The sequence below is a fragment of the Halomonas tibetensis genome, assembly GCF_042643535.1.
GTDB classification, from domain to species: domain Bacteria; phylum Pseudomonadota; class Gammaproteobacteria; order Pseudomonadales; family Halomonadaceae; genus Halomonas; species Halomonas tibetensis.
In genome coordinates this window covers 108,599-222,714 of the sequence record NZ_JBHRSQ010000009.1, presented here as the reverse complement: position 1 = coordinate 222,714, position 114,116 = coordinate 108,599, and the positions used below count along the sequence as shown (strand labels likewise).

Below are 114,116 nucleotides of genomic sequence, written 5' to 3'. Positions count from 1 at the left end.
TGCGCATCGGGTCGTGGCGTCACTCCCGCTCTGAGAGCCGTCGGCTGTCCAGATACTCCACGGTGAGGTAATCCTCGAAGCGCCACAGACGCACGAAACGGTGACGCTGCGTCTCGTCACCCCCCCAGGCGGAGAAGCCGAGCGGGGTAGCGGGCATTCCCTCTGCCAGCTGCTCCAGCCACCAATCTGCCATCTCCTCCTCCCAGGGCTGACCGTACTCGCCCATGAGCCGGGCCTTGACCGCGGCGTGGTCGGCCACCTCCGGGTGGAAGGCCACCACCAGGGCCAGCCGCTCGCTGCCCGCCGGGAAGACGTAGCGCAGATCGGTCTCCACCGCCGGTTCGCCGGCCGCAGGATCACCTCCCAGGCGACCGTCGATCAGCAGGTCACCGTCGGCGGTCTGCTTCTCGCTCACCTCGACGATGCCATCATCGGCCAGGCGCTCACGCACCTCGTCGGGGGACATGCCGAACTCAGCGCTGAGGAACCCCTCGATGCTCGGCGTTGCCATAGCGGCCCCGCTGGTCAGCATCAGGGCGGTCAAAAGCCCGGTGACCCATGCCGCAGGTTGAGTGGTTATCGCCATGCGAACTCCTCTGTTTTCGGTGCATCACGGTGCCAATTGATGGCTGCGTGGAACCGGCCACTTCCTGGCCGGTTATTCCTTATCGCCTACCTCAACGACACGGATCACACCCTGCATGTTGCGATTCTCGTGTGGCTGGCAGTAGTAATCGTAGGTACCGGCCTCGTCGAAGGTATGCTCCCAGCTCTCTTCCGGAAACAGTCGTGGCGATCCAAAGTCCGCGTCGGGGAAGTAGACGTCGTGACTGGTGCGCTTCTCCATGCTGACCCAGCGCACGGTGGTACCGATCTCGACTTCCTGTTCGGCGGGATGATAGGAGTAGTCGAACATCTCGACTACAACCGTTTCGCTGCCTCCGCCGGCCTGGCCGTCACCAACGTCGCTACTCTCATTGGTTTCAGCCTGGGCCGCCCCGCCGATCAGCAAGCTGGCCCCGAGAGTCAGAAGCCATTTATGCATCACCACTTTCTCCTCTACTGCCGGATACTCAGCGCTCGATGCGCATGGCGTTGATCTCGACCATCTCGTCGTCGACTTCCTCGGCGCCGAACATCAGGCCGAACTGCCAGGAGACGTGATGGAAGCGCGAGGCCGCGTGGTCATCGTGGAGCGCGAAGTTGACGTTGTACTTGCCGTCAAGGTCCAGCGGCTTGTCGCCGGGTGCCCCGGTGCGCAGTGCGCGGGTCATGTAGGCGGTCCAGACGCCGTCTTCCTTGGCGGCGCTGAACACCACCGCCTCGCTGTCGTCAAAGTGGCGCTGCTCCAGGATGTAGCCGGACTCGGTGCGCTCGCTACCGCTCTTGTAGCGGGCCATGTCCAGATAGGCGCCGCCGCCGAACAGTTCTTCGATCTCCTCGTCGTCCTTGAGCTTGTCCCAGCCACCGCGGGCGGCGCCGCGACGACCGCGCACCTCGATCTCGGTGCGGCTCTCGGTGAGGTACTTGGTCACGCCGTTCATCATCTCAAGGCGCTCAGACAGCTCGCTCTCTTCCAGGACCGCCTGCTCGGGAGCATCGGGCATGTAGGAGGAATCGTGGTGGCAGCTGGCCCAGCAGCCCCCGCGGTCGGCCATGTCGACGCGGTCATCAGCAAAGCTGACCGTCAGCTTGATCTCGTTCTCGGGATCCATCATCCCGCTGTCAACAAAGGGTAGCGGGGTGTGCTCGGCGTCCTCCCACTGGAAGCGCATATAGAGATAGTCATCATCGAAGGCGGTCTGCACGGCCAACGGAACGTGGCCGCGTTTGTCGCCCAGGTCATAGGTCTCGATCTTCTCGGCGCTGGTGGCCAGTGCGCCGATATCGGCCTCCTCGCCCTGGTGACACCAGATGCAGCGGTCGCCGAAGCCGAAAGCGCGCCCGCCGCTGTGCTCGCTGCCGTCCTGGATCCATTCGATGGAGGCCTGGCCCGGCAAGAACAGGGTCATATCCAGCGTGGGCACCTCGGCCCAGGCAAGACCGGAGGCGATATCGCCCTCGGCGGCCACGGCCTCGCCCAGCTCCTCGGCCTCCAGCGGCAGCTCGGGCTCGCCGCGATCCAGATCGGCCTCGGTATCATGCTCGAAGCGGGCGGCCCAGACGGGAGACTCGTCCCAGGCCTCGGGCAACTCGTGAGCGATGCCCTGGTGGCATTCGATGCAGGTCTGTCCCTGCTCGAAGGCCCGGGCGTGCTCGCGAGCGGCACGAGCGGGCTGCTGTTCGAGATCCATGGCGGACCAGTCATGGCAGTTGCGACACTCTCGGGAGTCGGTACGCAGCATCGAGCGCCAGACGTTCTCGGCAAGGTGCAGCCGCTTGCCCTCGAACTTCTCCTTGGTGTTGATGGTGCCCAGCATCCAGTGCCACACCTCGCGACTGGCCTCGATCTTGCGGATCATCTTGGGCCCCCAGGCGTCGGGCACGTGGCAGTCGGAACAGGTCGCGCCCACGCCTGACTTGTTGTGGTAGTGGGGACGGTCCTGATACTCCTCATAGACCCAGGTCATCTCGTGACAAGCTGAGCTGCAGAACTTCATGTTGTTGGTGGCTTCCATCACCGTGTTGAAGCCGCCCCAGAAGATGATCCCCGCCACGAAGAAGAGCGTCACGGCCCCCAGCGATGCCCCCATGATCGTGATCTTGCGCCAGTTGCGCAGTCGCTCCCTCAGCATGTCCGTCTCCCGAAAATGTCATGACAGCAGATGCCTGCTCTCGAGATGCCTTGCTTTCGTTATGGTGTCCGGCCCCTTGCCCAGCCACTCCGGCTTCTGCTCCCGGGAAGGCATGAATGGCTGAAAAAGGGGCCGGAGCACCCGCAGGTGCTCCGGCTGATCGGCTCAGCCGATGTGGTTCTTGCGGTTGTAGACGTTGAACTTGCCGGTCGGCGTGTTCAGGTTCTCGACCCGGGCCTTCTCCTCCAGGGTCTTGTCGTCGTAGATGATGATGGCGCCATCATCCTGATGGCCGCGCCCGCGGGCCCAGATGGAGACCCACACCTCGGTACCGGTCTGGTCGTACTCCATGTGCACGGCCACCGCGTCATGCTCGGCGGGACGGTCGGCGACGTGGATCGGAGTCAGCTCGCGGGTCTCCTTGTTCATGACCATGACCCACTGGTTGACGTCGGCCTCGGGATGCATGGCCTGGTCGATCCAGACGTTGCCGGACTCCGGGTGGCTGCGAACGAACAGGCCGGGGCCGTCGGTCTCGACGCTGCCGCAGATCTCCCAGGCCTGGTCGGGATAGTTCTCCGGATCGTTGCCCCAGAAGGTCATGCGGCCTTCGCCCAGGTGGGTGGTGCCGGCCACCGGACCGCACTCGGAGTCCACCCAGTTGGCTCCCGGCCCCGGGTGCGGAATGTCTCCGGTATTGAGCATGCCCACGCGCTTGCGGGTCTCGGTATCGACGAACACCATCAGGTTGCTGTAGTTGGCCGCGATCTGGAAGTAGCGGCCGGTGGGATCGAAGAAGCCATCGTGGAGGTACTCGGCCGATTCGATGTGATCGATGCGCAGGTTATCCAGGTCGCTGTAGTCGACCTGCCAGATCTGACCGGTCTCCTTGACGTTGACCAGCCAGCTCGGCGCGTTGGGCGTGTTGTAGAGCGCCGCCACGCGGGCCTCGTGAACGTAGTTGCCCTCGGTGTCGTAGCCGCGGGTGGAGACGACCTTCAGCGGCTCCATGGTCTCGGCGTCGGCGATCACGAAGTGGGGCGGCCAGTAGGCGCCACCGATGACGTACTTGTCCTTCCACTCCCCGTAGTGGGAGACCGCCACGTCACGGGCGTCGATGCCGATGAATACCTCGGCGGTCACCCTAGGCGGATCCATCCACAGGTCGATCTTCGACAGGCGACCGTCGCGGCCCTGGACGTACCAGAAGCGCCCGTCGGAGGACTCCTTGGCCACGTGCACGGCGTAGCCGGTCTCGGCCTCGGTGACCAACTCCTTGGTGTCGCCGTCGATGATGCCCATGGCGCCACGGTCACGCAGGATGGTGACCATGAAGTTTTCCCAGTTGCGATCGTGCTGGGGCTCGCTGGGCCACTCCTCCTGAGGCACCAGAATCTTCCAGGTCTCGCGGATGTCGGCCAGGGACATCTCGGGCGGCTCTTCCGGCTGCTGCTGGATATACTTCGAGATAAGCTCGATCTCTTCCTCGTCGAGCATGCCGTCGAAGTTGTTCATGCCGCCTTCGGTGCCGAAGGTGATGATGCTTTCCAGGCGGCGCTGGCCCAGATCGATGGTGCTCTCGGGCAGCAGACCGGGACCGGTGGCGCCATTGCGCAGAGTGCCGTGACAGCCGGCGCAGCGCTGGAAGTAGATATCGCCGGCGCGATCCAGTTCTTCGGCCGACATCTCGGGTGCCGACGCCTGCACGCCACCCGCCATCATGGCGGCCAGCGGGAAGCTGAGGGCGAAGATCCCCTTGCTCAGTGCTTTCTTTTGCATAACGTGCCTCGCTCTATATTCCCCGTGGGGTAGGGTCCAGAGAGCGCCTCGCATGGCCCGGGCCGGCGATCCGACAACCCGGAGAGACACTCTCCACCTGCCAATAAGTAATAGCAGTTTTACCTCTTTGCTCACTTGATAGTGGTCAAGTGACACACCGGTGCGTTGACTTATGTCATGGTTCGTGAAGAAACGATGCCAGCAGCCCGGGTACCGTTGAGTCCATGGCAGGCGGGAAGGGGTCGTGACTCGACGCCTCGGGTGAAGGCACACAGCGCCGGCAGATCATCCAAATGGACGCAGTTACGCTCACAGCGCACGCCAAACGCACGCAGGCGCGCCATGGCCCGGGAAAAGCTCTCCGGCTTCATGCCCAGGCGGGCGGCAATCAGCATCTTGTCGCAGGGCAAACAGACCGTGGCGCTGGCGGCGTCATCCGGGCACAGTGAAATCAGGAAGGCCGCCAGCCGCTGATGGGTCGACTGGTTGGTGAGCTGGTCGAGCTGGACCACCATGCCCCTGAGCATGCCGGTGAGATTGGCCAGCAGGTTGAGCGTCAGGCCGTGATGTTCGCGCAGTGTCTCCAGGAAGTGCTCAGCCGGGAAAACCAGCAGCCGAGCATCTTCGGCCACGGCGGCATTCACCGGAAAGCCCAGCCGGTCGAACATCGCCGCCTCGGCAAATGACTCTCCCTCGGAGAAAAGCCCCACCATGCACTCGCTGCCGTCGGGGCTGTCACGGTAGAGCTTCACCCAGCCGTCGAGGACCACGTAGAAGCGATCGGCGGGCTCGCCCTGGGCGAACAGCCGAGTGCCACGCGGGCAGCCGCGCTCTTGGGCGCCCCGTCCCAGCAACGCCAGGGTATCGTCGGCGAGGCCGGTAAACAGCGGCACCTGGCGCAGCGTGTTCAGGGTCTCCCGGGTGAAGCGGACTGTCATCTCGGCCTCCTGGGCTCGTTCTCGCCTAGCGCAGCGTCAGTTCCGCCAGGTTGCCGCGGATCACCTCGGCCTCGGGCGATTCCGCGGGCAGTATCGCCAGCAGCCGTCCCCAGTAGGCGCGGGCCTCGTCGACGGCCTCCTGCTGGTAGGCCAGAGTGCCGGCCAACCAAAGCCCCTGGGGATGATCGGGGTCGATGGCCAGGGCCTGCTCGATCAGTGCCGCCGGCTCGCCGGCCAGGCCGCCCTCGAGCTCGGCCAGCACGTCGGCGTAACGGACCAGCACTTCGGGGTCGCGATCGCCGCCGTGGCGCAGCGCTTCTCCGAAAGCCCGACCCGCTGCCTCGAATTCGTCAAGGTACGTCAGCGTACGGCCCAGCAGCACCCAGCTCTGAAGGTCTTCCGGGTTCTGGGCAAGACGCACCTGCAGCCCCTCCACAAGGCGGGTGAATTCGCGAGTCATCTCCTCGTCGCTGGGCTCCGCCTGTGGTTGCGCTGGCAGCGTCTGGCCAGCCGGCGCACGGGCAGCGAACACCTCATCGCTGTAGCCCACCGACAGATAGGTCCCGACGGCCAGGAAGGGCAGCAGCGCCATGCTGGCCAGGGCGGCGACCTGGACCAGACGGCGCGTTCCGCGACGCTCGCCACCGGTGTCGGGACCGGTCTCCAGCACGCCGCTGTCGAGCAGTTCGCGCTCCAGATCGGCCAGGGCGCGAGCGTGGCGCTCCTTGGTCAGGGAACCCGCGGCCAGATCCTGGTCGAGCTCGGCCAAGCGGTCGCGGTGCACTGCCAGCACCCCTTCACGGCGGCTCGGTCCCATGGCATCACGGGGTTCACGCAGCAGCGGTATCAGCACAAAGGCCAAGGCCAGCAAGCACAGGGCCAGAGCCAGCAGCAGGAAGACGCCATTCATCTCGTCGCACCTCCGGGGTCAGTCGCCACGGCGCAGGCGCTCCAGCGCCGCACGCTCCTGGTCGGTGAATTGGGGTTCGTCATCGGTGCGGCTGCGCCGGCGCATCACCTGCCACCACGCCAGCAGGCCTCCGCCGAACAGCAGGAAAGGGCTGGCCCACAGCAGGGCGGTGTTGGCCTGAAGTGGCGGCCGGTAGCGCACATAGTCGCCATAGCGCGCCACCATGAAGTCGACGATGGCCTCGGCGGACATGCCTTCACGGGTCATCTGGTAGACACGACGCCGCATATCGGCGGCCAGCTCCGCGTTGGACTCATGGATCGTCTCGCTCTGGCAAACGGTGCAGCGCAGCTCTCGAGTCAGCGTCTCGTACTGCCGGCGCTGGGCGTCGCCGTCGAATTCCAGCGGCTCGCCGATGGCCAGCGCCAGTGCCAGCCCAGCCGGCAGCAGCCAGGTGACCCCCAGGGACAGCCACAGCGAACAGCTGATAAGGATTCGCTTCATGACGCCCTCCTCGCCTGGTCGGATCTCAGTTTCTCCGCCCTCAATTTCTCCGCCCTCAATTTCTCCACCAGGGGCAGCACCTCATCGAGCAACAGTTGCCGACTGAGGGGACCGATGCGCTTGTAGCGGATCACGCCCTCGGCATCGAGCACGTAGGTCTCGGGGGTGGCATAGACGCCCCAGTCGATGCCAGCATCGCCCGCAGGGTCATAGGCGATGGTGCGATAGGGGCTCTCTGTCATCTCCAGATAGCGCAGCGCGGCGTCACGCTCGTCGCGGTAGTTGAAGGCGTGGATAGGGATGCCGCCGCGGGCCAGCTCCATCAGCAGCGGTTTCTCGGACCGGCAGGTACTGCACCAGGTGGCCCAGACGTTGACCAGCGCCACCTCGCCGATAAAGTCCTGCTCGGTGAGGATGACCTCCGCATCTTCCAGGGACTCCAGCATGAAGGCTGGCGCCGGCTGGCCTACCAGCGGCGAGGGCAGGTCGCGGGAGTTGAGGCCCAGGCCCAGCAGCAGCAGGCCGAGCAGGGCCACCACCGCCACCAGCGGAAGGAGCAGCTTGAGCTTCATGATGCGGCCACCTCTCGGCTGGGGTCCGCCGCAGGCACCGGGGCACGCTCGCGGCGGCGAGACAACCGGTATCGCTTGTCGGAGGCCGCCAGCAGGCCGCCCAGACCAAGCAGGATGGCGCCGCTCCACATCCAGGCCATGTAGGGCTTGTAGTAGAGGCGGAAGCTCCAGGCGTCGCCCACCAGCCGCTCACCGAGCGACACGTAGACGTCGCGGGTCGCCGCGCGATGCAGCGAGGCCTGGTGCATGGGGTTCTCGGGCTGGGTGTCGTAGTAGCGCCGCTGGGGCAGCAGGGTGGCCACCGGACGACCATCTCGGGTCACCTCGACCACCGCCTGGTCGGCGTCGTAGTTCGGGCCGCGCACCATTTCCATGCGCTGCAGGGTGAAGTCGAAACCCGCCGCCGAGGTAGTCTGGCCCGGTTCCATGCGCACGTCGCGTTCCACCTCGTAGGTGTTGACCATGGCGATGGCGACCACGATGAGGGCCAGGCCCACGTGGGCCAGATGCATGCCCAGGAAGCCAGGACGCAGGACCCGGCGCAGGCGAATCGCCAAAGGCTGGCGCCCGGCCAATCGCTGACGAATATCAAGCAGCGCGGTCAAGACGATCCAGCTGCCCAGCATCAGCGACAGGGCCGTCAGCGGGCGCCAGGCGCCCATGGTCAGCGGCCACAGGCCGCCGGCCACGACGCTTGCCAGCAGCACCCAGCGCAGCTGGCGCATCACCTCACCGGGACTGGAATGCTTCCACATGACGGTGGGGCCAAGGCCCATCAACAGCAGCAGCGGCAGCATCAGCGGGGCGAACACCGTATCGAAGTAGGGCGGGCCCACCGAGATCTTGCCCAGCCCGAAGGCGTCGAGTATCAGCGGATAGAGGGTGCCGATGAAGACCGCGGCGAAGGCCACGGTGAGCAGCACGTTATTGGCCAGCAGCAGGGATTCCCGGGAGAGCCAGTGAAAGCCGCCGCCCAGACCGACCCGCGGTGCCCGCCAGGCGTAGAGGGTCAGCGAACCGAGCAGGGTCGCCGCCAGCATGGCGAGCAGGAAGACGCCGCGGTCCGGGTCGGTGGCGAAGGCATGTACCGAGGTGATGACCCCGGAGCGCACGATGAAGGCCCCGAACACGGTCAGGGCGAAGGTGATGATTGCCAGCATCAGGGTCCACACCTTGAGACCGCCGCGCTTCTCGGACACCGCCAGGGAGTGCAGCAAGGCGGTGGCGGTGAGCCAGGGCAGGAAAGAGGCATTCTCCACTGGATCCCAGAACCACCAGCCGCCCCAGCCCAGCTCGTAGTAGGCCCACCAGGAGCCCATGGCGATGCCCAGGGTGAGGAACACCCAGGCCACCGTGGTCCAGGGCCGCGACCAGCGCGCCCAGGCCGCATCCAGCCGGCCGCCCATCAGCGCCGCCATGGCCAGCGCAAAGACGACTGCGGTGCCCACGTAGCCCATGTAGAGCAGAGGCGGGTGCAGGATCATCCCGGGATCCTGAAGCAGCGGGTTCATGCCGCGCCCGTCCACGGGGCCCGGCACAATGCGATCGAAGGGGTTGGAAGTGAACACCGTGAAGGCAATAAAGGCCACCGAGATCATGCCCATCACCGCCAGCACCCGGGCCAGCATCTCGCGGGGCAACGAGCGGCTGAAACGCGCCACCGCCACGCCCCAGGCGCCGAGCAGCAGAACCCATAGAAGCAGTGACCCCTCGTGACCGCCCCACACCGCCGTGACCTTGTACATCGTCGGCTGGGCCAGACTGGAATGGCTGGCCACATAGCGCACGCTGAAGTCGCTGGCCAGGAAGGCCCAGGTAAGCACCCCGTAGGCGATGGCCAGGAAGACAAACTGGCCGCTGGCCAGAAAGCGTCCCGTGCGCATCAGCCGCAGGCTGCCAGTCTGGGCGCCCACCAGGGGCAGCACGCTCTGGATAAGCGCCAGGCAGAGCGCCAGGATCAGCGCAAAGTTACCGAGTTCCGCCACCATCTGCTGCACCCTCCTGCCGCGGGTGACGCCCGGCCGTCCGGCCGGGCCTGAATTCAACGAGCCGGCGACTGGCGCCGACGCCCATGCAGCGAATGGTCGGGGAATCTCCTCATAAGATCTATACCAAATACCTCTTTTCGGGCCGGCCTGTGACCCATGTCAAACATTGCCGAACGCGTCCTGGACACCCCCATCAGACAGACGCTGACAGGGCAGCAGCGGGGCCTTATGCTGGGGCCTGTTTTCCTGACCCTCGATTTTCACAACCATGGTGACCCGCCCCGTGAAACGTCCGCTGATTCCCGCCCTGCTGCTTGCCGCCGCCCTCCCTTGGGGTGTCTCTACCGCCCAGGCTGAGGAAGCCACCCCCGACGTCATCCTGCATACCAGCCACGGTGCCATCGGCATCGAGCTGTTCCAGGCCGAGGCGCCCGAAAGCGTCAACAACTTTCTCACCTACGTGCAGGACGGCCACTACGACGGCACCATCTTCCATCGGGTGATCGACGGCTTCATGGTTCAGGGCGGCGGCTTCGACGAGGAAATGCGCCAGAAATCGACCCGCGACCCGATCACCAACGAGGCTGATAACGGCCTGAAAAACCGCCGCGGCACCCTGGCCATGGCGCGCACCGGCGCCCCCCACTCCGCCACCGCCCAGTTCTTCATCAACGTGGGCGACAACGGCTTCCTGGATCACGTCAGCCCCCAGTCCGGCCAGACTTGGGGCTATGCGGTGTTCGGCCGGGTGGTGGAGGGCATGGAGGTGGTCGACGCCATCCGCCGCGTCCCCACCGGAAGCCGCGGCCCCTTCCAGGACGTACCTCGTGAACCGGTGATCATCGAGCGCGCCGAGCTGCCCTGAACCACCCACTCAAGGAGCAAGACGTGGCAAGACTGCTGTTCCGGCTGGGCAACGTGCCCGACGCAGAGGCCGAGGAGGTTCGCGAGCTGTTCGAAGCTCGAGGCTTCGACACCTTCGAGACCCGGGCCGGCTTCTGGGGACTCGGCGTGGCGGCCATCTGGCTGCGCGATGAGGACCAGTTTGATGCGGCTCGGGAGGCGCTGGACGCCTACCAGCAGGGGCTCAGCGAGCGGGTGCGCCAGGCACATAGCGATCTGGCCGAGCGCGGTGAGGCACCGACCCTGTGGAAGCGCCTGATGCGCCATCCCGTGCGGATGCTGCTGGTCGTCGTAGCGGTGGGGGTGATCCTCGTCATTACCCTGCTGCCCTTCCTGGGCCTGATCGGCTGACACATCGATCGTACACTTCCGTGCCGATCGAAAGACGACGACGCCCCGCCGGCACTGCCGGCGGGGCGTCGTTTTAGGGTGCGCGGTATGGGCCCGCGTCGATCAGCTGCGGATCAAGTGGTCGAAGGCGCCCAGGGCGGCCTTGGACCCCTCGCCCATGGCGATAATGATCTGCTTGTAGGGCACGGTGGTCACGTCGCCGGCGGCGAAGATGCCGGGCACGCTGGTCGTGCCGTGGGCATCGGTGATTATCTCGCCGCGCTCGGACATCTCCACCAGGGAACCCCTGAGCCACTCGGTGTTGGGGATCAGGCCGATCTGCACGAAGATCCCTTCCAGGTCGAGGCGCTTGATCTCACCGCTGGCGCGCTCTTCAAAGGTGAGTCCGTTGACGCGGGTGCCGTCGCCGTTCACCTCGGTGGTGCGGGCCCCAAGGATGATGTCGACGTTGGGCAGGCTCTTCAGCTTCTTCTGCAGCACCGCATCGGCGCGCATCTCGTCCATGAACTCGATCAGCGTCACGCGGCCGACGATGCCGGCCAGATCGATGGCCGCTTCGACACCGGAGTTGCCACCGCCGATCACCGCCACGCGCTTGCCCTTGAACAGCGGGCCGTCGCAGTGGGGGCAGTAGGCCACGCCCTTGTTGCGATAATCGGCCTCGCCGGGCACGTTCATCTCGCGCCAGCGAGCGCCGGTGGCCAGAATCAGCGTCTTGCTCTTCAGGCTGGCACCGGACTCGAGCTGTACCTCATGCTCGCCGCCCGGCTGGGTTGCCGGCACCAGCTTGACGGCACGCTGCAGGTTCATGATGTCGACTTCATACTCCTTGACGTGCTCCTCCAGCGCCGCGGCCATCTTGGGGCCTTCGGTGTGGGGCACGGAGATGAAGTTCTCGATTGCCATGGTATCCATCACCTGGCCGCCGAAGCGCTCGGCGGCCACGCCGGTGCGGATGCCCTTGCGGGCAGCATAGATGGCTGCCGAAGCGCCGGCCGGGCCACCGCCTACCACCAGCACATCAAAGGATGGCTTGTCGTTGAGTTTGGCGGCTTCTCGCCGGGCGGCACCGGTGTCCACCTTGGCGAGAATCTGCTCCAGGCTCATGCGGCCCTGGTCGAAGAGCTGGCCGTTGAGGTAGATGCTGGGCACCGACATCACCTGGCGCTCCTCGACCTCGTCCTGGAACAGGGCGCCGTCGATGGCCACGTGGCTGACATTGGGATTGAGCACCGCCATCAGATTGAGCGCCTGAACCACATCCGGGCAGTTCTGACAGGAAAGCGAGTAGTAGGTCTCGAAGTGCAGCGCGTCGTCGAGGCCCTTGATCTGCTCGATCACCTCGTCGGTGACCTTGGGCGGGTGGCCGCCCACCTGAAGCAGCGCCAGCACCAGGGAGGTGAACTCGTGACCCATGGGGATCCCGGCGAAAACGATGCCCATGTCCTGGTCGGGACGATTCAGCGCGAAAGACGGACGCCGCGAATCCTGACCGTAGAGGTTGAGGGAAATCTTGTCGCTCAGGCTGGCAATATCGGTCAGCAGACCGTGCAGCTCCTGTGACTTGGCGCCGTCATCGAGGGAGGCGACGATCTCGAACGGCTGAGTGACCTTTTCCAGATAGGCTTTGAGCTGGCTTTTCAGAGTGTCGTCCAACATGACAGCGGATTCCTTCATGTTCGCGAAACGGGGTCACAAGGGAGCCGTGCGAGCGCCGCTGGGCGTCGCCGAAGACCGTCTTGTGAGGGAGGTAGTCCCACTCGAGCAAGACTGCCCGAGTGGGACGGCGAGACCCGGAACGTGGCCTCGCCGCAGGGGGAGTCTTAAATCTTGCCGACGAGGTCCAGGGACGGAGACAGGGTCGCCTCGCCTTCTTCCCACTTGGCCGGGCAGACTTCGTTCGGGTTAGCGCGCACATACTGGGCGGCCTTGACCTTGCGCAGCAGCTCCTCGGCATTGCGTCCGATGTTGCCGGCGTTCAGCTCGACGATCTGGATCTTGCCATCCGGGTCGACCACGAAGGTGCCACGGTCAGCCAGACCGGCTTCCTCGATCAGCACTTCGAAATTGCGCGAGATGCGCAGAGTCGGGTCGGCCAGCATCGGGTAGGTCAGCTTGCCGATAGTCTCGGAGCTGTCGTGCCAAGCCTTGTGGGTAAAGTGGGTGTCGGTGGAGACGCTGTAAACTTCGACACCCATCTTCTTGAGCTCTGCGTACTTATCCTGCAGGTCGCCCAGCTCTGTCGGGCAGACGAAGGTGAAGTCCGCCGGATAGAAGAAAAAGATGTTCCACTGTCCCTTTAGATTCTCTTCGGTAACGTCAACGAACTCACCGTTGTGATAGGCGGTCGCCTTGAACGGCTTGACTTCGGTATTCAGCAGGGACATTCGGTCATGCTCCTTTCAACTTTAGTATAAGGATTGGCGCCTATGCGGTGCGCATGGTAGCCCGTATTACCCAATAGCGTAAATTGAATGGTGGCATGGTGCCGATAACTCAAAACTATCGCTTGGCGTCAGAGCCGCCAGCGTCAGCCGATCTGTACGGCATCCCCGCTGCGGTCAAGGGCAAGGAAGGCATCCACGTTGCCCATCTTTAGCGACTCCACCATGCGCTCGAGCTGCGCCTCCGCCTGTTCCCCGCTCGGCGCCTCACCGCCTCGACCGGAAAGAGCGCCGACGAAGACGATGTCCCACTCGATTCCCGTCTCCTCCGACTCCGAGACCAACGCGGCCATATCGCTGAGCTCCTCCGGTGCCTTATCGACGCACAGCGCCGGGGTCAGCACGCCGCCCTCGCCCTGCTCGAAGTTGCGACGCTGCTCCGGCGTGGGATTATCCGGCAGCTCGGCGCGGGTGAAGACGAACAGCAGCCGCTGGGCATCGGGCTGCAGGCGGGACTCGTTGAGCAGGTCGGAAAAGTTGGTGATGGCCAAGGGACACCTCCGAAATGGAAGAAGGATGGGAAGGGAAGAACAACGGCAAGAAAACAAAGAATGAGCGCCAGCCTGCCCCCTTTCGCGTTGGCGCTCAAGGGGCAGGCGAGAGAACTGGCCGAGTCAAGGTGGCAGAGGCAAGGATTGCTCAGGGCTGTTCCGTCGACAAGCCTGCGAGCGAGCCTCAGCCTCGGCGGGCGCTGAGAAGTTGGCGAAGGCCGTTACACTCCACCAAGGGGTCGTCGCAATTGACCACCACCTCGGTGTGGCCGAGCACATAGGCCTTGCCGGTGATGGTGTTCTCCACCACCGCGTGCGGCCCTTCCTGGCGGACGCCGGTAAAGGTGCCGATGAAGCCGGTCTCGCGCAGGGAGACGGTCTCCAGCCTGTCGCCTGGCCGGATGCGACCCTCGTGATTCATCAGCGCCAGGCGCGCCGAAGTGCCGGTACCGGTGGTGCTGCGACAGATCACCCCGGGGTGCACATAGGTGGTCGAGCGCGAGCGATAGAAGCCATCGGCGACCTGTTCCACCGGGCCCATGAAGTGCAGGAAAGGCAGCGGGCCGACGTCGCCCAGGGTGTAGTGGGAGAAGCCCCGCTCGGCCTGGATCGCCTCGACGATCCGGTGAGCGCAGTCGGCCAGCCGGCGTTCCTCATCCAGGGTCAGACCAAAGCCCAGCTCCGTGGCGTCCACCAGGGCATAGAAGCCGCCGCTGTAGGCCACCGAGTAGGTGATATCCCCGAGCCCCGGCACCCGAATGGAAGCCCGATGAGTGTCGATGTAGCTGGGCAGCCCCTCGCAGGTGATCGCCTCCACCACCCCGTCTTCCACTCGGGCCTCTATCTTCACCCGCCCCGCCGGGGCTTCCAGGGTGAAGTGCTGCACCCCTTCCCGCTTGGGCACGATGCCGGCCTCCAGCACCGCAGTGGCGGTGCAGATGGTGTTGGAGCCGGAATAGATCGGGTAGCCCATCACCTCCATGATGATGTAGCCCGCTGCGGCCGCGGGGTCGGTTGCCGGCACCACCAGGTCCACCGACATCTCGGGGATGCCGTAGGGCTCGAACAGCAGCAGCTTGCGCAGGCCGTCGGCGTCATCGCGCAGATACTCCATCTGAGCCCGCACGGTGTCGCCGGGCAGCGGCTCGATGCCCCCGAGCACGATGCGGCTGACGTCGCCACCGGCGTGGGTGTCCATCATCCTGAAGGTCAGCGGCTGATTCATGAGTCTGGCTCCTGCTCAATAAGGGCGAAGGGCGCACCGTGCTCTTCCCACTGGCTATCGGGGACGATCACGATCTTGCCCAGAAAGTTGCTGCCGCGGCTGACGAAGTAGCGCTCCGCCACATGCAGCTCGGAGAGCTGAAATGTGGCGTGGAGTACCGGCCTGAGCTGCCCCGAGCGGATCCAATCGATCAGCTGTTCGGCCTCCTCCCGGGTGCCGTGGGAGACGCCGAAAATCTGCACCTGATAGAGGTAAATACGAGTCCACAGGATTTCCGAGATATTGCCGCCGCTGGCCCCCGCGATCGAGAGACGTGGATAGGTGGCGCGGGCCTTCATGTCGTGGATCATGGTGTCGATAAAGAGATCCGTCATCTCCCCGCCGACCAGATCCATCACCGCATCGATGGGGGCACCACCGGTAGCGTCGAGCACCCGCGGCACGAAGCTCGCCAGGTCGCCGCGGTCGATGACCGCCTCGGCGCCCAGAGCCTCCAGCGCCGACGCCTTGTCTGGCTGGCTCACCGCGTAGGGAATCGCCCCGACAATGCGGCAGAGCTGGATCAGCGCTGTGCCCACCCCGCCGCTGGCGCCGGTGACCAGCACCCGCTCACCGGCTTTCACCCCGGCGGAGGTCATCATATGGTAGCCGGTCTGGTAGGAGCACATGCCCATGGCGGCCAGTTCCGCATCGTGAAGTTCAGGATTGGGCACGCAGTGGAACTGATTGGACGGCACGGCGACATATTCGGCGAAGCCGCCGTCGGCGCCGTGGCCGTAGTAATCCGGGGTCAGGTTGATGTCGGGGCGGGCATCGGCGTAGAGGTTGAAGTCAAGCAGGCCGCGCTCACCGAGGCGCGCCGGGTCGACGCCCTCGCCCACCGCCACCACTCGCCCGGCGATATCGGCACCCTGAATGCGCGGGAAGGTCAGGGTCGGCTCGCCGCCCATGGCAAAGGAGGCCACCTGGCCCTTCTTGACCGGATAAAGCCCTTCGCGGGCCTTACGATCGGTGTTGTTCTTGGCGGTGGCGGTAATAAGCACCAGAACTTCGCCCGGCCCCGGCCGCGGCGTCGCCACATCATCACGGTAGACCAGCTTATCAATGCCGCCATGGCCGGTCAGCAGCATCGCCGCCATGGTGGCGGGAACGGTCAGGTCAGGAGTATCGCTTGCCATCTGCTGCCTACTTTTTCAGGGCTCCCGGCAACATGCCAGGCGCATGGAGTCTGAAAGGGACAATACCAGAGGCGAGGCAGACAGGCCGAGAGCATCAATCAGCCAGGCTGACCGTTACTGCAGGATATCGACAGGGGCGTTGGCAACTTAAGCGTTGGCAATTTAGGCGATGGCGGCACCGCAAAGGAACACCGTGGCATAACCACAAACGCCGGGGCCAAGGCCCCGGCGTATTTGTTGCAACCGTTCAATCCTTCTTGATGGTCCTACCAGGCAGTGTTCTCGACTCTACTCGGCCGTTGCCAGCAGGCTGGCGTTGCCGCCCGCCGCCGTGGTGTCGATGCACAGATGGCGTTCCACCACGTAGCGTTCCGGCCAGATGGTCTGGGTCTCGAGCGCTACGATGGCACCGTCGCGCTTGGCAAGTGCGATGCGCAACTCGCGGGTCCAGTCGCTGTCTCCGGCCGCAGCCACGGTTTCGACACCCTTGATCGCCGTCAGGGTATCGGCCTCGATGCTGCCGTCAAGCCCGGCCACCGGCGCCCCGGCATCGATCAGGGGCTTCACCGCTTGCACCGCCCCCGGCGCGACGATCAGTGCCGGAGAGCCCGCGCCCAGCGCCTGCACCGCCTGGGCGACAGCGATATCCAGTGTCGGACCGAGACAGAGTGCCGGGCCCTTCGGATACATCGCCAGGCGGTTGCTTTCCCCCGTCGGCCCCGGCAGCGTCTGCGGCGTCATGTCCAGGGCCGCAGTCTCGGCGAGTGCCTTGCGGACCACGCCGCCCTTACCCGAGAGCGCCTTGCGCAACACCTCGACACGATCGCGACGCGCCGCCCAGTTACGGGCATCCAAGCCGTCGAGGGTCGACTGGACATCCTTTTGTGTCACGGATTTCCCTGTCGGCGCCTCATGGCTCTCCGCGCTTGCGGTACGGCGAAAACGGGAGACATAGAGCGGACCGCCAGCCTTGGGCCCGGTACCGGAAAGACCCTCGCCGCCGAATGGCTGGGAGCCGACGATGGCGCCAATCTGGTTGCGGTTGACGTAGACGTTGCCGACATGGATTCGCTCGACGATCTGCTGCACGCGGTCATCGATCCGAGTATGCAGGCCGAAGGTCAGCCCATATCCCTTGTCATTGATCGCGTCGACCACCTTGTCGATGTCCCGCGCCTTGAAGGTGGCCACGTGCAGGACCGGGCCGAAGATTTCACGCTCGAGATCCTCGATCCCCTTGACCTCGACCACGGCAGGGGTGACGAAGGTGCCCACCTCGGGCGCGGGCAGCTTCTTCAGCACCTTACCGGCCTTCTCATGCGCCGCGACATAGTCGCTGATCTCGGCCTGGGCATCGGCGTCGATCACCGGCGACACGTCGGTGTCGGTATTCCAGGGATCACCGATGGTGAGGGCATCCATGGCGCCGTCGAGCATGTGGAGCAGCCGGTCGCGCGCCTCTTCCTGGACATACAGCATCCGCAGCGCCGAACACCGCTGGCCGGCCGACTGGAAGGACGAGATCAGAATGTCGCGCACGGCCTGCTCGGTCAGTGCCGTGGAGTCCACGATCATGGAGTTCAGGCCACCCGTTTCAGCGATCAATACCGCATCCGGGCCGGCATTCTGTGCCAACGCCTTGTGGATGATCTGCGCCACCGGGGTCGAGCCGGTAAAGCAGACACCGGCGATTCGCGGATCGCTGGTCAGCGGACCGCCGACCGTCGGCCCATCGCCGGGCAACAGTTGCAACGCCGCCTCCGGCAAACCGGCCTCGCGCATCAGCTCGACGGCACGGGCGGCGATCAGGGGAGTTTGCTCAGCGGGCTTGGCCAGCACCGCGTTGCCGGCCACCAGCGCCGCGGCGATCTGGCCGGTGGTGATGGCCAGGGGGAAGTTCCACGGGCTGATGCAGACAAAGATCCCGCGGGCGCTGCCGGGTTCTTCCGCTTCCAGCCGCTCGCCCTCGTTGGCGTAAAAGCGCAGGAAATCCACCGCCTCACGCACCTCGGCGATGCCGTCGAACATCATCTTGCCGGCTTCTCGGGTGGTGATCACGGTCAACTCGGCGATGTGCTTTTCATAAAGATCGGCGGTGCGGCGCAGCACCTCGGCCCGTTCCGACACCGGACGTGCCGACCACTCGCGAAAGCCTTCCTCGGCGGCGTCGAGGGCGGTAGCGACCTCCTCCGGCGTCGCCTCATGCACGGTGCCGACCACGCGAGAACCGTCGGCGGGAGAGATAGCGTCGCGCGCCGGTCCCTTGGGCGCCGGGTTTCCGGCCAGCATGGGCCCGGCCGTCCAGGTCGTGTCGGCGAATCGCTCACGCGCCTCAAGCAGGGGCAGAATCGAGGCGGGTTCATTGATCCGGTAGCCGCGGGAGTTCACACGATCGGGGGCGAAGAGCTCGCCGGGCTGGCGGATCAACGGGCTGGCAATGGCGTCGCCGAGTTGCTCAAACCCGGCCACCGGATCCTTCGAGACTTCGCTCGGGGGGATCGTGTCGTCCACCACCTGGTTCACGAACGAAGAGTTGGCACCGTTCTCTAGCAGGCGACGGACCAGGTAGGCCAGCAAGTCGCGGTGTGCACCCACCGGGGCGTAGAGACGGCAATGCGTGCCTTCCGACTGCTTGACGATCTGGTGCAGCGATTCTCCCATGCCGTGCAGGCGCTGGAACTCGTAGCTGTCCTTGTCATCGCCCGCCATGGCCACCACGGCGGCACAGGTGTGGGCGTTGTGGGTCGCAAACTGCGGATAGATGCGGTCGCGCCGGTCGAGCAGCATCTGGGCGCAGGCCATGTAGCTGACATCGGTGTTGACCTTGCGGGTAAAGACCGGAAAGGTCTTGACCCCCATCTCCTGGGACAGCTTGATCTCGGTATCCCAGTAGGCGCCCTTCACCAGGCGCACCATGATCTTGCGATTGAACCGCTCGGCAAGGTCGTAGAGTGTCTCGATCATCGGCGCGGCGCGGCGCCCGTAAGCCTGAACGACCACACCGAAACCGTCCCATCCATCGAGGCTGGGGTCTGACATCAGTTCCTCGATCACATCGAGCGACAGATCCAACCGATCCTGCTCTTCGGCATCGATGTTGAAACCGATATTGGCCTTGGCTGCCTGCCGCACCAGCTCCTTGGCGCGCGGTACGAGCTCTGCCATCACCGTGTCGTGATGGGTAGTTTCGTAGCGCGGATGGAGCGCCGAGAGCTTGACCGAGATACCAGGACTTCCACGAACGTCGCCCTTGGCCTGCTTGGCGATCGCAGTGATCGCCTTGGCATAGGCCTTGTGATAGCGCACGGCATCTTCATCGGTGCGCGCCGCTTCACCCAGCATATCGTAGGAACACGTGTAGCCCTGCTTCTCGAGTTCGCGGGCATTCTTCATGCCCTCCTCGATGGTCTGGCCGAGCACGAACTGGCGCCCGAGGATCTTCATCGACTGGCCGACCGCCGTGCGCACGACCGGCTCGCCCATGCGGCGCACCAGGCCACGCAGTGCCCTTGCCGGTCCCTTGGGGTCGTCGTCCAGCACCTTGCCGGTGAGCATCAGCGCCCACGTCGAAGCGTTGACCATCGACGATGATGACTTGCCCAGGTGCGCGCCCCAGTCGGACGGCTCGATCTTGTCATGGATCAGATCGTCGATGGTTTCCGCATCGGGCACGCGCAGCAGCGCTTCCGCCAGACACATAAGACCCACGCCCTCGGCGGTCGAAAGCCCGTACTCGGCCAGAAACGACTCCATCATCGAAGGCGACTTTTCCTTGCGCACACGCTCCACGTAGTTGGCGCCAACGGCGGCCACCTTGCGGCGATCGTCTTCTGACAGCTTGATACGCTCGACGAGCCCGCGCAGCACATCCGCCTCGTTGGCATCGTAGTTGTCGCGGATGCGATAGCGCAGCTCACTCATGTCATCCTGCAGATGAATGTTTGCGTCGTTCATTCTTGATTTCTCCTGGCTAACCGACACAAAGCGTTGTTGCGTCGACTTAGATAATGTTCTTTCTTAGTGAATGCTGATTATCACGAATCTATTAAGGCCTTAAAAAATGCTGACCTAAAACGGCCTATGACGATGAAATACGCATTCCTAACGACAGTGTGGACTATTGGACGTTGAAACGATTCCACGTTTGACTAGGTTTTTTCTTCATGACATATGCCTGATTCGAATAATAAAACGGGGGTTTGATTCACGGTTAAGGATGCCGGGCACATCAAATTCCTGGACGGGGCTTGTCTTTCAGATCGATGCCTGACGGTGCGCCTCCTTGTGTTCATGCGACGCAAGCAGCGCGCCATGACGGGCGGGGTACCTAAGCAGACCAAGCCGAAGAACGTCAGGTCGAGAAAGGGCTCCCGAAGGAGCCCTTTCACTACTTCGAGCGAGTCATCCGCGCTCAAGTCAGCGAGTGATGTGCTGATATTCACCCGCATCGGCAGTCATGTTGCTCACCACCATGATTGCAATAAAGGAAGCGATGAAGCCAGGAATGATCTCGTACACACCGGGACCCCCCATGAACTCACCGTTCCAGCCCAGCGTAATCCAGATCATGACGGTGACAGCGCCCACCACCATACCCGCGATGGCGCCAGCACCATTCGTGCGCGGCCACATCAGCGACAGGATAATTAGCGGACCGAATGCCGATCCAAAGCCTGCCCAGGCATTACTGACCAGTCCCAGAACCTGAGAGTTTTCATCAGACGCAATGACGGCGGCAACCAGGCCCACGAGTACGACGCAAAGTCGACCGATGGCAACGGTCTCCTTGTCTGACGCTTCCTTACGCAAGAAGAGGCGATAGAAGTCCTCGGTCAGTGATGAAGACGACACCAGAAGCTGGCTGGAAATGGTACTCATGATGGCAGCAAGCAGTGCCGCATAGAGGAAACCGGTGATCAGCGGGTGGAATAACAACTCCGCCAGGATGATAAAGATCGTTTCTGGATCCTGGACATCCATACCGTTGCGGATCGCATAGGCCCGACCAAATATACCCAGAGAGACGGCACCAATCAGCGAGATGAGCATCCAAGCCATGCCGATGTTACGGGCAACAGGCACGTCCTTCAGTGTCCGAATGGCCATGAAGCGGACAATGATGTGCGGCTGGCCGAAATAGCCCAGCCCCCACGTCACCGCAGACAGCCATCCAACGAAGGTCAGTCCCGCCGTCCAGGACAGCAGCGTGGGATCGATTTCATTCAGGGTCTGTGATGCCTGGGTATAACCGCCGCCACCTTCACCGAAGAGGACAACCGCCGGCATGATCACCAGTGCCAGCATCATGATGCAGCCTTGCACAAAGTCCGTCATGCTCACGGCCAGGAAGCCGCCGACAACTGTGTAGATCAACACCACGCCCAGTGTGATGATGATGCCCATGGCGTAGTCGCTCAGGCCACCGACGTTGATAATGCCGGAAAACGCGCTTTCGAACAGCTTGCCGCCCGCCACCAGGCCTGACGCCGTATACACCGCAAAGAATATGACGATAACGATAGCGGATACCGTTCTCAGCGACATCGCGCGAGTAGGGAACCGGTTTGCCAGAAATTCCGGAATGGTAATCGCATTACCATAATGAACCGTCTGTTCGCGTAGGCGAGGAGCGACCAGCGTCCAGTTGAAAAACGCACCCACGAGCAGGCCGATACCGATCCAGGCCGAACCCAGACCAGAAACGAACATTGCGCCAGGCAAACCCAGCAGCAACCAGCCGCTCATGTCCGAAGCGCCGGCCGACAGAGCCGCCACTTGTGGGCTGAGAGCTCGCCCACCCAGCATGTAATCCTCAGAAGTCGACGTAGATTTGCGCATAGCGTAGACGCCAATGGCGATCATGAGCGCAAAGTAGCCAACAAGACTGATCCAAACACCAATAGCCATGAAAAATCTCCAGCTCGTCAGGACGGAACTAGCTCCGACAGGTTAGCGCGTCCACCATGTAAAACTCGGAAATGGCACGCATTATTGTTAACTTCGGTTTTTATTCACGTAACAAGGCGCTATCGCCTGTGACGCCAGCCTTCCCCTCTCGATTCCCACCTCCCTTCGTGAAGCTCGCTTTACACAAAATTTCAGTTCCATCATCTTTGTGAATCTATGATGAAATCATACTGTTCTTCTCAAGGATTCAACGCTCATTACTCGTTTTTCTTCGTTTCCGCGAGGCCAGTGCAAGCTTCGAGATGGGCTCGCACATCACTACTTCACGTGAGCGACAGCCCGCAATGGATGGGCAATGCCTGCCAGATCGCTGGGCGGCAAAATCAGAAGGTTCGCGACCGATGGCAAGTTCCCGACAAGTGGGTCATGGCGGGAACCTCGCAGGCCACCAACAAAAAACGGCCACCGCCGAAACTGGCTAAGTGACCGTAATTACTGATATTTTTTGGCGCGCCCAGTAGGATTCGAACCTACGACCCCTGCCTTCGGAGGGCAGTACTCTATCCAGCTGAGCTATGGGCGCGGATTGCCAAGTGCGAACACGAAGCGGTCGATATCCTAACCGCCATGCCGGCACCTGTCCAGCGTGGGCCCGCCGCCGCTCCAAGCCGTCTCATGCCAATGGCGGGGGGTTGATCATTTTCCTGCTGCCTGAGATGCCGGTATACTAATCTGCACTTCGTGCGTTACGGCGTCATTGAGTCTTCGGCAAACAAGCCTGCGCCGCGTATGATCCATTACAGGACCGTCAAGAGGTGGTGAGAGTGAAATCCAGCAAGCTGATCATGGGGTGCCTGGCCACCCTCGGCCTGACCGCCGGCATGGCAACCGCCCAGGCCAACGTCGACCGCGACGCCATCGCCGAGCGTCTCAAGCCGGCAGGACAACTCTGCCTGCAGGGCCAGGACTGCGGCACCGCGGCATCCGCCAGCGCCGCACCGGAAGCGGCCAACGGAAACGGCGACGGCATCGACGGCGCGGCCATCTACAACAGTGTCTGCATGGCCTGTCACGAAACCGGCGCCGCCGGTTCTCCGATCCGCGGAGACGAGGCCGCCTGGGCGGATCGAGTAGGGCAGGGTTTCGCCACTCTGCTTGATCACTCCATCAACGGTATCGGTGCCATGCCGGCCCGCGGTGGCAATCCCAACCTCTCGGATGCGGAAATGGAAGCGGCCACTGCTTATCTGGTGGAACCGGTCATGGACGTCCCGGAACTGGGCAGCACAGACGAGGCGCCCGTCGAGGAAGCCGCGGCCGAAGAAGAAGCTCCGGCCGAAACTGCCGCTACCGAGGAAACTGCTGCTGAGGAAACCGCCGCTACCGAGGAAACTGCTGCTGCCGACAGCGAGCCCTCCCACGCCGGAATTGACGGCGAGGCAATCTATAACCAGGCATGCATGGCCTGCCACATGACCGGTGCCGCCGGCGCACCGATCAAGGGCGACGCCGACGCCTGGGGAGCACGCCTCGAGCAGGGCATGGAAACCCTCTACGATCACTCCATCAACGGCTTCAACGCCATGCCGGCCAAAGGCGGCAACATGAGCCTTTCGGATGACGATGTTAAAGCCGCCGTAGACTTCATGGTCGACGCGGTGCAGTAAGTGTTACTTGCAAAGAAATACCTGCGGGGCGCCTGAAGGCGCCTCGCTTGCATCTGGCGACTGATTGCGTGCGGGAAAGTACCCTCCACTTGCCTATTGCAAAGCAAACGGCACCCCTATGGCATCCGACCCTCAGCCCAGTAAAGAGCCTTCAGCCCAGTAAAGAGCGCAGCCCGGCGATGGCGTCCTTGCCCCGGGCCTGTTTCTTTTCCGGGTCCTCCCTGTCGGGACGCCCTTCCCACTCCAGGTCCTCCTGCGGTAGCTCATCCAGAAAGCGACTGGCAGCGCAGTCCATCAGCTCGCCATAGGCCTTGCGCTGCCTTGCCAGAGTCAGGGTCAAGGTGCGACGCGCCCGGGTGATGCCCACATAGGCCAAGCGGCGCTCCTCCTCTACGGTGCCCGCCTCGATGGCGTTGCGGTGAGGCAGCAGCTCTTCCTCGAGCCCCATCAGGTAGACGTGGGGAAACTCGAGGCCCTTGGAGGCGTGCATGGTCAGCAGCTGGACGCGGTCGGAATCGTCCTCCTCGGCCTGCTGCTCGAGGATATCACGCAGCACCAGCCGGGAAATGGCGGCCTCCACGCTGTCGGTTTCTGTCTCCTCGGAAGCCGTGCTCTCCTCCGGGCTCGCCTCTTCAGGATCGGCCTGCATCGACTTCTCGAGCTGGTCGATCAGGATCCAGACGTTGGCCATGCGTCGCTCGGCGATGGTGGGAGCGCTGGCGTTCTGATAAAGCCAGGCCTCGTAGTCCATCTCGCCCAGCATGTCGCGGATAGCGGCGATGGCATCGCCTTGATCCATGCGCCGCCTCACCCCGTCGATGAAATGGGTGAAGCGGCCCAGCCGTTCCACGGCACGCGTCGGAAGCTGCTGTTCGAGACCCAACTCGTGACAGGCGGCAAACAACGAGATATCGCGCCCAGTCGTCGAGTCGTTGGCATAGTTCGCCAGCTTCTCCAGGGTGCCGGGGCCGATTTCTCGCCGCGGCACATTGACGATACGCAGGAAGGCGTTATCGTCCGCCGGATTGATCAACAGGCGCAGGTAGGCCATGGCATCCTTGATCTCGTTGCGCGAGAAGAAAGAGGTGCCACCCGAGAGCTTGTAGGGGATCTGGTAGTGCTGCAGCTTGAGCTCCAGCAGCCTGGCCTGGAAGTTGCCGCGGTAGAGCACCGCGAAATCGCGCCACTCGCCACGCTCCTTGATGCGCCGGGTGAGGATCTCGCTGGCCACGCGGTCCGCCTCGGCTTCCTCGTGGCGATTGACCACCACACGGATCGGCGCGCCATCGCCCATATCCGACCACAGGGTCTTCTCGTAGACGTGGGGGTTGTTGGCAATCAACGTATTGGCGGCACGCAGGATAGTACCGGTGGAGCGGTAGTTCTGCTCCAGCTTGACCACCTTCAGGCGCGGGAAGTCTTCGCCCAGGGTCACCAGGTTCTCCGGGCGCGCCCCGCGCCAGGCGTAGATCGACTGGTCGTCGTCGCCCACCACGGTGAAGGTCTGCCGCTCGCCCATCAGCAGCTGTACCAGTTGGTACTGGCTGACGTTGGTGTCCTGGTACTCGTCCACCAGCATGTAGTGGATGCGCTTGCGCCAGCGGGCCAGCGCCTCGGCGTCGTCGCGCAGCAGCACCACCGGCAGCAGGATCAGATCATCGAAATCCACCGCATTGTAGGCCTTGAGGTGGCGGTTGTAGGCCTCGTAGACCCGAGCGGCGAACAGCTCATCATCGTCCGCAGCGTGGGACATCGCCTGACCCGGCAGTACCAGATCGTTTTTCCATGCCGAGATCTGGTGCTGCACCGAGTTGATCGCCTCGGCGTCTACTTGGGCATCCTTCTGCATCAGGTCGCGCAGCAGCGCCTTGGCGTCCTCCGGATCGAACAGCGAGAAACCAGGCCGGTAGCCCAGCGCCTTCAGCTCGCGACGGATGATGTTGAGCCCCAGGGTATGAAAGGTAGAAACGGTCAGGCCGTGCCCCTCGCGGCCCTTGAGCATGGCACCGACCCGCTCCTTCATCTCCCGGGCGGCCTTGTTGGTGAAGGTCACCGCGGCGATGCGCCGAGCGCTCATGCCGCAGGCTTGCACCAGGTAGGCGATCTTGGTGGTAATCACGCTGGTCTTGCCGGAGCCGGCGCCCGCCAGCACCAAGCAGGGGCCATCGATGTAACGCGCCGCCTCCCGCTGGCGGGGATTGAGCCGAGCCAGGCGCTGCTGAATGGTGGAAGGGGTGGAGGGAAGCGTCATCGAGCGGGCCTCGCGGGGTCCACCGTTGCCGCGCCGGCGAAGTCCAGCTGTCGCCAGGCCTCATAGACCAGCACCGCGCAGGCATTGGAAAGATTCAGGCTGCGGCTACCCTCGCGCATGGGAATGCGCAGCCGCTGGGTCTCGGGCAGCGCATCGAGCATCGCCTGGGGCAGACCGCGGGTCTCCGGGCCGAACACCAGGGCGTCGCCACCACCATAGGTCGGCTCATGGTAGCCGGTCCGTCCGCGGGTCGACACGGCGAAGACCCGCTCGGGTGCTGCCGCCTCGAGATAGGCCTCCCAGTCGCGATGCACGCTGACCATCGCCCACTCGTGGTAGTCAAGCCCGGCCCGGCGCAGGCGCTTGTCATCAAGCACAAAGCCCAGCGGTTCGATCAGATGCAGCCGAAAGCCGGTGTTGGCGCACAGCCGGATCAGGTTACCGGTATTGGGCGGGATCTCGGGCTGGTAGAGCACGACGTCGAGCATGGCAGGTTCCGACAAAAGCCCTTGTGCAAGGCACGAGTGTAACGCAGACGGGCCCCATGACGGGGCCCGCGATCATCGGCAGCTAACTGCGCCGGGGAGTCATCAAAAGCGCAGGCGCACGCCTAACTGGGCGCCACGATCCAGGGTGCGGGAGCCGCCGTCATCGTCGAAGTCGGCGCCCAACTGACGCAGGCCCAGGTAGCCATCCACGTTGGGAGCAAAGGCATAGCGGGCGCGAACCCCGACTTCGTACCCATCCTCCAGGTCACGGGTGGAGATCACGTTGGGGGTATAGAAACCGTAGCCGCCCAGAGAGACCTCGGGCAGATTGGGCAGGTAGACATAGCCGTATCCCCCCAGACCGAGACCGCCTCCCTTGCCGACGTCGGTATCAAACTGGGTCCAGCGCGCGCCCACGCCTACCTCGCGATCAGGGGTGTGATTAGTGCCCATCAGCTGAGCGTTAAACACCGTGGCGTCCTCGCGATACTCGCTGTGAACCACTCCACCACCCAAGCTGATGCCGTCCACTACCTCGCCGGCGGCCTCGAACTGCACGGCATCGGGACCCAGGTTGAGGTCCAGGCTGGCACCCTGGGCATTGCCCACAGCGCCAAGGGCAAGGACGGCCAGCAACGTCAGTGTTGGTTTCATCTCGCTCTCCTCAACCTTTGCGAACGATTCACCTTGTACGGTATTTGTATAGATTCACTGAAGTGTAGCGCAAAGTGCCGTCACGCCGAAGGAGATGCACCATATCTCGCACGATAGTCACGTATGGCCTCGGCATGGTGGTTCAACGCATCGCCGGCATGCGCTTCAAGATAGGTCAGGACCATATCCAGGCTCACAATACTGACCACCGGCATGGCGTAGCGGGCCTCCACCTCCTGAATGGCGCTCAGGCCACTGCCGTCAACGTCAGCGCTACCGCGTTCCTGGCGGTCCAGGGCGATAATCACACCGGCGGCAAGAGCGCCGGCCGCCTCGATCAGCCCCATGGCCTCGCGGATGGCGGTGCCGGCCGTGATCACGTCGTCGATGATCAGGACACTACCGTCAAGCTCGGCGCCGACGATGTTGCCACCCTCACCGTGGGCCTTGGCTTCCTTGCGATTGAAGGCGTAGGGCAGATCGCGGCCGTGGTGGTCGGCCAGCGCCACCGCCGTCGTGACGGCCAGTGGAATGCCCTTGTAGGCAGGGCCAAAGAGCACATCGAAGGCGGGAGCGCGGTCAACGATGGCGCGGGCGTAGAAACGGCCCAAGCGCGCCAATGCTTCGCCAGTGCGAAATAGCCCGGCGTTGAAGAAGTAGGGGCTGATCCGACCCGATTTCAGGGTGAACTCGCCGAATCGCAGCACCCCCTGTTCGATGGCGAACTCGATGAATTCACGCTGGTAATCCTGCAGCGCAGGCGTGCCGGAGTGCTCCACTGATGGCTCCTATCGTCTTAATTGGCGCGGGCCTTTTACCCAAACGTCGAAACGTCGGGTATCATACACGCGCGACGGTAAAGGGACCACGTATGAAAATTGCCACTATTAATGTCAACGGTATCCGGGAGGCGGTCGGTCGAGGGTTTCTCGACTGGCTGGCCAACCAGGATGCCGATGTTGTCTGCGTCCAGAATCTCAAGGCCAAGAGCTTCGAGCTGGACGACAGCATCCTCTATCCAGAAGGCTATGAGGGCTACTTCCTCGATGCCGAGCAGGACGGCTTCTCAGGAGTGGGCATCTACTGCCGGAAGATTCCCAAGGCCATCATGTACGGGCTGGGCTTCCCCCAGTGTGACAACGAGGCTCGCTTCCTGCAGGCCGACTACGACCGCTTCAGCATCGTCAGCTTCCTGATGCCCGACGGCAGCGACTTCGCCGCCAAGCAGGCCTTCATGGCCCAGTATCAGGAATACCTGAGCAAGATGGCCCGCAAGCGTCGCGAGTACATCATCTGCGGCACCTGGCACATTGCTCACAAGACCATCGACCTGGAGAACTGGGCCGACAATCAGGACACTCCCGGCTTCAAACCCGAAGAGCGCGCCTGGATGGATCAGGTATTCGGCCCCACCGGTTTCATCGACTGCTTTCGCGAGATCAACCGCGACGCCGGCGAGTCCACCTGGTGGCCAAAGCTTGACCAGGAGGTACCGCGCTCCCGCCAGGAGGGATGGCGCATCGATTACCAGGTGGTAGGCCCCGAGTTCCGCCGCCATGTGGTCGATGCCTGGATCGACTATGACGCCACCTTCTCCGAGTTCGCACCGCTGATCGTCGAGTACGACTTACCGCTCTGAGTCACCTCCCTTCGTCGCCGTTCCGGTCCGCCGGAACGCAGAACGCCGGCCACGTGGGCCGGCGTTCTGCGTCTGGGAAGTTTAGAAATCGGGAAACCCTGTTGTCAGACGCTTGCCTTAGCGTGGAATGCCCAGCGACTCGCGCTGGTGGTCGAACAGCTGGTAGCCAGCGTTCTCGGCCAGCTCCAGCATGGCATTGAGCTCGGCACGGCTGAAGCTGCCCTTCTCGGCAGTGCCCTGCACCTCGATAAGACTGCCGTCCTCGGCCATGACCACGTTCATGTCGGTATCTGCGCCGCTATCCTCGGGATAGTCCAGATCCACCACCGGCACCCCCTTGAACAGACCCACCGAAACCGAACTCACCAGCTGCTTGAAGGGGTCGCCCTTGATCAGCTTTTTGCGTTGCAGGTAGCGAACAGCGTCCATCAGCGCCACGCAGCCGCCGGTGATGGAGGCGGTGCGAGTACCGCCGTCGGCCTGGATCACGTCGCAGTCCACGGTGATGGTGAACTCGCCGAGCTTCTTGAGGTTCAGGGAAGCGCGCAACGAGCGGCCGATCAGGCGCTGGATCTCGAGCGTGCGCCCCCCCTGCTTGCCGCTGGCCGCCTCACGGCCGCTGCGGGTATGGGTGGCGCGGGGCAGCATGCCATACTCGGCGGTCACCCAGCCCTGGCCCTTGCCGCGCAGCCAGCGCGGCACGCCGGGCTCGACGCTGGCGTTGCACAGCACCTTGGTATCGCCGAACTCCACCAGTACCGAGCCCTCGGCGTGGCGGGTGTAATCCCGGGTCAGGCGAATCTCGCGGGGCTGGTCGGGCGCACGGCCGCTGGGGCGTCGAAACGGAGTGGACATATCACCTCATCTGGATCAAGTAGGGTCTGAAACGCATGCGAATCATGGCTGGGGGCCATTCTACACCCTTGGGCCAGCCTTGCCGGCGAATCGGGTACACTGCGCCACATCCTTCAGATCCTTTACGTTACCCCCGGGAGCCTTCGCCATGGTGCACAGCATGACCGCCTTCGCCCGCCAGGAGCACACCGCCGACTGGGGCAGTCTGCAGCTCGAGCTGCGCTCGGTGAACCAGCGCTACCTGGAGCCCCACTTCCGCCTGCCGGAGAGTCTGCGCGACCTGGAGCCGGCCTTTCGCGAGGCGCTGCGCCACCGCCTGGCCCGCGGCAAGGTGGAGTGCACCCTGCGCTTCGAGCCCGCCGGCGCGGCCGAGGGCCTCAGCGTCAACGCCGCTCGGCTGGCCGAGCTGGCCCGTGTCCTGGGCGAGGTGCGTCAGGCCGTGGCCGACGCCGCGCCTGCCGACGCCCTGGCCCTGCTTGCCTACCCCGGCGTACTGGAGAGCCGTGGTCCTGACCCGGAGATCGTCAAGGCCCAAGCGCTGGCGCTCTTCGAGCAGAGCCTGGATGACCTGGTGGCCGGCCGCGCCCGGGAGGGGGAGAAACTTGCCGCGCTGATCCGCGACCGGCTCGTCGCCATCGAAGCGCAGGTGGCCGAGGTACGCACGCTAATGCCGCAGATTCTCGAGCGCCAGCGCAGCCTGCTGCTGGAGCGCCTGGACGCAGTGAAGAGCGAGCTCGACCCCCAACGCCTGGAGGCCGAGCTGGCCCTGCTGGCCCAGAAGGCCGACGTGGACGAGGAGCTCGACCGCCTGGCCACCCATGCCGCCGAGGTCGGGCGTCAGCTGGCGCTGAAGGGCCCGGTAGGTCGGCGCCTCGACTTCCTGATGCAGGAACTCAATCGTGAGGCCAATACCCTCTCTTCGAAGTCGGCCGTGGCCAGCACCACCCGCTGCGCGGTGGAGCTCAAGGTGTTGATCGAGCAGATGCGGGAGCAGATCCAGAACATCGAGTAGGCCTGCAGCGCCGCGTAAATTCGTGCGATACTGCGCGCTTTACTTCGGCTCATGCCACCTCATACAGCTGTCACACAGGGATGCCGACCATGCCCCAGGGTACCCTCTTCATCGTTTCCGCCCCCTCAGGCGCCGGCAAGACCAGCCTGGTGCGAGAGCTGATCGAGAGCCTCGACGGCATCCAGGTGTCGGTATCGCACACCACCCGCGAACGCCGCAACGGCGAAGTGGACGGCGTGAACTATCATTTTGTGGACCTGCCGGCCTTCGAGGCGATGATCGAGCGCGGCGAGTTCTTCGAGCACGCCCGGGTCTTCGACAACTATTACGGCACCTCACGCCCCGCAGTGCAGGCCGCCTTGGATGCCGGCCAGGATGTCATCCTGGAGATCGACTGGCAGGGCGCGCGCCAGGTCCGCAGCCAGCTGCCCGACGCGGTGTCGATCTTCATCTTGCCGCCCTCTCGGGAAGAGCTGGAGCACCGCCTGGCCAGCCGCGGCACCGACGAGCACGCGGTAATCGAACGGCGCATGCAAGAGGCGGTGGGCGAGATGTCCCACCACGACGAATACGACTACCTGGTAATCAACGACGACTTTACTACCGCCCTGCGTGAGCTGCAGGCTCTGGTCATCTCCCAGCGCCTGAGTCGCGAGCGTGCCGGCAAGGCTCACGCCCCGCTGCTGCAGGCGCTGCTATCCTGATCCCCATGGGCGCTGCACTGCAGCGCTTGTCACGGTAACCGGGCGTCGAGTAACCTATAGGGTCTACCCATAAGTGGAATCCGCCCATACGCGCCCCGCGTGTGCCCCTGCGGGTTCCCGCTAGCTTTCAGGAAGGCATCCCATGGCACGAGTCACGGTCGAAGATTGTCTGGAAAATGTCGAGAACCGCTTCCAGCTGGTGATGATTTCCACTGCGCGAGCACGCCAACTGGCTCGCGGCTCTCGCGATGCCCTGGTGCCCTGGGAGAACGACAAGCCCACCGTTGTTGCCCTGCGCGAGATTGCCGCCGGCCTGGTCGACTCGAGCGTTCTCGACGAGCCCGTGGAAGCCGCGGTGCGTCCGGTACGCGAGCCCTTCTTCGGCGGCGCCGGCGAGGAGTGATCACGACGGCGCTGAGGCGCCGTCATCCTTTCCAGGACGCTAACGCAGGAATCAGGGCGCGCCGCATGTTCACCATCGATGACCTGGCCGACCGTCTCGGCAGCTACCTTCCCCAGAGCGAGATTCAGCAGGTCAAGCGCGCCTTCTACTACGCCGAGCAGGCCCATGACGGGCAGCGTCGGCGTTCCGGCGAGCCCTACGTCACCCACCCGCTCGCCGTCGCCAACATCCTCGCCAACATGCACATGGACCACCAGAGCCTGATGGCCGCCATGCTGCACGACGTCATCGAAGATACCGGGGTCGGCAAGGAGGCGCTGGCCAAACAGTTCGGCAAGCCGGTGGCGGAGTTGGTGGACGGGGTCTCCAAGCTGACCCAGATCGCCTTCGAGGACAAGGCGGTGGCCCAGGCCGAGAACTTTCAGAAGATGGTGCTGGCGATGTCCCGGGATATTCGGGTGATCATCGTCAAGCTGGCCGACCGGCTGCACAACATGCGCACCCTTGGAGCGCTGCGCCCGGAAAAGAAACGCCGCATCGCTCGCGAAACCCTGGAGATCTACGCCCGCATCGCCAGCCGGCTGGGCATCAACACCATCCGCGTGGAGCTGGAAGACCTTTCCTTCCAGGCCCTGCATCCGATGCGCGCCGAACGCATCAAGCGTGCCGTTTCCAGCGCCCGGGGGCACCGTCGTTCGGCGATCCGCCAGATCCAGACCACCCTGCAGCAAAGTCTCGACGATGAAAAGCTTTCCGGCACGGTGGTCGGCCGCCAGAAGCATCTGCTGTCCATTTACAAGAAGATGCGCGACCAGCGCAAGTCGTTCACCGAGATCATGGACGTCTTCGGCTTTCGCATCATCACCGAGGACGTGGACAGCTGCTACCGCATCCTCGGCGTGGTGCATAACCTCTACAAGCCGGTACCCGGACGGTTCAAGGACTACATCGCTATCCCAAAGGCCAATGGGTATCAGAGCCTGCACACGTCCCTGTTCGGCAGCGGCGGCATGCCCATCGAGGTGCAGATCCGCACCCGAGAGATGGAAGCCATGGCCAACAACGGCATCGCCGCCCACTGGCTCTACAAGGCCGGCCAGACCCGGCATCCTATCGCCGAGGGTAGCCATGCCCGTGCCCGCTCCTGGATCAAGGGCCTGCTGGAGATGCAGCGTCACGCCGGCGATTCGCTGGAGTTCATCGAGCATGTCAAGAACGACCTTTTTCCAGACGATATCTACGTGTTCACCTCCAAGGGCGACATCATGGAGCTGCCCCAGGGCGCCACGGTGATCGACTTTGCCTACGCGGTGCATACCGATATCGGCAACGGCACTATTGCCTGCCGTATCGATCGCCACCTGGCCCCGCTCTCTACCCGCCTGGAAAGCGGCCAGACTCTGGATATCATCACTGCCCCCGGGGCAAGGCCCAACCTGGCCTGGCTCAACTTTGTCGCCACCGCCAAGGCGCGCTCGGCGATTCGCCATGCGCTAAAGCACCAAAAGCATACCGAGGCAGTGCAACTCGGCCGGCGACTGCTCAACAAGTCACTGGCCCAGTTCGAGACCAGCCTGGAGGAGCTGCCCGAGGGGCCGCTTGCCGGCCTGCTGGCCGAGCTCGGCCTGAAAAACGACGAGGCCCTGCTGGAGTCCATTGGCCTGGGCACTCGGATCGCCCATTTGGTGGGTCGTCGCCTGCTCGAACTCCAGCACGGCGAATCGCCTTCGGACAAGGGCGAATCGCGCGCCCATGGCCCCATCCTGATCAGCGGCGCCGAAGGCATGGTGATCAAGTTCGCCCGCTGCTGCCACCCGCTGCCCGGCGACCCGGTCATCGGCCACCTCTCGGTGGGAAAGGGGATTGTGGTACACCGCGCCGAGTGCCGGAATCTGGGCGAACTCAGGAATGACCCGGACAAGCTGTTCGCCCTGGAGTGGTCCGACGACATCGCCGAGGATTTCCCGGTGGCACTGCGCCTGGAGGTGGAAAGCCGTCGTGGCCTGGTGGCCGAACTGGCCGGCCTGGTCACCGATGCCGAGGCCAACATCGAGCGCATCGGCATCGAGGAGCGTGATGCCCGCCTGGTCACCGTTAACCTGACCCTATCGGTGCGCAATCGCATCCACCTGGCGCGTATCATCAAGCGACTGCGCAATCTCCCCCATGTCGAGCGTATCACCCGACTCGGCAACTGAGTGTCCCCCGCCGGCCCGACAGCGCCCCAATAGGGCGACCGGGCCGCTTTGTATTATCCGAATCATCGACCAACCCAACGGAGCACACCATGAGCAACAAGGCCGTCATCAATACCGACAAGGCGCCCGCCGCCATCGGCCCCTACTCCCAGGCCATCAAGTCCGGCAATACCGTCTACCTCTCAGGTCAGATTCCCCTGGACCCGGCGACGATGGAACTGATCTCCGACGACTTCGAAGCGCAGGCCCGTCAGGTCTTCACCAACCTGAAGGCCGTCTGTGAGGAAGCCGCCGGCTCGCTGGGCGAAATCGTCAAGCTCAACCTTTACCTGGTCGACCTGGGCAACTTCGCCATCGTCAACAAGGTGATGGAAGAGGTCTTCGACAAGCCCTACCCGGCCCGCGCTGCGGTAGGCGTCAAGGCGCTGCCCAAGGGCGCCCAGTTCGAAGCGGAAGCCGTGATGGTCATCGGCGACTGACAGGCCCATGAGGCTCTTTCTCGCCCTGGTGCCGCCCCCCGAGCTGCGCGAGCGGCTCGGCGAACTGGCTGACGCCGCCCACGCTCACTATGGCGGGCGGCGCATGCCGGACGAGAGCCTGCACCAGACCCTGGCCTTTCTCGGCGAGGTAAGCGATGTGCAGGCTACCGAGCTGGTGGACTGGGTGAGACGCCTGACGGTGCCTCCCGGGGAATGGCGGCTGGACGCCTGGGGCCACTTTCGACGGCCGGGCATCCTCTGGGTGGGTGGGCACTCGCCGGACCCGGCGCTCGGCCGTCTCCAGAAGCAGCTGTGGGATGCATTGGAGGGCTTCGGCCTGGCGGGACGCCCGACGCGTTTCGTACCCCACGTCACCCTGCTGCGCCGAGCCGACATTCTCGGCGTCAGTACTCTCGGCGTCAGTAACCTCCCGACCCCTGACCTGATCTGGTCCTACCGACACCTCGCTCTGGTGCGCTCCTTCACCCTCGATGACGGCGCGAGCTACACGACCCTTGCTCGGTCGTCCTGACTTGCAGCCAAACTCAGGCCTTCGCGGGCAGAAAGCCGCCCTCCCTCAGCACCTGGGCGTAGCCCTCGCGGTAGCTGGGGTAGCAGAACTCATAGCCGCTGGCCAGCAGGCGGGCGTTTTGGCAGCGCTTACTGGCACGGCGACGCAGCGGCGATTGAATGGTCTCGGTGGCTTCCACCTTGAGCTGCTTGGCCAGCCAGCTCATCACCTCGTGGAGCGGTGCCGGCTCGCAGTCGCTGGCCAGATAGAGGTCGTCTACCGGATCACTGGCCAGAGTGCGCTCGATCAGGTGGGCCAGGACCCCGGCACAGTCGTCGCGATGGATGCGGTTGGTGTACATGGCAGGGCTCGCCGGCGCGATGCGCCCCTCGCTCACCTGGCGAATCAGGCGGTCCCGGCCGGGGCCGTAGATCCCCGAAAAGCGCACGGTGGTACCGGGCAGCTCATGGCCGAGCAGCGTCTGCTCCGCCTCGCGCATCAGCGCCCCGGCGAAGCCGGTGGGGTCGGCAGAGCTCGCTTCGTCGACCTCCTCACCGGCCTGCTGGGAATAGACGCTGGTGGAGGAGACGAAGAACACCCGTTTCGGCACCCGCTTGCGCGCGCCGAACTCGGCCAGCACCGTCTTGAGTCCCTCGGGGTAGGCGGCGCGGTACGCCTCCTCCTCGAAGCGGTCGGCGCTGGCCACGTAGACCAGGATGTCGGCATCCGGCAGGGCGGCGAGACTCGCGGGATCGGTGAGGTCCGCGCCGGCGGCCTCAAGGCCGCTATCCGCCAGCGCCGCTGCGTTGCGACGCACGCCCACTACCCGTTGGCCGGCCGCCCGCAGGCGCTGGCCAAGCCCAATCCCGATATCTCCACAGCCCAGAATCAGCGTTGTTGTCTTCACCTTTTCCCTGCCCCCTGATAAAAAGTCCCTATTGGAATTTCAAGAGGATGCCTGTAAGGCAACCAGAATGACTCTAACAGAACTCCGCTACATCGTGACACTGGCTCAGGAGCGCCACTTCGGACGCGCCGCCGAGCGCTGCTTCGTCTCCCAGCCAACGCTCTCAGTGGCTGTCAAGAAGCTCGAGGAAGAGCTGGGCATTGCCCTGTTCGAACGCTCCAAATCCACCGTCCAGGTCACACCGCTGGGCGAGAAGATTGTCGAGCAGGCCCAGCGAGTGCTCGAACAGACCAGCGTGATAAAGGAGCTGGCCAATGCCGGCAAGGACCAGCTGGCGAGCCCTCTGCGCCTCGGTGCCATCTACACCATCGGTCCCTATCTCTTTCCCCACCTGATTCCCGAGCTGCGCCTTGGCGCGCCACAGATGCCGCTCTACATCGAGGAGGGATTTACCGGCAACCTGCGCCGCAAGCTGAGAAGCGGGGAACTGGACGCCATCATCATCGCCCTCCCGTTTACCGAGACCGACGTGGTCACCAAGGCCTTGTACGCAGAAGCGTTCGAGGTGCTGATGCCCGCCGACCATCCCTGGGCCGAGCGCGAGGTCATCCAAAAGGAGGAGCTGCTCAAGGAGCGACTGCTGCTGCTCGGCGAGGGCCACTGCTTCCGGGACCAGATCCTCGAAGCCTGTCCTGCCATCAGCCAGAAACTCAACAGTCCGAACAACACCCTCACCGCTGAAGGGGGGTCGCTGGAAACCATCCGTCACATGGTGGCCTCCAAGCTCGGCATCACCGTGCTGCCGAGTTCGGCGATCGGCACCGTCCACTACGAGAGCGGCCTGCTGGTCAGCCGTCCCTTCGCCCCGCCCGCACCGGCGCGCACCGTGGCCATCGCCTGGCGCGCCAGCTTTCCGCGGCCCAAGGCGATCGACGCCGTGACCGAGGCCATTGCCCGCTGCCGCGAGGCCGAACCCGTGACAACATGAATGCACTCGACTCGCCGGTCACGTCGCTCAAGGGCGTCGGCGAAGCGCTGGCGCTGAAGCTTGCCCGGTTGCGCATCGAGAGCGTCGCAGATCTGCTCTTTCACCTGCCGCTGCGCTACCAGGACCGCACCCGCATCACCCCCATCGGCACCTTGCGCGCCGGCCACGAAGCCGTCGTGGAGGGTGAAGTGGTGGCCGCCGAAGTGGTGCAGGGGCGGCGGCGCAGCCTGCTGGTGCGTCTGAGGGATGGTTCGGGCCTGCTCAGCCTGCGCTTCTTCCACTTTTCACCGGCCCAGCAGCAGCAGTTCCAGCCCGGCACCTGGTTGCGCGGCTTCGGCGAGGCCCGCGCCGGCGCCACCGGGCTGGAGATTTACCACCCCGAGTATCGGCTGCTCAAGGCCGACGCCCCGCCGGTGGAAGACCACCTGACGCCCATCTACCCTGCCACCGAGGGGTTGCACCAGACCCGTCTAAGGGCACTGATCGAACAGGCCCTGGCGCTCATGGAGGCCCGCCCCGAGGCGCTGCCGGACTGGATCAGCGAAAGCCTTCGCACTCGCTTTCGGCTGCCCGAGCTACATCACTGCCTGCATGTACTGCATCAGCCACCGCCGGAGGTAAACCCCGAGCAGCTGGCCAGCGGTCGCCATCCGGCTAGCCGTCGCCTGGCCCTGGAGGAGCTGCTGGCGCACCGCCTCAGCCTCCAGGCGGTACGCCAGCGTATCCAGGAGGATGGCGCCCCGGCGCTGCCCTACGGGCGCGGCTTGCAAGCACGCTTTCTTACACAGCTACCCTTTTCGCTAACCGGCGCTCAGCGCCGTGTGCTGGACGAGATCGGCGCCGATCTCGCTCGGGAGATGCCCATGCTTCGCCTGGTGCAGGGCGACGTGGGCTCCGGCAAGACGGTAGTGGCCGCCATGGCGGCCCTGGCCGCCATCGCCGGCGACTGCCAAGCGGCGATGATGGCACCTACCGAGATCCTCGCTGAGCAGCACTACCGCGCCTTCCGGGCCTGGTTCGGACCGCTCGGCATCGAGGTGGCCTGGCTCTCAGGCAAGCTCAAGGGCAAGGGACGCCTGGATACCAAGGCGGCCATCCGGGACGGTCGCGCTCGCATGGTGGTCGGCACCCACGCCCTGTTCCAGGGCGACGTGCACTTTCAGCGCCTCGGCCTGGCCATCATCGACGAACAGCATCGCTTCGGGGTGCACCAGCGCCTGGCGCTTCGCGAGAAGGGCGAGGCCGCCGGCCTGACGCCCCATCAGCTGGTCATGACCGCCACCCCCATCCCCCGCACCCTGGCGATGAGCGCCTACGCCGATCTGGACGTCTCCGTAATCGACGAGCTGCCTCCCGGGCGCACCCCGGTAAAGACGGTGGCAATGCCCGATGAGCGGCGCCCCGAGGTGGTGGCGCGCATCCGTCACGCCTGCGCCGAGGGCCGACAGGTCTACTGGGTCTGCACCCTGATTGAGGAGTCCGAGGTGCTGGAGTGCCAGGCCGCCGAGGCGACCCGCGACGAGCTCACCGAAGCGCTGCCGGAGTTTGCTATCGGTCTGGTCCACGGGCGCATGAAGGCGGCCGAGAAAGCCGCGGTAATGGACGCCTTCAAGGCCGGCGAGTTGGATCTGCTGGTGGCTACCACGGTCATCGAGGTGGGGGTCGACGTACCCAACGCCAGCCTGATGATCATCGAGAACCCGGAGCGGCTTGGGCTCTCCCAACTGCATCAGCTGCGTGGACGCGTGGGGCGCGGCTCCACGGTAAGCTTCTGCGTGCTGCTCTACCATCCCCCGCTGTCGGCCAACTCGAAGCAGCGCCTGGCGGTGATGCGCGAGACCAATGATGGTTTTCGCATCGCCGAAAAGGACCTGGAGCTGCGGGGTCCCGGCGAGGTGCTGGGCACTCGTCAGACCGGCCTGGCCCAGATGAAGATCGCCGACCTGGAGCGCGACGCCGACCTGCTTGAACGGGTCGCTCCGCTGGCCGAGGCGCTACTCGCCAGTCACCCGGAGGCGAGCCGGCCGCTTGTCAGAAGATGGCTGGGCGAAGAGTCGGGCCGATACGGGCAGGTTTAACCGTCTCGATATGCTTGACTTAGATATGCCTGAGGAGTTTCTGCAGCTTTTGCAGGTCGGAAGAGTCGCCGACCAGGCGCACCGAACCTTCCATCATGCCGTCGAGGAAGGCCTGCTGGGTGGGTTTCTTGAGCACCTTGAGCGCGGTGATTTCGTCCTCGAAACGCAGCTCCAAGTCGAGATCCACCGGCAGGCCGCGCCCGCTCTGGATGCCACCGGGGGACATGCGATAGTGGCGAGCGATGGCAAGATCTTCGGTGGCGATACCCCAGTCGAGGCCGCGCATCTCGGCCAGCAGCTCCCGAAAACGCGCCTTGCGGCGCAGGGCTCGCTTGAGCAGGAAGGTCAGCAGCCAGAGCATCAGTCGCAGCTTCATGTCGATCTCGCCACCGAATCCATGGAGGGGAAAGCCAACGCGGCCCACCGGTGCGGGCCGCCTGGCACATTGCGTGGCCTTTACTTGGCCACGGCGTCTACTTGGCCACGGCGTCCTTGAGGCCCTTGCCCGGCTTGAAAGCCACGGTCTTGCTGGCCGGGATGGTCAGAGGCTGACCGGTCTGGGGATTCTTGCCGGTGCGCGCCGCACGCTCGCGCACGGTGAAGGTACCGAAGCCGATCAGCGACACGTCCTGCCCCTGGGCCACGCTCCCGGTGATCTCATCGAGGATCACGTTGAGCACCTGGCTCGCCTTGTCCTTGGAAAAATCGGCATGTTCGGCAATCGCCGCGGCGAGTTCTGGCTTACGCATGTTGCCCTCCTGATATTGGCAGTCTACCCGGGCGCCTGTCGCCGAGGTCTTGTTGTCGATGATCTAGCCTAGCAACGGCGGCGCAACCCGCGCCAGTTCAACTTTCCGACGGACACAGGCACCAGTCAACGCAAACCCGATCAAATGCCCCTCTTCCGATTCCGCCAGGGCAGAGAAGTCGCCGGCCTCTCCCTCGATGCGCCAGCGTGCCGGGGGGGTAGCCGGCGGCAGGGCCACCACCGGCAGCAGAGGGGTCTTGACCACCACCGGCCAGGGCCCGTAGACGACAGGGGTGGGCGTACCTGTGAGGGTGCGAGCCAGCGCCTTGGCGCTGGCCTGCAGGGGCTGGACGTACATGGCATTCACGCCGTCCACACAGGCCACATCACCCAGGGCGTAAACGCCGGGCGCCGAAGTGGCCAGCCTGCGATCGGTGTGGATACCCGCGGCGCTGACCGCCAGGCCAGCCGCCTCGGCCAGGGCCGTGCGCGGTCTGAGCCCCGTAGCCATCAGCACCAGGTCGGCTTCAATACGGCTGCCATCCTCCAGGGCTAGACCCACGCTGGCCCCGGCCGTTTCGAGCGCCGTCACCCCGACGCCCAGCGCCATCAGCATGCCAGCCTCGTCAAATGCCTCACCCAAGGCCCGGCCCAGGGGCTCCGGCAGCAGCCGCGGCAGAGGAGCGGCCTCGGGGGCCACCAGGCTCACCTCGTGGCCCCCGGCGATCAGGTCATTGGCGAACTCGCAGCCCACCAACCCCGCGCCGACAATGGCCACCCGACCCGGCCGTCCCAGCGCTTCCAGCGCGCCATGGAAGGCACGGTAATCATCCAGATCGTTGATGGTGAAGACCCTGGCCGCCAGCGCGTCAGAAACCGCGAAGGGCACCGCCGGCGCCGCCCCGGTGGCCAGCACCAGCTCGCTCCAGGGCAGCCGCTCGGTACCAATCTGCAGGGTGCGCGCCACCGTGTCGATGGCCTCGACCCGAGTGTGGGTGCGCACCACGACGCCGAGTTCCTCTGCTAACCGCAGGGCGTCACGCACCGCCAGGCGATCCGGCGGCAGGCGCTTGGCGAAACCGGTAGAAAGCAACGGCTTGGCATAGTCGTCGCCGCTATCGGCGGTGATCAGGGTAATGGGACGTTCGGCATCGATGGCGCGCAGAGCCCGCAGCAAGCCGATGCCCGCCATGCCGGAGCCGATAATCGTCAGGGGAGCGCTCATGGAACTCCTCGGTCAGGGTGGAGATGACACCGCATGTTACACTACCTGCCCTGAATCGACGCGGAGCCTAACGGTGTCAGACCTGCCGCCTGCCGACACCAGCGCCCCGGCGCACTGGATCTCTCTGGCCGCCGCCCGGCCCGCCATGAGCCCCGCCTGGCGCCGCTGGGTCGGCTCTCGGGACTCTCTTACCCTGCGCCTCACCGAGGCCGGCGCCCCCAGCGCCTTCCGCGTCCAGCTGCTCGACCAGCGCCTCGGGACCCCGCGTCGTGACGAGGCTCAAGCGCTGGACATCGCCCACGGCCAGCGTGCCTGGCTACGCGAGGTGGCACTCTGCCTGGGAGAGCGCCCCTGGGTAGTGGCACGCTCGGTGGCGCCGCTAGCGGGCCTGCCAGAGCACGAGCTGGCACGCCTCGGCGAGCGCTCCCTGGGCAGCTGGCTGTTTCGCCAGCCGGATCTCGAGCGTAGCGACATCGAGGTGACCTCGGCCCCCGCCGGCTTCCACGATGCCGTCGGGCCCTGGGGACGCCGCTCGGTGTTTCGCCACGGCGACTTCCGGGTGCTGGTGCAGGAATGGTTCCTGGACGCCATGGCGGATGACCTTGGCCTCCCTTCGCGCTAGGCTCTTCCCACGCCGACTTTCGTGAGGTAGAGATGGACCGTTCCCTGATGCACCCCAAGGGACTTGCCCGGGTGCCTGACTTCCTGCAGCTGATGCGCCTGAACCGTCCCATCGGCACCTGGCTACTGATGTGGCCCACCCTGTGGGCCCTATGGGTAGCCGCCGAGGGCATCCCTGGCCGAAACGTGCTGCTGATCTTTATCGCCGGCGTCTACCTGATGCGCGCCGCCGGCTGCGTGGTCAACGACTACGCCGACCGCCACTTCGACGGTCACGTCAAACGCACCCGCCACCGCCCCCTGGCCACCGGCCGCATCAGCGAAGGGGAAGCCCAGGCGCTGTTCCTGATCCTGGTGATGGCCGCCTTCGTGCTCGTCTGGTTCACCAACCTCTTCACCGTGATGCTCTCACTGGTGGGCGTAGCGCTGGCCTTTATTTACCCCTTCATGAAGCGCTACACCCACCTGCCACAGCTGTTCCTCGGCGCCGCCTTCTCCTGGGCCATCCCCATGGCCTTCGGCGCGGTGCTGGGCCATATCCCCGCCGAGGCATGGCTGCTGTTCCTGGCCAACATGGCATGGACCGTGGCCTACGACACCCAGTACGCCATGGTCGACCGCGACGACGACCTCAGGATCGGCATCAAGTCCACGGCGGTGCTGTTCGGTCGTGCCGATCGGCTCATGATCGGACTGCTCCAAGGCCTGACGCTGCTGCTGCTGACCTGGGTGGGGCTGCGCCTGGGATTGGGCGGCTTTTTCTGGCTGGGCCTGGCGGCCATGGCGGCCACCTTCGTGCACCAGCAGTTCCTGATCCGCCACCGCGAGCGCGACCCTTGCTTCCAGGCCTTCCTGAATAACCACTGGTCGGGGCTTCTGGTATTCGCCGGCCTCGCTCTCAGCCTCTGGCCGGCCTCCGGGGCATGAAGCGCAGGCGGCATTGTCATGCGAGTGTCATACTAGCGTGGTGAGATCGTCATCGATCCGTCACTGCTCCGAGGCCTCCGGATGACCGCCAAGACCGTTTTGATCGTCGATGATGAAGCGCCGATCCGCGAGATGATCGCGGTGGCGCTTGAGATGGCAGACTACCGCGTGCTCGAGGCGGACAACGCCCAGGCCGCACACGCCATGATCGTCGACCACCAGCCCGACCTGGTGCTGCTCGACTGGATGATGCCTGGTACCAGCGGCATCGAACTGGCCCGGCGCCTCAAACGCGAACCGACTACCGCCGAGCTGCCGATCATCATGCTCACTGCCAAGGGAGAGGAGGACAACAAGATCCAGGGACTCGAGGCTGGTGCCGACGACTACATCACCAAGCCCTTCTCGCCCCGTGAACTGGTCGCCCGCCTCAAGGCGGTGCTGCGACGCGCCACGCCCCAGGGAATCGAAGAGGCCGTGGAGGTGGACGGCCTGCTCCTTGACCCGGTCAGTCATCGGGTTATCGCCAGCGGCAAGGCCGTGGAAATGGGCCCCACCGAGTATCGCCTGCTGCAGTTCTTCATGACTCACCAGGAACGTGCCTATACCCGCAGCCAACTGCTGGATCAGGTGTGGGGTGGCAATGTCTACGTAGAGGAGCGCACCGTGGACGTGCATATCCGTCGCCTGCGCAAGGCGCTTGGCGAGCGTCACCAGCATCTGGTACAGACGGTGCGCGGCACCGGCTACCGGTTCTCTGCCAAGGGTTGACGTGGGCCTCTGGAAGCGAGAAGTGTGGCGTCTCCTCCTGCTGGCCGCTGGCGGCCTATTGGTGGGCTGGATTGTGTCCTACGCCGGGTTAGGACTGGCCATCGGGCTTGCCGCCTGTCTGGTCTTTCATCTCCAACGGCTCTACCGTCTTCACCGCTGGCTGACGCTTACGCCCCAGGCCGAGCCCCCTGCCGCCACGGGGGTGTGGGGCGAGCTCTTCGACCGCCTGTATCGCTACCAGAAAGGGCAACGTCATACCCAGGAGCGGCTGCTGGGCATCATCAAACGCATCCAGGAGTCCTCCGAGGCGATGCGCGACAGCGTGGTGATGCTCGACCGCCATGGTGATATGGAATGGTGGAACAGCGCCGCCGAACGCATGCTGGGACTGCGAACCTCCCATGACCGCGGTCACCACATCACCAACCTGCTGCGCGACCCTCGCTTCATCGACTACTTCCACACGCGCGACTACCGGGAGCCGCTGACCCTACGCTCGCCCATCGATGAGCAGATGGTGCTGCAGTTCCAGATTACTCTCTACGGCGATGATGAGCGGCTGCTGATGGCCCGCGACATCACCCGCCTGCACCGCCTGGAGGAGATGAGACGCGACTTCGTGGCCAATGTCTCCCACGAGCTGCGTACCCCGCTCACCGTACTGGCCGGCTACCTGGAGACCTATGACACCTACGCCGACCAGCTGCCGCCGCGCTTCGCCCGGGGTCTGCATCAGATGCAGGAACAGACCCATCGAATGCAAAACCTGGTGAGCGACCTGCTGCTGCTGTCGCGCCTGGAGATCGATCGCGGCGGCGAAGATCATGCCCCCCTGGCGATGGCGACACTGCTGGAAAGCGTGCAGCGCGATGCCGCAGCGCTCTCCGCCGGCCGCCACACCATCGAGGTGGAGTTGGTGGAGCCCAGGGCACTGCTCGGCAGCGAACAGGAGATACGCAGCGCGCTCTCCAACCTGGCCTTCAACGCGGTACGCTACACTCCCGAGGGCAGCCGCATCGTGCTGCGCTGGGTTCCCGGGCGTGACGGCGCCAACCTGGAGGTTGAAGATAACGGCAAGGGCATCGACCCGATGCATCTGCCGAGGCTCACCGAGCGCTTCTATCGGGTCGACAAGGGACGCAGTGCCGCCACCGGCGGCACCGGCCTGGGGCTGGCCATCGTCAAGCACGTTCTGCTGCGCCACGATGCCCGCCTGGAGATCGACTCACACCCCGGCCAAGGCGCCCGCTTCAGCTGCCTGTTTCCTGCCGAACGGCTCAGGTCGGAGACAGCGTAGCGGGCCTTAACGAGCCGCTGGAGCGCCCAGGTCTCGGTAGTGCCGATCCCACATCAGGACGCCAGCGGAAACGGCCCCCGGCAGCAGGAAGAGGTTAGCCAGCGGAATCCAGGTCACCAGGGTCACGCAGCCGCCAAAGGTGAGGCTTTGCCACCAGCGCGCCGCCAGCCGACGGCGCATGTCCGCGAAGCCCACCATGTTGTTATCCATGGGATAGTCCAGATAGGCGATGGCCATCACCCAGGCCGAGAACAGCGCCCAGAGCAGCGGTGCGATCAGGTTGAGGCCAGGAATCCAGCTCACCACCAGCAGCAGCAGTGCCCGAGGCGCGATATAGGCAAGCTTGACCAGCTCGCGTCCCAGGGCATCCACCGCCGTCTTCATAAAGCTGCGATCGTCCAGGGGGGGCCGCCCGGTCGCCACTACCTCGACCTTAGCCGCCAAAAAGCCATAGAAGGGCGCGGCGATCAGGTGGGTCAGTAGCGTGAAGGTGAAAAGCACGATCACCACCAGGCTGATCATGAACAGCGGCCAGATTAGCCACTCGAGCCAGGCAAGCCATCCGGGTACCAGCGCCATCCAGCCATCCAGCCAGCCGCCAAAGTTGGCCAGCACGTACCGCAGCATGGCGCCGTACACCAGCAGGTTAACGACGATCGGGGCGAAGACATAGCGCCTCAGGCCCGGAGAGTAGGCCAGACGGGTACCCCGGGTCAGGGCGGTGATGGCATCGAGCATGGTGATTCCTTCAGACGACACAGCGCAGGCCACCCCCAGGGCGGTGGCCTGCGTGATTAACGATCAATAACCGAATCCGGTCAGTCCTTGCGGGTGATCGCCTTCTCGTCCAGATCCTCGAGATCGGTGTGACGGATATCGAGACCCTTGACCAGGTAGACCACGTACTCGGCCAGGTTGTTGGCGTGGTCGCCGATGCGCTCCAGGGCGCGCAGGATCCACATCAAGTTGAGAATCGGCGTGATCGAGCGAGCATCTTCCATCATGAAGGTCATCAGCGAACGCATGGCACTGCGGTACTCCTCGTCCACCTTTTCGTCCTCATGAACCAGCTCAAACGCCAATTCAATGTCGAAGCGAGCGAAGGAGGTCAAGGCGTCACGCACCATGCGGCGGACGTGCTCACTGATCATTCGCACCTCAACGAAGCCGCGAGTGCCGTTGTCGACCTTGATCAGATCACCGGCGTTGCGGGCGATCTTGCTCGCCTCGTCGCCGATGCGTTCCAGGTCGGAGGCGCCTCGCATCACCGCCAGTACCAGGCGCAGATCGGAAGCCGCAGGCTGTCGGCGAGCCAACACCTGGGTGCACTCCTCATCGATCTTCATCTGCATGTCGTTGACCGCACGGTCGTTTTCCACCACGCGCTCAGCCAGCTCGGAGTCCCCTGCGAGCAGCGCCTCCACGGCCTCCTGGACCTGTCTCTCCACCAGACCGCCCATGGCCATCAGGTGGGTCTTGAGCTCCTCGAGCTCATGGTTGAACTGCCGCGAGATATGGCGGCTGTGGATATCGCTGGTAATGTCCATGGTGATCCTCTCCTGGGAATGGGCCTGGGGGCTCGGGTCTTGGGGCCCGCCGTTAGGCCATGCGCCCGGTGATGTAGTTCTCGGTTCGCGCGAGGCGCGGGTTGGTGAACAGGGTGTCGGTGGCGCCATACTCCACCAGTTCGCCCTCCTGCAGGAAGGCGGTGTAGTCAGAGACCCGCGCCGCCTGCTGCATGTTGTGGGTGACCAGCACCAGCGTCAGCTGCGACTTCAGGTTGCGGATCAGCTCCTCGATCTTTAGCGTCGAAATAGGGTCCAGTGCCGATGCGGGTTCATCCAGCAGCAGCACCTCGGGGCGTACCGCAAGGGTGCGAGCGATCACCAAACGCTGCTGCTGGCCGCCGGAGAGCGCCCAGGCCGAGCTTTTGAGCCGATCCTTCACCTCATCCCACAGTGCCGCCGAACGCAGCGCCCACTCGACAATGTCATCCAGTTGCCTCTTGCGGATCCCGCCTTGCAATCGCAACCCGAAAGCCACGTTGTCGTAAATTGACATGGGGAAGGGATTGGGCGCCTGAAAGACCATTCCCACGCGTCGCCGCAGTTTCGCCACTTCCACCTCAGGGGCATGAATATCCTGCCCTTCGAGACGAATCCTTCCATTCAGACGCACGTCATCGTTGAGGTCATGGAGCCGGTTCAAGGCACGCAGCAACGTCGACTTCCCGCAGCCAGATGGCCCGATGAAGGCCGTGACCCGATGGCGCGGCACGCGCAGCGTGAGCTCACGAAGGGCCGGTGTCTCCCCATAGGCCAGACTCAGTCCCTCGATCTCCAGGCAGCACGCAGCGGAGTCAAAGTCGATGATCGGGCCGCCGGCAACGGACTGTGGCGACGGGAAGACGGACATCGGGTTCACACTCCTCGAGCGTTGCCGCTAATGGCGAGGCCGCGCTCCATGACGCGCCCTCAGATGATGGCGCAGAAATATTGCAGTCAGGTTAAGCACCAGAATCACCAGCACCAGTAGCAACGCGGTGGCGTAGACCAGCGGCAGAGCCGCCTGAACGTCGTCTCCGTGGAAGGCCACATCGTAGATGTGGTAGCCCAGGTGCATAAACTTCCGCTCAAGATGAATATAGGGAAATTCACCGTCTACCGGCACTTGGGGTGCCAACTTGGCGACCCCCACCAGCATCAGCGGCGCCACTTCGCCGGCGGCTCGCGCCACAGCCAGTATAACCCCGGTGAGCATGGCCGGTGCGGTCATGGGCAGCACCACCCGGGTCAGCATCTCTACCCGGGTGGCGCCCAACGCCAGGGCTCCCTCGCGCTGGTTGTCCGGTACCCGGGCCAGACCCTCCTCGGTGGCGACGATCACCACCGGCAGCGTCAGCAACGCCAGGGTCAGCGAGGCCCACAGCAATCCACCGGTTCCAAAGGTGGGTGAGGGTAGCTGATCGGCGAAGAACCACTCGTCCAGGCTGCCGCCAATGCCGTAGACGAATACCCCCAGCCCGAACACACCGTAGACGATGGAGGGCACGCCGGCCAGGTTGCGGACCGCGATGCGCACCAGATGAGTCAAGCGCCCCTGGTGGGCGACCTCGTTAAGATAGATGCCCGCCAACACGCCGAAGGGAGTCACCAACACCGACATCAGCAGCACCATCAGCACGGTGCCGAAGATCGCCGGCCACACACCGCCGGCGCTGTTGGCGACACGGGGACCTTCTGCGAGAAAGCGCCATACGCCGCGCCCCCAGGCAGCCATCTTCGCCGGCGGCGACATGGCGTTGGGCCGCCAGGCGTTCAGCACCTGTTCCAACGGCTGCTCGAAGCGTCTGCCGTCGACACTCTCCAACAGCAGACTTCCGCCAGTGATACGCGCCTGCAGCTCACGGATCCTGGCGCTGACGCGCGCCAGCTCGGTCTCGGCATCAGGGTCCTGCTCCAGCTGCCTCACCAGCGGCACCACCACTTCATCGCGCAGGCGGTCACGCTCCTCCCTTAGTAGCGTAATCTCCTTCAAGCGCGCCTGCAGCGCCGCCCAGGCGGCCTCGCCCTCGGCCCGACCGGTAGCCTCCTCCAGCGCCAGCAGACGACCCTGGAAGGTTCCCCAGCGGGTGCGCTCCAGCAGCACCAGGTCGCGTGGATGGCTCTGGGCGACGATCTCATCCACTGCCACCCAGCGCCAGATGGCACCGTCCAGATCACGATTACCGGTCAAGTAGAGTCGTTCGTGCCTTGCCCCGCTGGGAAGGCGATCTTCGCGCACCGCCTGCCCGGCCAGCTGGTGGCCGTTTTCCAACGTCACCAGGGTAAGCGGCGCCGGCCAGAAGTGCCCCATCCCACGCACCGCCAGCAGAGACAGTAGCCCGGCCAGCATCAGCAGCGACAGGGCCACGCTCCCTGCGGCGAGCCAGGGCAGGGCTCCCTCGACACGGGGCAGTCGGGCGCGACCGAGGGGAATCATGACATCCCCCCCAGACGCCGATAGCGGCTGCGCAGACGCGCATGTACGAGTTCTGCCAGAGTATTGACCAGGAAGGTGAAGACAAACAGCGCCAAGGCCACCAGGAACAGCAGCCGATAGTGGACCCCGCCAGGCACCGCCTCAGGAAGCTCGATGGCAATCGTAGCGGCCATAGAGCGCATGCCCTCCAGGGGGTTCAGAGTCATCAGCGCCGTGTTGCCGCTGGCCATCAACACGATCATGGTCTCGCCCACGGCGCGACCGGCGCCGATCATCACCGCGCTCAGTACGCCCGGGGCCGCCGCTGGCAGCACCACCTTCCACAGGCTCTGCCAGCGTGTCGCCCCTAGCGCTTGAGCCCCCTCGCCGAGATTCGGCGGCACACCGAAGAGGGCATCCTCGGCCAGGGCATAGATGCCCGGAATGACCGCAAAGCCCATTGCCAGCCCCACGATCAGCGCATTGCGCGAGGAAACGCCCAGACCGAAGTTCACCTCCAGCCACCCCCGCAGGTCACCGCCGAAGAGCAGCGCCTCGAACCAGGGTGAGAGCCAGAGCGCCGATCCCACCAATAGCGCCAGCCAGGGCATCATCCACAGTCCGGCCCACCCTAAAGGAAATCGACGACGCCAGGCTGGCGGCAACCGCATCCAGGCCAGACCGGCCAGCAGCATGCCCCCCGGCAGCCCGAGCAGGAGCGCCAAGGCGCCGGCAAGGTGACGATCCACCCAGGGCGCCAGCACCAAGCCTGCCACAAAGCCTACCACCACGCCGGGCATCGCCTCCATCAGCTCCAGGGTGGGCTTGAGTCGGCTGCGCAGCCGCGGCGGCATATAAAGCGCCGAGTGAATGGCCGCTCCCAGCGCCAGCGGTACGGCAAAGAGAAGTGCCCAGAAAGCGGCCTTGAGGGTCCCCCAGACCAGAGGCTGCAGCCCATAGTTGGGGTTTTCACCGGGCAGGGTGCCAGGCTGCCAGCGAGACTGCCATAGCGCGTGCCAGCCGACGCCGTGGCCCGCCTCGAGAAAAAGCGGCGCCACTTCCAGTACCAGGAAGACGCCAATCGCCAGCATCGCCACCACCACACCGATACCACCGGCCGTCAGCAGCAGGGTCGCCAGGCGATCCCGCTGACGTCGCCACCACTGATGGCGTGGTTGGGCCTTCGGCGGCAGAAGGTCAATCATGGCCGCTCCCGGTGGCTCATCGGAAAGAGAAAGGAGAGCACATTACGACATCCTGGTGACAGTTCGGTGACAGCCTCAGCGGTCATCATTGTCTTTCAGCCTGAGCCACTGGCGTGCACGCTCTTCCCTCGTCAAGGGCGCGAAGCCAATCTCCTCCACCACCGCCTGACCGGCGTCGGAGAGCACCAGCTCGAGGAAGGCACGCTCGGGCCCCGGCAGTGGAATACCTGGCGGCCGATTCACATAGAGATAGAGGCTGCGCGACAGCGGGTAGTCGCCGCGGGTCACCGCCGCACCGGCCGGTGGATAGAGCCGACCGCTTGTGGCGTCCCGCCAGGCGATGGCTTTGACCGCGGGTGTCAGGTGGTTGAGCCCAGCGTAACCCATGCTGGCGGGCTCGGCGGCCACCGCGGCCACCACCGCGGCCGAGCCAGGATGCTCATTGACGTCCCGCCGAAAGCGACCGCCACACATCCCGCGCAGACGAAAGAGATCATGGGTGCCGGAAGCCACGTTGCGGCCATGTAGCGACACGCGCCCCCTGGGCAGGTCGACGCCGAGCTGCGACCAGCGTTCGATAGGGGCCGTGGCACCGCAGAGCAGCGTATGCGAGAAGAGCGCATCCAGCTCGGGCAGCGTCAGACTCTCCAGCGGATTATGGCGATGCACCACCACCGCCAGGGCGTCCCGTGCCACCTCAAGCTCCAACGGCGGATAGCCATGGCGCTGGGTGAAGGCCTCACGCTCATCCTCGTTCATGGGACGCGACATGGGCCCCAGAAGGGTGGTGCCGGCGATCAGCGCCGTGGGGGCACTCGCCGAGCCGGTGGCCTGGAGTTGCAGACGCACCGCGGGATGCTGCTCGGTCAGCGCCTCACCCCAGCGCAGCATCAATCCCGCCAGGGTGTCGGAACCTACCGCCCCCAGGGTGCCGGCCACTTCGTCGGAATCCGCCTGGGCCAGGCCCGGCATCACCAGCATCAACAGCATCAACAGCATCGGGGTAAACCTGCATTTCAAGACCCAGCGTCGCGTCGCCAAGTGCTTCATTTCGCCCGGTGTGCCGGCGCTGCGCGACCTCAGGCCGCAGGTCGAGGGGCAGCGCTGGTGACCTGCGCTGACTGCATATACCATGGCCATCAATTCAGACATCCGTATGCCTCTTGTCGCTTACGGCCACAATAACAAGCCAGGATGATGACATTTCCATGACAGATCTCGACGATATCCCCGCTCCCAGGGGCGATCTGACCCTGAAATTGCAGGCCAGCCGTCAGGATACCAACCTGCACGGCGATATCGCCGGCGGCTGGCTAGTGGAACAGATGGACCAGGCCGCCGAGTTGGCCGCCGGCCGCGAGGCCCATGGTCGCACCGCCACCGTGGCTATCGAAGCCATGGACTTTCTGTGTCCTGTGCGCGTGGGCTCGATGGTCAATATCTATACCACCCTACGTGAGATAGGACACAGTTCGATCCGGATCGGTGTGGAGGTGTGGATCCGCCAACCTCAGGAGCGTGACCTTCGAGAGCTGCACAAGGTGACCGAGGCAAGCTTCGTGATGGTGGCCCTGGACGACAAGGGTCGTATTCGCGCCGTACGCGACTAGCCAATGACACTCTTCACAAGCACCGGGGGCGCCAGTTGGCGCCCCCGGTGTCGTTTCGCTCGGTAAGCCGTATCAGGCGCCCACCGCCGCCCGAGCCCTGAGATACTCGAACTCGCCAGCGTCGCTGAAGGGGCGCACCAGCGTCTGGAAGGCCTGGTAGGACGCGTAGGCCTTGGCCGAGTCAGGGTCATTCGCCACCTGCTCCTGGATAACTTCCTCCGAGGCATCGAAGAGCGCGACCATGACATCCTCCGGGAATGTGCGCAGCTGCACACCGTGCTCGTCCACCAGCGTCTCCAGAGCCTGGGCATTGCGATAGGTAAACTCGCTGATCATTGCCAGGTTGGAGGCGCGGGCGGCTTCTGTCACGACCGCCTTGAGGTCATCCGGCAAGGCGTTCCAGGCATCCAGGTTGACGGTGCCCTCTAGGATGGCGGAGGGCTCGTTCCAAGCCGAGGTGTAGTAGTAATCAGCTACCTGGTGCAAGCCGAAGGCCAGGTCGTTGTAGGGACCCACCCAGTCGGCGGCGTCGAGTACACCGGTCTGCATGGAGGTGAAGATCTCCGAACCTGGCATGTTCACGGTAGTGACGCCGATGCGGTTCATCGCTTCGCCCGCCAACCCCGGCAGACGCAGCTTGAGCCCCTGCATATCGGCAAGGGAGTTGATCTCTTTCTTGAACCAGCCGGCCATCTGCGCACCGGTGTTGCCCACCGCGAAGGGCTTGAGGTTGTGCTTGGCGTAGATCTCGTCCCACAGCGCCTGGCCACCGCCGTAATAGATCCAGGCATTGGTCTCAGTGGTATTCATGCCGAAGGGCACCGCGGTGAAGAACTGCGCCGCGGCGACTTTGCCCCGCCAATAGTAGGAGGCGGAGTGGCCCATCTCGGCGGTGCCGGCGGCCACCGCATCAAAGACCTCCAGGGCCGGCACCAGCTCGCCGGCACCGTGCACCCGAATGCGCATGCGGCCGTGGGAGAGCACCTCGACACGCTGCGCGAACTCGTTGGCGCCAGTACCCAGCGCCGGAAAATTCTTGGGCCAAGAGGTCACCATGTCCCAGGTAATTGTCTCCTGAGCGCTGGCGGTAGAAACGAAGGGAGCGGCGGCGATACCGGCGGCACCGGCGCCGAGGGTCTTCAGACTGTTCGTGAGAAAGCGGCGGCGTTGCATAAGAGGCGTGACTCCGAGAAGCTTGTTATATAAAAGCCGCGCGGAACGACAGCGCGACAGTGTCCACTCGATAGTATGCGCCAAGGCTGAATTAGCCCACAAGCCAACCGTCTCGATCAGAGCGGCGTCAGCTTGGCAAAACCCAGCACCAGCCACTTGTCGCCTTCACCTTCGAAGCTGACATGGACCCGGGCCCGCTCCCCTTCGCCCTCGGCATTGAGGATCACGCCCTCGCCGAACACCGGATGATGAACCCGCTGGCCCAGCGACAGGCTAGGCAGATCGCCGCCGCCCTCCACCGAGGTCTGGCGCAAACCCGGAACCGGCCGATTCACGGTCACGGGCCGCGATATCTGGCCGCGCAGCCGCACCTCTTCCAGATACTGCTCAGGGATCTCGCGAAGAAAGCGCGACGCTCGCTGGAAGGTCTCCTTGCCATGCAGGCGGCGGATCTCGGCGTGGGTCAGGTAAAGCTTCTTCATGGCACGGGTCAAGCCCACGTAGCAGAGCCGGCGTTCTTCCTCCAGACGGCTCGGTTCTTCTGCCGACATGCGGTGGGGAAAGAGTCCCTCCTCCACCCCGGAGATGAACACCACCGGGAACTCCAGCCCTTTGGCGGCGTGCAGGGTCATCAACTGCACGCTGTCCTCGAACTCGTCGGCCTCGTGCTCGCCGGCGTTGAGCGCCGCTTCGGACAGAAAGGCCTCCAGCGCTGCGGCGCCTTCGCCGGCCACGGGAGGTTCGAAGGATTCCCCCTGGGTGAAGGCCCGGGCAGCATTGACCAGCTCTTCCAGGTTCTCGACCCGCATCTCTCCTTTATTGCTGCCCTTCTCGCCCTTCTCGTTGCGGTGGTGCTCGACCAACCCCGAGGCCTCGAGCGCCTGGTCGATGATCTCGTGGAGTGCCAACCCCGCGGTGTCGTTGTCGAGCCGCTCGATCATCTCGGCGAAGCCCTGCACGGCACTGCCAGCACGGCCCTTGAGTGAGCCGTCAGCCAGGCCATCATGAAGTGCCTGCCAAAGTGAGACGCCGCTCTCCCGAGCCCGAATGCGCAGAATCTCCACGGTGCGGGTACCGATGCCCCGAGCCGGCACGTTAATCACCCGCTCCAGGGAGGCGTCGTCGTCGCGGTTGAGCAGCAGCCGCAGATAGGCCAGGGCGTTCTTGATTTCCAGGCGTTCGTAGAATCGGTGTCCGCCGTAGATACGGTAGGGCACACCCTGGCGGATCAAGGACTCCTCGATAACCCGGGACTGGGCGTTGGAGCGGTACAGGATAGCGATCTCGCGGCGATTGAACCCCTCCTCGACCTTCTCGCGAATGGTGTCGACGATGAAGCGTGCCTCATCCAGATCATTGAATCCGCTGAATACCGAGATCGGCTCGCCGCGGGAACCGGCGGTCCATAGATCCTTGCCCATGCGCTCGGTGTTGTGGCTGATCAAGGCGTTGGCGGCCTCGAGGATGGCGCTGGTGGAGCGATAGTTCTGCTCCAGACGCACCGTCTTCGTCTCCGTGAACTCGCGCTCGAAGCGGCGAATGTTCTCCACCCGGGCACCACGCCAGCCGTAGATCGACTGGTCGTCGTCGCCCACCACGGTCATCGGCGTGCGCATGCCGGTGAGCAGCTTCAACCAGGCGTATTGTAGGGTGTTGGTGTCCTGAAACTCGTCCACCAGCACATGGGCGAAGCGTTCCTGGTAGTGGGCCAGCAGGGCGGGGTTGTCGCGCAGCAGCTCGAGGCTTCTAAGCAGCAACTCACCGAAGTCCACCAGACCACCGCGCTCGCAGGTGAGCTGGTAGCGCTCATAAAGCTCCACCATCTGCCCCAGGTAGGCGTCACCGTGAACGTCCACCTGGTGAGGGCGCAGCCCCTCCTCCTTGCAGCCGGAGATGAAGGTCTGGACCTGCCGCGGCGGGAATCGCTCGTCATCGACGTTATGGTCCTTGATCAGCCGCTTGACCAGGCGCAACTGGTCGTCGGAATCGATGATCTGGAAATGCTGGGGCAGGCGGGCATCCTGCCAGTGGGTGCGTAAAAGACGATGAGCCGTGGAGTGGAAGGTACCCACCCAGACGTGGCGCAGCGAGAGGCCGAGCAGCGCCTCGAGGCGCGTGCGCATCTCGCGGGCCGCCTTGTTGGTGAAGGTCACGGCAAGGACGGCGTAGGGAGAGAGCCCCTCGGCCTGCATCAGCCAGGCGATGCGGTGAACAAGCACCCGAGTCTTGCCGGAGCCGGCCCCGGCCAGCACCAGCATGTTGCCCTGTGGAGCGCTGACCGCCTCGCGCTGGGCGGTGTTCAGGTGGTCGAGGATCGCCGTGACGTCGTCCATGGGGAGGGCATCGCTGCTCGGAAAATGGGCAGACATCTTAGCATATCGCCCACTAACCCTCTTCGGGGAAGCGCAGCGGGATCAGGCTCTTCTTCACCGACATAAGCTGTTCGGCCAGCCTGGGGCCACGGGTCTTGGCCACGCCCACCGCCAGCACGTCGACCAGCACCAGATGGGCGATGCGTGAACTCATGGGAGTGTAGATCTCGGTGTCCTCATGGACATCGATATACAGCGGCAGGGTCACCTCCTCGGCCAGTGGCGTGCCGCTGGGACAAAGGCCAATCACCGTGGCGCCGGCTTCCCTTGCCAGGCGCACGCTGGCGACCAATGCGCGGGTGCGCCCGGTCTGCGAGATAGCTACCACCACGTCGCCCTCCTTGAGGGTCACCGCCGACATGTTCTGCATGTGGGGGTCAGCGTAGGCCGCGGTGGAGATCTGTAGGCGAAAGAACTTGTGCTGGGCGTCAAAGGCCACTGCACCGGATGCGCCGAAACCGTAGAACTCTACCCTGTTGGCCATGGCCAGGACATTGATCGCCTGGCTCAACGCTTCGTTGTCGAGACGGTCACGCACCGACAGCAGGGTACCCACGGTGGAGTCGAAGATGCTTTGGGAGAATTCCGCCACCGAATCGCTGTCGTTCATGGAAAACTGGGCGAACTGACTGCCGGTGGCAAGCATCTGGGCCAGCTTGAGCTTGAAGTCCTGGAAGCCGTTGCAGCCCAGAGCGCGGCAGAAGCGCACTACCGTGGGCTCGCTGACCTTGGCTTCGGTGGCCAGGTCGACGATGCGCATATGAATCACTTCCTCAGGGTTGCGCAGCACAAAGCGCGCTACCTTCTGCTCGGAGCGACGGAAGTGCTCCATGCGGCGTCTCATCTCATCGAATAGAGCGCTGCTCACTGGGAACTCCTTGACTGGGGTATCGCCCCGGGCAACGACGATACAGGGAAACGGTGTCGACACAGTATGCCCAAGGAGCCGGGCGTTGTGCAGCGCAAGATGTCGGTTAGCCTCCCGAGGCCAACGTTTATCCTGCGTTGTAGCGAAAAACTCCCAACGTCATCATTCTGTCAAGTGCCCTATAGTAATAATTGCAGTGTGGCGTAGTGACCTAGGAGAGTCGATCATGCGCAATGTCGAACGGTTAACCTTCCTGAAGAGTGAGCTCCTCGACATCTTCATGAGCATGGAGGTCGTAGAGCACGAGCAACGAAGCCGCACCGCCGCCCAGCGCAATCTGCGGGCCCGGCGGGGCATCGAGCTTCACGAGGAGTTCAAACAGCTGTCTCGTGACATTGCAGAGCTACCCGAGGACGAGCTCGACGAGATGCACTGAACCCGGCCCGGCGACCAAGCCAAATACAACGAAGAGAGCCCCATACAACGAAGAGAGCCCCGCCGAAGCGGGGCTCACAGGTTCGGCCCTGCCTTGGCCCACACGCCTGGTGCAGGGCCTAGAGCAGGCCGGTGACGAACACCACAATGACGCCTATCGGGGCCACATAGCGCGCCACCAGCTGCCACAGCCGCTCCTTGCCGCCGACGAGATTGAGCTCGTCGGAGACACCGCTGCGCTCCAGGCACCAGGCCGCGAAGAGGATAGCCCCCAGGCCGGTCAAGGGCAGCAGCACCTTGCTGGTGAAAGTATCCAGCAGATCGAAGATGTTCATACCGAAGATCAAAACGCCATCCCAGACGTTGAACGACATCAGCGCCGCAATGCCCAGTGCCCACACCGCTACGCCGCCCAGCAGCGTAGCCGCTATGCGGGAGAGCGGGGTGCGCTCCTCCACCAGTTCCACCACCGGCTCCAGCAGCGAGATCGCCGAAGTGAGCGCCGCGAAGGTGAGCAGCAGGAAGAACATCAGGCCCAGGATGGTGCCGCCGGTCATGTTGCCGAAAGCCACCGGCAGACTGACGAAGATCAGGCCGGGACCCTCGCCCGGGCTCATGCCGTTGGCGAAGACAATGGGGAAGATCGCCAAACCTGCCAGCAGCGCGATGACCGTATCCAGGATGATGACGGTTCGGGCGGTGCTGATCAGGTTGACCTCCTCACCCAGGTAAGAGCCGTAAGCCATCATGATGCCCATGCCCAGCGACAGGGTGAAGAAGGCCTGTCCCATGGCGGCCAGCACCACGCCGCCGGTTACCGCACTCCAGTCCGGGCGGAACATGAACGCCAGCGCTTCGACGAAGTGCCCGGTGGTCATGCCATAGCCAACCAGCACCAGCATCAAAATAACCAGGGCTGGCATCATGGTGCGTACAGCGCCCTCGAGCCCTTTGGTAACGCCGCGAGCAACGATGAAGACCACCAACGCCATGAAGGCGGTGTGCCACAGGGTAAGGATGATGGGGCTGCCAAGCAGGCCATTGAAGAGGGCACCAATGCCGTCGGCATCCTGTCCGGAGAAAGCGCCGGTCACTGAACTCAGCGTATAGGAAAGCGACCAGCCGCCGATCACGCTGTAGAAGGAGAGAATCAGGAAGGCCGCCAGCACGCCACTCACACCAACCAGGGCCCAGGCCTGCGACTTACCGTTCTTGCGCGCCAGATCGGCCATGGCGTTGATGGGGTTCTTCTGGCCACGTCGGCCGATCAGCCATTCAGCCACCAGGATCGGCAGGCCTACCAGGGCCACACAGGCCAGGTAGATGAGCACGAAGGCCGCGCCCCCGCTGTCGCCTACCATGTAGGAAAAACGCCAGATATTGCCCAGCCCCACCGCGGAACCCGCGGCAGCGAGCACGAAGGTCATTTTCGACGACCACTGCGCATGTAATTGTTTAGACATGAAATATCCTGATTTTACGTGTCGCCATCGACCGATCTGGTGCGATGACAGCTTATGCTTGTTATTGCCACGTCCAGGGTGGCGTGGGTGTCACGACACGGACCTGAGCATGACAGGGTCCAGGCAGGATCACTGCCGCGTTACGCTCCCATGAACTCGAAGCCCGGTGGCATCGAAACCAGGAGCACTGGGTACCGAAGCTTGGCGGAAAGTGCGCGGCATAATCGCAAAATCCGGGAATATCTAAGGTGAACGACACTCCGAAACGTAAAACTATCCGATCGAGCCGCCCATGACCAGTCGAAACCGTCATATGAGACACCTGGATATTCTCGGACTTCGAGACGCTCAGAAAAGCGAAGCCTGAGCCTCGCCCGGGAAGTCATCCAGGGATGGCAGAGCACAGGCCTCCGCAAGCCGTGAATAAAGGGATCTTGCCAGCGCTGGCGCCTGGCGATTGTCCGGAGTATGCACCATCAGATAAGAGGTTTTCCCCTGATTTATCCACAGGGCAAGACGCGGAATCCAGGCGGCAAAATAGCGTTCGTTGATCACCGGATCGAGATGCCCGATGAAGCGCACCAGCGGCCGATTTGCCGTGGAAAGCACGTGTAAAGGGCGTTTCGGCTTTTCCCGCTGGGCTTTGAGCAGTCCGGGATGATCGCCGGGAGGGGTCGAGAAGAGCGGGCGAACATCGAGCATCACACGGTCGGCGCCGTGACTTATCAACAATCGGTTGAGGGCAATCTCGGCAGCTCCCTTGTGGAAGAATTCACTGTGTCGAACCTCCACTGCACAGGGAATTCCCACAGGCCAACGAGACAGCAGGGCTTCCAGCCGGGGAAGCTCCTCGACACCAAAATCCCTGGGCAGTTGCACCATCAGCGGACCCAGTCGGTCGTGAAGGGGTGCTAGAGCCTCGAGGAAACCGTCCAACTCCGCCTCGATCCCCGACAGCCGCCGCTCATGGGTCAGCGCCGCCGGCAACTTGAAGCAGAAGTGAAAATTCGACGGTGTCTGACGCGCCCAGGCTGCTACCGTCTCGGCCCGGGGGGCACCGCTGTAGAAGGTGGTATTGCCCTCAACGCTATTGAACACCCGAGCATATTCTTCTAAACCGCCGCCGTGGAGGGGATAGAGGCTGCCACGCCAGTCGGGATTGGCCCACATGGCCAACCCCAGATGCAGGCGAGGGAGTCGGGTGCTTGGCGTCACTCCACCGTCACGCTCTTGGCCAGGTTACGCGGCTGATCGACGTCGGTGCCCTTGAGTACCGCCACATGGTAGCTGAGCAGCTGAAGCGGCAGGGTGTAGAGGATTGGAGCCAAGGCCTCGTGCACATGGGGAAGGCGTAGCACCCTCACGCCCTCCTCCTCGGCCATCGCCACTCCCTCATCGGCGAAGACGAACAGCTCGCCGCCGCGGGCGCGCACCTCCTGAAGGTTGGATTTGAGCTTGTCGAGCAGCTCATCATTGGGGGCCACGGAGACGACCGGCATCTCGCTATCCACCAGCGCCAGGGGGCCATGCTTGAGTTCCCCAGCCGGGTAAGCCTCGGCGTGGATGTAGGAGATTTCCTTGAGCTTGAGCGCGCCTTCGAGAGCGATGGGGAAGTGTGCGCCGCGGCCCAGGAAAAGGGCGTGGTGCTTCTCGGCGAAGGCCATGGCAAGCGCCTCGATCTGCGGGTCCAGCGCCAATACTTGCTCTACCAGCCGCGGCAAGCCGCGCAGGGCCGACACCAGCTCCGCCTGAACGGCCTCGTCGAGCCCCTTCACCCGACCCAGCGCCAGAGTGAAAAGCATCAGCGCGGTGAGCTGAGTCGTAAAGGCCTTGGTGGAGGCCACACCGATCTCGGGACCCGCCTGGGTCATCAAGGTGAGGTCGGACTCCCGCACCAGGGAACTGCCAGGCACGTTGCAGATCGCCAGGCTGGCCAGGTAGCCCCGCTCCCGGGCGAAACGCAGCGCCGCCAGGGTGTCGGCGGTCTCGCCGGACTGGGAGAGGGTGACGAACAACGTGCTCTCGGGCACCACCACGTGGCGATAACGGTACTCGGAGGCCACCTCCACCTGCACCGGCACCCCGGCGAAGCGTTCCAACCAGTAGCGGGCCACCATGCCGGCGTGATAGCTGGTGCCGCAGGCGACGATATGGATCTGGCGGACGCGGGCAAACAGCGCTTCAGCGTCCGGGCCGAAGCTCTCTACCAGCACCGATCGCTCACCCAGGCGGCCCTCCAGAGCCGCGGCGATCACCGCCGGCTGCTCATGGATTTCCTTGAGCATGAAGTGGCGATAGTCGCCCTTACTGGCCGCGCCGTCACCGTGCTCGAAGGTCTGCACCTCCCGCTCGACGAGGGTGCCCGAGGCGTCGAAGACCTCGATGTGGCCACCGGCAGAGAGGCGCACCATATCGCCCTCTTCCAGATAGATGAAGCGGTCGGTGACCTGCAGCAGCGCCAGCGGGTCTGAGCCCAGGAACGCCTCGCCGATACCAACACCCACCACCAGTGGGCTGCCCTTGCGGGCCCCGACGATCACATCGGGCTCGTCGGCGCTGACAACGCCCAGCGCATAGGCGCCATCGAGCTGGGCCAGCACGCGCCTCACCGCCGCCAGCAGGTCCACCGCTTCGCGGCTCTCGTGCTCCAGCAGGTGGGCCACCACCTCGGTATCTGTCTCGGATGTAAAGTCGTAGCCGGCCGCCTTGAGTTCCCGGCGCAGGGTCTCGTGATTCTCGATGATACCGTTGTGCACCACCGCCAGCCGCTCACCGGACTGGTGCGGGTGAGCATTGGCTTCGCTGGGACCGCCATGGGTAGCCCAGCGCGTATGGGCGATACCACAGTGCCCCGGCAGCGGCTCTGCCTTCAGGCGCTCGGCCAGAGCGGCTACCTTGCCCACCGCCCGGCAACGCTGCAGATGCCCTTCCGGCGACTGCACCGCCATGCCGGCAGAGTCATAGCCGCGGTACTCAAGCCTTCTCAGCCCTTCAAGAAGGATGCCTTCTACATTGCGCTCGGCAACGGCCCCGACGATTCCACACATGCTGTCTCTCCTTACTTGTTCTTGCTGGGGCGCAGCCAGTCGGCCTTGCTGATCTGGCGTCCACGAGAGACGGCCAGGGCGTTGTCCGGCACATCCTTGCTGATGGTAGAGCCGGCTCCCACCGTCGCGTTGCTGCCCACGCTAACCGGTGCCACAAGGGCCGTGTTGGAACCGATGAAGGCACCATCGCCGATCTCGGTACGGTGCTTGTGAACGCCGTCGTAGTTGCAGGTGATGGTGCCAGCGCCGACGTTGACGTCGCGGCCTAGGCGGGCGTCACCTACGTAGCTCAGGTGGTTGATCTTGCTGCCCTCGCCCACCACGGCGTTCTTAGTCTCGACAAAGTTGCCCACCTTGGCGCCCACCGCCAGACGGGTGCCGGGACGCAGACGTGCAAAAGGGCCAACCAGACCGCGACCGGCGATGACAGTCCCCTCGATCACGCTGTGGGGCTCGATACGAGTACCGGCGCCGATATGGCTATCGCGGATCACGCAGTGAGGGCCAATACGTACCCCCTCGCCGAGTTCTACCTCACCCTCGAAGACGCAGCCCACGTCGATCTCCACGTCATGGCCGCAGGTCATGGTCCCGCGGATATCGATCCGCGACGGATCAAGCAGGGCCACCCCATCCGCCATCAACCCCTCGGCGATGGAAAACTGGTAGGCACGTTCCAGGCGTGCCATCTGAGCCCGATTGTTAACCCCTTCAACCTCCATCGGATCGGCCGGCTGGGCAGTGACGATATTCACCCCTTCAGCGGCAGCCATCGCAATGATGTCTGTCAGGTAGTACTCGCCCTGGGCGTTGTCGGCGGAGAGGCTCGGCAGCCAGCGGCGAAGCTGGGGAGCGGTCATTGCCATGATGCCGGTGTTGCACTCGTCAATCGTCCGCTCGCTCTCGGAGGCATCCTTGTGTTCGACGATAGCCACCGCCTGTCCTTGGGCGTTGCGCAGAATGCGACCGTAGCCGGTGGGATCCTCCAGGATCACGGTCAGCAGCCCCAGGTGGTTGTCATCGACGCACGCCAGCAGTCCCGTCAGGGTTGCACGGTCTATCAGCGGTACGTCGCCGTAGAGCACCAGCACCTTGCCCTCACCCAGGCCATCGAGGGCCTGGGCCACGGCATGACCGGTGCCCTTCTGCTCAGACTGCAGCGCGTAGCGCACCTTACAATCGGATAGCGCCTCGCGAACCCGCTCGGCACCGTGCCCCACCACCACGTGGGTGCGCTCAGCGCGCAAGCCTGTGGCGGTATCGATCACATGGCGAACCATCGGCTTGCCGGCCAGGCGGTGCAACACCTTGGGGAGGGTGGAGCGCATGCGGGTTCCCTGGCCCGCTGCGAGAATAATCACGTCCAGCGTCATCATGACTCCTTGTCGAGGTTTGTCGATCTCTACATTCCAGGACTCGATACATTCTAGGGCTCAGTGAACCTCGAGGCCCAGTTGTGCCACCAGCGTCTCACCGAAAACGTCCACAAAAGCTGTGCTGACACGGCTCGTCCAGCCACCCTCTTCTTCGCGGACGATCATCAACACGCTGAGGTCCTGCGCATGGGCCAGAGCCATGCCCTCTTCCTCGCCGAGTACCATCAGCGCCGTGGCCCAGGCATCCGCCCAGGCATTAGAGGGATGAGCCACCGTTACCGAGGCCAGGCGGTGGGTGATCGGCCGACCGCTGCGCGGATCAAGGGTATGGGAGAAGCGCTGCCCTGCCTCTTCGAAGTAGTTCCGGTAATCACCTGAAGTGGCCACCGAGATGTCGTGCATCGGGAGAACATGGCGGGCTTCCTGTCGATCTTCCAGGGGTGCCTCGATGCCGATGCGCCAGGGCTCGGCATCGCTGGCACTCACATCGCTGCCGTCACGATAGCCACTGGCGATCAGGTCGCCGCCAAGATTGACCAGATAGTGCTCGATGCCTTCGCGATCGAGGAGGGCGGCGACCCTGTTCGACGCGTGGCCCTTGGCCACGCCGCTCAAGTCGACGAAGACCTCCCGCGTACGACGCGCCTGCAGTGCCGAGAGATCGAGCTCCACGGCATCGTAACCGACCACCTCGAGACGCCCAGCCAGGTCTGCCTCTCCGGGCACCTCGCGGGGGCGCGCCTCGGCGCCGAAACTCCACAGGTTGACCAGCCCGCCGACGGTCACATCGAAGGCGCCATCGCTCTTCTGGGCCACCGTCTGACTGATCGCCAGCACCTCCATCAGCTCATCGGAGAGGGGCTGCCATTCGCCCACCGGCAGCTGGTTGAAGACCGAGATCTCGGAGTCGTCGATATAGGTCGACATGGAAGCATCCACCGCGTCGAGCTCCTCGAGGATGTCTTCTTCCAGCGCCTGAGCCTGGCCCTGAGTGAGGGGGTCGGCAATGGTTACCTGGTAGAAAGTGCCGAAGATGGCACCCTCGAAACGCACCGGCGACTCAAGGAGACGATCGCGCTCCGAGCAGCCGGCCAGCAAAGCCAGCCCGCATAGGAGCCACAGGGGATGGAGACGCAGGAGCTTCATGACAAGAGGCACTCCGGTGACATATGAGAGATGGACATTACCAGAACAGCCACAGCAGCCAGCCACCGAGCAGCAACCGATAGACTACGAAGGGCTGCATACCCACGCGCTTGATGAAGATCAGAAAATAGTGGATGCACAGGTAGGCACTGATGCCGGAGAGGATGGCACCGATCAGTACTGCTGCCCAGTCCACCTCATGAGACTTGCCGATCAAGCCGACGATCTCCAGGCCACCGGCCAGCACGATCACCGGGATCGAGAGCAGAAAGGAGAAGCGTGCCGCACCCTCGCGGCTCATGCCGAGCAGCAGTGCCGCGGTGATGGTGATCCCGGACCGCGAGGTGCCGGGGATAAGCGCCAGTGCCTGGGCCAGTCCAATCAGCAGGGCGTCACCCAGGGTCAGCTGATACTCGTCACGAGTGCCGCGATGACGCAGGTCCGCGTAGGCCAGCAATAATCCGAAAACGATCAGGCCGAAAGCAATGATCAGCGGTGAGCGCATACTCACCGCAATGACATCATGGAAGGCAAGGCCCACCAGACACACGGGTATGGTCGCCAGCACTACCCACCAGGCCAGGCGTGCGTCTCCATCCACGCCACGGCCGACCAAAGAGCCGCTCCAGCTGACCGCCATGCGCATAAGCTCATGGCGGAAGTAGAGCACCACCGCGGAGAGACTGCCGATATGCAGCGCAACATCGAATGCCAACCCCTGATCATCCCAGTCGGTCAGCACCGACACCAATATCAGGTGGGCAGAACTGGAGACCGGCAGGAACTCGGTAACGCCCTGCACAATGGAGAGCAGAATAACCTGCAACCAATCCATGCTAGCTCCCCGACAGGATGGCCGTGGCGATGCTGAAGTAGATCAGTACCCCCGAGGCGTCGATCAGGGTGGTCACCAGCGGCGCTGAGGCAGTGGCCGGATCCCAGCCCAACCGGTCGAGAAGGAAAGGCAGACACATCCCCAGCAGGCTGCCGAACAGCACGATGATCACCATGCTCATGGCTACCACCATGGCCACCGCTTCGCCGCCGCGCATCACCCCGATGGGAGCCACCGCCAGCGCCATGGTAAGGCCCAGCGAGCCGGCCACCAACAGCTCGCGCCCAAGCAGCTTGCTCCAGTCCTTGACCCCGACGTCTCCGGTGGCCATACCGCGCACCATCAAAGTAGCGGCCTGGGCACCGGCGTTGCCGCCGCTGCCGATCAGCAGCGGCAGAAAGAACACCAGCGCCACCTGGGCGGCGATAGTCTCCTCGAAGTAGGCAATGCCGGCGCCGGAGAAGAGGTTGGCAAACACCAGCAGCACCAGCCAGGTCACCCGCTTGCGATAGAGGCTCCACAGCGGCACCCGGCTAACCCCATCCTCCAGGGCACCGATGGACATCCCCTTGTGGAAGTCCTCGGTGGCCTCTGACTCGGCCACGTCCATGGCATCATCGTGGGTGACGATGCCCACCAGACGCTCGTCGGCATCGAGCACCGGCAGCGCCAGCAGGTCATAGCGGGCCACTACCCGAGCGACCTCCTCCTGCTCCTCATCGACCTCTATGCTGATCACGTCCTTGATCATGATGTCGTCAACCTTCGCCCTGGGGCGCGCCACTATCAGCTGGCGCAGCGACAGGGTGCCGGCAAGGCGGCCGTCGGAATCAATAATATAAAGCTGATAAACCGTTTCGGCATCCGGGGCCGTCTGGCGTACCCGCATCATCGCCTGGGAGACAGTCATACCGTTGGGGATGGCCACATAATCCGAGGTCATGATGGCCCCGGCGGTCCCCTCCACATAGCTGGCCAGGCGTTTGAGATCTTCTCGCTCCTGGCTTGCCATAAGCCGCAGCAGTGCCTCGCGACGGTCTTCGCCGAGCAGGTTGAAGAGATCGGCACGCTCGTCGGAACCCATCTCCTCAAGCAAGGTGAGCAGCGTTTCGTCGGACATGGCCGCAGTGATCTCGACCTGCTCCTCACCCGGCAGATAACCCAGCACGTTGGCCCGCCGCTCCAGCGGTAAGCGCTCGAGCAGGCCAACTGCCAACGGGAGGTCGTCGTCTTCCTCGAGGATCTCCTCGAGAATCTCGGCGATGTCCGCGGAACGCAGCTCCGACAGCATTTCGCCAAGGCGCTCGCGAGCCTCCTCAGCCAAAGCCGTCAGCAAAGCTGCCTTCTGCTGCTGCAGGCTATCGTTCAGTGACATGGCGTCCTCCTGACAGACAAAAACGCCCCCCGAACCCGTCGTTAAACAGGATCGGGGGGCGCCTGAGAGGCTCGACCGGGGATCAGCCCTTGCCGGCCTTCTTGCGCAGCTGTTGGATGGTTCTCAGCTGAGCCACGGCTTCAGCGAGCTCGGCGGCAGCGCGAGTGTAATCCAGCTCCGCCGACTTGTCGCTGAAGGCCTTCAGCGCATGCTGGCGGGCCTCTTCGGCGGCGGCCTCGTCGAGGTCACCGGCCCGGGATGCGGCATCGGCAAGGATCGTCACCACGTCGGGCTGCACTTCCAGGAAGCCACCCGAAACGTAGAAGTTCTCCTCACGCCCGCCGTCATGAATCACGCGAACCGGACCCGGCTGAAGTTCGGTCAGCAGCGGAGCATGGCCGGGTAGAATACCCAGATCCCCCATCATGCCGGACGCGACCAGTTGCTCGATCTCGCCGGAAAAGACCGACGCCTCGGCGCTGACGATATTGCATGTGAAGCTGTTCGCCATAGCGAATCCCCCTGATGGACGGGATTACTTCATCTGGTTGGCTTTCTCGACGGCCTCGTCGATAGTACCGACCATGTAGAAGGCCTGCTCCGGCAACTCGTCGTGCTCGCCGTTGAGGATGCCCTGGAAGCCACGGATGGTGTCCTTCAGGGACACGTACTTGCCGGGGGAACCGGTAAACACCTCGGCCACGAAGAACGGCTGCGACAGGAAGCGCTGGATCTTGCGCGCCCGAGACACGGCCAGCTTGTCCTCATCGGACAGCTCGTCCATGCCCAGGATCGCGATGATGTCCTTGAGCTCCTTGTAGCGCTGCAGCACGTTCTGAACGCCGCGAGCGGTGTCGTAGTGCTCGTCGCCGACGACCAGCGGGTCCAGCTGACGCGAGGTGGAGTCCAGCGGATCGATGGCCGGATAGATACCCAGCTCGGCGATGGAACGCGCCAGTACCACGGTGGCGTCCAGGTGCGAGAAGGTGGTCGCCGGAGACGGATCGGTCAGGTCATCCGCGGGCACGTAAACGGCCTGTACGGAGGTGATCGAGCCGGTCTTGGTGGAGGTGATGCGCTCCTGGAGCACACCCATCTCCTCGGCCAGGGTCGGCTGGTAGCCCACCGCGGAGGGCATGCGCCCCAGCAGTGCAGACACCTCGGTGCCGGCCAGGGTGTAGCGGTAGATATTGTCGACGAACAGCAGCACGTCGCGACCTTCATCACGGAATTTCTCGGCGATGGTCAGGCCGGTCAGTGCCACGCGCAGACGGTTGCCGGGCGGCTCGTTCATCTGACCGTAAACCAGCGCTACCTTGTCGATAACGTTGGATTCGGTCATCTCGTGATAGAAGTCGTTACCCTCACGGGTCCGCTCGCCCACACCAGCAAATACCGAGTAGCCGCTGTGTTCGGTGGCGATATTGCGTATCAGCTCCATCATGTTGACGGTCTTGCCTACGCCGGCGCCGCCGAACAGGCCGACCTTACCGCCCTTGGCGAACGGGCAGACTAGATCGATGACCTTGATACCGGTCTCGAGCAGCTCGTTGGACGCTGCCTGGTCCGCATATCCGGGTGCCTTGCGGTGAATCGGCATGCGCTCCTGCTCGCCGATGTCGCCGGCCTCGTCGATCGGCTCGCCGAGCACGTTCATGATGCGACCCAGCGTTTCCTTGCCCACCGGCACAGAAATAGCCGCACCGGTGTTGGTGACTTCCATGCTGCGCTTCAGGCCCTCGGTGGAGCCCATGGCAATGGTGCGCACCACGCCGTCGCCCAGCTGTTGCTGAGTTTCGAGCACTGTCTCGACATTCGAGACCTTTAGCGCGTCGTAGACCTTGGGAACATCGTCCCGCGGAAACTCTACGTCAATCACCGCGCCGATGATTTGTACGATACGTCCGCTCATCTTGCGATCCTCTAAAAAACCTGCAAATGAAGCCTGTATGCCGGGAGAGCCTCGCCCTCCCCGGCGCTATACGGCGGCGGCGCCCCCGACGATCTCGGAGATCTCCTGAGTGATGGCAGCCTGGCGGGCCTTGTTGTAGACCATCTCCAGATCATCAATCAGGCCGCCGGCGTTGTCGGTGGCACTCTTCATGGCGATCATTCGCGCCGCCTGTTCGCAGGCCGCGTTCTCGACCACCGCCTGGTACACCTGGGATTCGATGAAACGAACCAGCAGGCTGTCCAGCAGCGCCTTGGCATCCGGCTCATACAGGTAGTCCCAGCTACCGGGACGTTGATCCTCTTCGTCATGCGCCTCCATTCCCATGTCCGGAGACAGGGGCAAAAGCTGCCTGACCACCGGCTTCTGGGTCATGGTGTTGACGAACTCGTTGTACACCACGTAAAGCCTATCCAGACGGCCCTCGTCAAACGCGTCCAGCATGACCTTCACGCTGCCGATCAGATCCTCGACCTCGGGCGACTCACCCAGGCCGCTCTTCGCCGCCACGAGGTTGCCACCGTACTTGCGGAAGAAGCCGCCGGCCTTGTTACCCAGCGCGCAGAAGTCCAGCTCGGCGCCCTCTTGACGATGCCCCATCGAGTCCTTGAGCACCGCCTTGAACAGGTTGACGTTCAGGCCACCGCACAGGCCGCGGTCGGTGGAGACCACAATGTATCCCACCCGGCCGACCTCGCGATCAAGCATATAGTCGTGCTTGTACTCGGGGTTGGCATCGGCGATGTGAGCAACGACGTTGCGGATCTGACGCGCATAGGGCTGGCTGGCCTTCATCAGGTCCTGGGCCCGACGCATCTTGGACGCAGCCACCATTTCCATGGCGCTGGTGATCTTCTGCGTGTTCTTGATGCTCCCGATCTGGGTGCGTATCTCTTTTGCAGCTGCCATAGCGATCTACTCCGTTCGTGGCCCTCAGAAAGCTCCTGGGCCCGCCCCGAAGGCGGGACGGGCCAGCGGGATTACCAGCTCTGAGTGGCCTTGAACTTCTCGAGACCCGACTTCAAACCGCTCTGAATCTCGTCGCTGTAGTCGCCGGTCGCCTCGATCTTGTCGAGAAGTTCGGCGTGCTCGGACTTCATGTAGTCGTGCAGGGCACGCTCGAAATCCAGTACCTTGCTCACGTCGATGTCATCCAGGAAGCCTTCGTTGGCGGCGTACAGAGTCACGCCCATCTCGGCCACGGACATCGGCGAATACTGCTTCTGCTTCATCAGCTCGGTGACACGCTGACCATGCTCGAGCTGCTTGCGGGTGGCTTCGTCCAGATCGGAAGCGAACTGGGAGAAGGCCGCCAGCTCGCGGTACTGTGCCAGGGCCAGGCGAACGCCACCGCCAAGCTTCTTGATAATCTTGGTCTGGGCCGAACCGCCTACGCGAGACACCGAGAGGCCAGCGTTGATGGCCGGGCGGATACCCGAGTTGAACAGATCGGTCTCGAGGAAGATCTGGCCATCGGTGATGGAGATCACGTTGGTCGGGACGAAGGCGGAAACGTCGCCACCCTGGGTCTCGATGATCGGCAGCGCGGTCAATGAACCGGTCTTGCCCTTCACTTCGCCGTTGGTGAACTTCTCGACGTAATCCACGTTGACCCGAGCCGCGCGCTCCAGCAGACGGGAGTGCAGATAGAAGACATCACCCGGGTAGGCTTCACGACCCGGCGGGCGACGCAGCAGCAGGGAGACCTGACGATAGGCCACGGCCTGCTTGGACAGGTCATCGTAGACGATCAGGGCATCTTCGCCCCGGTCACGGAAGTACTCGCCCATGGTGCAGCCGGAGTAGGCCGCGAGGAACTGCATCGGGGCCGGATCGGCAGCGCCGGCGGCGACCACAATGGTGTGCTCCATGGCGCCATGCTCTTCCAGCTTGCGCACCACGTTGGCGATGGTGGACTGCTTCTGGCCAATGGCGACGTAAACACAGGTGACGCCCTTGCCCTTCTGGTTGATGATGGCATCGATGGCGATGGCCGACTTGCCGATCTGGCGGTCACCGATGATCAGCTCGCGCTGACCACGACCGATCGGCACCATGGCGTCGATGGACTTGAAGCCGGTCTGGATCGGCTGGTCGACCGATTGGCGGGTGATAACCCCCGGGGCGACCTTTTCGACGGCATCGGTCATCTTGGCGTCGATATCGCCCTTGCCGTCGATGGGGTTACCTAGAGCATCGACCACGCGGCCTTTCAGCTCGGGGCCCACCGGCACTTCGAGGATACGACCGGTACAGTTGGCGGTCATGCCCTCTTCGAGCTGCTGGTAGTCGCCGAGAATAACGGCACCCACAGAGTCGCGCTCGAGGTTGAGCACCATGCCGAAGATGCTGCCGGGAAATTCGATCATTTCACCGAACATCGCATCCTCGAGACCGTGGATCTTCACGATGCCGTCGGAAACGCTGACGATGGTGCCCTGGTTACGGGCTTCGGATGCGACGTCAAGCTTCTCGATACGCTGCTTGATGATGTCGCTGATCTCGGAAGGATTCAGTTGCTGCATGCCATGTCCCTCAGACTCAGGCGGAAAGGGCTTCGGTGAGGCGGTTCAATCGACCGCGTACCGACCCGTCGATGACGGTGTCGCCGGCGCGCAGGATGACACCGCCAAGAAGCATCGGGTCCACCTGAGTGGTAATGGAGATTTCGCGATTCAGGCGCTTCTTGAGTGCACCGACAAGCTTCTGCTGCTGCTTCTCGTCGAGCTCGAAGGCCGAGACCACGGTGACGTCGACGCGCTTTTCATGCTCGGCGCGCAGCCGCTCGAACTGGTCGGCAATGGCGCCCAGTGCCGGCAGACGACGCTGGCCGGCCAACTCATCGAGGAAGCGACGCGACGCGTCATCCGCCTGGATCTCGGCCACTTCGACCAGCAGCGCCACCTTGCGCTCAGTGGTGAGCTTCGGACTGGCAACGAGCGCCTGGACATCCCGGCTGACCATGATCTGGCGCAGGGTACCCAGCATCTCGGACCAGGCATCCAGCGCCTGGTGATCGCGTGCGTACTCGAACGCCGCCTTGGCATAGGGCCGCGCGACGGTAGACAATTCCGCCATGGATCACCTCCTCACAGTTCGGCAGCAAGCTTATCGAGCAGCTTGCGATGGGCCTTCTCGTCGATGGAGGCTTCCAGAACACGCTCTGCACCAGCGACCGCGAGGGTCGACACCTGGGCGCGGAGCTCTTCCTTGGCGCGATTGATTTCCTGCTCGATCTCGCTTCGGGCGCTGGCCACCAGACGCTCGCCCTCGGCGCGGGCCTGATCGCGGGCTTCCTCGACCATCTGAGAAGACCTCTTGTGGGCCTGCTCGAGAATCTGGGAAGCCTGCTCCTTGGAATCGCGCAGGGTCTGAGCGGCCTGTTCCTGGGCGAGTTCCAGGTCACGAGAGGCACGGCTTGCCGCGTCGAGGCCGTCCGCGATCTTCTTCTGGCGCTCGTGGAGCGCAGAGCTGATTGGCGGCCACACGTACTTAATGCAGAACCAGACAAAGATCGCGAAGGCGATCGTCTGCCCGATCAGCGTCATGTTGATATTCACAGGACTGTACCTCTGACAGGTTCGTGGCAACCGGTAACAAGCAAACCGAGCGCTAGGCGCTCGGTGCTGTCGTTAACCGGCGACGACGAAGATCAGGTACATCGCGATACCGACACCGATCATCGGCACGGCGTCGAGCAGACCAGCCATGATGAAGGTCTTGGTCTGCAGCTGGTCGCCCAGCTCCGGCTGACGAGCAGTGGACTCGAGCAACTTGCCGCCCAGCATGGCGAAGCCGATACCGGTGGCCAGGGCGCTGATGCTGATGATGATGGCGGCAGCAATGTAGACGATTTCCATGATAGTGCTCCTGGTAGGTTGAGTTACAAGGGTTAGTGGTTGGTTGAGTTACAAGCGTTGCGCGGGTCTCAGTGGTGCTCGTGCGCGGCACTCAAATACACGATCGACAGCGTCGTGAAGATGAAGGCCTGCAGAGTCACCACCAGGATGTGGAAGATCGCCCATGGCACATCCAACAGCCAGATGGCCCAGAAGGGCAGCAGTGCGATCAGGATGAAGATCACCTCGCCGGCAAACATGTTGCCAAAGAGACGCAGACCCAGGCTGATCGGCTTGACGATGAGGCCGACCACTTCAAGGATCAGGTTGAAGGGAATCAGCGACCAGTGATTGAAGGGCGTCAGCGAGAGCTCCTTGGCGAAGCCACCCACACCCTTGACCTTGCAGCTGTAATAGATGATGAGCAGAAAGACGCCGAAGGCCATGCCGAGGGTGGCATTGACGTCGGTCGTCGGCACGATCTTCATGTACTCGAAGCCCAGCTTCCCGAACAACTCGGGGAAATAGTCGACCGGGAGAATCTTCAGGCTGTTCATCAACAGGATCCAGATGAACAGCGTCAGCGCCAGCGGGGCGATGTGCGGGTTCTTGCCGTGGAAAGTGGAACGAGTCAGGTTCTCGATGAACTCGATAGCCATTTCTACCCCGTTCTGAAGGCCACCGGGGACACCCGTAGTCGCCATCTTCCCCGCCTTGCGGAACAACCAGAGGAACAGGACACCCATGGCGATGGACCAACCCATGGTATCCAGGTGAATCGCCCAGAAGCCCATCTCGACCGCCTCGGAGGAGCTGGACGCCAGCGACCAGCCATTCTGCGGGTGGTAGCCGAAGGTCAGGTTCTGAAGGTGGTGCTGTATGTAATAGATGGCCGATATTTCGTTATCTGCTGCCATACTGCTTCCTCAGGTTCGGGGGGTCGACCGCTCTTGCATCAGCCAGGGTGTCAGCCAGTGCATGAGTTGGGACGCCACATATGCAACGAAGAATAAAGCCGGGTTTGAGGGAGGCACTGTCACGAACAGGATCACGAACAGTGCCACCGTCAAACCGAACTTGCCCATCGCTGCCTGATAAAGATTGAGCACGTTGACCCTTACGCGCTTGCCACCTCGGCTACGCAACCCCCGCCTCACGAAGTACAGGGATGGCAGCAGGCTGACCAGACCTCCCATCAGAGCGGATGACACCCCTGAGAGTCCCGCGAGCCACAGACCTGCCAGCGCCACCGCCAGCATAGCCGCCGCTTGAGCCAGGAACAGCCGCGAAAAATCCAATTGCCGGCGCCCTGCGACGGACGAAACTCTCTGCATGTTGTCATTACCCCGATCCACTGTCAGGCGGACCGTTTTCGACGCTGCTGTCGCTCAGGATATTCGGGCAAACACCGGCGGATTATAGGGAAGGGCTATCGGGGCTTCAACAGAAGCGCTAAGGATTTTGCCTACTTATGCCCTTTCTTGCGACCAAAGATGCAGGAATTGTCAATATCTAGGCGCGCGTTGGTGCCCGTCAGCGTATGTGCTCGAGGATTCCATCCAGCTCATCGAGGCTGGTGTAGCGAATGGTCAGCCGTCCCTTGCCCCCTCGGCCGTGCTGTATTTTCACCGGTGCGCCAAGCAGCTCGCCAAGCCGGGTTTCGAGACTGGCCACATCGGGGCTTGAAGCCGGCTTTTCGACCTTCTCCGGCTCTCCTGCCACCAGTCGCTTGACCAACGCCTCGGTGTCGCGAACGGTCAGGTCCTTATTGACTACCTCATGGGCGGCCTTGCGCTGCTTTGCGCCGGAGAGCGCTAAAAGCGCACGAGCATGGCCCATATCCAGGTCGCCGCGTTCCAGCAGGGTCTGTACCTCAGGGTCCAATGCCAGCAATCGCAGCAGGTTCGCCACCTGGGCCCGGGACTTGCCCACCGCGTCGGCGACCTGCTGCTGGGTCAGCTCGAACTCCACCAGCAGGCGCTTCAGCGCCATGGCTTCTTCTACCGGATTGAGATTTTCGCGCTGAATGTTCTCGATCAGGGCCAGGGCCAGGGCCACCTCATCGCTGACTTCTCGAATGACAGCGGGAATCACGTCGAGCTCGGCCAGCTGGGCAGCTCGCCAACGACGCTCGCCGGCGATGATCTCATAGCGATCGATGCCGGCGGGACGCACCACGATCGGCTGCATCACCCCCTGAGCGCGAATAGAGTCAGCCAGCTCTTCGAGTGCCTCAGGCTGAATATCTCGGCGAGGCTGATACTTGCCGCGGATCAGCTGACCCAGGGGCAACCGCTCAAGGCGGTCTTCCGCATCCGGCGCAGCGGCCGGCGTCGCGTTATCCTCCAACTCGATGCCAACCTCGGGAAGGTCGAGGCTCTCGCGGCGGCGAGCGCCGGCCCCGATCAGGGCATCCAGTCCACGTCCCAGGGCGCGTTTACGCGTCATCGACACTCCCTCATCACAGCGGTTACGGCATGGGGTTCCCGCGCTATCATCACAGCGACAGCCGGCGAATCAATTCCTTGGCCAGCACCCGATGGGCCTGGCTGCCACGCGAGAAGCGGGCATACTTGGTCACCGGCAAGCCGTGGCTGGGTGCCTCTGCAACCCGCACGTTGCGTGGGATCGTAGCCTTAAGCAGGGTATCCCCGAAATAATCGCGCAGCTGCTTGGTCACATCTCGGGTCAGGCTGTTTCGAGCATCAAACATGGTGCGCAGGATCCCGTAGACCTCGAGCCCCGGATTCACGTTGTCCTTGATCTGCTCGACGGTATCGAGGAGTGCCGAGAGCCCTTCCAACGCGTAGAACTCGCATTGCAGCGGAATAAGCACGCCGTTGGCGGCGGTCAGAGCGTTGACGGTGAGCATGTTCAGCGAGGGTGGGCAGTCGATCAGCACCACATCGTATTCGCCGGCCACATCGGCCAGCGCCCGATCCAGGCAGCGCTCTCGGCCGGCCTCGCGATCCAGCAGCGCCACCTCGGCGGCGGTGAGGTCGCCGTTGCCCGGCAACAGCGTGTAGCCGGCCTCGGGACAGTCGACGATCACCTCCGCGGCGGCGCGGTCGCCCATGAGCACGTCCAACACGCTTCCCTCGAGCTCGTGCTTGTCCACCCCGCTGCCCATCGTGGCATGGCCCTGGGGGTCAAGGTCCACCAGGAGTACGCGGCGATCCAGGGCTGCCAGGCTGGCGGCGAGGTTGACCGCCGTGGTGGTCTTGCCGACACCCCCCTTCTGATTGGTCAAGGCGATGATCTTGGTCACGGGCAACTCCCTTGCTAGGAAACGCGGATTATCATGGACACGAGCCAATTTCCTGGCGTTCGAGGACTACCAGCAGCCGGTTACCAACGTCGAAAGGTACTTCCAGGCTGTGCCTGGCCACTGGCGCTACGCCTGCCGGCACGCCGGACATTTCGTCGTCTACGCCCGGACCCTTCATAGCAAGCCACTGGCCACCCGGGGCCACCAGAGGAAGCGTCAGACTAACGAAATCACCCAGGCTGGCGAAGGCTCGTGAAATCACCTGATCGAAGCCTCCTTCAAAGGCCTCGACTCGCGTCTGCACCGGGGTCACGTTGGCCAATCCCAACTCCATCACCGCCTGGCGTTGAAAACGCACCTTCTTGCCGTTGCTGTCGATCAGGCTGACGGCGAGTTCTGGATTGAGAATCGCCAGCACGAGGCCTGGGAAACCGGGGCCTGCGCCTACGTCGAGCAGGGTAGGACCTTTGACGAAGGGCAGTACCGCAGCGCTGTCCAGCAGGTGACGAGCCACCATTTCCTCGGGCGAGCGTATCGCGGTGAGGTTATAGGCGCGGTTCCACTTGTGCAACAGGCCGACCAGGGCCAGCAGGCGCTGCCGCTGGTCGGCATGTGCGCTGATACCGAGACGGTCGAGCCCCTGATCGAGGCGCGACTCAACCGTTGAATCCACTGCCGTCATGCGCTGGCCGCCCTGTGGCCGTCGAGCAGACGACGTTTCTTGAGATAAATCAGCAGGATTGACACCGCTGCCGGCGTCACACCCGATATCCGAGAAGCTTGGGCCAGGGTCTCTGGACGCACTTCGGCGAGTTTCTGACGAATCTCATTCGAGAGCCCTTCAACCCCCGCATAATCAAGATCAACAGGTAGCGGCGTCGCTTCGTGGCGCTTGAGTTTGTCGATCTCGTCTTGTTGACGACCTATATAGCCCTGGTACTTGGCCTGGATCTGGACCTGTTCCGCCACGGTGTCATCGGCCACCGCTTCCCCCTCAATGCCGGGCAGACCCGCCAGATCGGCGTAGCCAAGCTCTGGACGTTTGAGCAGGTCCATCAGGCTGTACTCCCTTGCCAGCGGTTTGCCAATCTTCTCGGCTACCGCCTGGGCGGCCGCGGTGCCGGGCTGCACCCAGCAGGCCTTGAGTCGAGCGTTCTCACGTTCAATTGCTTCGCGCTTTTCACTGAAGGCCGCCCAGCGGTCATCGTCCACCAGGCCCAGCTCTCGCCCCGTTTCGGTGAGGCGGAGGTCAGCATTATCCTCGCGCAGCAGCAGGCGGTATTCGGCCCGCGAAGTAAACATTCGGTAAGGCTCTTTGGTGCCCAGGGTGATCAGGTCATCGACCAGAACGCCCAGATAGGCTTCGTCGCGGCGCGGTGCCCAGGCCTCCAGGTCCATGGCCCGTCTTGCGGCGTTTAGCCCTGCCAGCAGTCCCTGTGCACCTGCCTCCTCATAGCCGGTGGTGCCGTTGATCTGCCCGGCGAAGAACAGGTTGTGGATGAATTTCGTCTCCAGCGAGTGCATCAGGTCTCGCGGGTCGAAGAAGTCATATTCGATAGCGTAGCCGGGTCGGGTGATATGGGCGTTTTCCAGCCCACGGATCGAGCGCACCACCTTCAGCTGAATATCGAAGGGCAGTGAGGTGGAAATGCCGTTGGGGTAGATCTCATGGGTGTCCAGACCCTCTGGCTCGATGAACACCTGGTGGCTCGCCTTGTCGGCGAAGCGGTGAACCTTGTCTTCGATGGAGGGACAGTAACGGGGACCGACGCCTTCGATCACCCCCGAGTACATCGGCGAACGATCGAGGTTGGCGAGGATGATCTCGTGGGTGCGTTCGTTGGTGTGGGCGATATGGCAGCTCACCTGTCTCGGATGCTGCTCGCGATTGCCCAGGAATGACATCACCGGGGTCGGGTTATCACCGGGTTGCTCCTCGAGCGCCGAGAAGTCGAGGCTACGGGCGTCCAGACGCGGTGGGGTGCCGGTCTTGAGTCGATCGACTCGAAACGGCAGGGCTCGCAGGCGCTCGGCTAAGCGATTCGAAGGCGGATCGCCGGCGCGACCTCCACGGCTCTGGTCCAGACCGATATGGATCACACCGCCGAGGAAGGTGCCGGTGCAGAGCACTACGGTCTCGGCGTGGAAGCGGATACCGGTCTCGGTAACAACGCCGCGCACGGTGTCGCCGTCCACGATGAGATCACCGGCTGCCTGCTGAAAGAACGTCAGGTTGTCCTGGTTTTCCAGAATCCCTCGGATGGCTGCCTTGTAGCGGATTCTGTCGGCTTGGGCCCGTGTGGCCCGGACCGCGGGCCCCTTTCGGGCATTGAGAACGCGAAACTGAATACCGCCAAGGTCAGTCGCCGTGGCCATGGCACCGCCCAGGGCGTCGATCTCCTTGACCAGATGGCTTTTGCCAATCCCGCCAATCGCGGGATTACAGGACATCTGGCCCAGGGTCTCGATGTTGTGGGTCAGCAGCAGAGTTTGACAGCCCATGCGAGCGGAGGCCAAAGCGGCTTCAGTTCCCGCATGGCCACCGCCGATGACGATGACGTCAAAGCGGTCGGGGTAATCCAAGTTGCACCTCGTTGGCGCCACGGCGCCGTCTTTCTGTCTGGGGATGAAATCAGCCCGGCAGTATAAACCCCTTGTGGGTAATCGTCAGGGTTTTCCACACCTCCGCCGCCTCACCACCTTCCTTTTGCCTCTCTAACATTAAATACCAATATATATAGAGAGAAGTTCTATTGTGGTAGTAACTACTGGTGTGGACAAAATCCGTGGATAAGAGGAATAAACCTATTTAAATCATGACTGTGCATTGTTGACCAAAAGCGGGACAAGTAAGTTACTGCCTGCGCACAGAGCAGCAGGAGCCTGTGGATGAAAGGCCGACTTACCCACAGCCTCAATATTGCACCGCTTGTCCACCGCTGGGTACCCGGCTTATGCCCGCAACTGTGAACAACCAGTCTCGTTATGCTCAAACTCGTCTACCAAGGGGGTGACAGCAGGAAATTTTGCCGATAGAGAAATTTCTATCCACAGGCAAAAAAAGGCCCTGTCGCGGACGACAGGGCCTTTTTTTCTTTCTTTCAAGATAGCGATATCAGTGCTTGAGCACCCGAGCCAGGAAGCTACGTGTACGTTCGTCCGTAGGTCGGTCGAAGATCTGCTCCGGAGGCGCCTGCTCAGCGATTTCCCCCTGGTGGATGTAGATCACCCGATCGGCCACTTCCCGAGCGAAGCCCATCTCGTGAGTGACGATGATCATGGTCATGCCCTCTCGTGCCAGCTCCCGCATGGCATCAAGCACCTCGCCGATCATCTCTGGATCCAGCGCCGAGGTGGGCTCATCGAAAAGCATCAGCCGTGGCTCCATGGCCAGAGCGCGGGCCAGAGCAACGCGCTGCTGCTGACCGCCAGAGAGCTGGTTAGGGTGCTTGGAAGCCTGATCGCTGATGCCAACACGTTCCAGTAATCGTTCGGCGGTTTCCAGGGCGTCTGCGCGGCTCCAGCCGCGCACCTTCATGGGAGCCAGAATGACATTATCCAGCACGCTGAGATGGGGAAAAAGGTTGAACTGCTGAAACACCATGCCCACTTCGGTGCGGATCTTCTGCAAGGCTTTACCCCCCTTGCCGTGGGGCGTGAGCTCGTTGCTGTCCACATCGATATGACCATTCTGGAACTCTTCCAGGCCGTTGATGCAGCGAATCAGCGTCGACTTGCCCGAACCGCTGGCCCCAATGACCACCACCACCTCGCCTTGGGCGACCTCCAGGTCGATATCCTTGAGCACGTGCAGGGTGCCGAAGTGCTTGTTGACCTTCTCCATCCGCACGATGGGAGCGGTCGCGTTCTCGTTCTGTGTCATGCGTAGGCTCCCCTTATTGACCGACCAGGCCGCGGCGCTCCAGCTGGCGCAGCAGCAGTGACAGGGTCCAGGTGATGGCCAAATACATCAGGGCCACCATGAAATAGACCTCCAGAGCAGTGAAGGTGGTGGCGATATAGATCTGCCCCTGGCGGACCAGTTCTCCCACGCCAATCACCGAGAACAGCGAGGTGTCCTTGATGCTGATGATGCCCTGGTTGCCCAGGGGCGGGATCATGCGTCGGAAGGCCTGGGGCCAGATTATGTAGCGGAAGGCCTGGGTGCGGGACAGCCCCAGGGACAGCGAGGCCTCATGCTGGCCACGTTCGATGGACTGCACGCCGCCACGAACCACTTCCGAGATATAGGCGCCGGAGTTGACCGCGATGGCGGCAATGCCGGCGGTCAGGGCATTGACGGGGCTACCCAGTAACTGAGGCAAGCCATAGAAGATGAACAGCACCTGCACCAGGATAGGGGTGCCGCGGAACACTTCGACATAGACGACCGCCGGCCAGCGGATGAGGCGTGACGAACTGATGCGCATCAGGCCGAAAATGATACCGATGATGAAGCCGATGGCCAGCCCGCCGAAGGAGATCAACAGGGTCCAGGGTATGCCCGGCAGCAGGTGGGGTATGGAGCGGAACGCCGCCCCCCAGTCAAATTGAAAGGTCACTTCCACGGGCATTTCTCCGGGATAGCTGGAAACGAGGCGGGGCCGGGAGGTGTTACCGCCCGGCCCCGCTGCTCAACTCGTCGTGTGATCACAACGAAACTTCAGGGCGTATTCGGCTCACTCCTCAGAAGGCGCCTCGCCGAACCATTTCTCATAGATCTCCGCGTAGGTACCGTCCTCGCGCATCTCTGCCAGTGCTTCGTTGACCGGCTCGACCCACTGGCTGCCCTTGTGGAAGACGATGCCGTACTGCTGGCCCGAATAGAGGGGACCGACCACCTTGGTACGTCCCTCACCACGAGTCTGGGAGAAGTAGGCGACGTTGGGGGCATCATAAAAGGCGGCGTCGACGTTACGGCCGAGCAGCGCCATGTACATGTCGCTGTTGCCCGGGTAGGGGGTGATGTCGGCGCTGTCGCCCAGGTGCTCCTGAAGGAAGTCATAGCTGGTGGAGCCAATGCGCGTGGCCACCGACATGCCCTCTAGGTCTTCGATAGCTTCAACGCTGTCGTTGTCGGCACGCACGATAATCCGCAGGCCGGAATCGTAATAGGGATCCGAGAAGTCGACAATCTGAGCGCGCTCTTCGGTAATGGTCACGCCGGCCACGGCGATTTCCTGACTGCCGGTCTGCACCGCCGGGATGATGCCGGCGAACTCCATGGTAGTCAGATTGATCTCGAAGCCGGCACGTTCACCGAGTTCGTTGATCATATCCATGTCGAACCCGATCATCTCGCCGGTCTCGGGATCAAGCATTTCGAAGGGCACGAAGCTGGGGTCAGTGACCACGTTGACGATCGGTGTGTCGGCCAGGGCGGAACCCGCCATGCCAAGGCCCATCGCCAAGGCGGTGGCCATCGTGGTTTTCTTCAGGAAAGGTGAAGCGGAAGTGAATCTTGTCATGAGGTTCCCCGTTATCGAGTCTTTTCTGGTAGGTATCACCTTTTCAACATTGGCGAGAATGCTCCAGAGCGTCAAGTCGGGGAATTTCACGGTTTACATCATGAAAGACGCGCCACAGCCGCAGGTGGTGGTGGCATTGGGGTTCTGTACCAGGAAGCGGGCACCGGCGAGGCCTTCTTCGAAATCGACGGTTGAGCCCACCAAATACTGGTAGGAGAGTGGGTCGACCACTAGGGCAACGTCGCCGAATTCGATGATGGTATCGTCGTCGGCGACGTCATCGGCGAAGTCGAAACCATATTGGAAGCCTGAGCATCCACCGCCAGTCACGTAGACTCGCAGCTTGAGATGGCTGTTGACTTCTTCCTCGACCAGCGACTTGAGCCGTGCCCGGGCGCTGTCGGACAGCAGCAGCGGGGTGGGTACAAAGGATTCGGCACCGCTCATGGGGAGCTCCTTCGAGGGAAATAAATCGTTCGACTAGACATTATCCGCAATCCCAAGCAATTTGGTCAACTTTCTGGGTAATGTCATTTCCCCTGTGTCTATCACTATATTGATAGACGGTATCAGGGCATCAGCGCCGGGGCGGTGAGACCGGCATTCTCGTCGAGTCCAAACATCAGGTTGAGGTTCTGGATCGCCTGGCCGGAGGCGCCCTTTACCAAATTGTCGATCACCGCCAGTACCACCACGGTGTCGTCATTGCTCGGGCGGTGAACCGCGATGCGGCAGAGGTTGGCGCCCTTTACGCTTCGGGTTTCCGGGTGGCTACCGACGGGCATTACGTCGATGAAAGGCTCGTCTACAAAACGGGCTTCGAACAGCGTCTGCAGATCGCCCGGTTCACCGGTGAGTCGGCCATAGAGCGTCGCGTGTATTCCGCGGATCATCGGCGTCAGATGCGGCACGAAGGTGAGTCCTACCGGCCGGCCTGCGGCGTCGCTCAGGCCTTGGCGGATCTCTGGCAGGTGGCGATGGCCGCTGGCGCCGTAGGCCTTCATGGACTCGCTGGCCTCGGCCATCAGTGAGGGCACCTTGGCGCCGCGGCCGGCGCCGGTAACGCCGGACTTGCAGTCGGCGATGATGTGACCAGCGTCAATCAGACTCGACTCGAGCAGTGGCAGCAGGCCCAGCTGCACGGCGGTGGGGTAGCAGCCGGGGACGGCGATCAACCTTGCCTGGCGAATCTTATCGCGGTTGACCTCGGGGAGGCCGTAGACCGCTTCAGCGAGCAGTTCAGGTGCGCCGTGGGGCTGGCCGTACCACTCGGCCCACTCCGCAGCATCGCGCAGCCGGAAATCCGCGGAGAGGTCGATGACACGAGTGCCGCGCTCGAGCAGATCACCGGCCAGGGCGTGAGCCACGCCGTGGGGGGTGGCGAAGAACACGGCATCGCAGTCGCCGAGGCGGTCGGCATCCGGCTCGCTGAAGGCCAAGGTGTCATAGTGGCCACGCAGGTTGGGGTACATGTCGCAGACTCGCACACCCGCCTCTGAACGGGAGGTGATGGCATCTACTTCCACTTCGGGGTGCTGGGCCAGCAGCCTGAGCAGTTCGACCCCGGTGTATCCGGTGCCGCCGACGATTCCGACCTTGATCACATTGCACTCCTTCCGCTTGGCCTTGGGCTGGGCTCGGTTGTGATGAATATGATACACAAGAAGACCAAGGCCTACCCACCAGGCCCTTATACGCCTCCCTGCCGGGTACCTTCTGGTGACTGCCCTGACGATGAAATCGGTCTAACAGGAATCACGCCGTGCCGCGCTTCTCACTGCCAGACCTCGACCTGGAGGGCTTTCGCCAGCGCCTTGCCAGCGTTGATGCCCTACCTCAGCTTTGCGTGCTGGGCGTAGTGTCCGGGCTGATCACCGGTGGCTTCATGGTTGGCTTCCGGTTGCTGATCGACCTCGGCGCGCTCGCCTTCATGCCGGAAGGCGACCACGAAGCCTTTGAAGGGCTTTCTCCCCTGATGCGTTCCCTGCTGCCGATCCTTGCTGTCACTATCATTGGGGTGCTGCTGTGGCGCCAGCCCGAAAAGGCACGCAAGCTGGGCGTTGGCCATGTGATGGAGCGATTGACCTACCATCAGGGTCGCTTTCCAATGCGTAACTGGCTCAATCAATGGTGGGTCGGGGTGGTCACGGTCCTTGGTGGACTCTCCGCCGGCCGCGAAGGTCCAGCAATTCACCTGGGTGCGGCTGCTTCCAGCGGCCTCGGTCAACGGTTACGGTTGCCCCACAACAGCCTGCGGGTGCTGGTCGCCTGTGGTACCGCTGCGGGCATCTCCGCTTCCTTCAATACGCCCATCGCCGGCGTCATTTTCGCCATGGAAGTGGTGATGATGGAGTACACCATCGCTGGTTTCATGCCGGTGATCCTGGCCTCCACCATGGGTGCCGTGGTAGCCCAGCTGGTGTATGGCTCCGAGCCGGCTTTTCAGGTACCCACGGTAAGTCTTGGATCCTTTTCCAACCTTCCTTGGCTGGTGGTCACGGCGCTGGTGATCGGACTCCTGGCTGGCCTCTTCATCCACGTGGCGAGAAACGACTGGATCAAGGGACGACCGTTGTGGCTGCGCCTGGGGCTGGTGGCCGTGGCCACCGCTGCAGTGGCCTGGTGGTACCCGGAGGTGCAGGGCATCGGCTATGACAGCCTGAGTGCCGCGCTGACGGGCAACCTGGCGGTGGACGTGCTGCTAGCGCTGGTGGTGGCCAAACTGCTGCTCACGGCGATCACCGTGGCCAGTGGTATTCCTATCGGCATCATCGGCCCGGTGCTGGTGGTCGGCGCCGCGGCGGGGGCGCTGATGGGGCTGTTTGGCGGCTGGATATGGCCTGAGCTGGCCGCGGACCCCGGTGTCTATGCCATGCTCGGCATGGCGGCGATGATGGGTGCAGTGCTGCAGGCGCCGCTGGCGGCGCTGATGGCCTTGCTGGAGCTGACCCACAATCCCAATATCATTCTGCCGGGAATGCTCGCGGTCGTGGTTTCCTGCCTTACCTCGCGACAGCTGTGTCGCTGTGACGGATTCTTCATCAGCGCGACTCGTCATGGCCTTCATCCCCTGCAGCAGCCGTTGATGCAGGCGCTTTCGCGGGTCTCGGTACCGGCGGTGATGGAACGTAGCCTGGAACGCACGCCGCGCATGGTGACACGTGAGCGCGCTCGGTCGCTGCTGGCTCGCAATCCGATCTGGATCCTGATTGAACGCTCTAACGACGACAAGCCAACCCTGGCGCTCAAGGCGGCTGACCTGGCGCGCTGGCTGATGGAGGATGCGTCCAGCGAACAGAACGTTGTTGACGAGCGGGAGCCAAAGGAAGAGGGGATGATCGACCTGTTGGAGATCCCTGGCCTGCGGCTGGAACTAGCGCCTATCCATCTGCAGGCAACGCTCTCCGAGGCCTTCGAGCGGCTCAACAACCAGGCGGTAGATGCTCTCTACGTGGAACACGGCAACCGTCCGAAACAGAAGCGGATTTCCGGTATCATCACGCGTGGTGCTATCGAACGTTATTATTCGTTTAAAGACCCATCTTCCAAGGACCAGTGACGCCTCGCACGGCGCTCGCTGCAACTCAGGCACTCTCCCACACTCTCACGAGGACCCTTCATGTATCTGTGGATCAAGGCCCTGCACCTGATCGCCATGGTGACCTGGTTCGCCGCCCTCTTCTATTTGCCACGCCTATACGTCTACCACGCCATGGCACGAGACCGCGGCGAACAGCAAGCGATCGATCATTTTCTGATTATGGAGCGTAAGCTTTATCGGGGGATCATGACTCCCTCAATGATTGCGGTATTGATATTTGGCGGTTGGATGCTCTATCTGATGCCCTTCTGGCTCAGCCAGGGCTGGCTGCATGCCAAGCTATTGCTGGTGGTGCTCCTGGTGGCTTACCACCATGTCTGCCTGATCTACCTCAAGCAGTTTCGCGACGGCCGCTGTACAAAGAGCCATGTGTTCTTTCGCTGGTTCAATGAACTGCCGGTGATCGCCCTGCTGATCATCATTTTCCTTGCCGTGCTCAAACCGTTCTGATGATGAATAACAGGACAATAGCCCATCTACCGGTGGTACTGGTGCTGGGTGGCCACGATCCCACCGGGGGCGCCGGGTTGATTGCGGATGCCGAGGCGATCGCCGCCTGCGGGGGATGGGCGCTGACCATTCCCACGGCATTGACGGTGCAGAACTGCCATGATGTTCGCGCGGTGATGCCCTGCGATCCCCATGCCATGAGAGCCATGGCGGCGGTGCTTGGCGAGTTCGAGATCGCCGCCATCAAGGTGGGCCTGGTGGCCGACCTGGCCACTCTGGATGCGGTGACCGATATTGTGCGTCGCTTTCCCGGTGTGCCGCTGGTGTTAGACCCGGTGCTCAGGGCCGGCGGTGGACAAGAGTTGTCCACCGCCGAGCTGGTCGATGCGTTCCGAGAGCGACTGCTTCCCCTGGTGGATATTCTGACGCCCAATCGAGACGAGTTGGCAAGACTCTCCGCCCAGGCCGGCGATGATACCGGGCGGGCGGTGGAATTGATGACCCTGGGCTGCCAGGCGGTACTGGTTACCGGTACCGATGCGCCGGCTGCCAACACCCCGAGTGAACGTGTGGTCCATACGCTGCACACGCCTGATCAGGGCCGGCAGTGGAGCTGGCCCCGTCTTGCGGGCCGCTTTCACGGCTCCGGCTGTACCCTGGCCTCGGCCTTGGCGGCGCGTCTGGCAGCCGGTGAATCGCTGGTGACTGCCTGTGAGCAGGCCCAGGCCTTTACCTGGCATGCTCTGGATCACGCTTGGCAACCTGGTATCGGTCAGGCGCTGCCGCGTCGCCTATGGCGACTGCCCGTGACGCCTGTCAAAGGCGTGGACGAAGCGGCGGCTCCGGGTTGAGCCAGAGGCTGGCCATCCCCTGCGTGAACACAGAGAATGGTGCAGTCGGGTGGCCATGATCGGGTTATCCAGAGAATTATCCACAGCTTTTTAGGACGAGACACACCATGACCACATCCGCCGAACTTTTCGAACGGGCCTGCCGCCATATCCCCGGCGGCGTCAATTCTCCAGTGCGTGCCTTCAAGGGCATGCAGCGTCCACCGGTGTTCATGGAGCGCGCCCGTGGCGCCTACCTGTTTGATGTGGAGGGCAACCGCTATGTCGACTATGTGGGCTCATGGGGGCCGATGATCACCGGTCATGCCGATCCGGACGTGCTGGGGGCCGTTCGCGAGCGATTGGACAACGGGCTGTCGTTCGGCACCCCCACGGCTATCGAAACTACGATGGCGGAGCTGATCTGCGAGATGATCCCTTCCATGGAGATGGTCCGGATGACCAGTTCCGGCACCGAGGCCACCATGTCGGCGATTCGCCTGGCTCGCGGGGTCACCGGTCGCGACAAGATCATCAAGTTCGAGGGCAATTATCACGGCCACTCGGATTCACTGCTGGTCAAGGCGGGTTCCGGTGCACTGACCCACGGTGAGCCCAGCTCGCCCGGCGTGCCAGCCTCTCTGGCCGAGCATACGGTGACGCTGCCCTACAACGATATCGACGCCGTGGAGCAGTGCTTCGAGGAAATCGGCGACCAGATCGCCTGCATCATCGTCGAGCCGGTCGCCGGCAACATGAATTGCATCCCGCCTCAGCGAGGGTTTCTCGAGTGTCTGCGTCGGGCCTGTAATGCCCACGACAGCGTGCTGATCTTCGACGAGGTCATGACCGGCTTCCGGGTGGCACTGGGCGGTGCTCAGGCTCACTACGGTATCCACCCGGATCTTACCTGCCTGGGCAAGATCGTCGGCGGCGGGATGCCGGTGGGTGCCTTTGGCGGCAGTGAGACGATCATGTCCAACATCTCCCCGCTGGGGCCGGTCTATCAGGCGGGCACGCTCTCCGGCAATCCGCTGGCCATGGCAGCCGGCATTGCCCTGCTGACCAAACTCCGGGAACCGGGCTTCCATGACGCATTGACACAGCGAGTCGAGACCCTTTGCCATGGTCTCGAGGAGCGCGCAGTGGCCGCCGGCGTGGAAATGATCAGCCAGCACGCTGGTGGCATGTTCGGCCTCTTCTTCACCGGCCAGACTCGTGTTGATAATTTCGCCCAGGCCACTGCCTGCGATGCCGAAGCCTTTCGTCGGTTCTTCAGCGCCATGCTGGATGAAGGTGTCTACCTGGCGCCTTCGGCCTACGAGGCGGGGTTCATGTCCAGCGCCCATACGCCAGAGGATATCCAGCATACGCTCGACGCCGCCGAGAAGGCCTTCGTGACCATGCGGCAGGTCTGAGGCAGCCGACTACAGCCTCGGTGTTTTTCCATCGTATTGTTTGTCACCACGCCACCAGGAGACTCGTGATGTCCCACTCCTCCTCTGTTCCCCCCGGGGCCAGTGACGCCAGCGAGAGCCTGGAATCGCTGGTTGATTCCTTGGTGACCTATCACCGCTTGCCTCAGGACGTCATCAAGGATAGCGATCCCACACGGCTACTGGCGCAGATGGCGCAGGAGGAACTGGCGGCCATTCGCATGAACCTCATGGATGAAAATGAGTGTTTTCGACTCGATCAGCTGGGCGATTGGCTGGAACAGGATCTGGTACGCCTCAAGCCCCTGCTTGATGACCGGCGCAATCACAGGGTACCTAGCTGGGCCTTGGCTCATCCTGACAGCCGCCTCTGCCACGATGGCCGTACCCTGCTGGCCAACGCCATCGGCCGTGACCTTGCGGCCCCCGGCGGTGGCCAGGCGGCTGATCCGGCCAGCGATCTGGCAGCGCTGCTGGTGGGATTGGAGGCGCGTGGAGAGTCGGCGCTAACGCGACTGGCGCTTGACCGCTACCTGCGGCTGTCGGGCGATTATCCCCAGGCGAGGCTGCTCTCCCTGTTTGGCACCTTCCATGCGCTGAGTGGCGCCCGGCGGGCCCTGCAGCGGCTTCCCGCACCCGATCAGGATCCGGAGCACCCCGCAAGGCTCGCCGAGAGCATGGCCGAGTGCCGACATTACCTGGCACTGGCCGAGAGAATCGCCGAGTTTCGCTTCCCGCCGCTGGTGATCGCCGTGGGCGTATCGGGCAGCGGCAAGAGCCGTTTCACGTCGGGGTTGGTCAGCCGGCTGGGGGCGATTCGGGTTTGCTCGGATGCGGAGCGACGTCGTTTGCACAACCTGCCTCAGGACATGACTTACCCACAGACGCAGACAGTGTCGCCGGCTGTGGATATCTTTGGTGAGGCCGCCACCGAGCGAACCTATCGTCATCTGGCCAGCTGTGCGGGAACCCTGTTGGATGCCGGCATCCCGGCCTGTGTGGACGCTACCTGCCTGAAACGCTGGCAAAGAGACCTGCTTCGCCATCAAGCAGAGGCCCGGGGCCTGCCCTGCCTCATGGTCAGCTTCGAGGCCGATGACGCCACCCTCAATCGGCGCATCGAGAAGCGAGCCTGTCGTCAGGGCGTCGAAGTGGCAGTCAGCCAGGCGCTACTCGACCATCAGCTTGCCGAGCTGGAGCCCTTCGGTGACGAGGAGCGCCTCCACCTGGTTCACTTGGACACCACCGCCGATAACGCCGCCGAGACGCTAGTCGACCTCATCGAGGAACATGTGAAGCTTTGCTGAGGCGCTCCATGAGCCTTGTCATTCTTTGCAGTTTGCTTCAAGGCCAGCGTCATGAGTGCTGGTCGTTTTATGTTGTTCCCCGGCCCTAGAACGGTGGGCTGTCAATTATCAGGATGTTTACCATGACCTCGACCCCTCTGATCCTCGCCAGTGGCAACGCCGGCAAGCTGCGCGAATTCCATCAGCTGCTGGCACCGCTGGGTTTCGATGTCATGCCCCAGGCAGAATATGACGTCCCCGACGTGGAGGAGACCGGACTGACCTTCGTCGAGAACGCCCTGCTCAAGGCGCGTGAGGCGAGTCGCGTCAGCGGCTTGCCGGCGCTGGCCGATGATTCGGGGCTGGAGGTCGATGCTCTGCACGGGGCTCCAGGGATCTACTCGGCACGCTTCGCCGGGGAGCCGAAGAGCGATGCGCGTAACAACGCCCGGCTGCTGGAAGCCCTGGTTGAGGTTCCTGAGGGTCAGCGCAGCGGGCGTTACTGGTGCGTTCTGGTCTATCTGCGTCACGCGGAGGATCCGGTGCCGCTGATCGTGCAGCGCAGCTGGGAAGGTGAGATCCTGGCTCATCCTCGCGGTGTCGGTGGTTTCGGCTACGACTCCCTGTTCTGGTTGCCAGAACAGGCGATGAGCGTGGCCGAGCTCCCTGCCGAGGAGAAGAATCGTCTCAGCCACCGCGGACGCGCTCTGCAGGCACTCGTAGAGGCGCTGGGCGGGGCCCACGAGCCGCGATGATGTCTCTGCCGCCGCTTGCGCTCTACGTGCACGTTCCCTGGTGCGTGCGTAAGTGCCCCTACTGCGATTTCAACTCCCACGGCGTTGGCCGCAATGCCTCGCTACCCGAAGCTGACTATCTGCAGGCCCTGCTGGCAGACCTCGATGGCGACCTTCCCCTGGCCCAAGGTCGAGAACTGGTCTGCCTCTTTATTGGCGGTGGCACGCCGAGTCTGATGTCCGCCGGGTTTTATAAAGAGCTATTGGCGGGTATCGCCGCGCGGCTGCCCATGGCCAATGATATCGAGATCACCCTGGAGGCCAACCCCGGGACTCTGGAGCGTGGCCGTTTCGCCGGCTATCGTGAAGCGGGCATCAACCGACTCTCGCTGGGGGTGCAGAGCTTCCAGGACGCCCAGCTCGAGGCTCTGGGTCGGATTCACTCGGGTAGCGATGCCGAGGCTGCGGTGGCAGAAGCCCGCGGGGCGGGCTTCGACAACCTTAATCTAGACGTCATGCATGGGCTGCCAGGGCAGACTCCGGCGCTGGCACTGGAGGACCTTGAGCGAGCGCTGGCGCTCTCTCCAGAGCACCTCTCCTGGTACCAGCTCACCCTGGAGCCAAATACCGAGTTTCACTCCCGGCCACCGCAGCTGCCCGAGGAAGAGGTGCTTTGGGATATCCAGGACCTGGGACACGCGCGCCTTGAGGAGGCAGGTCTGGCCCGCTATGAGATCTCTGCCTACGCTCGTTCTGGTCGCCGCTCACGGCATAATCTCAACTATTGGCGCTTCGGTGACTACCTGGGCATTGGGGCCGGCGCCCATGGCAAGTTGAGCGCTGGAGAAGGTAGCGCCGGCTTGATGATCGAGCGGCGCTGGAAGGTTCGACAGCCAGAGGCCTACCTCCGCCGGCAGCGTGATCCCAGAGGCTTTCTGGCCGGTCGCCACCGGATCGAGGAGAGCGAACTTGCGCTAGAATTTTCCATGAATGCGCTTCGCCTGGTCGAAGGTGTGTCACTGTCCAGATGGCGAACCACGACAGGTCGGTCCATTGCCATGCTTGAGGCTCGCCTGTCCAGTGCCCGCAAAAAAGGACTTCTCGTGGAAGATGCCAATCGACTGCAAGCTTCGCCTCAAGGTCTATTATTCTTGAACGACCTGCTGGCGCTGATCGACATGGAATGACCGACTCGCCAGGCTCATCGCAGCCCTGTCAATGATGAACTGCCCGGCTGGGATACCTTTCGGGCCACCTGATGTTTTAAAGGAGATGTAATTTTATGATCAAGCCCATTCGCTTTTTCGTCCCGCTTGCCGCTGCCGCCTTGCTGGTAGGCTGTGCCACAACAGATCCCTACACCGGCCAGACCCAGCGTTCGACGGCAGGTACTGGTGCCGCCATCGGTGCGGCCGTAGGTGCCGCGGCCGGTGCGCTGAGTGGTGACGGTAGTACCAGCCGCCGCGATCGGGCCCTGATCGGTGCCGCCGTAGGCGCCGCCGCCGGTGCCGGTGTCGGTGTCTATATGGATCGACAAGAAGAGGAACTTCGCCAGAGCACACGGGGTACCGGGATCGAGGTCGATCGCCGTGGCGATGATATCGTTCTCAACATGCCGAGCGGGGTGACCTTCGGATTCGACTCTAGTGAGCTCACCAACAGCGCCCGCAACGCCCTAAACGATGTGGCGCAAATCCTTTCCCAGTACACCGATACCCGGGTCAATATTTCCGGCCACACCGACAGCACCGGTAATGCCGACTACAACCAGCGCCTCTCCGAGCGTCGCGCCGACGCCGTCGGCAACTACCTGGCTCAGTCTGGTGTTTCCCGTAATCGTCTCTACGTGAGCGGCTATGGCCAGAGCCAGCCCGTCGCCAGCAACGCCACCGAGGATGGGCGTGCCCAGAACCGTCGCGTCGAGATCACCCTTACGCCTATCGAGAGCCAGTTCCAGTGATCTTCGGATAGCGCCCACACCAACCGGTATCAGGGGCCCGCCACTTCCCAGTGGTGGGCCTCTTTCATTATCGATTGCCTTGCCGATTCACGGACCGCCTTCCATGCTTTCCTATCAGCACGCCTATCACGCCGGCAATTTCGCTGACGTTCACAAGCACCTGACCCTGCATGCGGTCATCAATCATTTATTACGTAAAAAATCATCAGTTACGTATGTGGACACTCACGCCGGTCGCGGTCTCTATCCTCTTGATGCCGCAGAGACCACACGACTGCGGGAGTATCGGGACGGCGTCTTCCCTCTCTGGAAGTCCCGACAGACGTTGACAAATGAACCGTTGCTGAACGACTGGCTGGAGGCCCTGGCGAGTGCTCAGCCAGATTCCTCGCATCTGACCTATTACCCCGGCTCCCCCTGGTGGATGGGCCATCGGCTGAGGAAAGGAGATCGTCAGTGGCTGTATGAGTTGCATCCCCGAGAGCACCAGCTTTTGGCGCAGCAGCCGTTTCAGGAGGCGGTGGAACGCATTCATGGCGATGGCCTCAAGGGCCTGTTGCAGCGGCTGCCGGTGAAGACGCCGAGACTCTGCGTGTTGATCGACCCCAGCTATGAGCGCAAGACGGAGTATCTCGAGGTGGCCCAGACGTTGCTGTCGGCGATGCGCAAGGCACGCCATGCGGTGGTGCTGGTGTGGTATCCGCTGTTGCCGGCAGGTCGCCACCGTGAGCTGCTGGATGAGTTGCGCGATGCCGGACTGCGCAAGATCTGGTTCGGCGAATTCATCCGCCAGTCGCCCGGTGAGGGGGAGCGGGGCATGTATGGCAGCGGTATGCTGGTGGTGAATCCGCCCTGGGGGTTCGATGAGTGTCTTGCCGCGGCGATGACACCGGTGATAAATCTCCTGGGTGCCTCTGGGGCCTATCGCAGCGGATGGTGGGTGGGAGAGTAAGCGCTTCTACTTCCCGATGCAGAAGCTGCCGAAGATTTCGCCGAGAAGATCGTCAGCGCTGAACTCCCCGGTGATCTCGCCCAGCGCCTGCTGGGCGTCACGCAGGTCTTCCGCCAGCAGTTCACCGGCACCGTAGCCTGCGAGCTGAGATTCGCCATTTTCCAGGGCTTGTCTAGCCCGGTCCAGAGCGTCCAGGTGGCGACGTCTCGCCGAGAACCTGCCTTCAGCCGTGCCGGTGTAGCCCATCACCTCCTTGAGATGCGCTTTCAGGTTATCCATGCCCGCACCGGTTTTGGCGGAGAGCCGTATCACCGGTGTTTCTGTGGATAACTCGACTCCAGGCGCATCCTCTGTCGTATCTATCTTGTTGCTGACCAATGTCAGCCGTGTCGGGTCCGGCAGCCGTGCCACGAACTCGGGCCAGATCGTCATTGGGTCGAGGGAAGCGGTGGTAGAGGCATCTACCAGGAGCAGGACCCGATCGGCCTTCTCGATCTCCGCCCAGGCCCGGGCCACGCCGATCTGCTCCACGGCGTCCGGTGTGTCACGCAGCCCGGCGGTATCGATGATGTGCAGCGGCATGCCGTCGATGTGGATATGCTCACGTAGTACGTCCCGAGTCGTACCGGCGATGTCGGTAACGATGGCGGTCTCCTGTTCGGTGAGGGCATTGAGCAGGCTCGATTTGCCGGCGTTAGGCCGCCCAGCGATCACCACGTTCATGCCCTCCCGCATCAGCGCGCCCTGGCCGGCAGCGGCTCGCACCGCGGCCAGTTCTGACATCACCCCGGCGAGGCGCTCGGCTACCTTGCCGTCGGCCAGGAAGTCGATCTCTTCCTCCGGAAAATCGATAGCCGCTTCCACGTAGATGCGCAGCTCGATGAGCCGCTGCACCAGCCCCTCGACTCGCCGCGAGAAGTCTCCTTGCAGTGAACGCAGGGCATTCTCGGCGGCGGCCCGGGAACTGGCGTCGATCAGATCGGCGATCGCCTCGGCCTGGGCCAGGTCGAGTTTGTCGTTGAGGAAGGCGCGCTCCGAGAATTCTCCGGGGCGAGCTAGACGTGCGCCGAGATCCATGCAGCGTGCCAGCAGCAGGTCCATGATCACCGGGCCGCCATGGCCCTGCAGCTCCAGCACGTCCTCGCCTGTAAAGGAGTGGGGCCCTTCGAAGTAGAGAGAGATGCCCTCGTCGATCACCTGCTCCTCGCCTCTGAAGGCGCCGTAGTGAGCTCGGCGAGGGGGAGGGCATTGGCCTACTACCGCCTTGGCGATGGCCGCGCAGAGGGGGCCAGAGACCCGGATGATGCCTACACCGCCCCGGCCGGGCGGCGTGGCGAGAGCGGCGATGGTGTCCTGGTCGTGGAGGCTGGCCATGGGAATCTCCTGATGGTGGAGTCATTGTCGGTTTCGAGTCCTACAAACGCCAGACCCCCGCACGTGGCGGGGGTCTGGTATTGGCAAGAGACTGCCTGCTACTTGGTCTTCATCCCCTTGCCGATACTCGGATCGTTCTCGATCTTGCGGGTGATGGCGTACTGCTGGGCGATGGAGATGATGTTGTTGACCACCCAGTAGATCACCAGACCAGCCGGGAACCAGAGGAAGAAGAAGGTGAAGACGATGGGCAGCATGCGCATGATCTTCGCCTGCATGGGGTCCGGAGGTGTCGGGTTGAGCATCTGCTGCACAAACATCGAGGCGCCCATCAGGATCGGCAGGATGAAGAACGGATCCTTCACCGACAGATCTTGGATCCAAAACATGAAGGGCGCATGGCGTAGTTCCACGGACTCCAGCAGCATCCAGTAGAGCGCGATGAATACCGGCATCTGCACCAGGATCGGCAGGCAGCCGCCCAGAGGATTGATCTTCTCCTTCTGGTAGAACTTCATCATCTCCTGGGACATCTTCTGGCGGTCATCGCCGTACTGCTCCTTGAGGCGCTGCATCTCCGGGCCTAGCTTGCGCATGCGAGCCATGGACTTGTAAGCCTTGGCGGAAAGCGGCCACAAGACAAGCTTGACTGAGATGGTCAGCAGTACGATGGACCAGCCCCAATTGCCGATAAGGTTGTGGATCTGGTCGAGCAGCCAGAAGAGGGGATTGGCGATGAACCATAGCCAGCCGAAGTCAACGGTGAGGCGCAGATTGGGGGCCACGGTCTCAAGGTAATCCTGCACCTTGGGCCCCATGTAGAGGGTCGCCCCCAGGCGTGCCTCGCCTCCGGGTGCCAGGGTGCTGACCGGACCGGCAAAAGCGGCCACGTTACGATTCTGTGAATCGGTGGTGGCATAGTAGAGGTTCTGCTGGTTCTGAGACGGCGCCCAGGCTGAAACGAAGTAGTGCTGGATGATTGCTACCCAGCCGCCCTGGGCGTCCACGTTTTGGAAACTGCCGCTCTGGATATCGTCGAAGTCGACCTTTTCGTAGCGACTCTCCGGTGTGGAGTAGGCCGCGCCGAGATAGGACTGCATGCCCAGGGCCGGGCCACTTGAGGGATCGCTGCTGTTGTCGCGGGCCAGCTGGCCAATAAAGCGGGCGGTGACAGGCGTTTCACTGCTGTTGGTCAGGTAATAGTTGACGTCTACAGCGTAGTTGCCACGCTCGAAAGTGAACCGCTTGATGATGTCGATGCCGTTGACTTCGGCCCTCAGGTCGACCTCGATACGATTGTCGTCCTCGGCCATCCGGTGTTCATTCTGCTCCGGGGTGAAGGCGATGCGGCCGGCCTGACCATCTAGCTGGAGGCCGGAGCGAGCCACATAGCTGCGACTTTCGCTATCCGAAAGCAGCACGTAGGGCCGGTCCGAGTTGAGCGTTAGCTTGTGCTGTGGCAACGCTGCGTAGACGATGTCGCCGCCCTGGGGATCGATTCGCAGGTCCAGCACATCGGTAACTACTGCGATCAAGTCGCGACCGCTGGTGGGTGAGCTTGACGTGTCTGGCATCGCCTGACTCACGTCGCCTGACGCGCTGCGCGGCGCTGGCACAGCAAGGCTATCCGGGTCGGACTGTTGGGCCTCGCCATTAACTGGACTGCTAGTGAAGGAGGGCGCCTCGGGCTCAGGGGATACCTGGCTATAGTCCTGATTCCACTGCACTACGATCAGGTAGGCGAGCACCGCCAGAGGGATCAGCAAGAGGAGTCGTTTTACGTCCATGAAGGTTCTGCCCGATGGGTGGTGAACTTGCCGAAGGCGAGATGGAAAACATCTGCCCGAGATAGACAAAAGCCTGCCAAGGGCAGGCTGGATGCCAAACACGGACTATCGGCGGTAGTACCGACAAGCTCAGTGAGTACCATGAACGAAAAAAATGACATGGTGATGACTCCTGGCTGAACGGTCATTTGTCCTGACGGTCGTTCGCGCTGGCGGTCTCTAACGTAGGCTGGCTTTCGCCTGCGGATTTTCTTGCCTCACGTTCCAATCGACGCCACATTCCATGCAGCTGGCGATGTAGGATCTTGTTGTCCAGATCCCCCACCCCTCGCCTGGCCATCAGCACGATATCAACATCCGGCAGTCGTTGCTGCTGGAGGCGGACGGATTCTCGAGCGATGCGTTTAAGGCGGTTGCGGTCGACTGCGCGGCGAAGATTCTTCTTGCTGACGATCAGTCCAAGACGTGGATGTCCAAGTCGGTTGGGCGTCGCCAGAATCATGAGACCTTTGCCGTGGATCTTGAAAACCGCTTTCTCGAAGACTTGCCGATAGTCCCCGGCCGTCAGCAGGCGCAGACGGCGGGGGTATTCCTGGCTGGACACGTGCAGTCCGTATTCAGGCGCTCAGACGCTTGCGACCCTTGGCACGACGGCGTGCCAGGACGGCTCGGCCGTTCTTGGTTGCCATACGGGCACGGAAGCCGTGCACGCGCTTGCGTTTCAGAACGCTGGGCTGAAAGGTGCGTTTCATAACTCGTTATTCCCACGTGGTTTTCTGGAAGAATTGACAATTTCGAGGCGCTCGGGTGCCTGGCTGGAACCCAAGAGTATTCGGCTCAAGACCGGAAATTGTAAAGATATCGCGGCTCGGGTGCAATTTTTACGTAGCGCCCGTCGACTCAGATGGCAACGAGACAGGTTTTCAGCGTCCGGGGACTGGCATCGAATAGCCTCGTCTTTTCAACTATTACTGATTAAGATCTTTGATAGAAGCTGTTATTAATACTGGGGATGGCCTCTGTGGACAAACGCCTTTATGATTTTAAAATCATGCATCTATGATCATCATCACACTGTGGATATCCGGTGGGATAGCAGAGGAATGTCTGTGAGTAAGCCGTGGATGAAACAGCCGATTGCCCACAGACAGTCGCTATTCCACAGCCTCTGCCAGAAAAGCGCTCAGGGTAGGGGGAAAGTTTTCCACAGCCATCGCGCAGTCGCCACGGGGTGTGGATAACTGCTCATTGGAACGATACAATATGCGACCGTTTTCCAACCGATGGTGAGGTCGCGTGGCGCTAGCTCTCTGGCAACAGTGTCTGGACACTCTCCAGGACGAGCTGAATTCTCAGCAGTTCAACACCTGGATACGCCCGCTTCAGGCGGAAGAGGGGGAGTCGGGAGAGCTTTGTCTCCTGGCGCCCAACCGCTTTGTGCGAGACTGGGTCAGCGACAAGTTCGCTAAGCGTATCAGCGAGTTAATGCGTGAACTATCGCCGGCCAAGCCACCAAAGATCGTGCTGACGGTTGGCAGTCGGCGTTCTGGGCTACAGCCTCAGCCTCGTGATCTGGGTAATCCGGTGTCGGCCACGCCTCGCCGCCCTTCATCCCCTGCCGTGCATACCCAGTCGCGAAGCGAGGTGGGCGACGCCCGAGAACTCGACGCCCAGCGGGATGATAGAATTGGGCGACGTGCCGCTGGGGGTCGCCAGGTGCAGGTCGAAGGCAGCCTGAAGCACAATAGCTGCTTGAACCCCAATTTCACCTTTGAAACCTTCGTCGAGGGCAAATCTAACCAGCTGGCCAGAGCCGCTTCTCGCCAGGTCTCCGAGAATCCTGGAGGCGCGTACAACCCGCTGTTCCTCTACGGGGGAGTTGGCCTCGGCAAGACTCACTTGATGCATGCGGTGGGCAATGCCTTGGCAACTCGTCGCGAGAATGCTCGTGTTGTCTATTTACATTCCGAGCGTTTTGTTGCCGACATGGTAAAGGCGCTACAGCTCAACGCCATCAATGACTTCAAGCGCTTTTATCGCAGCGTTGATGCGCTGCTGATCGACGACATTCAGTTCTTCGCCGGCAAAGAGCGTTCCCAGGAAGAATTTTTCCACACCTTCAACGCCCTGCTCGAGGGCGGTCAACAGATGATCCTGACGTCGGACCGTTACCCCAAGGAGATCAGTGGCGTCGAAGAGCGTCTCAAATCGCGTTTCGGCTGGGGGTTGACCGTCGCGATCGAGCCGCCGGAGTTGGAGACCCGTGTGGCAATCCTGATGAAGAAGGCCGACCAGGCGAAAGTCGACTTGCCCCACGACGCTGCCTTCTTCATTGCCCAGAAGATTCGTTCCAACGTGCGCGAGTTGGAAGGTGCCTTGAAGAAGGTGATAGCCGACTCTCACTTCATGGGCAAGACGATCACTCAGGACTTCATTCGCGAATCGCTGAAGGATCTGCTGGCCCTGCAGGACAAGCAGGTCGGGGTGGACAACATTCAGCGCACCGTGGCCGAGTACTACAAGATCAAGCTAACCGACCTGCTGTCCAAGCGGCGCTCGCGGTCTGTGGCCCGCCCTCGCCAGGTGGCCATGGCCCTGGCCAAGGAACTCACCAACCACAGCCTGCCCGAAATCGGCGATGCTTTCGGTGGTCGCGACCACACCACGGTGCTGCATGCCTGCCGCAAGGTTAAGTCGTTGCAGGAGGAGAGCTCCGACATCCGCGAGGACTACAAGAACCTTATGCGTTTGCTGACTAGCTGACAGGTCAATCTTCGATGCTTCGTTCGAGGGCCATCGGATCGTCTTCTGGCAGCGTTGCTAGCTACCTCTTAGCTCATGCCCTCGCGCTTCCCCGAGTCCAGCTGTGGTTAAATGGTTGACTAGCCGTTCGGTTCGGGCCGCGCGAGCTGCAATTCTTCAGGACTAGACGTGGAGTCGACATGAAATTTTCCATCTCCCGCGAAGCGCTGCTGCGACCGCTGACGCTGGTGGCCGGTGTGGTGGAGAGACGCCAGACCCTGCCGGTGCTCTCCAATGTGTTGATCCAGGTTGATCAGGATCAGGTTGCGCTGACTGGCACCGACCTCGAAGTAGAGCTGATTGGGCGGACTGTTGCGAGCCAGGTGGAACAGCCGGGATCTGCTACGGTGCCGGCGCGCAAATTGATGGATATCTGTAAGTCGCTGCCCGATCAAGCCGAAATTCAGCTATCTCTGGAAGAGGGCAGAGCGGTGCTGCGAAGCGGTCGCTCGCGCTTCACACTCTCCACCTTGCCTGTGGCCGAGTTTCCCAATATTGAAGACAGTCAGGGCAGCGTCGAGTTGGCTCTTCCTCGAGGTGTCTTGAAGCAGTTGATCGACTCCACCGCCTTCGCGATGGCTCAGCAGGACGTACGCTACTACTTGAACGGCATGCTGCTCGAGATGCGTTCCGGTTTGGTCCGCGCCGTAGCCACCGACGGCCACCGTCTGGCGGTCTGTTCGCGTTCCGTCGAGATCGAGGTGGAGCCAGCGCAAAAGCTCATCGTACCGCGTAAGGGGATTCTGGAGCTGGTACGCTTGCTGGACGACGGTGAAGAGCCGGTAAGCCTGTCCCTGGGAACCAGCCATATCCGCGCTCATACCGGCGACTTCACCTTCACCTCCAAGCTGGTTGATGGCAAGTTCCCCGATTATGAACGGGTCGTGCCTCGCGGTGGCGATAAGGTGTTCATCGCCGAGCGTGCCGAGCTGCGCCAGGTGCTTTCGCGCACCGCGATTCTTTCCAATGAGAAGTACCGCGGCGTGCGTCTGCATTTATCTGAAGGCAATCTCAAGGTCATGGCGAATAACCCTGAGCAGGAAGAAGCTGAAGCAAACATTGCTATTGAGTACAGCGGCCCGGGTCTCGAGATTGGCTTCAACGTTGGCTATCTGATTGACGTGCTCAACGCTCTGGACGAGGATCGCGTGCAGATGACCCTGGCAGATCCCAATAGCAGTGCGCTGATGGAGGAGCCTGGAGGCGGCGACGCTCTCTATGTCGTCATGCCCATGCGTCTCTAGTGATGATCACCGGCGGCACACTCTGTGCCGCCCAGCCTGTGCGTGCCAATGCCCCTAGATCGACTCGTCTTTCAAGGTCTGAGAAACTTACAAGCCATTGATCTAAAACCAGGAAATCGAATCAACCTGGTAACGGGAGACAATGGCAGTGGTAAGACGAGCCTGCTCGAGGGAATTCATGTTCTCGGCATGGGACGTTCATTCCGCACCCGTCATATGCGCCATGTCATTGCTCACGATGCAGAAGGCCTAGTCCTGCATGGTCGATTGGCGGGCGACCCTCCCCTTGCCTTTGGCGTGCGCCGCTTCCGTGATGAAAGTGAACTGGAAATTCGTCTAGCCGGCGAGCGCGTCAATCGCCTCTCCCGTCTGGTTGAGACCCTGCCGCTACAGCTCATCAATCCCGATACCTTCCGTCTGCTTGAGGGCCCCCCGGGGAGGCGAAGAGAGTTTCTTGACTGGGGGGTGTTTCACGTGAAACATGAGTTTTTCGAGGCGTGGCAGCGCGCCCGACGGGCGTTGAAACATCGGAATGCCCTCCTGAGACATGGTAGAATAGACGAAAATTCCATGTCGGCCTGGGAGTTTGAATTCGTCCACTGGAGTGAGCGTATCGATGCCATGCGCAGCGCTTGGGTCGATGCCTTTCTTCCCGTGTTCGACGAGACACTAGCGGGCTTGATGCCGCTGCCGGGCCTGCAGCTGCGTTACTCACGCGGCTGGGATAAGCGTCGTGATCTCACAGAGATATTGAGGCAGGGGAGAGACGTGGATAGGCAGATGGGCTTTACCCAGCAGGGGCCTCAGCGTGCCGACCTGGCCGTCAGGCTTCACCGTCGCCCGGCCGTTGAGGTTCTCTCCCGGGGACAGCAGAAGCTGGTGGTAAGTGCTCTCAAGCTTGCTCAGGGCCGGCTGCTGGAGGCAACCACTGCAAGGCAATGCCTGTATCTGATCGATGATCTCCCGGCAGAGCTCGATAGCGCCCACCGTCAGGTGTTCTGCCAATGGTTGGAAAGCATGCACTGCCAGGCATTCATCACAAGCGTTGATCACGACGCCCTGGCAGATATGTGGCAGCCCGCAACTCCCGTGGCGATGTTTCACGTGAAACGTTCAGCTTCTGGTGAGGGAAAGCTGGCACCACTGGAACGACAGATTTCATGATGGAGCAGTCAATGAGCGAGCAGGCCTACGACTCATCGAGCATCAAGGTACTCAAGGGACTGGATGCCGTACGCAAGAGACCCGGCATGTACATCGGTGATACCGATGACGGCACAGGGCTGCATCATATGGTGTTCGAGCTGGTAGATAACTCCATTGACGAAGCACTGGCCGGACACTGTAGCGAAATTCGTGTGGTCATCCATCCCGACGAGTCTGTCACGGTCAGCGATAACGGTCGGGGGGTTCCCACTGGCATCCACGAAGGTGAAGGAGTTTCTGCCGCAGAAGTGATCATGACGGTGCTCCACGCAGGTGGAAAATTCGACGACAACTCCTACAAGGTTTCCGGCGGCCTGCATGGCGTCGGGGTGTCGGTGGTTAACGCGCTGTCAGAGGAACTGAAGCTGACCATCTGGCGTGCCGGTGAGGTCTTTGAGCAAAATTATTGTCACGGGGTACCTCAGTCGCCCCTGGCAGTGGTTGGGAAGACCGAAAAGACCGGTACGCGAGTGCATTTTCGACCCTCTCCGCAAACCTTCACCAGCATAGAGTTCCATTACGATATCCTGGCAAAGCGGCTGCGTGAGCTCTCCTTCTTGAACTCTGGCGTTGCCATTCGTTTGATCGACGAACGCAGTGGAAAGGAGGAGGTGTTCCACTACGAGGGCGGTCTCAAGGCTTTCGTCGACCACCTCAATACCAACAAGAGCGTGCTCAACCCGGTGTTTCATTTCAACGCCGAGCGTGAAGACGGCGTTGGTGTAGAAGTGGCGATGCAGTGGAATGACTCCTTCAACGAAAATATTTTCTGCTATACCAATAATATTCCTCAGCGAGATGGTGGTGCTCACCTGGCAGGTTTTCGTGCGGCGCTGACCAGAACCCTCAACGCCTACATCGAGTCCGAGGGTCTGCTAAAGAAGTCCAAGATCAATACGTCAGGCGACGACGCTCGAGAGGGTCTGACGGCTATTGTCTCGGTAAAGGTGCCCGACCCCAAGTTCTCGTCCCAAACCAAGGACAAGCTCGTCTCGTCCGAGGTCAAGACGGCAGTGGAACAGGAAATGGGTCGGCTGTTTTCCGAATACCTTGTCGAGAAGCCCAGCGAAGCCAAGTCGATCGTCAACAAGATGCTTGATGCTGCCCGTGCTCGGGAAGCGGCGCGCAAGGCACGCGACATGACTCGTCGCAAGGGAGCGCTGGATATTGCGGGCCTGCCGGGAAAACTGGCGGACTGCCAGGAGAAGGACCCCAGCCTCTCCGAAATTTTCCTGGTAGAGGGTGATTCAGCCGGCGGCAGTGCCAAGCAGGGGCGAGATCGCCGTACCCAGGCAATCCTGCCGCTCAAGGGCAAGATACTGAACGTGGAGAAAGCGCGGTTTGACAAGATGCTCTCCTCTGCTGAGGTCGGTACTCTCATCACTGCCCTGGGCTGTGGTATCGGTCGTGAGGAGTTCAACCCGGACAAGTTGCGCTACCATTCGATCATCATCATGACCGACGCAGACGTTGACGGATCTCATATCCGAACCTTGCTGCTGACCTTCTTCTTCCGTCAGATGTCTTCGTTGATCGAGCGTGGTCATGTCTTTATCGCTCAACCCCCTCTCTATAAGATCAAACGCGGTAAGCAGGAGCTCTACCTCAAGGATGAGCAGGCGATGACCGACTACCTGACCGCCACCGCTCTGGATGGCGCACGGCTCTATGTCAACGCGGATGCGCCGGGTATCAGCGGGTCTCAACTCGAGGGCCTAGTAAATCAGTATCGTGAAGTCGTACGGCGTATCGATCGCCTCTCCAGAGTTTATCCGAATGAAGTGCTGAAGCGGATCGTTCATGCCGCACGCCTTGAGGGAGATGTTAGCCTTCGTGATCGCGGGACCATGCAGAACTGGATTGATCATCTACAGCACGAAATGGATGAAGTGGTGGCCTATGAAGGAGGGCCGCGTTACACCTTCCGGCTCGAGGAAGACACCGAGCGTAGCTTCTATCTGCCGGCAGTTACCCTAACAGCGCATGGCGTTTCCACCGATTACGTCTGGGGCATTGAATTCTTTACCAGCGCCGACTATCGCGGCATGGCAGATCTTGGTGAAACCTTGGATGGTCTCTTGGAGGAAGGCGCCTTTGTGGCCCGTGGAGAGCGCCAGAAACGTGTGAGCTCTTTTTATGAGGCTCTTGATTGGTTGATGGCCGAGGCCCAGCGTGGTCTGTCGATTCAGCGCTACAAGGGTCTGGGAGAGATGAACCCGGATCAGCTCTGGGATACCACCATGAATCCTGAGACTCGTCGCATGCTGCGGGTTACCATTGAAGATGCGGTTGGCGCTGATATGATGTTCAACACTCTGATGGGTGACGAAGTAGAACCACGTCGCGATTTCATTGAGCGCTATGCGCTCGTCGCTAATCTGGATGTGTGATGGAGTGTTCCACGTGAAACACTTCGCGGAGATCCTTTAGCGCTGAGACCCGCAAGAGAAACAAGAGAAAAAAGCTCCGCTGTCATTGATGACAGCGGGGCTTTTCTTATGTGGGATACGAAAAAGGGCGAGTCGAATTGCCGCGCGATGAAAACTACGTAACGCTACTGCTCAAGTAACCAATCAGCGAACTGGGCCAAGTCGTCAAAGATGCGCGTCGTGTCTTCAGAGTTGGCCAGCTCAGGGTGCTTGTCCAGTGTTCGCTTCCCTTTGCCAGTCAATACCAATATAGGTTGAGCTTCAACAGCGTTACCGGCTTGAAGATCGCGCATGCTGTCACCGACCATCCAGCTGCCCTTCAGGTCTCTCATGCCAAGCGCTACACCAATCTGCTCAAGCAACCCAGGTAGCGGCTTGCGGCAGCTGCATCCATCACTGGGGCTGTGTGGGCACCAGGCGATATGAGCGATTCGCCCGCCGTCTTCACTCACCAGGCGGTTCAACTCGGCATGCATCCTGTTAAGGGTGGCTTCATCATAGTAGCCGCGAGCGATGCCGGACTGATTAGTGGCCACCGCCACTGTCCATCCGGCGCGACTGAGACGAGAAATGGCGTGGATGGCAGACGGGTAGGGTATCCATTCGGTCAGCGTTTTGACGTACTCGTCGGAGTCGAGATTGATGACGCCGTCACGATCTAGAATCACCAGGCGGTCGGGAGAACACATCCGTGCGGCTCCTTGTCGGTTCGAGAGGTGGCAGAGTGTTTCACGTGGAACATTGCCTGCCAAGCTGATAAGCAAATGTTTCATGTGAAACATGCCAAAGCCAGAGATAAAAAAGCCGGTAGACCTGAGGTCTACCGGCTTTGTGCAACTCCTGGTGCGTCGCCCTATGGCCCTACTGCTGAAGCTGAGCGATGTCGGCGACTTCGAGGAAAAGGGCGCGCAGGCTAGCCAGCAAGGCCAGTCGGTTGGCGCGAATGGCCGGGTCGTCGGACATTACCATCACCTTGTCGAAGAAGGCATCGACCGGTTCGCGCAGGGTGGCGAGGATGTCCAGCGCCTCGGCATAGCGTCCCTCGGCAAAAAGAGGCATAACCTGTTCGCGATGGCCGCTGACTGCTTCGTGTAGCGCCTGTTCGACAGCTTCTTTCAGCAGATACGGATCGACCTGAAGGCCAACGTCGTTTTCCTGCTTGGCGAGGATATTGGAGACCCGTTTGTTGGCCGCGACCAGAGCGGCGGCTTCCTCGCGACCGGAGAAGGCCTGTACGGCCCGCAGGCGCCGGGCGAAGTCCAGCGGACGCGTCACCGGGCGGGCACGCACCGCCAGGTAGGCCTCGGCGGTGATTCCCTCATCCTGGGCCCAGGCGCGGATGCGGTCGAGCGCATAGTTCAGCACCTCATCCACCAAGTTCTCAGCGTAAGGCAGTTCCTGGTGCTGAGCGGCGGCCAGTTCAAGCAGTTCGCGCAGGTCCAGGTTCAGTTCACCCTTGATCAGGATGTTGAGCACCCCGATAGCGGCGCGACGAAGGGCGAAGGGGTCCTTGGTGCCAGTTGGGCGGGCGCCTATGCCGAAGATGCCGGTCAGCGTGTCGAGACGGTCGGCCAGAGCCAGGGCCAGTCCGGTCCGGCTGTGCGGAATGGCATCCGAGGCGAAGCGGGGGAGATATTGTTCTTCGAGAGCCTGGGCGACCTCGGGAGACTCGCCGTCCTGCTCGGCATAGTAGCGGCCCATGATGCCCTGCAATTCAGGGAACTCCTGCACCATCTCGGTAACGAGGTCACACTTGGCCAACTCTGCGGCGCGGCGCGCGTGAGCCACATTGCCTTCGATGCGGCCGGCGATAAAGGCGGCCACGGCAGCGCTGCGGTGCGCCTTGTCGGCCAGGGTGCCCAGCTGTTTCTGGAACACCACGCCAGCAAGCTCACTGATGCGCGAGTCGAGGGGGCGCTTGCAGTCGGTGTCGTAGAAGAAGGCGGCGTCGGCCAGACGAGGGCGGATTACTTTCTCATTGCCTTCGATCACCCGCTGAGGGTCGATGCTGTCGATATTGGCAATGGTGATGAAAAGAGGCTTGAGGCGCCCCTCTTCATCAATCAGATGAAAGTACTTCTGGTTGGCCTTCATGGAGGAAACCAGGCACTCGGCTGGCACTTCAAGGAATCGCTCATCGAAGCTGCCGGCCAGTGCTACCGGCCACTCCACCAGGCCGCTGACCTCAACCAGCAGCGATTCGTCGATCACCGCGATCGCTTCCTGAACTTCAGCTTCGGATAGCACCTGCTCGCGAATGCGCTCGCGGCGCTGGTTCCGATCAGCCAGCACCCAAGCCTGCTCCATCACGGCGAGGTAGCCGTCGGCCTGGGTTAGATCGATGGCCTCTGGGGCGTGGAAACGGTGGCCGTAGGTGGTGCGGCCTGTCTTGAGCCCCAACGCTTCGGCCTCGACGACGTCACTGCCATAGAGCATGACCAGCCAGTGCACCGGACGGGAGAACTCTACTCGTGAAGCGCCCCAGCGCATGTTCTTGGGCACCGGCAGGGCGGAAATGGCCTTCTGCAGGATGCCGGGGAGCAGGGTCGTTGTGGCTTCGCCACGTTGCCGTTCGCGATAGCCAAGCCAGGTGCCCTTGTCGGTCTCCAGGTGGATCAGCTGGTCGACGCCGACACCGCAGGAGCGAGCAAAGCCCTCGGCGGCCTTGGTGGGCTGGCCGTCCTTGAAGGCGGCAGCCAGGGCGGGGCCACGTTTCTCCACTTCGTGGTCGGGCTGGCTGTCGGACAGGGCTGCTACCTGTACCGCCAGGCGACGCGGTGTGGCATAGGCGAGCACTTCGCCATGAGGCACCTCAGCATCGGACAGGCCGCGGTGGATGCCGGCGGCAAGGGCATCGGAAAGGGTATCAATAGCGCCGGGTGGAAGTTCCTCGACGCCCAGTTCGATCAGTAACGTATTAACGGCCATGCTCAAGCGTCTCCCTGTTCAAGCAGTTCGCGGCGCAGGGCCTCGGGGGCCAGCGGAAAACCGGCGGCCTTGCGTGATTCGAAGTAGGCGTTGGCCACGTCACGGGCCATGGTACGCACGCGCAAGATAAAGCGCTGACGCTCGGTGACCGAGATGGCGTGGCGCGCATCGAGAAGGTTGAAGGTGTGAGATGCCTTGAGCACCTGCTCGTAGGCGGGCAGCGGAAGACCTGCTTCTAGCAGTCGGGTGCAGTCTCGCTCCTGCTGGTCAAAAGCACCAAAGAGGAAGTCGATGTCGGCATGCTCGAAATTGTAGGCCGACTGCTCACGCTCGTTTTGCAGGTAGACATCACCGTAGGTGACCTTCGAGCCGTCCGGAGCCACTGTCCATATCAGGTCATAGACGCTATCGACGTCCTGCAGGTACATAGCGATTCGCTCCAGCCCGTAGGTCAGCTCTCCGGTGACCGGGTAACACTCGATGCCGCCGGCCTGCTGGAAGTAGGTGAACTGGGTGACCTCCATGCCGTTGAGCCAGATCTCCCAGCCCAGGCCCCAGGCGCCGAGTGTGGGCGATTCCCAGTTGTCCTCGACGAACCGAATGTCATGCACCAGTGGATCGAGGCCAAGGCGCTTCAGTGAACCGAGATAGAGCCCCTGGAAATCGGCGGGGGAAGGCTTCATCACTACCTGGAACTGGTAGTAGTGCTGCAGGCGATTGGGGTTCTCGCCATAGCGGCCGTCGGTGGGGCGCCGAGACGGCTGTACGTAGGCAGCGTTCCAGGTCTCGGGGCCGATGGCGCGGAGGAAGGTGGCCGGGTGGAAGGTGCCGGCACCGACCTCCATATCGAGGGGCTGCAGGACCACGCAGCCCTGTTCGGCCCAGTACTGCTGCAGAGCCAGGATCAACCCCTGAAAGGTCGAGGCATCAGACGCCGACCCGTAGGTCGAGGTCGACGCGGGTGTCGAGGACGATAGAGTCATTGCGTAAAGCACCGTTGGCCATGAATTCACAGGTCGTCAAGTATACAATCACCGGAAGATCGGTTATAGGCGCACGCCCAGAGACAGAGGATTCATCCCATGATCGTAGTGACAGGCGGGGCTGGTTTCATCGGCTCAAATCTGGTCAAGGCATTCAATGCCCGCGGCCGTCAGGATGTAATGGTGGTGGATGATCTTTCCGACGGCACCAAGTTCATCAACTTGGCCGACTGCACCGTTGGCGATTATCTGGACAAGGATGACTTCCGCCGTCGGGCGGAAGCGGAGCTGCGAGGAGACGTTTCGGGGCTGCCCGAGATCGACGCCATCTTCCATGAGGGGGCTTGTTCGGATACCACGGAGTGGGACGGACGCTTCATGCTCGACAACAACTTCGAGTATTCGAAGGTGCTGCTGCACTTCTGCCAGCGTCGGGGCATTCCCTTCCTCTACGCTTCCTCGGCGGCCACCTATGGTGGCAGCGAGGTGTTCGTGGAAGCGCCCGAACATGAAAAGCCTCTCAACGTTTACGGCTACTCAAAGCTGCTCTTTGATCAGTACGTGCGCGCACGCTGGAACGAGTTCCAGAGTCAGGTGGTCGGCTTTCGCTACTTCAACGTCTACGGTCCTCGTGAGCAGCACAAGGGCAAGATGGCCAGTGTCGCCTATCACCATCACACTCAGATCAGCGCCGGCCAGGACCTCAAGCTGTTCGGTGCCTGGGATGGCTACGAAGCTGGTATGCAAAGCCGGGATTTCGTCTATGTGGGTGACGTGGTGAGCGTCAACCTGTGGTTCCTCGATCACCCCGGCAAATCAGGAATTTTCAATCTGGGTAGCGGCCGTGCTGAGCCCTTCAGGGCGATCGGAGAGGCGGTGATCGAGTACTACGACCGCGGCAGCATTGAGTTCGTCGACTTTCCCGAGGAGCTCAAGGGCCGTTACCAGAGCTACACTCGCGCCGATATCGGTAGCCTGCGTCAGGCGGGTTACGACCGCGAGTTCCGCACCGTGGCTCAGGGCGTGCATGAGTATCTGGAGTGGCTGAATGCGTGAGCCGTTAGAGACAGGCGCCGGTGAAAGGATCCTTGTCGTCGGCCCCTCCTGGGTTGGCGACATGGTCATGGCCCAGAGCCTGTTCATGACGCTCAAGGCGCGTTATCCCGGCTGTCGTATCGGCGTGATGGCCCCAGCCTGGTCGCTGCCGATCCTCGAGCGCATGGCGGAGGTAGACGAGGGAGTGGCTCTGGACGTCGGCCACGGCGAATTCGGCTGGCATACCCGTCACCGTGTTGCCCGCTCGCTTCGCGGCCGGTTCGATCGCGCTATCGTGTTGCCGCGCTCATGGAAGTCGGCCCTAGTGCCCTTTCTGGCGCGTATTCCTCGGCGCACGGGTTTTACCGGCGAACAGCGCTATGGCTTGCTGAACGATCGACGGCGGCTCGATAAGGCCGTCCTCGACCAGACGGTGAAGCGCTTTGTAGCGCTGGGGCTGCCCGTCGAGAAGGCGGAGAAAGGGAGCTTCCCGATTCCGCGCCCCCACCTTGCTGTGGACGCCGACAACCTGGCTGAGCTGCGACGGGTTCATGAGCTCTCGACTCGCCCTGCCATCGGCATGATGCCGGGGGCCGAGTACGGTCCAGCCAAGCAGTGGCCGCTAGCGCATTTTCGCGCGCTGGCCGAATCGTTGGTGGCAGAGGGATTCGAGGTGAGGGTGCTGGGCGGCCCCAAAGATAACGAGGCCGGCGACGCCATCGCCGGCGAGGTGGAGCATGCGCACAATCTCTGTGGACGGACGCGTCTGGCAGATGCCGTGGACCTGCTCGCCGACTGCCGTCAGGTGGTCACCAACGATTCGGGACTGATGCACGTGGCTGCCGCGGCGGGCACTCGGGTGCATGCCCTCTATGGCTCCTCCTCACCGGTTTTCACACCGCCACTGACCGAGACTGCCGAGATTCACACCCTGGCACTCGCGTGCTCTCCCTGCTTCGCACGCACCTGCCCGCTGGGTCACACCCGCTGCCTCACCGAGCTTTCACCCGAGCGGCTGCTGGCGGCTCTGCTGGGCGCGGAACAGCGCCTCACCGTCGAGGAGTAGCCTGGCCTACTGGACGCTGGCAGGCGCCTCGCCGGTGGCATCATGGGGACTCTCTACCACCTGTGCATCGGCCGGCGGCGATTCCTGCTCCTCACGTTCCTGCGACTGGTTCGGCACCAGGCCTTCCCAGAGTCGCTGTTGCAGGGCATTCTCCTCTCGCATGCGTGCGTTGAGCGGCACCAGGCCATGGCGCTCGACCAGCGTCTGCTGGTTGGGCTCGGCCAGCAGGGAGGCGCCTAGTCCGGCGCGGTGGCCCTTGATGGTGAAACCCATGGCTTCAAGCAGGGTCGGGAAGAGATCGACCATGGAGGCCTCCCGCCGGGTGCGAGTGCCGCTCTCGATGCCGGAACCCAGCATCATGAAGGTGTTGTCGCGTTCGCCTGCGGTGAGCTGATCCCAGGCTGAAACCCGCATGGTCAGATGGTCGCTGGCAATCACCACCAGTGTGTTCTCCAGCAGCCCCTCTTGCTCCAGGCGTTCCACCAGGTCACGGGCGAGCCAGGCGGAGCAGGTCACCGAATAGAGGATGTCCTCACCGTCGAATTCGCCCTGGCGCTCCAGGCAGGTCCTGGCCGGGTAACCGTTGGGGGCATGGCCGGTGATGGATAGGTTGACTACCCCCCAGGGGCCGTCGTCCTTGGCCTCCAGGCGGCGGATCTCTTCCGCGGTGAAATCGTAGAGAGAATCATCGAAGAGCCCCCAGTTGTTGACGTAGTCGGGATCCTCGAGTCGAGGAACCAACTCCTCGCGCCCCATCACGCTGTCGAAGCCATGGCCCTGGTAGAAGAGGCCCTTGCCGGCAAAGGCGGCGCTTGCGCCACCCAGGTAGCTGAGCCGGTATCCCTGCTCAGACAGTAGGTCACCCAGGCAGTCAACGCCGGGAACGACATGCTCCAGCGGCTCGAACTGGCGGTCGTGGAGAAGGCCGGCGGGCATCAGCGGTGTGCCGCACTGGCTGGCAATCATCCCGGCCATGGTCCAGCCGGTGTTGTCGAGCTGGCGTACCCCTTCGAAAACGTGGCCCTTTGCGCCTAGGGCGTCGAGATCGGCGTAGACGTCTCCGAAGCGTTCGCGGTCCGCATAGGTGCGCTCGATGCTTTCGAGGTAGAGCAGCAGCAGGTTTGGAGGTGACTCAGGGACAGCGAGGATTTCGGGCTCGATATATCGGCGGTCCAGCCAGGCGCCGTCTTCGGTGACGATGGCCGCGCCGCGCTGGGTCATGCCGTAGAGCAGTGGGTTGCTGACGAGCAGTATCAGGGCCAGCAGACGTTCGCCGTATCGCCAGCGGTGGTCGACGCGTACCAGCCAGGTGAAAGCCGCCAGCAGGGCCAGCATGCTGAGGGTGTAGAGCACAGCGGCCACCAGGCGGTCGCCACCGCCGTGGTCGGATATGCCTGCCTGAAGGTGGAAGAAGATTGCCCCCAGGTCGACGATACCGAAGCTGTCGTTGAGGTAGATATAGAGGCCCAGTAGCGCCATGGGCAGCAGCGACCAGGGCCATACCCTGGCTCTGGGGCGAGGACGCAGAGGGGCCCCCCAGCGGAGCAACCAGCCGGCGCCAAGCCAGGCACCAGCGATAGCCGGCACGGCCCAGGCGGGCAGCCGGCTCACGGTGACGACGGCGTAGCCGAGGCATAGCCCGATGGCGAGCAGCGCCCACCAGCGCGGGTAGCGAAGCATCGGTGAGGAAAAAACGGGAAGCATGGTGGGTCAGGGTCCTCGCGATGTCGCGGCATAACAGGCAGATACATCGCCCGGGATCAAAATGGGTTATGTCTGCCGTTCGTTCTCATGAAGTTCATTGAGTTTTGCGTACTTCATATAGGCGTGAAAGGCAGTCGTCATGGCGACCGTCAGGCCATCGCTTCCCTGCAGCAGACCTCCCTTCAGAACCAGTTTGCGAATCATTGCACTCAATGCATGGAGGGTCGGTCGAAATACAGAGGGTGAAATACCCTTCTCTTTCATGGCCCAGGCGTCGCGTGTCGAGAGCTGATCGATGCGCTGAATCCAATGGGACAGGTTTTCATAGGTGAAATGGCGGATATGAGCGTCGGTACTCTCAACCTTCGGTGCCTCTACCGAGGAGTGAGCCTTCTTGGGCAGATATCCCGATGTCGTCCGGTTGTAGAGCCTAACCACCTCGTCGGGATAGAAGCCCGCGGCCTTGATCCAGTGGCTGCCACAGAAGTTTCGTCGTCTGAAGCTGTAGGCCACCGATGGGTTATCCAGCGGGAGGCGTCGAATGGCAAGAATCGCATCGTCATCCAGCCGCTCGTCAGCATCCAGGGCAAGGATCCAGTCGTGACTGGCGTGGGGGACTCCGAAAGCCTTCTGTGGACCATCCCCCAGGTACGTCTGCAGCAGAACGGTGGCGCCCTTGCCCTTAGCGACTCTTGCAGTGTCGTCCTGGCTGAGAGAGTCAACCACAATGACCTCGTCGCAAACCGTCTTGAGGGAATCGATGCAGTCACCGATGCGAGTCTCTTCATTGAGAGTGATGACGATGCCGGTGATGGGAGTCATGGTTGAGCCTCTCGGCGGTTGTGCGAGATGAGAAAGCCGGTGATCCGGTCAGCTGCTGCCGCGATATCGATGCTCGTCATGTCCTGCTCGCCGGCACCCTCGGGCGGGCAGAACGCCAGGCGGTGCTGGGCTCGGTTGCAGGTCTGCCAGCGTAGCGGAGTGGCAGAGCGGCGCGCCGGATAGAAACCGGCGGTGGCGACATCCAGGCAGCCGGCGATGTGCAGCGGTCCGGTGGAACCGGCGATGAACAGGTCCGCTGCAGAAAGGCTTCTGGCAAAGTCGGCGAGCCCCTCGCGGGTCGGCAGGCGGTATACCGGCACACTGGCGTCGAGCAACGGGATCTGGATCGCCTCGGCGGTGGCCTCTTCTCCGGGCCCGGCGGTCAGGACCCACTGTGGCTGTCTACCGTCCGCAATGCGCGCGTCCACGCCCAGCACCAGCCGGGCGTACTGCAAGGGAGCGAGGTTAACCGCCGAGCCGCCACTGCCGCCGTGCAGGAAACACCAGGGTCGCGTCGGGTCCAGGCCGAGTTCCTCGGTAAGACGACGGCGCTCGGCCTGGCGTTCGGATTCCGGCAGCGGCCAATAAGGAGGTTCGGGCCCGGCGCCGGGAGCCAGCCCCAGCGCCGCCAGCAGCGCCTCAGCTAGCTCCTGATTGTAGCGGTATTCGGGCTTTTCCGAACGCGACCTGCGCTGTACCACCCTTCGGTTGTAGAATAACTGTGCCCATTTGGTGGCCGGCGTCAGGCGTAGCGGGATCCCCGCACGCCAGCCGAGCCAGCCGATGCGTGGCGTGGAGAAGAGGGTGAGCAGCGCATCGAAGCGGGCCGCTTTCACCTCGGCCAGCAGTCGTCGTCGGGCGATTCGGTCGGCACCCTCTCCGGGGTCGATCAGCACTTCGTCGATCCACGGGCATAGCCGCGCCATGGGCGCGGTATAGGCCGGCACCAGGACGCTGATGTGAGGCACGGGATGCGCCGCTTTCAGGCAGGCCAGTGCCGGCCACGCCAGCATGAAATCGCCAAGCTTGTCGTTGCGAACCACCAGCAGGCGCGAAGACGCGCCCGGGGCAGCGGAAGTAGCAGTCATCCGGGCTCCCGAGCCCCGATATACCGAAGGAGTCAGCCTTGTCGTGCAAGGTCCTGCATATCTGCCTCTCCAGCGGCTGGGGCGGACTGGAAATGTATCCGTCACGGATTATACCTGAGCTGGCCCGGCAGGGGTGGCAGAGCCACGGATTGGCCCTGGTCGGCTCCCGAGTTGCCGAGAGCTTTCGTTTGGCCGGGGTAGAACCGCTTGAACTGCTCTCCAAAGGGCGGGCGTTGCTGTCCGTTGGGCGCATACTCGGCTACCTCAAGGCTCAAGGCATCGGCGTGGTGCACTGCCACAAGTCCAGCGACCTGCGCCTGGGCGCATTGCTGGTGAGTCTCAGGCCTTCGCTCAGGCTCTTTTTCACCGACCACATGGGCGTGACCCGCCCAAAGAAGGATCCCTATCACCGCTGGGCCTACGGGCGGGTCACGCGGCTATTCTCCATCAGTGAGGCGACCCGACAGCGCAACCTGGCGGCCTTTCCGCTACCGCCCGAGCGCATTCGACGCCTCTATCTGGGCATCGACCCGGCCCCCTATGCGCCGCGCCTCGATGACCAGGAACGAGCCGCGCTGAGCCAAGAGCTAGGCGTGCCTGAGGGCGCGGTGGCGATCGGCTTGCCGGGTCGGCTAACGCCGGGCAAGGGCCAAGACGTGTGGGTCGAGGCCCTGGCGCTCCTGGCCGAGGCTCAGCCGAATCTGGCATGGCAGGGAGTGCTCATCGGCGGACTGACGAGGGAGGAGGGCAGTAACGAGGCCCATGTGGCGACGCTGAGACAGCGCATCGCGGTGCTGGGGCTCGAACCGCGCATCACCTTTACCGGTTTCCGTCGAGATCTGCCGCGGTTGTTCGAGGCGCTGGATGTCGTCTGCGTGCCTTCGCGCAACGAGGCCTTCGGTTTGACCGTGATCGAGGCCATGGCCGCCAGCAAGGCGGTGATCGGCAGCGATAGCGGGGCAATTCCCGAGTTGCTCAATAATGAGACCGGCCGCCTGGCGGTACCCGAGGACCCCGCGGCCTGGGCCGAAGCGCTGGCCGAACTGGTCGCAGACGCCGAGCTGCGCCGGCGCCTGGGCCAGGCTGCGCGCGCCAGAGTGCTGGCGGACTTTACCCTGGCAGCCCATGTGACCAACCTGATCGAGGAGTACGCTGCCTAGGCTAGCCGGCTCAGCGCACCTCGTAGCCCCGTTGAATCGGCGCCATAGCATCCCTGGCGCTGAATTTGATGAGGGAGCGCTCGAGGCGCGCCAGGTTTGCAGCCTGCCAGCGTCCTTTCGGGCGAAGTCGGCATCGGTCGAGGTCGATCAGCCAAACGCGATCTCTTTCATCCACCAGCAGGTTGCGTGCGTTGAGGTCCACGTGATCGAGACCGGCGTTGTGAAATCGTCGGATCGTTCGCCCCACCTCTTTCAGCAGAGCCTCGTCGGAACGCTCTTCCAGCCGGCTGGCCAGGGCCCGGGCGCCGGGGATACGCTCGGTGATGAGGGCGGCTTCGTAGGTGAGTCCATGGCGGGTGACGGCGGCGGCCACCGGCGGGGGTACCGGCAGGCCGCGCCGGTGAAGGTCGGCAGTCAGGCGCAGTTCGCAGAAGGCGCGAGTGCGTTCCAGACCGGTCCACAGGTAGCGTGTCTCGCTGAGCCGAGCGACGAGGCCGCCGCGGCGGTAGGGCCTGAGCACCCACTCGCGGCCGCTGCCGGCCGCCAGGAACAGGCTGGCTCCCCGCCCCGGGGCCTCGCCGATGACCCGCCCCCGGTTCTTCCAGTGCTCGGGGTCGAAGAGCCCCGGGCCGGGAGGCACTTCGGCTGCCGCGTCACATAAACGCTCGGCATCATATAGAATGAAAACCTTTCCTGCTCGACACGTTGCCAACCCCATGAAGCATCCTCTGCCTGCACAACCCCGGCACATCGGCGTGCTGAGACTCTCCGCTCTCGGCGATGTCTGCAATCTGGTACCGACGGTTCGTGCCCTGCAGCGCCAGTGGCCCGAGGCGCGTATCACCTGGATCATCGGCAAGGGCGAATACAGTCTACTGGCCGGCCTCAGCGGGGTCGAGTTCGTGGTCTACGATAAGACCAGCGGGATTGCCGGCATGCGCGCGCTATGGCGCGAGCTGGCCGGCATCCGATTCGACGTGCTCCTGCACATGCAGCAGGCGCTGCGCGCCAGCGCGCTTTCACTGGGCCTCAAGGCCGACGTGCGAGTGGGCTACGACAAGGCGCGCGCCAAGGATGCCCAGCACTGGTTCACCCACCGTCAGCTGACCCCTCATCCCCGTTCCCACGTGCTGGAGTCCTTCCTGGATTTCGCCCGCCTGCTGGGGGTGAAGGATCTCTCCTTGACGTGGGACATGCCGGTGCCCGAAACCGCCTTCGATGAGGCTCATGCGCTGACCGGCGGGGCGCCCTACCTGCTGATGAGCCCCTGCGCCAACCCAAGGCTGCGGAACTTCCGGAACTGGTCCGCCGAGGGCTATGCGGCGGTGATTCAACACGCCTGGCATCGGCATGGCCTGCTTACCCTGCTTACCGGGGGCGGCAGCACCCAGGAGCGAGAGATGGGCGAGCGAATTCAGTCCCTCTGCGAGCCCGGCTCGGTGATCGACGCCATTGGTGGCACGTCGTTGAAGGGGTTGCTGGCGATGATCGCACGGGCAA

General features: G+C 62.9%; 105 protein-coding genes and 1 tRNA gene (1 of these 106 cut by a window edge). 35 read left to right on the top strand and 71 right to left on the bottom strand.

The window, feature by feature from the left end; genetic code table 11:
* Positions 1-19 precede the first annotated feature (19 nt).
* From ACFODV_RS07330 to ACFODV_RS07290, 9 genes are all read right to left on the bottom strand, one after another.
* Positions 20-586 (bottom strand): hypothetical protein, encoded by a 567-nt coding sequence (locus tag ACFODV_RS07330; RefSeq protein WP_379756927.1) that lies wholly within the window; start codon positions 584-586, stop codon positions 20-22.
* A 72-nt stretch (positions 587-658) separates the two neighbouring features.
* The gene (locus tag ACFODV_RS07325) at positions 659-1,045 is read right to left on the bottom strand and encodes a cupredoxin domain-containing protein (protein WP_379756924.1); all 387 of its coding nucleotides are present in this window, start codon (positions 1,043-1,045) and stop codon (positions 659-661) included.
* Between the two features lie 28 nt (positions 1,046-1,073).
* Complete coding sequence (locus ACFODV_RS07320) at positions 1,074-2,735, bottom strand: NapC/NirT family cytochrome c (protein WP_379756921.1); 1,662 nt, start codon at positions 2,733-2,735, stop codon at positions 1,074-1,076.
* Between the two features lie 165 nt (positions 2,736-2,900).
* On the bottom strand, positions 2,901-4,514 hold the full coding sequence (locus ACFODV_RS07315; RefSeq protein ID WP_379756918.1) for a cytochrome D1 domain-containing protein: 1,614 nt from the start codon (positions 4,512-4,514) through the stop codon (positions 2,901-2,903).
* A 170-nt stretch (positions 4,515-4,684) separates the two neighbouring features.
* Positions 4,685-5,452, bottom strand: coding sequence for a Crp/Fnr family transcriptional regulator (locus ACFODV_RS07310; protein WP_379756915.1), 768 nt, complete (start codon positions 5,450-5,452; stop codon positions 4,685-4,687).
* 25 nt (positions 5,453-5,477) lie between these two features.
* Positions 5,478-6,362, bottom strand: coding sequence for a c-type cytochrome biogenesis protein CcmI (gene ccmI, locus ACFODV_RS07305; protein ID WP_379756911.1), 885 nt, complete (start codon positions 6,360-6,362; stop codon positions 5,478-5,480).
* A gap of 18 nt (positions 6,363-6,380) precedes the next feature.
* Entirely contained in the window at positions 6,381-6,866 is a 486-nt protein-coding gene (locus ACFODV_RS07300; protein WP_379756908.1) for a cytochrome c-type biogenesis protein, read from the bottom strand.
* A complete protein-coding gene (locus tag ACFODV_RS07295) occupies positions 6,863-7,438 on the bottom strand; it encodes a DsbE family thiol:disulfide interchange protein (protein WP_379756905.1) in 576 nt (191 codons plus the stop codon). Before ACFODV_RS07295 ends, ACFODV_RS07300 begins: the two co-directional genes overlap by 4 nt.
* Positions 7,435-9,426: a heme lyase CcmF/NrfE family subunit gene (locus ACFODV_RS07290; protein WP_379756903.1), complete on the bottom strand. Its 1,992-nt coding sequence runs from the start codon at positions 9,424-9,426 to the stop codon at positions 7,435-7,437. The genes ACFODV_RS07295 and ACFODV_RS07290 overlap by 4 nt, the downstream gene beginning before the upstream one ends.
* A gap of 376 nt (positions 9,427-9,802) precedes the next feature.
* Between ACFODV_RS07290 and ACFODV_RS07285 the strand changes: the two genes are divergently transcribed.
* Positions 9,803-10,291 carry a peptidylprolyl isomerase gene (locus ACFODV_RS07285; protein ID WP_449271889.1) on the top strand — a complete coding sequence of 163 codons (489 nt, stop codon included), beginning with the start codon at positions 9,803-9,805 and terminating at the stop codon, positions 10,289-10,291.
* A gap of 23 nt (positions 10,292-10,314) precedes the next feature.
* Positions 10,315-10,680, top strand: coding sequence for a DUF6164 family protein (locus ACFODV_RS07280; RefSeq protein ID WP_379756897.1), 366 nt, complete (start codon positions 10,315-10,317; stop codon positions 10,678-10,680).
* A gap of 102 nt (positions 10,681-10,782) precedes the next feature.
* Here the strand turns inward: ACFODV_RS07280 and ahpF are convergent, their stop codons facing one another.
* From ahpF to ACFODV_RS07240, 8 genes are all read right to left on the bottom strand, one after another.
* Positions 10,783-12,339 carry an alkyl hydroperoxide reductase subunit F gene (gene ahpF / locus ACFODV_RS07275; protein ID WP_379756894.1) on the bottom strand — a complete coding sequence of 519 codons (1,557 nt, stop codon included), beginning with the start codon at positions 12,337-12,339 and terminating at the stop codon, positions 10,783-10,785.
* Positions 12,340-12,503: 164 nt separating this feature from the next.
* The gene (ahpC, locus tag ACFODV_RS07270) at positions 12,504-13,061 is read right to left on the bottom strand and encodes an alkyl hydroperoxide reductase subunit C (protein WP_449271888.1); all 558 of its coding nucleotides are present in this window, start codon (positions 13,059-13,061) and stop codon (positions 12,504-12,506) included.
* Between the two features lie 149 nt (positions 13,062-13,210).
* A complete protein-coding gene (locus tag ACFODV_RS07265) occupies positions 13,211-13,615 on the bottom strand; it encodes a ribonucleotide reductase subunit alpha (protein ID WP_379756888.1) in 405 nt (134 codons plus the stop codon).
* Between the two features lie 184 nt (positions 13,616-13,799).
* A complete protein-coding gene (locus ACFODV_RS07260) occupies positions 13,800-14,840 on the bottom strand; it encodes a proline racemase family protein (protein WP_379756885.1) in 1,041 nt (346 codons plus the stop codon).
* Positions 14,837-16,018, bottom strand: a complete 1,182-nt coding sequence (locus tag ACFODV_RS07255) for a zinc-binding dehydrogenase (protein ID WP_379756882.1) — start codon at positions 16,016-16,018, stop codon at positions 14,837-14,839. The genes ACFODV_RS07260 and ACFODV_RS07255 overlap by 4 nt, the downstream gene beginning before the upstream one ends.
* A 288-nt stretch (positions 16,019-16,306) precedes the next feature.
* Entirely contained in the window at positions 16,307-19,972 is a 3,666-nt protein-coding gene (gene putA, locus ACFODV_RS07250) for a bifunctional proline dehydrogenase/L-glutamate gamma-semialdehyde dehydrogenase PutA (protein WP_379756880.1), read from the bottom strand.
* A 462-nt stretch (positions 19,973-20,434) separates the two neighbouring features.
* Positions 20,435-21,925 (bottom strand): sodium/proline symporter PutP, encoded by a 1,491-nt coding sequence (putP, locus tag ACFODV_RS07245; RefSeq protein WP_379756876.1) that lies wholly within the window; start codon positions 21,923-21,925, stop codon positions 20,435-20,437.
* Positions 21,926-22,431: 506 nt separating this feature from the next.
* A tRNA-Arg gene (locus ACFODV_RS07240) sits at positions 22,432-22,508 on the bottom strand.
* Positions 22,509-22,749: 241 nt separating this feature from the next.
* On the opposite strand from ACFODV_RS07240, the gene ACFODV_RS07235 reads away from it, so the two are divergent.
* Positions 22,750-23,592: a c-type cytochrome gene (locus ACFODV_RS07235; protein WP_379756873.1), complete on the top strand. Its 843-nt coding sequence runs from the start codon at positions 22,750-22,752 to the stop codon at positions 23,590-23,592.
* 151 nt (positions 23,593-23,743) lie between these two features.
* On the opposite strand, the gene rep is transcribed toward ACFODV_RS07235, so the two are convergent.
* From rep to pyrE, 4 genes are all read right to left on the bottom strand, one after another.
* Positions 23,744-25,843, bottom strand: coding sequence for a DNA helicase Rep (rep, locus tag ACFODV_RS07230; RefSeq protein WP_379756870.1), 2,100 nt, complete (start codon positions 25,841-25,843; stop codon positions 23,744-23,746).
* Positions 25,840-26,331, bottom strand: coding sequence for a tRNA (uridine(34)/cytosine(34)/5-carboxymethylaminomethyluridine(34)-2'-O)-methyltransferase TrmL (trmL, locus tag ACFODV_RS07225; RefSeq protein ID WP_379756867.1), 492 nt, complete (start codon positions 26,329-26,331; stop codon positions 25,840-25,842). Before trmL ends, rep begins: the two co-directional genes overlap by 4 nt.
* Before the next feature lie 102 nt (positions 26,332-26,433).
* On the bottom strand, positions 26,434-26,985 hold the full coding sequence (locus ACFODV_RS07220) for a YfaZ family outer membrane protein (protein WP_379756864.1): 552 nt from the start codon (positions 26,983-26,985) through the stop codon (positions 26,434-26,436).
* A gap of 80 nt (positions 26,986-27,065) precedes the next feature.
* On the bottom strand, positions 27,066-27,764 hold the full coding sequence (gene pyrE / locus ACFODV_RS07215) for an orotate phosphoribosyltransferase (RefSeq protein WP_379756861.1): 699 nt from the start codon (positions 27,762-27,764) through the stop codon (positions 27,066-27,068).
* A gap of 92 nt (positions 27,765-27,856) precedes the next feature.
* Between pyrE and ACFODV_RS07210 the strand changes: the two genes are divergently transcribed.
* A complete protein-coding gene (locus ACFODV_RS07210; protein WP_379756858.1) occupies positions 27,857-28,624 on the top strand; it encodes an exodeoxyribonuclease III in 768 nt (255 codons plus the stop codon).
* Positions 28,625-28,741: 117 nt separating this feature from the next.
* Here ACFODV_RS07210 and rph read toward each other — a convergent pair whose 3' ends face one another.
* Entirely contained in the window at positions 28,742-29,479 is a 738-nt protein-coding gene (gene rph / locus ACFODV_RS07205; protein WP_379756855.1) for a ribonuclease PH, read from the bottom strand.
* A 148-nt stretch (positions 29,480-29,627) separates the two neighbouring features.
* Between rph and ACFODV_RS07200 the strand changes: the two genes are divergently transcribed.
* The 6 genes from ACFODV_RS07200 (at position 29,628) to thpR (ending at position 34,807) form a co-directional block, all read left to right on the top strand.
* Entirely contained in the window at positions 29,628-30,491 is an 864-nt protein-coding gene (locus ACFODV_RS07200; RefSeq protein WP_379756852.1) for a YicC/YloC family endoribonuclease, read from the top strand.
* Between the two features lie 89 nt (positions 30,492-30,580).
* Entirely contained in the window at positions 30,581-31,195 is a 615-nt protein-coding gene (gene gmk / locus ACFODV_RS07195) for a guanylate kinase (protein ID WP_379756849.1), read from the top strand.
* A 142-nt stretch (positions 31,196-31,337) separates the two neighbouring features.
* Positions 31,338-31,598 carry a DNA-directed RNA polymerase subunit omega gene (gene rpoZ, locus ACFODV_RS07190; RefSeq protein WP_379756846.1) on the top strand — a complete coding sequence of 87 codons (261 nt, stop codon included), beginning with the start codon at positions 31,338-31,340 and terminating at the stop codon, positions 31,596-31,598.
* A 65-nt stretch (positions 31,599-31,663) separates the two neighbouring features.
* Positions 31,664-33,796, top strand: coding sequence for a RelA/SpoT family protein (locus ACFODV_RS07185; RefSeq protein ID WP_379756843.1), 2,133 nt, complete (start codon positions 31,664-31,666; stop codon positions 33,794-33,796).
* A gap of 89 nt (positions 33,797-33,885) precedes the next feature.
* A complete protein-coding gene (locus ACFODV_RS07180) occupies positions 33,886-34,275 on the top strand; it encodes a RidA family protein (RefSeq protein ID WP_379756840.1) in 390 nt (129 codons plus the stop codon).
* Between the two features lie 7 nt (positions 34,276-34,282).
* Positions 34,283-34,807, top strand: a complete 525-nt coding sequence (thpR, locus tag ACFODV_RS07175) for an RNA 2',3'-cyclic phosphodiesterase (RefSeq protein ID WP_379756837.1) — start codon at positions 34,283-34,285, stop codon at positions 34,805-34,807.
* A 13-nt stretch (positions 34,808-34,820) separates the two neighbouring features.
* On the opposite strand, the gene ACFODV_RS07170 is transcribed toward thpR, so the two are convergent.
* On the bottom strand, positions 34,821-35,693 hold the full coding sequence (locus ACFODV_RS07170; protein WP_379756834.1) for an NAD-dependent epimerase/dehydratase family protein: 873 nt from the start codon (positions 35,691-35,693) through the stop codon (positions 34,821-34,823).
* Positions 35,694-35,760: 67 nt separating this feature from the next.
* Between ACFODV_RS07170 and ACFODV_RS07165 the strand changes: the two genes are divergently transcribed.
* Both ACFODV_RS07165 and recG read left to right on the top strand, forming a co-directional pair.
* Entirely contained in the window at positions 35,761-36,681 is a 921-nt protein-coding gene (locus tag ACFODV_RS07165; protein ID WP_379756831.1) for a hydrogen peroxide-inducible genes activator, read from the top strand.
* Positions 36,678-38,759: an ATP-dependent DNA helicase RecG gene (gene recG / locus ACFODV_RS07160; RefSeq protein ID WP_379756828.1), complete on the top strand. Its 2,082-nt coding sequence runs from the start codon at positions 36,678-36,680 to the stop codon at positions 38,757-38,759. The genes ACFODV_RS07165 and recG overlap by 4 nt, the downstream gene beginning before the upstream one ends.
* 19 nt (positions 38,760-38,778) lie before the next feature.
* Here recG and ACFODV_RS07155 read toward each other — a convergent pair whose 3' ends face one another.
* The 3 genes from ACFODV_RS07155 to ACFODV_RS07145 all read right to left on the bottom strand — a co-directional run bounded on the left by ACFODV_RS07155 (position 38,779) and on the right by ACFODV_RS07145 (position 40,732).
* Positions 38,779-39,135, bottom strand: coding sequence for a hypothetical protein (locus ACFODV_RS07155; RefSeq protein ID WP_379756825.1), 357 nt, complete (start codon positions 39,133-39,135; stop codon positions 38,779-38,781).
* Between the two features lie 97 nt (positions 39,136-39,232).
* Complete coding sequence (locus ACFODV_RS07150; RefSeq protein WP_379756823.1) at positions 39,233-39,508, bottom strand: HU family DNA-binding protein; 276 nt, start codon at positions 39,506-39,508, stop codon at positions 39,233-39,235.
* 63 nt (positions 39,509-39,571) lie between these two features.
* The gene (locus ACFODV_RS07145; protein ID WP_379756820.1) at positions 39,572-40,732 is read right to left on the bottom strand and encodes an FAD-dependent oxidoreductase; all 1,161 of its coding nucleotides are present in this window, start codon (positions 40,730-40,732) and stop codon (positions 39,572-39,574) included.
* 73 nt (positions 40,733-40,805) lie between these two features.
* On the opposite strand from ACFODV_RS07145, the gene ACFODV_RS07140 reads away from it, so the two are divergent.
* The 4 genes from ACFODV_RS07140 to phoR all read left to right on the top strand — a co-directional run bounded on the left by ACFODV_RS07140 (position 40,806) and on the right by phoR (position 44,348).
* Positions 40,806-41,354 (top strand): chorismate--pyruvate lyase family protein, encoded by a 549-nt coding sequence (locus tag ACFODV_RS07140; RefSeq protein WP_379756818.1) that lies wholly within the window; start codon positions 40,806-40,808, stop codon positions 41,352-41,354.
* A gap of 32 nt (positions 41,355-41,386) precedes the next feature.
* Positions 41,387-42,280 carry a 4-hydroxybenzoate octaprenyltransferase gene (gene ubiA / locus ACFODV_RS07135; RefSeq protein WP_379756815.1) on the top strand — a complete coding sequence of 298 codons (894 nt, stop codon included), beginning with the start codon at positions 41,387-41,389 and terminating at the stop codon, positions 42,278-42,280.
* An 81-nt stretch (positions 42,281-42,361) separates the two neighbouring features.
* Entirely contained in the window at positions 42,362-43,051 is a 690-nt protein-coding gene (gene phoB, locus ACFODV_RS07130; protein ID WP_379756811.1) for a phosphate regulon transcriptional regulator PhoB, read from the top strand.
* Position 43,052: 1 nt separating this feature from the next.
* Complete coding sequence (gene phoR / locus ACFODV_RS07125; protein WP_379756808.1) at positions 43,053-44,348, top strand: phosphate regulon sensor histidine kinase PhoR; 1,296 nt, start codon at positions 43,053-43,055, stop codon at positions 44,346-44,348.
* Between the two features lie 6 nt (positions 44,349-44,354).
* On the opposite strand, the gene cysZ is transcribed toward phoR, so the two are convergent.
* The 6 genes from cysZ to ACFODV_RS07095 form a co-directional block, all read right to left on the bottom strand.
* Positions 44,355-45,086 carry a sulfate transporter CysZ gene (gene cysZ / locus ACFODV_RS07120; protein WP_379756806.1) on the bottom strand — a complete coding sequence of 244 codons (732 nt, stop codon included), beginning with the start codon at positions 45,084-45,086 and terminating at the stop codon, positions 44,355-44,357.
* A gap of 80 nt (positions 45,087-45,166) precedes the next feature.
* Positions 45,167-45,895, bottom strand: coding sequence for a phosphate signaling complex protein PhoU (gene phoU / locus ACFODV_RS07115; protein WP_379756803.1), 729 nt, complete (start codon positions 45,893-45,895; stop codon positions 45,167-45,169).
* A 52-nt stretch (positions 45,896-45,947) separates the two neighbouring features.
* Positions 45,948-46,763, bottom strand: a complete 816-nt coding sequence (pstB, locus tag ACFODV_RS07110; protein ID WP_379756800.1) for a phosphate ABC transporter ATP-binding protein PstB — start codon at positions 46,761-46,763, stop codon at positions 45,948-45,950.
* Positions 46,764-46,790: 27 nt separating this feature from the next.
* Positions 46,791-48,329, bottom strand: a complete 1,539-nt coding sequence (gene pstA, locus ACFODV_RS07105; protein ID WP_379756798.1) for a phosphate ABC transporter permease PstA — start codon at positions 48,327-48,329, stop codon at positions 46,791-46,793.
* Complete coding sequence (locus ACFODV_RS07100; RefSeq protein WP_379756795.1) at positions 48,326-49,513, bottom strand: ABC transporter permease subunit; 1,188 nt, start codon at positions 49,511-49,513, stop codon at positions 48,326-48,328. Before ACFODV_RS07100 ends, pstA begins: the two co-directional genes overlap by 4 nt.
* A 75-nt stretch (positions 49,514-49,588) precedes the next feature.
* A complete protein-coding gene (locus ACFODV_RS07095) occupies positions 49,589-50,512 on the bottom strand; it encodes a PstS family phosphate ABC transporter substrate-binding protein (protein WP_379756792.1) in 924 nt (307 codons plus the stop codon).
* A gap of 209 nt (positions 50,513-50,721) precedes the next feature.
* Between ACFODV_RS07095 and ACFODV_RS07090 the strand changes: the two genes are divergently transcribed.
* On the top strand, positions 50,722-51,123 hold the full coding sequence (locus ACFODV_RS07090; RefSeq protein WP_379756789.1) for an acyl-CoA thioesterase: 402 nt from the start codon (positions 50,722-50,724) through the stop codon (positions 51,121-51,123).
* A 72-nt stretch (positions 51,124-51,195) separates the two neighbouring features.
* Here the strand turns inward: ACFODV_RS07090 and ACFODV_RS07085 are convergent, their stop codons facing one another.
* The 3 genes from ACFODV_RS07085 to hexR form a co-directional block, all read right to left on the bottom strand.
* The gene (locus ACFODV_RS07085; protein WP_379756786.1) at positions 51,196-52,296 is read right to left on the bottom strand and encodes a TRAP transporter substrate-binding protein; all 1,101 of its coding nucleotides are present in this window, start codon (positions 52,294-52,296) and stop codon (positions 51,196-51,198) included.
* Positions 52,297-52,412: 116 nt separating this feature from the next.
* Complete coding sequence (gene uvrD, locus ACFODV_RS07080; RefSeq protein WP_379757265.1) at positions 52,413-54,629, bottom strand: DNA helicase II; 2,217 nt, start codon at positions 54,627-54,629, stop codon at positions 52,413-52,415.
* Between the two features lie 52 nt (positions 54,630-54,681).
* The gene (gene hexR / locus ACFODV_RS07075) at positions 54,682-55,536 is read right to left on the bottom strand and encodes a transcriptional regulator HexR (RefSeq protein ID WP_379756784.1); all 855 of its coding nucleotides are present in this window, start codon (positions 55,534-55,536) and stop codon (positions 54,682-54,684) included.
* A 226-nt stretch (positions 55,537-55,762) separates the two neighbouring features.
* Between hexR and ACFODV_RS07070 the strand changes: the two genes are divergently transcribed.
* Positions 55,763-55,972, top strand: a complete 210-nt coding sequence (locus ACFODV_RS07070) for a PA3496 family putative envelope integrity protein (protein ID WP_379756781.1) — start codon at positions 55,763-55,765, stop codon at positions 55,970-55,972.
* Positions 55,973-56,090: 118 nt separating this feature from the next.
* On the opposite strand, the gene ACFODV_RS07065 is transcribed toward ACFODV_RS07070, so the two are convergent.
* From ACFODV_RS07065 to argC, 25 genes are all read right to left on the bottom strand, one after another.
* Entirely contained in the window at positions 56,091-57,434 is a 1,344-nt protein-coding gene (locus ACFODV_RS07065; protein ID WP_379756775.1) for a sodium-dependent transporter, read from the bottom strand.
* 348 nt (positions 57,435-57,782) lie between these two features.
* Positions 57,783-58,604: a DUF72 domain-containing protein gene (locus ACFODV_RS07060; protein WP_379757262.1), complete on the bottom strand. Its 822-nt coding sequence runs from the start codon at positions 58,602-58,604 to the stop codon at positions 57,783-57,785.
* Between the two features lie 41 nt (positions 58,605-58,645).
* Positions 58,646-60,481: a glutamine--fructose-6-phosphate transaminase (isomerizing) gene (gene glmS / locus ACFODV_RS07055; protein ID WP_379756772.1), complete on the bottom strand. Its 1,836-nt coding sequence runs from the start codon at positions 60,479-60,481 to the stop codon at positions 58,646-58,648.
* An 11-nt stretch (positions 60,482-60,492) separates the two neighbouring features.
* Positions 60,493-61,854, bottom strand: a complete 1,362-nt coding sequence (gene glmU, locus ACFODV_RS07050; RefSeq protein ID WP_379756769.1) for a bifunctional UDP-N-acetylglucosamine diphosphorylase/glucosamine-1-phosphate N-acetyltransferase GlmU — start codon at positions 61,852-61,854, stop codon at positions 60,493-60,495.
* A gap of 60 nt (positions 61,855-61,914) precedes the next feature.
* Positions 61,915-63,003: an FAD:protein FMN transferase gene (locus tag ACFODV_RS07045; protein WP_379756766.1), complete on the bottom strand. Its 1,089-nt coding sequence runs from the start codon at positions 63,001-63,003 to the stop codon at positions 61,915-61,917.
* 37 nt (positions 63,004-63,040) lie between these two features.
* The gene (locus ACFODV_RS07040; protein ID WP_379756764.1) at positions 63,041-63,838 is read right to left on the bottom strand and encodes an undecaprenyl-diphosphate phosphatase; all 798 of its coding nucleotides are present in this window, start codon (positions 63,836-63,838) and stop codon (positions 63,041-63,043) included.
* Between the two features lies 1 nt (position 63,839).
* Positions 63,840-65,213 (bottom strand): magnesium transporter, encoded by a 1,374-nt coding sequence (gene mgtE / locus ACFODV_RS07035; protein WP_379756761.1) that lies wholly within the window; start codon positions 65,211-65,213, stop codon positions 63,840-63,842.
* A gap of 82 nt (positions 65,214-65,295) precedes the next feature.
* Positions 65,296-65,724 (bottom strand): F0F1 ATP synthase subunit epsilon, encoded by a 429-nt coding sequence (locus tag ACFODV_RS07030; RefSeq protein WP_379756758.1) that lies wholly within the window; start codon positions 65,722-65,724, stop codon positions 65,296-65,298.
* Positions 65,725-65,748: 24 nt separating this feature from the next.
* A complete protein-coding gene (gene atpD, locus ACFODV_RS07025; protein ID WP_379756755.1) occupies positions 65,749-67,125 on the bottom strand; it encodes a F0F1 ATP synthase subunit beta in 1,377 nt (458 codons plus the stop codon).
* A 66-nt stretch (positions 67,126-67,191) separates the two neighbouring features.
* On the bottom strand, positions 67,192-68,073 hold the full coding sequence (gene atpG, locus ACFODV_RS07020) for a F0F1 ATP synthase subunit gamma (protein WP_379756751.1): 882 nt from the start codon (positions 68,071-68,073) through the stop codon (positions 67,192-67,194).
* Positions 68,074-68,144: 71 nt separating this feature from the next.
* The gene (atpA, locus tag ACFODV_RS07015) at positions 68,145-69,689 is read right to left on the bottom strand and encodes a F0F1 ATP synthase subunit alpha (RefSeq protein WP_379756748.1); all 1,545 of its coding nucleotides are present in this window, start codon (positions 69,687-69,689) and stop codon (positions 68,145-68,147) included.
* A gap of 16 nt (positions 69,690-69,705) precedes the next feature.
* Positions 69,706-70,242, bottom strand: a complete 537-nt coding sequence (locus ACFODV_RS07010; protein WP_379756745.1) for a F0F1 ATP synthase subunit delta — start codon at positions 70,240-70,242, stop codon at positions 69,706-69,708.
* An 11-nt stretch (positions 70,243-70,253) separates the two neighbouring features.
* The gene (locus ACFODV_RS07005) at positions 70,254-70,724 is read right to left on the bottom strand and encodes a F0F1 ATP synthase subunit B (protein WP_379756742.1); all 471 of its coding nucleotides are present in this window, start codon (positions 70,722-70,724) and stop codon (positions 70,254-70,256) included.
* Positions 70,725-70,796: 72 nt separating this feature from the next.
* Positions 70,797-71,024 (bottom strand): F0F1 ATP synthase subunit C, encoded by a 228-nt coding sequence (gene atpE, locus ACFODV_RS07000; protein ID WP_102587586.1) that lies wholly within the window; start codon positions 71,022-71,024, stop codon positions 70,797-70,799.
* Positions 71,025-71,092: 68 nt separating this feature from the next.
* Positions 71,093-71,920 (bottom strand): F0F1 ATP synthase subunit A, encoded by an 828-nt coding sequence (gene atpB / locus ACFODV_RS06995; protein WP_379756738.1) that lies wholly within the window; start codon positions 71,918-71,920, stop codon positions 71,093-71,095.
* A 9-nt stretch (positions 71,921-71,929) separates the two neighbouring features.
* A complete protein-coding gene (locus ACFODV_RS06990; RefSeq protein WP_379756736.1) occupies positions 71,930-72,337 on the bottom strand; it encodes an ATP synthase subunit I in 408 nt (135 codons plus the stop codon).
* A 199-nt stretch (positions 72,338-72,536) separates the two neighbouring features.
* On the bottom strand, positions 72,537-73,451 hold the full coding sequence (locus tag ACFODV_RS06985) for a ParB/RepB/Spo0J family partition protein (protein ID WP_379756733.1): 915 nt from the start codon (positions 73,449-73,451) through the stop codon (positions 72,537-72,539).
* Between the two features lie 49 nt (positions 73,452-73,500).
* The gene (locus ACFODV_RS06980; RefSeq protein ID WP_290784501.1) at positions 73,501-74,271 is read right to left on the bottom strand and encodes a ParA family protein; all 771 of its coding nucleotides are present in this window, start codon (positions 74,269-74,271) and stop codon (positions 73,501-73,503) included.
* 31 nt (positions 74,272-74,302) lie between these two features.
* Positions 74,303-74,953 (bottom strand): 16S rRNA (guanine(527)-N(7))-methyltransferase RsmG, encoded by a 651-nt coding sequence (rsmG, locus tag ACFODV_RS06975; RefSeq protein WP_379756730.1) that lies wholly within the window; start codon positions 74,951-74,953, stop codon positions 74,303-74,305.
* Entirely contained in the window at positions 74,950-76,854 is a 1,905-nt protein-coding gene (gene mnmG, locus ACFODV_RS06970; RefSeq protein ID WP_379756728.1) for a tRNA uridine-5-carboxymethylaminomethyl(34) synthesis enzyme MnmG, read from the bottom strand. The genes rsmG and mnmG overlap by 4 nt, the downstream gene beginning before the upstream one ends.
* A 532-nt stretch (positions 76,855-77,386) precedes the next feature.
* A complete protein-coding gene (locus ACFODV_RS06965; protein WP_379756726.1) occupies positions 77,387-78,154 on the bottom strand; it encodes an amino acid ABC transporter ATP-binding protein in 768 nt (255 codons plus the stop codon).
* Between the two features lie 13 nt (positions 78,155-78,167).
* On the bottom strand, positions 78,168-78,839 hold the full coding sequence (locus ACFODV_RS06960; protein ID WP_379756723.1) for an amino acid ABC transporter permease: 672 nt from the start codon (positions 78,837-78,839) through the stop codon (positions 78,168-78,170).
* A gap of 111 nt (positions 78,840-78,950) precedes the next feature.
* Entirely contained in the window at positions 78,951-79,694 is a 744-nt protein-coding gene (locus ACFODV_RS06955; protein WP_379756720.1) for a transporter substrate-binding domain-containing protein, read from the bottom strand.
* A gap of 138 nt (positions 79,695-79,832) precedes the next feature.
* On the bottom strand, positions 79,833-80,186 hold the full coding sequence (gene erpA, locus ACFODV_RS06950) for an iron-sulfur cluster insertion protein ErpA (protein ID WP_379756717.1): 354 nt from the start codon (positions 80,184-80,186) through the stop codon (positions 79,833-79,835).
* 122 nt (positions 80,187-80,308) lie between these two features.
* Positions 80,309-81,343 (bottom strand): N-acetyl-gamma-glutamyl-phosphate reductase, encoded by a 1,035-nt coding sequence (gene argC, locus ACFODV_RS06945; protein WP_379756714.1) that lies wholly within the window; start codon positions 81,341-81,343, stop codon positions 80,309-80,311.
* A gap of 158 nt (positions 81,344-81,501) precedes the next feature.
* Between argC and ACFODV_RS06940 the strand changes: the two genes are divergently transcribed.
* The 9 genes from ACFODV_RS06940 to ACFODV_RS06900 all read left to right on the top strand — a co-directional run bounded on the left by ACFODV_RS06940 (position 81,502) and on the right by ACFODV_RS06900 (position 90,988).
* On the top strand, positions 81,502-83,298 hold the full coding sequence (locus tag ACFODV_RS06940) for a chloride channel protein (RefSeq protein ID WP_379756711.1): 1,797 nt from the start codon (positions 81,502-81,504) through the stop codon (positions 83,296-83,298).
* 60 nt (positions 83,299-83,358) lie between these two features.
* A complete protein-coding gene (gene hemJ / locus ACFODV_RS06935) occupies positions 83,359-83,790 on the top strand; it encodes a protoporphyrinogen oxidase HemJ (RefSeq protein ID WP_379756708.1) in 432 nt (143 codons plus the stop codon).
* Positions 83,790-84,641 (top strand): bifunctional hydroxymethylpyrimidine kinase/phosphomethylpyrimidine kinase, encoded by an 852-nt coding sequence (thiD, locus tag ACFODV_RS06930; RefSeq protein WP_379756705.1) that lies wholly within the window; start codon positions 83,790-83,792, stop codon positions 84,639-84,641. Before hemJ ends, thiD begins: the two co-directional genes overlap by 1 nt.
* Positions 84,642-84,748: 107 nt before the next feature.
* Positions 84,749-86,038, top strand: coding sequence for a glutamate-1-semialdehyde 2,1-aminomutase (gene hemL, locus ACFODV_RS06925; protein ID WP_379756702.1), 1,290 nt, complete (start codon positions 84,749-84,751; stop codon positions 86,036-86,038).
* A gap of 68 nt (positions 86,039-86,106) precedes the next feature.
* On the top strand, positions 86,107-87,363 hold the full coding sequence (locus ACFODV_RS06920) for an AAA family ATPase (protein ID WP_379756698.1): 1,257 nt from the start codon (positions 86,107-86,109) through the stop codon (positions 87,361-87,363).
* Between the two features lie 122 nt (positions 87,364-87,485).
* Positions 87,486-88,097: an RdgB/HAM1 family non-canonical purine NTP pyrophosphatase gene (gene rdgB / locus ACFODV_RS06915; protein WP_379756694.1), complete on the top strand. Its 612-nt coding sequence runs from the start codon at positions 87,486-87,488 to the stop codon at positions 88,095-88,097.
* On the top strand, positions 88,094-89,263 hold the full coding sequence (gene hemW / locus ACFODV_RS06910; protein WP_379756691.1) for a radical SAM family heme chaperone HemW: 1,170 nt from the start codon (positions 88,094-88,096) through the stop codon (positions 89,261-89,263). Before rdgB ends, hemW begins: the two co-directional genes overlap by 4 nt.
* Before the next feature lie 95 nt (positions 89,264-89,358).
* Positions 89,359-90,036, top strand: coding sequence for an OmpA family protein (locus ACFODV_RS06905; RefSeq protein ID WP_379756688.1), 678 nt, complete (start codon positions 89,359-89,361; stop codon positions 90,034-90,036).
* A gap of 103 nt (positions 90,037-90,139) precedes the next feature.
* On the top strand, positions 90,140-90,988 hold the full coding sequence (locus tag ACFODV_RS06900; protein ID WP_379756685.1) for a 23S rRNA (adenine(2030)-N(6))-methyltransferase RlmJ: 849 nt from the start codon (positions 90,140-90,142) through the stop codon (positions 90,986-90,988).
* A 6-nt stretch (positions 90,989-90,994) separates the two neighbouring features.
* On the opposite strand, the gene mnmE is transcribed toward ACFODV_RS06900, so the two are convergent.
* The 4 genes from mnmE to rpmH form a co-directional block, all read right to left on the bottom strand.
* On the bottom strand, positions 90,995-92,362 hold the full coding sequence (mnmE, locus tag ACFODV_RS06895; RefSeq protein ID WP_379756682.1) for a tRNA uridine-5-carboxymethylaminomethyl(34) synthesis GTPase MnmE: 1,368 nt from the start codon (positions 92,360-92,362) through the stop codon (positions 90,995-90,997).
* Between the two features lie 98 nt (positions 92,363-92,460).
* Positions 92,461-94,149, bottom strand: coding sequence for a membrane protein insertase YidC (yidC, locus tag ACFODV_RS06890; protein ID WP_379756679.1), 1,689 nt, complete (start codon positions 94,147-94,149; stop codon positions 92,461-92,463).
* A gap of 184 nt (positions 94,150-94,333) precedes the next feature.
* Positions 94,334-94,753 (bottom strand): ribonuclease P protein component, encoded by a 420-nt coding sequence (gene rnpA / locus ACFODV_RS06885; RefSeq protein WP_379756676.1) that lies wholly within the window; start codon positions 94,751-94,753, stop codon positions 94,334-94,336.
* Between the two features lie 13 nt (positions 94,754-94,766).
* Positions 94,767-94,901, bottom strand: coding sequence for a 50S ribosomal protein L34 (gene rpmH, locus ACFODV_RS06880; RefSeq protein ID WP_010626003.1), 135 nt, complete (start codon positions 94,899-94,901; stop codon positions 94,767-94,769).
* A gap of 544 nt (positions 94,902-95,445) precedes the next feature.
* Here rpmH and dnaA point away from each other — a divergent pair.
* From dnaA to gyrB, 4 genes are all read left to right on the top strand, one after another.
* Positions 95,446-96,912, top strand: a complete 1,467-nt coding sequence (gene dnaA, locus ACFODV_RS06875) for a chromosomal replication initiator protein DnaA (protein WP_379756673.1) — start codon at positions 95,446-95,448, stop codon at positions 96,910-96,912.
* 179 nt (positions 96,913-97,091) lie between these two features.
* Positions 97,092-98,195: a DNA polymerase III subunit beta gene (gene dnaN / locus ACFODV_RS06870; RefSeq protein WP_379756670.1), complete on the top strand. Its 1,104-nt coding sequence runs from the start codon at positions 97,092-97,094 to the stop codon at positions 98,193-98,195.
* Positions 98,196-98,243: 48 nt separating this feature from the next.
* A complete protein-coding gene (gene recF, locus ACFODV_RS06865) occupies positions 98,244-99,359 on the top strand; it encodes a DNA replication/repair protein RecF (RefSeq protein WP_379756667.1) in 1,116 nt (371 codons plus the stop codon).
* Positions 99,360-99,370: 11 nt separating this feature from the next.
* Positions 99,371-101,791 (top strand): DNA topoisomerase (ATP-hydrolyzing) subunit B, encoded by a 2,421-nt coding sequence (gene gyrB, locus ACFODV_RS06860; RefSeq protein WP_379756664.1) that lies wholly within the window; start codon positions 99,371-99,373, stop codon positions 101,789-101,791.
* A gap of 164 nt (positions 101,792-101,955) precedes the next feature.
* Here the strand turns inward: gyrB and gmhB are convergent, their stop codons facing one another.
* From gmhB to glyQ, 3 genes are all read right to left on the bottom strand, one after another.
* Positions 101,956-102,519, bottom strand: a complete 564-nt coding sequence (gene gmhB, locus ACFODV_RS06855; RefSeq protein WP_379756661.1) for a D-glycero-beta-D-manno-heptose 1,7-bisphosphate 7-phosphatase — start codon at positions 102,517-102,519, stop codon at positions 101,956-101,958.
* Between the two features lie 172 nt (positions 102,520-102,691).
* On the bottom strand, positions 102,692-104,758 hold the full coding sequence (glyS, locus tag ACFODV_RS06850; protein WP_379756658.1) for a glycine--tRNA ligase subunit beta: 2,067 nt from the start codon (positions 104,756-104,758) through the stop codon (positions 102,692-102,694).
* A 2-nt stretch (positions 104,759-104,760) separates the two neighbouring features.
* Entirely contained in the window at positions 104,761-105,741 is a 981-nt protein-coding gene (gene glyQ / locus ACFODV_RS06845; RefSeq protein ID WP_379756655.1) for a glycine--tRNA ligase subunit alpha, read from the bottom strand.
* A 99-nt stretch (positions 105,742-105,840) separates the two neighbouring features.
* On the opposite strand from glyQ, the gene rfaD reads away from it, so the two are divergent.
* Both rfaD and waaF read left to right on the top strand, forming a co-directional pair.
* Complete coding sequence (gene rfaD, locus ACFODV_RS06840) at positions 105,841-106,797, top strand: ADP-glyceromanno-heptose 6-epimerase (protein WP_379756652.1); 957 nt, start codon at positions 105,841-105,843, stop codon at positions 106,795-106,797.
* Entirely contained in the window at positions 106,790-107,842 is a 1,053-nt protein-coding gene (gene waaF, locus ACFODV_RS06835) for a lipopolysaccharide heptosyltransferase II (RefSeq protein WP_379756649.1), read from the top strand. Before rfaD ends, waaF begins: the two co-directional genes overlap by 8 nt.
* Before the next feature lie 6 nt (positions 107,843-107,848).
* Here waaF and ACFODV_RS06830 read toward each other — a convergent pair whose 3' ends face one another.
* From ACFODV_RS06830 to ACFODV_RS06820, 3 genes are all read right to left on the bottom strand, one after another.
* Complete coding sequence (locus tag ACFODV_RS06830; RefSeq protein WP_379756646.1) at positions 107,849-109,546, bottom strand: sulfatase-like hydrolase/transferase; 1,698 nt, start codon at positions 109,544-109,546, stop codon at positions 107,849-107,851.
* Between the two features lie 66 nt (positions 109,547-109,612).
* Positions 109,613-110,368 (bottom strand): glycosyltransferase family 2 protein, encoded by a 756-nt coding sequence (locus ACFODV_RS06825; RefSeq protein ID WP_379756643.1) that lies wholly within the window; start codon positions 110,366-110,368, stop codon positions 109,613-109,615.
* Positions 110,365-111,456: a glycosyltransferase family 9 protein gene (locus ACFODV_RS06820; RefSeq protein ID WP_379756640.1), complete on the bottom strand. Its 1,092-nt coding sequence runs from the start codon at positions 111,454-111,456 to the stop codon at positions 110,365-110,367. The genes ACFODV_RS06825 and ACFODV_RS06820 overlap by 4 nt, the downstream gene beginning before the upstream one ends.
* Before the next feature lie 38 nt (positions 111,457-111,494).
* Between ACFODV_RS06820 and ACFODV_RS06815 the strand changes: the two genes are divergently transcribed.
* Positions 111,495-112,616: a glycosyltransferase family 4 protein gene (locus ACFODV_RS06815; RefSeq protein ID WP_379756637.1), complete on the top strand. Its 1,122-nt coding sequence runs from the start codon at positions 111,495-111,497 to the stop codon at positions 112,614-112,616.
* Positions 112,617-112,626: 10 nt separating this feature from the next.
* Here ACFODV_RS06815 and ACFODV_RS06810 read toward each other — a convergent pair whose 3' ends face one another.
* Positions 112,627-113,334: a 3-deoxy-D-manno-octulosonic acid kinase gene (locus ACFODV_RS06810; RefSeq protein ID WP_379756634.1), complete on the bottom strand. Its 708-nt coding sequence runs from the start codon at positions 113,332-113,334 to the stop codon at positions 112,627-112,629.
* On the opposite strand from ACFODV_RS06810, the gene ACFODV_RS06805 reads away from it, so the two are divergent.
* Positions 113,333-114,116: the 5' portion of a glycosyltransferase family 9 protein gene (locus ACFODV_RS06805; protein WP_379756631.1), read on the top strand. The gene runs 320 nt beyond the window's last position; the window shows 784 of its 1,104 coding nt (coding positions 1-784); the start codon lies at positions 113,333-113,335; its stop codon lies beyond the right edge, outside the window. The genes ACFODV_RS06810 and ACFODV_RS06805 overlap by 2 nt on opposite strands.

Bases quoted from the DNA above. Each gene is read 5' to 3' on its own strand.
- ACFODV_RS07330 (WP_379756927.1), bottom strand. From the start codon at position 586: ATGGCGATAACCACTCAACCTGCGGCATGGGTCACCGGGCTTTTGACC.
- ACFODV_RS07325 (WP_379756924.1), bottom strand. From the start codon at position 1,045: ATGCATAAATGGCTTCTGACTCTCGGGGCCAGCTTGCTGATCGGCGGG.
- ACFODV_RS07320 (WP_379756921.1), bottom strand. From the start codon at position 2,735: ATGCTGAGGGAGCGACTGCGCAACTGGCGCAAGATCACGATCATGGGG.
- ACFODV_RS07315 (WP_379756918.1), bottom strand. From the start codon at position 4,514: ATGCAAAAGAAAGCACTGAGCAAGGGGATCTTCGCCCTCAGCTTCCCG.
- ACFODV_RS07310 (WP_379756915.1), bottom strand. From the start codon at position 5,452: ATGACAGTCCGCTTCACCCGGGAGACCCTGAACACGCTGCGCCAGGTG.
- ccmI (WP_379756911.1), bottom strand. From the start codon at position 6,362: ATGAATGGCGTCTTCCTGCTGCTGGCTCTGGCCCTGTGCTTGCTGGCC.
- ACFODV_RS07300 (WP_379756908.1), bottom strand. From the start codon at position 6,866: ATGAAGCGAATCCTTATCAGCTGTTCGCTGTGGCTGTCCCTGGGGGTC.
- ACFODV_RS07295 (WP_379756905.1), bottom strand. From the start codon at position 7,438: ATGAAGCTCAAGCTGCTCCTTCCGCTGGTGGCGGTGGTGGCCCTGCTC.
- ACFODV_RS07290 (WP_379756903.1), bottom strand. From the start codon at position 9,426: ATGGTGGCGGAACTCGGTAACTTTGCGCTGATCCTGGCGCTCTGCCTG.
- ahpF (WP_379756894.1), bottom strand. From the start codon at position 12,339: ATGTTGGACGACACTCTGAAAAGCCAGCTCAAAGCCTATCTGGAAAAG.
- ACFODV_RS07260 (WP_379756885.1), bottom strand. From the start codon at position 14,840: ATGAATCAGCCGCTGACCTTCAGGATGATGGACACCCACGCCGGTGGC.
- ACFODV_RS07255 (WP_379756882.1), bottom strand. From the start codon at position 16,018: ATGGCAAGCGATACTCCTGACCTGACCGTTCCCGCCACCATGGCGGCG.
- putA (WP_379756880.1), bottom strand. From the start codon at position 19,972: ATGAACGACGCAAACATTCATCTGCAGGATGACATGAGTGAGCTGCGC.
- putP (WP_379756876.1), bottom strand. From the start codon at position 21,925: ATGGCTATTGGTGTTTGGATCAGTCTTGTTGGCTACTTTGCGCTCATG.
- rep (WP_379756870.1), bottom strand. From the start codon at position 25,843: ATGACGCTTCCCTCCACCCCTTCCACCATTCAGCAGCGCCTGGCTCGG.
- trmL (WP_379756867.1), bottom strand. From the start codon at position 26,331: ATGCTCGACGTCGTGCTCTACCAGCCCGAGATCCCGCCCAATACCGGT.
- ACFODV_RS07220 (WP_379756864.1), bottom strand. From the start codon at position 26,985: ATGAAACCAACACTGACGTTGCTGGCCGTCCTTGCCCTTGGCGCTGTG.
- ACFODV_RS07210 (WP_379756858.1), top strand. From the start codon at position 27,857: ATGAAAATTGCCACTATTAATGTCAACGGTATCCGGGAGGCGGTCGGT.
- rph (WP_379756855.1), bottom strand. From the start codon at position 29,479: ATGTCCACTCCGTTTCGACGCCCCAGCGGCCGTGCGCCCGACCAGCCC.
- ACFODV_RS07200 (WP_379756852.1), top strand. From the start codon at position 29,628: ATGGTGCACAGCATGACCGCCTTCGCCCGCCAGGAGCACACCGCCGAC.
- gmk (WP_379756849.1), top strand. From the start codon at position 30,581: ATGCCCCAGGGTACCCTCTTCATCGTTTCCGCCCCCTCAGGCGCCGGC.
- rpoZ (WP_379756846.1), top strand. From the start codon at position 31,338: ATGGCACGAGTCACGGTCGAAGATTGTCTGGAAAATGTCGAGAACCGC.
- ACFODV_RS07185 (WP_379756843.1), top strand. From the start codon at position 31,664: ATGTTCACCATCGATGACCTGGCCGACCGTCTCGGCAGCTACCTTCCC.
- ACFODV_RS07180 (WP_379756840.1), top strand. From the start codon at position 33,886: ATGAGCAACAAGGCCGTCATCAATACCGACAAGGCGCCCGCCGCCATC.
- thpR (WP_379756837.1), top strand. From the start codon at position 34,283: ATGAGGCTCTTTCTCGCCCTGGTGCCGCCCCCCGAGCTGCGCGAGCGG.
- ACFODV_RS07165 (WP_379756831.1), top strand. From the start codon at position 35,761: ATGACTCTAACAGAACTCCGCTACATCGTGACACTGGCTCAGGAGCGC.
- recG (WP_379756828.1), top strand. From the start codon at position 36,678: ATGAATGCACTCGACTCGCCGGTCACGTCGCTCAAGGGCGTCGGCGAA.
- ACFODV_RS07155 (WP_379756825.1), bottom strand. From the start codon at position 39,135: ATGAAGCTGCGACTGATGCTCTGGCTGCTGACCTTCCTGCTCAAGCGA.
- ACFODV_RS07150 (WP_379756823.1), bottom strand. From the start codon at position 39,508: ATGCGTAAGCCAGAACTCGCCGCGGCGATTGCCGAACATGCCGATTTT.
- ACFODV_RS07145 (WP_379756820.1), bottom strand. From the start codon at position 40,732: ATGAGCGCTCCCCTGACGATTATCGGCTCCGGCATGGCGGGCATCGGC.
- ubiA (WP_379756815.1), top strand. From the start codon at position 41,387: ATGGACCGTTCCCTGATGCACCCCAAGGGACTTGCCCGGGTGCCTGAC.
- phoB (WP_379756811.1), top strand. From the start codon at position 42,362: ATGACCGCCAAGACCGTTTTGATCGTCGATGATGAAGCGCCGATCCGC.
- cysZ (WP_379756806.1), bottom strand. From the start codon at position 45,086: ATGCTCGATGCCATCACCGCCCTGACCCGGGGTACCCGTCTGGCCTAC.
- phoU (WP_379756803.1), bottom strand. From the start codon at position 45,895: ATGGACATTACCAGCGATATCCACAGCCGCCATATCTCGCGGCAGTTC.
- pstB (WP_379756800.1), bottom strand. From the start codon at position 46,763: ATGTCCGTCTTCCCGTCGCCACAGTCCGTTGCCGGCGGCCCGATCATC.
- pstA (WP_379756798.1), bottom strand. From the start codon at position 48,329: ATGATTCCCCTCGGTCGCGCCCGACTGCCCCGTGTCGAGGGAGCCCTG.
- ACFODV_RS07100 (WP_379756795.1), bottom strand. From the start codon at position 49,513: ATGATTGACCTTCTGCCGCCGAAGGCCCAACCACGCCATCAGTGGTGG.
- ACFODV_RS07095 (WP_379756792.1), bottom strand. From the start codon at position 50,512: ATGCTGTTGATGCTGTTGATGCTGGTGATGCCGGGCCTGGCCCAGGCG.
- ACFODV_RS07090 (WP_379756789.1), top strand. From the start codon at position 50,722: ATGACAGATCTCGACGATATCCCCGCTCCCAGGGGCGATCTGACCCTG.
- ACFODV_RS07085 (WP_379756786.1), bottom strand. From the start codon at position 52,296: ATGCAACGCCGCCGCTTTCTCACGAACAGTCTGAAGACCCTCGGCGCC.
- uvrD (WP_379757265.1), bottom strand. From the start codon at position 54,629: ATGGACGACGTCACGGCGATCCTCGACCACCTGAACACCGCCCAGCGC.
- ACFODV_RS07070 (WP_379756781.1), top strand. From the start codon at position 55,763: ATGCGCAATGTCGAACGGTTAACCTTCCTGAAGAGTGAGCTCCTCGAC.
- ACFODV_RS07065 (WP_379756775.1), bottom strand. From the start codon at position 57,434: ATGTCTAAACAATTACATGCGCAGTGGTCGTCGAAAATGACCTTCGTG.
- ACFODV_RS07060 (WP_379757262.1), bottom strand. From the start codon at position 58,604: ATGTGGGCCAATCCCGACTGGCGTGGCAGCCTCTATCCCCTCCACGGC.
- glmS (WP_379756772.1), bottom strand. From the start codon at position 60,481: ATGTGTGGAATCGTCGGGGCCGTTGCCGAGCGCAATGTAGAAGGCATC.
- glmU (WP_379756769.1), bottom strand. From the start codon at position 61,854: ATGACGCTGGACGTGATTATTCTCGCAGCGGGCCAGGGAACCCGCATG.
- ACFODV_RS07045 (WP_379756766.1), bottom strand. From the start codon at position 63,003: ATGAAGCTCCTGCGTCTCCATCCCCTGTGGCTCCTATGCGGGCTGGCT.
- ACFODV_RS07040 (WP_379756764.1), bottom strand. From the start codon at position 63,838: ATGGATTGGTTGCAGGTTATTCTGCTCTCCATTGTGCAGGGCGTTACC.
- mgtE (WP_379756761.1), bottom strand. From the start codon at position 65,213: ATGTCACTGAACGATAGCCTGCAGCAGCAGAAGGCAGCTTTGCTGACG.
- ACFODV_RS07030 (WP_379756758.1), bottom strand. From the start codon at position 65,724: ATGGCGAACAGCTTCACATGCAATATCGTCAGCGCCGAGGCGTCGGTC.
- atpD (WP_379756755.1), bottom strand. From the start codon at position 67,125: ATGAGCGGACGTATCGTACAAATCATCGGCGCGGTGATTGACGTAGAG.
- atpG (WP_379756751.1), bottom strand. From the start codon at position 68,073: ATGGCAGCTGCAAAAGAGATACGCACCCAGATCGGGAGCATCAAGAAC.
- atpA (WP_379756748.1), bottom strand. From the start codon at position 69,689: ATGCAGCAACTGAATCCTTCCGAGATCAGCGACATCATCAAGCAGCGT.
- ACFODV_RS07010 (WP_379756745.1), bottom strand. From the start codon at position 70,242: ATGGCGGAATTGTCTACCGTCGCGCGGCCCTATGCCAAGGCGGCGTTC.
- atpE (WP_102587586.1), bottom strand. From the start codon at position 71,024: ATGGAAATCGTCTACATTGCTGCCGCCATCATCATCAGCATCAGCGCC.
- atpB (WP_379756738.1), bottom strand. From the start codon at position 71,920: ATGGCAGCAGATAACGAAATATCGGCCATCTATTACATACAGCACCAC.
- ACFODV_RS06990 (WP_379756736.1), bottom strand. From the start codon at position 72,337: ATGCAGAGAGTTTCGTCCGTCGCAGGGCGCCGGCAATTGGATTTTTCG.
- ACFODV_RS06985 (WP_379756733.1), bottom strand. From the start codon at position 73,451: ATGACGCGTAAACGCGCCCTGGGACGTGGACTGGATGCCCTGATCGGG.
- rsmG (WP_379756730.1), bottom strand. From the start codon at position 74,953: ATGACGGCAGTGGATTCAACGGTTGAGTCGCGCCTCGATCAGGGGCTC.
- ACFODV_RS06965 (WP_379756726.1), bottom strand. From the start codon at position 78,154: ATGACACAGAACGAGAACGCGACCGCTCCCATCGTGCGGATGGAGAAG.
- ACFODV_RS06955 (WP_379756720.1), bottom strand. From the start codon at position 79,694: ATGGCCACCGCCTTGGCGATGGGCCTTGGCATGGCGGGTTCCGCCCTG.
- erpA (WP_379756717.1), bottom strand. From the start codon at position 80,186: ATGAGCGGTGCCGAATCCTTTGTACCCACCCCGCTGCTGCTGTCCGAC.
- hemJ (WP_379756708.1), top strand. From the start codon at position 83,359: ATGTATCTGTGGATCAAGGCCCTGCACCTGATCGCCATGGTGACCTGG.
- thiD (WP_379756705.1), top strand. From the start codon at position 83,790: ATGATGAATAACAGGACAATAGCCCATCTACCGGTGGTACTGGTGCTG.
- hemL (WP_379756702.1), top strand. From the start codon at position 84,749: ATGACCACATCCGCCGAACTTTTCGAACGGGCCTGCCGCCATATCCCC.
- ACFODV_RS06920 (WP_379756698.1), top strand. From the start codon at position 86,107: ATGTCCCACTCCTCCTCTGTTCCCCCCGGGGCCAGTGACGCCAGCGAG.
- rdgB (WP_379756694.1), top strand. From the start codon at position 87,486: ATGACCTCGACCCCTCTGATCCTCGCCAGTGGCAACGCCGGCAAGCTG.
- hemW (WP_379756691.1), top strand. From the start codon at position 88,094: ATGATGTCTCTGCCGCCGCTTGCGCTCTACGTGCACGTTCCCTGGTGC.
- ACFODV_RS06905 (WP_379756688.1), top strand. From the start codon at position 89,359: ATGATCAAGCCCATTCGCTTTTTCGTCCCGCTTGCCGCTGCCGCCTTG.
- ACFODV_RS06900 (WP_379756685.1), top strand. From the start codon at position 90,140: ATGCTTTCCTATCAGCACGCCTATCACGCCGGCAATTTCGCTGACGTT.
- mnmE (WP_379756682.1), bottom strand. From the start codon at position 92,362: ATGGCCAGCCTCCACGACCAGGACACCATCGCCGCTCTCGCCACGCCG.
- yidC (WP_379756679.1), bottom strand. From the start codon at position 94,149: ATGGACGTAAAACGACTCCTCTTGCTGATCCCTCTGGCGGTGCTCGCC.
- rpmH (WP_010626003.1), bottom strand. From the start codon at position 94,901: ATGAAACGCACCTTTCAGCCCAGCGTTCTGAAACGCAAGCGCGTGCAC.
- dnaN (WP_379756670.1), top strand. From the start codon at position 97,092: ATGAAATTTTCCATCTCCCGCGAAGCGCTGCTGCGACCGCTGACGCTG.
- recF (WP_379756667.1), top strand. From the start codon at position 98,244: ATGCCCCTAGATCGACTCGTCTTTCAAGGTCTGAGAAACTTACAAGCC.
- gyrB (WP_379756664.1), top strand. From the start codon at position 99,371: ATGAGCGAGCAGGCCTACGACTCATCGAGCATCAAGGTACTCAAGGGA.
- gmhB (WP_379756661.1), bottom strand. From the start codon at position 102,519: ATGTGTTCTCCCGACCGCCTGGTGATTCTAGATCGTGACGGCGTCATC.
- glyS (WP_379756658.1), bottom strand. From the start codon at position 104,758: ATGGCCGTTAATACGTTACTGATCGAACTGGGCGTCGAGGAACTTCCA.
- glyQ (WP_379756655.1), bottom strand. From the start codon at position 105,741: ATGACTCTATCGTCCTCGACACCCGCGTCGACCTCGACCTACGGGTCG.
- rfaD (WP_379756652.1), top strand. From the start codon at position 105,841: ATGATCGTAGTGACAGGCGGGGCTGGTTTCATCGGCTCAAATCTGGTC.
- waaF (WP_379756649.1), top strand. From the start codon at position 106,790: ATGCGTGAGCCGTTAGAGACAGGCGCCGGTGAAAGGATCCTTGTCGTC.
- ACFODV_RS06830 (WP_379756646.1), bottom strand. From the start codon at position 109,546: ATGCTTCCCGTTTTTTCCTCACCGATGCTTCGCTACCCGCGCTGGTGG.
- ACFODV_RS06825 (WP_379756643.1), bottom strand. From the start codon at position 110,368: ATGACTCCCATCACCGGCATCGTCATCACTCTCAATGAAGAGACTCGC.
- ACFODV_RS06820 (WP_379756640.1), bottom strand. From the start codon at position 111,456: ATGACTGCTACTTCCGCTGCCCCGGGCGCGTCTTCGCGCCTGCTGGTG.
- ACFODV_RS06810 (WP_379756634.1), bottom strand. From the start codon at position 113,334: ATGGGGTTGGCAACGTGTCGAGCAGGAAAGGTTTTCATTCTATATGAT.